This window comes from Coprococcus sp. RTP21204st1_G4_RTP21204_210225 (assembly GCF_040915385.1).
GTDB lineage: Bacteria > Bacillota > Clostridia > Lachnospirales > Lachnospiraceae > Allocoprococcus > Allocoprococcus comes.
Genome location: NZ_JBCPDP010000008.1, coordinates 1 through 110,796, shown reverse-complemented (window position 1 = coordinate 110,796; position 110,796 = coordinate 1). Strand labels below are relative to the sequence as shown.

Annotated in this window: 135 protein-coding genes, 1 tRNA gene and 7 pseudogenes (1 of these 143 only partly in view); 18 read left to right on the top strand and 125 right to left on the bottom strand. The window is 41.9% G+C overall.

What is annotated here, in order from left to right:
- Both carB and AB5213_RS09675 read right to left on the bottom strand, forming a co-directional pair.
- A protein-coding gene (gene carB / locus AB5213_RS09680) for a carbamoyl-phosphate synthase large subunit (RefSeq protein WP_008375273.1) crosses the window boundary here: on the bottom strand, positions 1-641 show its beginning. Its footprint begins 2,560 nt before the window's first position; only the first 641 of its 3,201 coding nucleotides appear in the window; the start codon lies at positions 639-641; the stop codon falls past the left edge of the window.
- A complete protein-coding gene (locus AB5213_RS09675; protein WP_055157847.1) occupies positions 641-1,711 on the bottom strand; it encodes a carbamoyl phosphate synthase small subunit in 1,071 nt (356 codons plus the stop codon). The genes carB and AB5213_RS09675 overlap by 1 nt, the downstream gene beginning before the upstream one ends.
- A 237-nt stretch (positions 1,712-1,948) precedes the next feature.
- On the opposite strand from AB5213_RS09675, the gene AB5213_RS09670 reads away from it, so the two are divergent.
- Positions 1,949-2,021: transfer RNA gene (locus tag AB5213_RS09670), tRNA-Thr, on the top strand.
- A 90-nt stretch (positions 2,022-2,111) separates the two neighbouring features.
- Here AB5213_RS09670 and AB5213_RS09665 read toward each other — a convergent pair.
- From AB5213_RS09665 to AB5213_RS09620, 10 genes and pseudogenes are all read right to left on the bottom strand, one after another.
- Positions 2,112-2,318, bottom strand: coding sequence for an alpha/beta-type small acid-soluble spore protein (locus tag AB5213_RS09665; protein ID WP_022220917.1), 207 nt, complete (start codon positions 2,316-2,318; stop codon positions 2,112-2,114).
- Positions 2,319-2,546: 228 nt separating this feature from the next.
- Positions 2,547-2,936 (bottom strand): annotated as a pseudogene (locus AB5213_RS09660) (peptidoglycan-binding protein); the annotation flags it as partial.
- A gap of 80 nt (positions 2,937-3,016) precedes the next feature.
- A complete protein-coding gene (locus tag AB5213_RS09655) occupies positions 3,017-4,207 on the bottom strand; it encodes a GH25 family lysozyme (protein WP_215634743.1) in 1,191 nt (396 codons plus the stop codon).
- 28 nt (positions 4,208-4,235) lie between these two features.
- A complete protein-coding gene (locus AB5213_RS09650; protein ID WP_368276634.1) occupies positions 4,236-4,718 on the bottom strand; it encodes a holin family protein in 483 nt (160 codons plus the stop codon).
- A gap of 7 nt (positions 4,719-4,725) precedes the next feature.
- On the bottom strand, positions 4,726-4,887 hold the full coding sequence (locus AB5213_RS09645) for a hypothetical protein (protein ID WP_172679836.1): 162 nt from the start codon (positions 4,885-4,887) through the stop codon (positions 4,726-4,728).
- The gene (locus tag AB5213_RS09640; RefSeq protein ID WP_055262293.1) at positions 4,887-5,153 is read right to left on the bottom strand and encodes a hypothetical protein; all 267 of its coding nucleotides are present in this window, start codon (positions 5,151-5,153) and stop codon (positions 4,887-4,889) included. The genes AB5213_RS09645 and AB5213_RS09640 overlap by 1 nt, the downstream gene beginning before the upstream one ends.
- The gene (locus tag AB5213_RS09635) at positions 5,146-5,523 is read right to left on the bottom strand and encodes a PF13754 domain-containing protein (protein ID WP_055262295.1); all 378 of its coding nucleotides are present in this window, start codon (positions 5,521-5,523) and stop codon (positions 5,146-5,148) included. The genes AB5213_RS09640 and AB5213_RS09635 overlap by 8 nt, the downstream gene beginning before the upstream one ends.
- A gap of 11 nt (positions 5,524-5,534) precedes the next feature.
- Positions 5,535-6,419: an Ig-like domain-containing protein gene (locus tag AB5213_RS09630; protein WP_288210003.1), complete on the bottom strand. Its 885-nt coding sequence runs from the start codon at positions 6,417-6,419 to the stop codon at positions 5,535-5,537.
- A gap of 13 nt (positions 6,420-6,432) precedes the next feature.
- The gene (locus tag AB5213_RS09625; protein ID WP_215687325.1) at positions 6,433-6,573 is read right to left on the bottom strand and encodes a hypothetical protein; all 141 of its coding nucleotides are present in this window, start codon (positions 6,571-6,573) and stop codon (positions 6,433-6,435) included.
- A 64-nt stretch (positions 6,574-6,637) separates the two neighbouring features.
- Entirely contained in the window at positions 6,638-7,051 is a 414-nt protein-coding gene (locus AB5213_RS09620; protein WP_211133492.1) for a hypothetical protein, read from the bottom strand.
- Between the two features lie 74 nt (positions 7,052-7,125).
- On the opposite strand from AB5213_RS09620, the gene AB5213_RS09615 reads away from it, so the two are divergent.
- Complete coding sequence (locus AB5213_RS09615) at positions 7,126-7,419, top strand: hypothetical protein (RefSeq protein ID WP_270222861.1); 294 nt, start codon at positions 7,126-7,128, stop codon at positions 7,417-7,419.
- Between the two features lie 489 nt (positions 7,420-7,908).
- Here AB5213_RS09615 and AB5213_RS09610 read toward each other — a convergent pair whose 3' ends face one another.
- Positions 7,909-8,898 carry a tyrosine-type recombinase/integrase gene (locus tag AB5213_RS09610; RefSeq protein WP_118199360.1) on the bottom strand — a complete coding sequence of 330 codons (990 nt, stop codon included), beginning with the start codon at positions 8,896-8,898 and terminating at the stop codon, positions 7,909-7,911.
- A 93-nt stretch (positions 8,899-8,991) separates the two neighbouring features.
- Here AB5213_RS09610 and AB5213_RS09605 point away from each other — a divergent pair, with 93 nt between their 5' ends.
- On the top strand, positions 8,992-9,300 hold the full coding sequence (locus AB5213_RS09605) for a hypothetical protein (RefSeq protein WP_175305064.1): 309 nt from the start codon (positions 8,992-8,994) through the stop codon (positions 9,298-9,300).
- On the opposite strand, the gene AB5213_RS09600 is transcribed toward AB5213_RS09605, so the two are convergent.
- From AB5213_RS09600 to AB5213_RS09375, 46 genes are all read right to left on the bottom strand, one after another.
- Positions 9,301-10,143, bottom strand: a complete 843-nt coding sequence (locus AB5213_RS09600; RefSeq protein ID WP_368276633.1) for a hypothetical protein — start codon at positions 10,141-10,143, stop codon at positions 9,301-9,303.
- The gene (locus AB5213_RS09595) at positions 10,143-11,147 is read right to left on the bottom strand and encodes a hypothetical protein (RefSeq protein ID WP_055297003.1); all 1,005 of its coding nucleotides are present in this window, start codon (positions 11,145-11,147) and stop codon (positions 10,143-10,145) included. The genes AB5213_RS09600 and AB5213_RS09595 overlap by 1 nt, the downstream gene beginning before the upstream one ends.
- Positions 11,138-11,977 (bottom strand): hypothetical protein, encoded by an 840-nt coding sequence (locus tag AB5213_RS09590; protein WP_055297001.1) that lies wholly within the window; start codon positions 11,975-11,977, stop codon positions 11,138-11,140. The genes AB5213_RS09595 and AB5213_RS09590 overlap by 10 nt, the downstream gene beginning before the upstream one ends.
- Complete coding sequence (locus AB5213_RS09585; RefSeq protein ID WP_055296999.1) at positions 11,974-13,845, bottom strand: hypothetical protein; 1,872 nt, start codon at positions 13,843-13,845, stop codon at positions 11,974-11,976. The genes AB5213_RS09590 and AB5213_RS09585 overlap by 4 nt, the downstream gene beginning before the upstream one ends.
- A gap of 1 nt (position 13,846) precedes the next feature.
- Positions 13,847-14,086: a DUF5361 domain-containing protein gene (locus AB5213_RS09580; protein ID WP_368276632.1), complete on the bottom strand. Its 240-nt coding sequence runs from the start codon at positions 14,084-14,086 to the stop codon at positions 13,847-13,849.
- A 143-nt stretch (positions 14,087-14,229) separates the two neighbouring features.
- Positions 14,230-14,493: a hypothetical protein gene (locus AB5213_RS09575; protein ID WP_242859466.1), complete on the bottom strand. Its 264-nt coding sequence runs from the start codon at positions 14,491-14,493 to the stop codon at positions 14,230-14,232.
- Positions 14,493-15,047, bottom strand: coding sequence for a hypothetical protein (locus tag AB5213_RS09570; protein ID WP_055296994.1), 555 nt, complete (start codon positions 15,045-15,047; stop codon positions 14,493-14,495). The genes AB5213_RS09575 and AB5213_RS09570 overlap by 1 nt, the downstream gene beginning before the upstream one ends.
- A gap of 15 nt (positions 15,048-15,062) precedes the next feature.
- Positions 15,063-15,398, bottom strand: coding sequence for a hypothetical protein (locus AB5213_RS09565; protein ID WP_055296992.1), 336 nt, complete (start codon positions 15,396-15,398; stop codon positions 15,063-15,065).
- Entirely contained in the window at positions 15,379-15,603 is a 225-nt protein-coding gene (locus tag AB5213_RS09560; RefSeq protein WP_055296990.1) for a hypothetical protein, read from the bottom strand. Before AB5213_RS09560 ends, AB5213_RS09565 begins: the two co-directional genes overlap by 20 nt.
- Positions 15,596-15,928 (bottom strand): hypothetical protein, encoded by a 333-nt coding sequence (locus AB5213_RS09555; RefSeq protein WP_055296988.1) that lies wholly within the window; start codon positions 15,926-15,928, stop codon positions 15,596-15,598. The genes AB5213_RS09560 and AB5213_RS09555 overlap by 8 nt, the downstream gene beginning before the upstream one ends.
- Positions 15,921-16,298 carry a Gp19/Gp15/Gp42 family protein gene (locus tag AB5213_RS09550; protein ID WP_055296986.1) on the bottom strand — a complete coding sequence of 126 codons (378 nt, stop codon included), beginning with the start codon at positions 16,296-16,298 and terminating at the stop codon, positions 15,921-15,923. The genes AB5213_RS09555 and AB5213_RS09550 overlap by 8 nt, the downstream gene beginning before the upstream one ends.
- A gap of 8 nt (positions 16,299-16,306) precedes the next feature.
- Positions 16,307-16,588 carry a hypothetical protein gene (locus AB5213_RS09545; RefSeq protein ID WP_055296984.1) on the bottom strand — a complete coding sequence of 94 codons (282 nt, stop codon included), beginning with the start codon at positions 16,586-16,588 and terminating at the stop codon, positions 16,307-16,309.
- 1 nt (position 16,589) lies between these two features.
- Entirely contained in the window at positions 16,590-17,486 is an 897-nt protein-coding gene (locus AB5213_RS09540) for a phage major capsid protein (RefSeq protein WP_215633844.1), read from the bottom strand.
- 5 nt (positions 17,487-17,491) lie between these two features.
- Positions 17,492-17,938 carry a DUF4355 domain-containing protein gene (locus tag AB5213_RS09535; protein ID WP_215633843.1) on the bottom strand — a complete coding sequence of 149 codons (447 nt, stop codon included), beginning with the start codon at positions 17,936-17,938 and terminating at the stop codon, positions 17,492-17,494.
- A 116-nt stretch (positions 17,939-18,054) separates the two neighbouring features.
- Entirely contained in the window at positions 18,055-18,549 is a 495-nt protein-coding gene (locus AB5213_RS09530; protein WP_055296978.1) for a DUF2829 domain-containing protein, read from the bottom strand.
- A 64-nt stretch (positions 18,550-18,613) separates the two neighbouring features.
- Entirely contained in the window at positions 18,614-18,799 is a 186-nt protein-coding gene (locus AB5213_RS09525) for a hypothetical protein (protein WP_055296976.1), read from the bottom strand.
- Positions 18,781-18,939 carry a hypothetical protein gene (locus AB5213_RS09520; RefSeq protein WP_156330623.1) on the bottom strand — a complete coding sequence of 53 codons (159 nt, stop codon included), beginning with the start codon at positions 18,937-18,939 and terminating at the stop codon, positions 18,781-18,783. The genes AB5213_RS09525 and AB5213_RS09520 overlap by 19 nt, the downstream gene beginning before the upstream one ends.
- Before the next feature lie 5 nt (positions 18,940-18,944).
- A complete protein-coding gene (locus AB5213_RS09515; protein WP_055296974.1) occupies positions 18,945-20,228 on the bottom strand; it encodes a hypothetical protein in 1,284 nt (427 codons plus the stop codon).
- Positions 20,173-21,654, bottom strand: a complete 1,482-nt coding sequence (locus AB5213_RS09510; protein ID WP_082424151.1) for a phage portal protein — start codon at positions 21,652-21,654, stop codon at positions 20,173-20,175. Before AB5213_RS09510 ends, AB5213_RS09515 begins: the two co-directional genes overlap by 56 nt.
- Positions 21,606-23,039, bottom strand: coding sequence for a hypothetical protein (locus AB5213_RS09505; protein ID WP_156330622.1), 1,434 nt, complete (start codon positions 23,037-23,039; stop codon positions 21,606-21,608). Before AB5213_RS09505 ends, AB5213_RS09510 begins: the two co-directional genes overlap by 49 nt.
- A complete protein-coding gene (locus tag AB5213_RS09500; RefSeq protein ID WP_055296965.1) occupies positions 22,975-23,244 on the bottom strand; it encodes a hypothetical protein in 270 nt (89 codons plus the stop codon). Before AB5213_RS09500 ends, AB5213_RS09505 begins: the two co-directional genes overlap by 65 nt.
- Positions 23,245-23,350: 106 nt before the next feature.
- Entirely contained in the window at positions 23,351-23,704 is a 354-nt protein-coding gene (locus AB5213_RS09495; RefSeq protein WP_055296963.1) for a hypothetical protein, read from the bottom strand.
- Between the two features lie 192 nt (positions 23,705-23,896).
- Positions 23,897-24,349 (bottom strand): hypothetical protein, encoded by a 453-nt coding sequence (locus AB5213_RS09490; protein WP_368276631.1) that lies wholly within the window; start codon positions 24,347-24,349, stop codon positions 23,897-23,899.
- Positions 24,337-24,633, bottom strand: a complete 297-nt coding sequence (locus tag AB5213_RS09485) for a hypothetical protein (protein ID WP_173698902.1) — start codon at positions 24,631-24,633, stop codon at positions 24,337-24,339. Before AB5213_RS09485 ends, AB5213_RS09490 begins: the two co-directional genes overlap by 13 nt.
- A 28-nt stretch (positions 24,634-24,661) precedes the next feature.
- Positions 24,662-24,886, bottom strand: coding sequence for a DUF551 domain-containing protein (locus AB5213_RS09480; RefSeq protein WP_215633842.1), 225 nt, complete (start codon positions 24,884-24,886; stop codon positions 24,662-24,664).
- Positions 24,886-25,398 (bottom strand): YopX family protein, encoded by a 513-nt coding sequence (locus AB5213_RS09475; RefSeq protein WP_178413915.1) that lies wholly within the window; start codon positions 25,396-25,398, stop codon positions 24,886-24,888. The genes AB5213_RS09480 and AB5213_RS09475 overlap by 1 nt, the downstream gene beginning before the upstream one ends.
- The gene (locus AB5213_RS09470) at positions 25,391-25,618 is read right to left on the bottom strand and encodes a hypothetical protein (RefSeq protein WP_178413916.1); all 228 of its coding nucleotides are present in this window, start codon (positions 25,616-25,618) and stop codon (positions 25,391-25,393) included. The genes AB5213_RS09475 and AB5213_RS09470 overlap by 8 nt, the downstream gene beginning before the upstream one ends.
- A complete protein-coding gene (locus AB5213_RS09465) occupies positions 25,608-25,940 on the bottom strand; it encodes a hypothetical protein (RefSeq protein ID WP_215633841.1) in 333 nt (110 codons plus the stop codon). The genes AB5213_RS09470 and AB5213_RS09465 overlap by 11 nt, the downstream gene beginning before the upstream one ends.
- A gap of 52 nt (positions 25,941-25,992) precedes the next feature.
- Positions 25,993-26,208, bottom strand: a complete 216-nt coding sequence (locus tag AB5213_RS09460) for a hypothetical protein (RefSeq protein WP_215633840.1) — start codon at positions 26,206-26,208, stop codon at positions 25,993-25,995.
- Complete coding sequence (locus AB5213_RS09455; RefSeq protein ID WP_215633839.1) at positions 26,205-26,501, bottom strand: DUF551 domain-containing protein; 297 nt, start codon at positions 26,499-26,501, stop codon at positions 26,205-26,207. Before AB5213_RS09455 ends, AB5213_RS09460 begins: the two co-directional genes overlap by 4 nt.
- Positions 26,502-26,542: 41 nt before the next feature.
- Positions 26,543-26,773: a hypothetical protein gene (locus AB5213_RS09450; protein ID WP_215633838.1), complete on the bottom strand. Its 231-nt coding sequence runs from the start codon at positions 26,771-26,773 to the stop codon at positions 26,543-26,545.
- A 231-nt stretch (positions 26,774-27,004) separates the two neighbouring features.
- Entirely contained in the window at positions 27,005-27,271 is a 267-nt protein-coding gene (locus tag AB5213_RS09445; protein WP_178024563.1) for a hypothetical protein, read from the bottom strand.
- A gap of 14 nt (positions 27,272-27,285) precedes the next feature.
- Positions 27,286-27,504 (bottom strand): hypothetical protein, encoded by a 219-nt coding sequence (locus tag AB5213_RS09440; RefSeq protein WP_178024565.1) that lies wholly within the window; start codon positions 27,502-27,504, stop codon positions 27,286-27,288.
- Positions 27,497-27,901: a hypothetical protein gene (locus AB5213_RS09435; protein WP_270222857.1), complete on the bottom strand. Its 405-nt coding sequence runs from the start codon at positions 27,899-27,901 to the stop codon at positions 27,497-27,499. The genes AB5213_RS09440 and AB5213_RS09435 overlap by 8 nt, the downstream gene beginning before the upstream one ends.
- A 2-nt stretch (positions 27,902-27,903) precedes the next feature.
- On the bottom strand, positions 27,904-28,125 hold the full coding sequence (locus tag AB5213_RS09430; RefSeq protein WP_270222856.1) for a hypothetical protein: 222 nt from the start codon (positions 28,123-28,125) through the stop codon (positions 27,904-27,906).
- 75 nt (positions 28,126-28,200) lie between these two features.
- Positions 28,201-29,319 carry a DUF4317 family protein gene (locus AB5213_RS09425; RefSeq protein ID WP_215633835.1) on the bottom strand — a complete coding sequence of 373 codons (1,119 nt, stop codon included), beginning with the start codon at positions 29,317-29,319 and terminating at the stop codon, positions 28,201-28,203.
- A 76-nt stretch (positions 29,320-29,395) separates the two neighbouring features.
- Positions 29,396-29,749: a hypothetical protein gene (locus tag AB5213_RS09420; protein ID WP_178413923.1), complete on the bottom strand. Its 354-nt coding sequence runs from the start codon at positions 29,747-29,749 to the stop codon at positions 29,396-29,398.
- Positions 29,706-30,014: a hypothetical protein gene (locus AB5213_RS09415; protein ID WP_368276630.1), complete on the bottom strand. Its 309-nt coding sequence runs from the start codon at positions 30,012-30,014 to the stop codon at positions 29,706-29,708. The genes AB5213_RS09420 and AB5213_RS09415 overlap by 44 nt, the downstream gene beginning before the upstream one ends.
- Complete coding sequence (locus AB5213_RS09410; RefSeq protein ID WP_215633833.1) at positions 29,989-31,344, bottom strand: ParB/RepB/Spo0J family partition protein; 1,356 nt, start codon at positions 31,342-31,344, stop codon at positions 29,989-29,991. The genes AB5213_RS09415 and AB5213_RS09410 overlap by 26 nt, the downstream gene beginning before the upstream one ends.
- A complete protein-coding gene (locus AB5213_RS09405; RefSeq protein ID WP_055296937.1) occupies positions 31,341-31,616 on the bottom strand; it encodes a hypothetical protein in 276 nt (91 codons plus the stop codon). The genes AB5213_RS09410 and AB5213_RS09405 overlap by 4 nt, the downstream gene beginning before the upstream one ends.
- Complete coding sequence (locus tag AB5213_RS09400; RefSeq protein WP_055296934.1) at positions 31,606-31,974, bottom strand: RNase H family protein; 369 nt, start codon at positions 31,972-31,974, stop codon at positions 31,606-31,608. Before AB5213_RS09400 ends, AB5213_RS09405 begins: the two co-directional genes overlap by 11 nt.
- Positions 31,958-32,794 carry a hypothetical protein gene (locus AB5213_RS09395; RefSeq protein WP_242859465.1) on the bottom strand — a complete coding sequence of 279 codons (837 nt, stop codon included), beginning with the start codon at positions 32,792-32,794 and terminating at the stop codon, positions 31,958-31,960. Before AB5213_RS09395 ends, AB5213_RS09400 begins: the two co-directional genes overlap by 17 nt.
- 164 nt (positions 32,795-32,958) lie before the next feature.
- Complete coding sequence (locus AB5213_RS09390) at positions 32,959-33,312, bottom strand: DUF3846 domain-containing protein (RefSeq protein WP_055296932.1); 354 nt, start codon at positions 33,310-33,312, stop codon at positions 32,959-32,961.
- Positions 33,309-33,506, bottom strand: coding sequence for a hypothetical protein (locus AB5213_RS09385; protein WP_055296930.1), 198 nt, complete (start codon positions 33,504-33,506; stop codon positions 33,309-33,311). The genes AB5213_RS09390 and AB5213_RS09385 overlap by 4 nt, the downstream gene beginning before the upstream one ends.
- Positions 33,484-33,720 (bottom strand): hypothetical protein, encoded by a 237-nt coding sequence (locus AB5213_RS09380; RefSeq protein WP_055296928.1) that lies wholly within the window; start codon positions 33,718-33,720, stop codon positions 33,484-33,486. Before AB5213_RS09380 ends, AB5213_RS09385 begins: the two co-directional genes overlap by 23 nt.
- A 36-nt stretch (positions 33,721-33,756) precedes the next feature.
- Positions 33,757-33,900: a hypothetical protein gene (locus tag AB5213_RS09375; protein WP_156330621.1), complete on the bottom strand. Its 144-nt coding sequence runs from the start codon at positions 33,898-33,900 to the stop codon at positions 33,757-33,759.
- Positions 33,901-34,004: 104 nt separating this feature from the next.
- Between AB5213_RS09375 and AB5213_RS09370 the strand changes: the two genes are divergently transcribed.
- Positions 34,005-34,613: a hypothetical protein gene (locus AB5213_RS09370; RefSeq protein ID WP_215633832.1), complete on the top strand. Its 609-nt coding sequence runs from the start codon at positions 34,005-34,007 to the stop codon at positions 34,611-34,613.
- 118 nt (positions 34,614-34,731) lie between these two features.
- On the opposite strand, the gene AB5213_RS09365 is transcribed toward AB5213_RS09370, so the two are convergent.
- Both AB5213_RS09365 and AB5213_RS09360 read right to left on the bottom strand, forming a co-directional pair.
- The gene (locus AB5213_RS09365) at positions 34,732-34,950 is read right to left on the bottom strand and encodes a hypothetical protein (RefSeq protein WP_055296924.1); all 219 of its coding nucleotides are present in this window, start codon (positions 34,948-34,950) and stop codon (positions 34,732-34,734) included.
- Positions 34,951-35,001: 51 nt separating this feature from the next.
- Complete coding sequence (locus AB5213_RS09360) at positions 35,002-35,208, bottom strand: helix-turn-helix transcriptional regulator (protein ID WP_242859473.1); 207 nt, start codon at positions 35,206-35,208, stop codon at positions 35,002-35,004.
- A 148-nt stretch (positions 35,209-35,356) separates the two neighbouring features.
- Between AB5213_RS09360 and AB5213_RS09355 the strand changes: the two genes are divergently transcribed.
- The 5 genes from AB5213_RS09355 to AB5213_RS09335 all read left to right on the top strand — a co-directional run bounded on the left by AB5213_RS09355 (position 35,357) and on the right by AB5213_RS09335 (position 39,992).
- Complete coding sequence (locus AB5213_RS09355) at positions 35,357-35,986, top strand: LexA family transcriptional regulator (protein ID WP_082424145.1); 630 nt, start codon at positions 35,357-35,359, stop codon at positions 35,984-35,986.
- Between the two features lie 54 nt (positions 35,987-36,040).
- Positions 36,041-36,565, top strand: a complete 525-nt coding sequence (locus AB5213_RS09350) for an NINE protein (protein WP_215633831.1) — start codon at positions 36,041-36,043, stop codon at positions 36,563-36,565.
- A gap of 125 nt (positions 36,566-36,690) precedes the next feature.
- The gene (locus AB5213_RS09345; protein WP_215633830.1) at positions 36,691-37,188 is read left to right on the top strand and encodes a hypothetical protein; all 498 of its coding nucleotides are present in this window, start codon (positions 36,691-36,693) and stop codon (positions 37,186-37,188) included.
- A 201-nt stretch (positions 37,189-37,389) separates the two neighbouring features.
- The gene (locus AB5213_RS09340; protein ID WP_215633829.1) at positions 37,390-38,151 is read left to right on the top strand and encodes a type II toxin-antitoxin system PemK/MazF family toxin; all 762 of its coding nucleotides are present in this window, start codon (positions 37,390-37,392) and stop codon (positions 38,149-38,151) included.
- A 353-nt stretch (positions 38,152-38,504) separates the two neighbouring features.
- A complete protein-coding gene (locus AB5213_RS09335; protein ID WP_215633828.1) occupies positions 38,505-39,992 on the top strand; it encodes a recombinase family protein in 1,488 nt (495 codons plus the stop codon).
- A gap of 54 nt (positions 39,993-40,046) precedes the next feature.
- Here AB5213_RS09335 and AB5213_RS09330 read toward each other — a convergent pair.
- Positions 40,047-40,928: pseudogene (locus tag AB5213_RS09330) on the bottom strand (carboxypeptidase-like regulatory domain-containing protein); the annotation flags it as partial.
- 128 nt (positions 40,929-41,056) lie between these two features.
- On the opposite strand from AB5213_RS09330, the gene AB5213_RS09325 reads away from it, so the two are divergent.
- Positions 41,057-42,280, top strand: coding sequence for a transglutaminase domain-containing protein (locus tag AB5213_RS09325; RefSeq protein ID WP_215633826.1), 1,224 nt, complete (start codon positions 41,057-41,059; stop codon positions 42,278-42,280).
- A 40-nt stretch (positions 42,281-42,320) separates the two neighbouring features.
- On the opposite strand, the gene recG is transcribed toward AB5213_RS09325, so the two are convergent.
- The 12 genes from recG to AB5213_RS09265 form a co-directional block, all read right to left on the bottom strand.
- Positions 42,321-44,381 carry an ATP-dependent DNA helicase RecG gene (gene recG, locus AB5213_RS09320; RefSeq protein ID WP_368276629.1) on the bottom strand — a complete coding sequence of 687 codons (2,061 nt, stop codon included), beginning with the start codon at positions 44,379-44,381 and terminating at the stop codon, positions 42,321-42,323.
- Positions 44,382-44,385: 4 nt separating this feature from the next.
- Positions 44,386-46,053 carry a DAK2 domain-containing protein gene (locus tag AB5213_RS09315; protein WP_055157854.1) on the bottom strand — a complete coding sequence of 556 codons (1,668 nt, stop codon included), beginning with the start codon at positions 46,051-46,053 and terminating at the stop codon, positions 44,386-44,388.
- A 17-nt stretch (positions 46,054-46,070) separates the two neighbouring features.
- Positions 46,071-46,430 carry an Asp23/Gls24 family envelope stress response protein gene (locus tag AB5213_RS09310; protein ID WP_008375262.1) on the bottom strand — a complete coding sequence of 120 codons (360 nt, stop codon included), beginning with the start codon at positions 46,428-46,430 and terminating at the stop codon, positions 46,071-46,073.
- Between the two features lie 44 nt (positions 46,431-46,474).
- Positions 46,475-46,597: a hypothetical protein gene (locus AB5213_RS09305; protein WP_264472185.1), complete on the bottom strand. Its 123-nt coding sequence runs from the start codon at positions 46,595-46,597 to the stop codon at positions 46,475-46,477.
- A gap of 123 nt (positions 46,598-46,720) precedes the next feature.
- Complete coding sequence (gene rpmB / locus AB5213_RS09300) at positions 46,721-46,909, bottom strand: 50S ribosomal protein L28 (RefSeq protein WP_022219990.1); 189 nt, start codon at positions 46,907-46,909, stop codon at positions 46,721-46,723.
- 107 nt (positions 46,910-47,016) lie between these two features.
- Entirely contained in the window at positions 47,017-47,754 is a 738-nt protein-coding gene (locus tag AB5213_RS09295; RefSeq protein WP_270475895.1) for a CpsD/CapB family tyrosine-protein kinase, read from the bottom strand.
- A 20-nt stretch (positions 47,755-47,774) separates the two neighbouring features.
- Positions 47,775-48,479 (bottom strand): CpsB/CapC family capsule biosynthesis tyrosine phosphatase, encoded by a 705-nt coding sequence (locus tag AB5213_RS09290; RefSeq protein ID WP_117558305.1) that lies wholly within the window; start codon positions 48,477-48,479, stop codon positions 47,775-47,777.
- Positions 48,480-48,562: 83 nt separating this feature from the next.
- Positions 48,563-49,171 carry a hypothetical protein gene (locus AB5213_RS09285; protein ID WP_270475893.1) on the bottom strand — a complete coding sequence of 203 codons (609 nt, stop codon included), beginning with the start codon at positions 49,169-49,171 and terminating at the stop codon, positions 48,563-48,565.
- Between the two features lie 63 nt (positions 49,172-49,234).
- Positions 49,235-50,218, bottom strand: coding sequence for an LCP family protein (locus tag AB5213_RS09280; protein ID WP_195368933.1), 984 nt, complete (start codon positions 50,216-50,218; stop codon positions 49,235-49,237).
- Positions 50,208-50,984: a class B sortase gene (locus AB5213_RS09275; RefSeq protein ID WP_055247232.1), complete on the bottom strand. Its 777-nt coding sequence runs from the start codon at positions 50,982-50,984 to the stop codon at positions 50,208-50,210. Before AB5213_RS09275 ends, AB5213_RS09280 begins: the two co-directional genes overlap by 11 nt.
- Complete coding sequence (locus AB5213_RS09270) at positions 50,981-51,691, bottom strand: YveK family protein (protein ID WP_368276628.1); 711 nt, start codon at positions 51,689-51,691, stop codon at positions 50,981-50,983. The genes AB5213_RS09275 and AB5213_RS09270 overlap by 4 nt, the downstream gene beginning before the upstream one ends.
- Before the next feature lie 22 nt (positions 51,692-51,713).
- Positions 51,714-52,628, bottom strand: a complete 915-nt coding sequence (locus AB5213_RS09265; protein ID WP_055247228.1) for a sugar phosphate nucleotidyltransferase — start codon at positions 52,626-52,628, stop codon at positions 51,714-51,716.
- A 310-nt stretch (positions 52,629-52,938) separates the two neighbouring features.
- Between AB5213_RS09265 and AB5213_RS09260 the strand changes: the two genes are divergently transcribed.
- On the top strand, positions 52,939-55,314 hold the full coding sequence (locus tag AB5213_RS09260) for a phosphoketolase (RefSeq protein ID WP_008375246.1): 2,376 nt from the start codon (positions 52,939-52,941) through the stop codon (positions 55,312-55,314).
- 188 nt (positions 55,315-55,502) lie between these two features.
- Here the strand turns inward: AB5213_RS09260 and AB5213_RS09255 are convergent, their stop codons facing one another.
- Entirely contained in the window at positions 55,503-56,396 is an 894-nt protein-coding gene (locus AB5213_RS09255; RefSeq protein WP_008375245.1) for a LysR family transcriptional regulator, read from the bottom strand.
- A 173-nt stretch (positions 56,397-56,569) separates the two neighbouring features.
- Between AB5213_RS09255 and AB5213_RS09250 the strand changes: the two are divergent.
- Positions 56,570-56,617 (top strand): annotated as a pseudogene (locus AB5213_RS09250) (hypothetical protein); the annotation flags it as partial.
- A 254-nt stretch (positions 56,618-56,871) separates the two neighbouring features.
- On the opposite strand, the gene AB5213_RS09245 reads toward AB5213_RS09250, so the two are convergent.
- Both AB5213_RS09245 and AB5213_RS09240 read right to left on the bottom strand, forming a co-directional pair.
- The gene (locus AB5213_RS09245) at positions 56,872-60,477 is read right to left on the bottom strand and encodes an ATP-binding cassette domain-containing protein (protein ID WP_368276627.1); all 3,606 of its coding nucleotides are present in this window, start codon (positions 60,475-60,477) and stop codon (positions 56,872-56,874) included.
- A gap of 97 nt (positions 60,478-60,574) precedes the next feature.
- On the bottom strand, positions 60,575-62,011 hold the full coding sequence (locus AB5213_RS09240) for an aspartate ammonia-lyase (RefSeq protein WP_117834154.1): 1,437 nt from the start codon (positions 62,009-62,011) through the stop codon (positions 60,575-60,577).
- 139 nt (positions 62,012-62,150) lie between these two features.
- Here AB5213_RS09240 and AB5213_RS09235 point away from each other — a divergent pair, with 139 nt between their 5' ends.
- On the top strand, positions 62,151-63,086 hold the full coding sequence (locus AB5213_RS09235; protein WP_117824725.1) for a LysR family transcriptional regulator: 936 nt from the start codon (positions 62,151-62,153) through the stop codon (positions 63,084-63,086).
- 82 nt (positions 63,087-63,168) lie between these two features.
- Here the strand turns inward: AB5213_RS09235 and AB5213_RS09230 are convergent, their stop codons facing one another.
- The 7 genes from AB5213_RS09230 to AB5213_RS09200 all read right to left on the bottom strand — a co-directional run bounded on the left by AB5213_RS09230 (position 63,169) and on the right by AB5213_RS09200 (position 71,669).
- Complete coding sequence (locus AB5213_RS09230; RefSeq protein WP_227119807.1) at positions 63,169-64,425, bottom strand: ABC transporter permease; 1,257 nt, start codon at positions 64,423-64,425, stop codon at positions 63,169-63,171.
- A gap of 15 nt (positions 64,426-64,440) precedes the next feature.
- Entirely contained in the window at positions 64,441-66,141 is a 1,701-nt protein-coding gene (locus AB5213_RS09225) for an HlyD family secretion protein (protein ID WP_368276626.1), read from the bottom strand.
- A gap of 3 nt (positions 66,142-66,144) precedes the next feature.
- On the bottom strand, positions 66,145-67,371 hold the full coding sequence (locus AB5213_RS09220) for an efflux RND transporter periplasmic adaptor subunit (RefSeq protein WP_368276625.1): 1,227 nt from the start codon (positions 67,369-67,371) through the stop codon (positions 66,145-66,147).
- 1,172 nt (positions 67,372-68,543) lie between these two features.
- Positions 68,544-69,791: a tyrosine-type recombinase/integrase gene (locus AB5213_RS09215; protein WP_368276624.1), complete on the bottom strand. Its 1,248-nt coding sequence runs from the start codon at positions 69,789-69,791 to the stop codon at positions 68,544-68,546.
- A 100-nt stretch (positions 69,792-69,891) separates the two neighbouring features.
- A complete protein-coding gene (locus AB5213_RS09210; RefSeq protein WP_064786977.1) occupies positions 69,892-70,074 on the bottom strand; it encodes an excisionase in 183 nt (60 codons plus the stop codon).
- Positions 70,075-70,083: 9 nt separating this feature from the next.
- A complete protein-coding gene (locus AB5213_RS09205; protein ID WP_173790466.1) occupies positions 70,084-70,605 on the bottom strand; it encodes a type II toxin-antitoxin system PemK/MazF family toxin in 522 nt (173 codons plus the stop codon).
- 593 nt (positions 70,606-71,198) lie between these two features.
- Positions 71,199-71,669: an RNA polymerase sigma factor gene (locus tag AB5213_RS09200; RefSeq protein WP_368276623.1), complete on the bottom strand. Its 471-nt coding sequence runs from the start codon at positions 71,667-71,669 to the stop codon at positions 71,199-71,201.
- Positions 71,670-72,154: 485 nt separating this feature from the next.
- On the opposite strand from AB5213_RS09200, the gene AB5213_RS09195 reads away from it, so the two are divergent.
- Entirely contained in the window at positions 72,155-72,517 is a 363-nt protein-coding gene (locus tag AB5213_RS09195) for a helix-turn-helix domain-containing protein (RefSeq protein ID WP_006428642.1), read from the top strand.
- 181 nt (positions 72,518-72,698) lie between these two features.
- Here AB5213_RS09195 and AB5213_RS09190 read toward each other — a convergent pair whose 3' ends face one another.
- Together AB5213_RS09190 and AB5213_RS09185 are read right to left on the bottom strand one after the other, a co-directional pair.
- Positions 72,699-73,040 (bottom strand): hypothetical protein, encoded by a 342-nt coding sequence (locus tag AB5213_RS09190; protein WP_006428643.1) that lies wholly within the window; start codon positions 73,038-73,040, stop codon positions 72,699-72,701.
- A gap of 58 nt (positions 73,041-73,098) precedes the next feature.
- Positions 73,099-73,521 carry a winged helix-turn-helix domain-containing protein gene (locus tag AB5213_RS09185; RefSeq protein WP_028087872.1) on the bottom strand — a complete coding sequence of 141 codons (423 nt, stop codon included), beginning with the start codon at positions 73,519-73,521 and terminating at the stop codon, positions 73,099-73,101.
- A 157-nt stretch (positions 73,522-73,678) separates the two neighbouring features.
- Between AB5213_RS09185 and AB5213_RS09180 the strand changes: the two genes are divergently transcribed.
- Both AB5213_RS09180 and AB5213_RS09175 read left to right on the top strand, forming a co-directional pair.
- Positions 73,679-74,047, top strand: a complete 369-nt coding sequence (locus tag AB5213_RS09180; protein WP_005341664.1) for a BlaI/MecI/CopY family transcriptional regulator — start codon at positions 73,679-73,681, stop codon at positions 74,045-74,047.
- Between the two features lie 21 nt (positions 74,048-74,068).
- Positions 74,069-75,868, top strand: a complete 1,800-nt coding sequence (locus AB5213_RS09175) for a BlaR1 family beta-lactam sensor/signal transducer (protein ID WP_368276622.1) — start codon at positions 74,069-74,071, stop codon at positions 75,866-75,868.
- Between the two features lie 64 nt (positions 75,869-75,932).
- Here AB5213_RS09175 and AB5213_RS09170 read toward each other — a convergent pair whose 3' ends face one another.
- The 3 genes from AB5213_RS09170 to AB5213_RS09160 all read right to left on the bottom strand — a co-directional run bounded on the left by AB5213_RS09170 (position 75,933) and on the right by AB5213_RS09160 (position 79,449).
- Positions 75,933-77,165 carry a DUF6070 family protein gene (locus tag AB5213_RS09170; protein WP_005610830.1) on the bottom strand — a complete coding sequence of 411 codons (1,233 nt, stop codon included), beginning with the start codon at positions 77,163-77,165 and terminating at the stop codon, positions 75,933-75,935.
- Positions 77,166-77,173: 8 nt separating this feature from the next.
- Positions 77,174-78,229, bottom strand: coding sequence for a DUF6070 family protein (locus AB5213_RS09165; protein ID WP_368276621.1), 1,056 nt, complete (start codon positions 78,227-78,229; stop codon positions 77,174-77,176).
- 380 nt (positions 78,230-78,609) lie between these two features.
- A complete protein-coding gene (locus AB5213_RS09160; RefSeq protein WP_368276620.1) occupies positions 78,610-79,449 on the bottom strand; it encodes a hypothetical protein in 840 nt (279 codons plus the stop codon).
- A 104-nt stretch (positions 79,450-79,553) separates the two neighbouring features.
- Between AB5213_RS09160 and AB5213_RS09155 the strand changes: the two are divergent.
- Positions 79,554-79,820 (top strand): annotated as a pseudogene (locus tag AB5213_RS09155) (hypothetical protein); the annotation flags it as partial.
- Positions 79,821-79,851: 31 nt separating this feature from the next.
- Here AB5213_RS09155 and AB5213_RS09150 read toward each other — a convergent pair.
- The 8 genes and pseudogenes from AB5213_RS09150 to AB5213_RS09115 form a co-directional block, all read right to left on the bottom strand.
- Positions 79,852-79,923, bottom strand: a pseudogene (locus AB5213_RS09150) (metal-sensitive transcriptional repressor); the annotation flags it as partial.
- A 27-nt stretch (positions 79,924-79,950) separates the two neighbouring features.
- Positions 79,951-80,160: a DUF6070 family protein gene (locus tag AB5213_RS09145; protein WP_055181106.1), complete on the bottom strand. Its 210-nt coding sequence runs from the start codon at positions 80,158-80,160 to the stop codon at positions 79,951-79,953.
- A complete protein-coding gene (locus tag AB5213_RS09140) occupies positions 80,157-80,360 on the bottom strand; it encodes a hypothetical protein (protein ID WP_055181107.1) in 204 nt (67 codons plus the stop codon). The genes AB5213_RS09145 and AB5213_RS09140 overlap by 4 nt, the downstream gene beginning before the upstream one ends.
- The gene (locus AB5213_RS09135; RefSeq protein ID WP_055181110.1) at positions 80,341-82,452 is read right to left on the bottom strand and encodes a penicillin-binding transpeptidase domain-containing protein; all 2,112 of its coding nucleotides are present in this window, start codon (positions 82,450-82,452) and stop codon (positions 80,341-80,343) included. The genes AB5213_RS09140 and AB5213_RS09135 overlap by 20 nt, the downstream gene beginning before the upstream one ends.
- A gap of 130 nt (positions 82,453-82,582) precedes the next feature.
- The gene (locus AB5213_RS09130; protein ID WP_368276619.1) at positions 82,583-84,304 is read right to left on the bottom strand and encodes a lysozyme family protein; all 1,722 of its coding nucleotides are present in this window, start codon (positions 84,302-84,304) and stop codon (positions 82,583-82,585) included.
- 25 nt (positions 84,305-84,329) lie between these two features.
- Positions 84,330-84,737, bottom strand: a complete 408-nt coding sequence (locus AB5213_RS09125; RefSeq protein WP_055290354.1) for a DUF6075 family protein — start codon at positions 84,735-84,737, stop codon at positions 84,330-84,332.
- 81 nt (positions 84,738-84,818) lie between these two features.
- Positions 84,819-87,158, bottom strand: coding sequence for a VirB4-like conjugal transfer ATPase, CD1110 family (locus AB5213_RS09120; protein ID WP_368276618.1), 2,340 nt, complete (start codon positions 87,156-87,158; stop codon positions 84,819-84,821).
- Positions 87,139-87,531 (bottom strand): PrgI family protein, encoded by a 393-nt coding sequence (locus AB5213_RS09115; RefSeq protein ID WP_368276617.1) that lies wholly within the window; start codon positions 87,529-87,531, stop codon positions 87,139-87,141. The genes AB5213_RS09120 and AB5213_RS09115 overlap by 20 nt, the downstream gene beginning before the upstream one ends.
- Positions 87,532-87,612: 81 nt before the next feature.
- Here AB5213_RS09115 and AB5213_RS09110 point away from each other — a divergent pair, with 81 nt between their 5' ends.
- A complete protein-coding gene (locus AB5213_RS09110; protein ID WP_177957955.1) occupies positions 87,613-87,993 on the top strand; it encodes a hypothetical protein in 381 nt (126 codons plus the stop codon).
- A gap of 21 nt (positions 87,994-88,014) precedes the next feature.
- Here AB5213_RS09110 and AB5213_RS09105 read toward each other — a convergent pair whose 3' ends face one another.
- From AB5213_RS09105 to AB5213_RS08970, 28 genes and pseudogenes are all read right to left on the bottom strand, one after another.
- Positions 88,015-88,851 (bottom strand): hypothetical protein, encoded by an 837-nt coding sequence (locus AB5213_RS09105; RefSeq protein WP_235232916.1) that lies wholly within the window; start codon positions 88,849-88,851, stop codon positions 88,015-88,017.
- Positions 88,852-88,936: 85 nt separating this feature from the next.
- Complete coding sequence (locus AB5213_RS09100; protein WP_005342521.1) at positions 88,937-89,302, bottom strand: hypothetical protein; 366 nt, start codon at positions 89,300-89,302, stop codon at positions 88,937-88,939.
- A 30-nt stretch (positions 89,303-89,332) separates the two neighbouring features.
- Positions 89,333-89,779, bottom strand: a pseudogene (locus tag AB5213_RS09095) (type IV secretory system conjugative DNA transfer family protein); the annotation flags it as partial.
- Positions 89,780-89,886: 107 nt separating this feature from the next.
- The gene (locus AB5213_RS09090) at positions 89,887-91,704 is read right to left on the bottom strand and encodes a reverse transcriptase/maturase family protein (protein WP_055057444.1); all 1,818 of its coding nucleotides are present in this window, start codon (positions 91,702-91,704) and stop codon (positions 89,887-89,889) included.
- Positions 91,705-92,295: 591 nt separating this feature from the next.
- Positions 92,296-93,645 (bottom strand): annotated as a pseudogene (locus AB5213_RS09085) (VirD4-like conjugal transfer protein, CD1115 family); the annotation flags it as partial.
- Positions 93,632-93,835 carry a hypothetical protein gene (locus tag AB5213_RS09080; RefSeq protein ID WP_005342524.1) on the bottom strand — a complete coding sequence of 68 codons (204 nt, stop codon included), beginning with the start codon at positions 93,833-93,835 and terminating at the stop codon, positions 93,632-93,634. The gene AB5213_RS09080 and the pseudogene AB5213_RS09085, both read right to left, overlap by 14 nt.
- Positions 93,836-93,861: 26 nt before the next feature.
- Entirely contained in the window at positions 93,862-94,836 is a 975-nt protein-coding gene (locus AB5213_RS09075) for a hypothetical protein (RefSeq protein ID WP_028087754.1), read from the bottom strand.
- Between the two features lie 5 nt (positions 94,837-94,841).
- Positions 94,842-95,723, bottom strand: coding sequence for a DUF3801 domain-containing protein (locus AB5213_RS09070; protein WP_368276616.1), 882 nt, complete (start codon positions 95,721-95,723; stop codon positions 94,842-94,844).
- The gene (locus AB5213_RS09065) at positions 95,698-97,140 is read right to left on the bottom strand and encodes a relaxase/mobilization nuclease domain-containing protein (protein ID WP_368276615.1); all 1,443 of its coding nucleotides are present in this window, start codon (positions 97,138-97,140) and stop codon (positions 95,698-95,700) included. Before AB5213_RS09065 ends, AB5213_RS09070 begins: the two co-directional genes overlap by 26 nt.
- Positions 97,131-97,469, bottom strand: coding sequence for a plasmid mobilization relaxosome protein MobC (mobC, locus tag AB5213_RS09060; protein WP_028087751.1), 339 nt, complete (start codon positions 97,467-97,469; stop codon positions 97,131-97,133). The genes AB5213_RS09065 and mobC overlap by 10 nt, the downstream gene beginning before the upstream one ends.
- The gene (locus AB5213_RS09055; RefSeq protein WP_368276614.1) at positions 97,466-98,440 is read right to left on the bottom strand and encodes a DUF5688 family protein; all 975 of its coding nucleotides are present in this window, start codon (positions 98,438-98,440) and stop codon (positions 97,466-97,468) included. The genes mobC and AB5213_RS09055 overlap by 4 nt, the downstream gene beginning before the upstream one ends.
- Before the next feature lie 132 nt (positions 98,441-98,572).
- Positions 98,573-98,665, bottom strand: coding sequence for a DUF3789 domain-containing protein (locus AB5213_RS09050; protein WP_080656577.1), 93 nt, complete (start codon positions 98,663-98,665; stop codon positions 98,573-98,575).
- Between the two features lie 168 nt (positions 98,666-98,833).
- A complete protein-coding gene (locus tag AB5213_RS09045; RefSeq protein WP_368276613.1) occupies positions 98,834-99,271 on the bottom strand; it encodes a hypothetical protein in 438 nt (145 codons plus the stop codon).
- Positions 99,272-99,296: 25 nt separating this feature from the next.
- Complete coding sequence (locus tag AB5213_RS09040) at positions 99,297-100,277, bottom strand: DUF3991 and TOPRIM domain-containing protein (RefSeq protein WP_064786993.1); 981 nt, start codon at positions 100,275-100,277, stop codon at positions 99,297-99,299.
- Between the two features lie 107 nt (positions 100,278-100,384).
- Entirely contained in the window at positions 100,385-101,209 is an 825-nt protein-coding gene (locus AB5213_RS09035; protein WP_195479795.1) for a PD-(D/E)XK nuclease family transposase, read from the bottom strand.
- 96 nt (positions 101,210-101,305) lie between these two features.
- A complete protein-coding gene (locus tag AB5213_RS09030) occupies positions 101,306-101,644 on the bottom strand; it encodes a hypothetical protein (protein WP_226851472.1) in 339 nt (112 codons plus the stop codon).
- Complete coding sequence (locus tag AB5213_RS09025; protein ID WP_173739899.1) at positions 101,631-101,981, bottom strand: hypothetical protein; 351 nt, start codon at positions 101,979-101,981, stop codon at positions 101,631-101,633. The genes AB5213_RS09030 and AB5213_RS09025 overlap by 14 nt, the downstream gene beginning before the upstream one ends.
- Before the next feature lie 113 nt (positions 101,982-102,094).
- A complete protein-coding gene (locus AB5213_RS09020) occupies positions 102,095-103,030 on the bottom strand; it encodes a hypothetical protein (protein WP_226851473.1) in 936 nt (311 codons plus the stop codon).
- Positions 102,976-104,889 carry a recombinase family protein gene (locus AB5213_RS09015; RefSeq protein ID WP_368276612.1) on the bottom strand — a complete coding sequence of 638 codons (1,914 nt, stop codon included), beginning with the start codon at positions 104,887-104,889 and terminating at the stop codon, positions 102,976-102,978. The genes AB5213_RS09020 and AB5213_RS09015 overlap by 55 nt, the downstream gene beginning before the upstream one ends.
- A 54-nt stretch (positions 104,890-104,943) precedes the next feature.
- Complete coding sequence (locus AB5213_RS09010) at positions 104,944-105,135, bottom strand: hypothetical protein (RefSeq protein ID WP_002596259.1); 192 nt, start codon at positions 105,133-105,135, stop codon at positions 104,944-104,946.
- Positions 105,136-105,205: 70 nt separating this feature from the next.
- Positions 105,206-105,436: a YdbC family protein gene (locus AB5213_RS09005; RefSeq protein ID WP_002596258.1), complete on the bottom strand. Its 231-nt coding sequence runs from the start codon at positions 105,434-105,436 to the stop codon at positions 105,206-105,208.
- A gap of 45 nt (positions 105,437-105,481) precedes the next feature.
- Complete coding sequence (locus tag AB5213_RS09000) at positions 105,482-106,336, bottom strand: ParB/RepB/Spo0J family partition protein (protein ID WP_002596257.1); 855 nt, start codon at positions 106,334-106,336, stop codon at positions 105,482-105,484.
- A gap of 8 nt (positions 106,337-106,344) precedes the next feature.
- Positions 106,345-107,310, bottom strand: coding sequence for a MobV family relaxase (gene mobV / locus AB5213_RS08995; protein WP_002596256.1), 966 nt, complete (start codon positions 107,308-107,310; stop codon positions 106,345-106,347).
- A gap of 6 nt (positions 107,311-107,316) precedes the next feature.
- Entirely contained in the window at positions 107,317-107,496 is a 180-nt protein-coding gene (locus AB5213_RS08990; protein ID WP_004613323.1) for a hypothetical protein, read from the bottom strand.
- A gap of 330 nt (positions 107,497-107,826) precedes the next feature.
- Positions 107,827-108,858 (bottom strand): AAA family ATPase, encoded by a 1,032-nt coding sequence (locus tag AB5213_RS08985; RefSeq protein ID WP_002596255.1) that lies wholly within the window; start codon positions 108,856-108,858, stop codon positions 107,827-107,829.
- A gap of 155 nt (positions 108,859-109,013) precedes the next feature.
- Positions 109,014-109,487: an RNA polymerase sigma factor gene (locus AB5213_RS08980; protein ID WP_002596254.1), complete on the bottom strand. Its 474-nt coding sequence runs from the start codon at positions 109,485-109,487 to the stop codon at positions 109,014-109,016.
- Positions 109,488-109,563: 76 nt separating this feature from the next.
- A complete protein-coding gene (locus tag AB5213_RS08975) occupies positions 109,564-109,995 on the bottom strand; it encodes a sigma-70 family RNA polymerase sigma factor (protein ID WP_002596253.1) in 432 nt (143 codons plus the stop codon).
- Positions 109,996-110,090: 95 nt separating this feature from the next.
- Positions 110,091-110,600, bottom strand: a complete 510-nt coding sequence (locus tag AB5213_RS08970; RefSeq protein WP_002596252.1) for a sigma-70 family RNA polymerase sigma factor — start codon at positions 110,598-110,600, stop codon at positions 110,091-110,093.
- Positions 110,601-110,796 lie beyond the last annotated feature (196 nt).

Here is a 110,796-nt window from a genome sequence, read left to right as displayed (position 1 = left end):
TTCCATCCTGCAATGCAGCGTTCTACAAGAACCTGTCCTACACGTGACAAACGGAGTCCATTCTCAAGGATTTCTTCCAATTGTTCCTGATCATGTGCGATACCACCACCGCTTCCGCCGAGGGTATATGCCGGACGAAGAACAACAGGATATCCGATCTTATCTGCAAACGCGACACCATCTTCTATATTTTCAACGACCAGTGAAGCTGCAACCGGCTCACCGATCTTTTCCATGGTATCTTTAAATTCCAGACGGTCTTCTGCTTTCTTGATGGTTTCCGCCGTTGTACCGATCAGTCTCACATTATGTTCCTTAAGGAATCCTGCTTCTTCCAGCTCCATTGCAAGGTTCAGTCCGGCCTGGCCTCCAAGGGTAGGAAGTACGCTGTCCGGTTTTTCTTTAAGGATCAGCTGTTCTACAACTTCTACCGTAAGTGGTTCGATATAAACGCGGTCTGCAATATCTTTGTCTGTCATGATCGTTGCCGGATTCGAATTCAGAAGTACAACTTCAAGTCCTTCTTCCTTCAGTGAACGGCATGCCTGTGTTCCGGCATAGTCAAATTCTGCTGCCTGTCCGATTACGATTGGACCGGAACCAATAACTAATACTTTCTTTATGTCTTTATTTCTTGGCATTATTTTGTTCCTCCCATCATATCCATAAATCTGTCAAACAAGTAACCAGAATCCTGTGGTCCCGGGCAAGCTTCCGGATGGAACTGTACTGTAAAAATATTCTTTCCAACGTATGACATTCCTTCGTTTGTCTTGTCATTGACGTTCACAAATGCAGGTACTGCAACGCTTTCCGGAATACTATCAGCATCTACAGCATACCCATGGTTCTGGGAAGAAATATAAACTCTTCCTGTCTGCAGATCTTTTACCGGATGGTTCCCGCCCCTGTGTCCGTATTTCAACTTATAGGTCTTACCACCGTTGGCGAGTGCCATCAGCTGATGTCCCAGACAGATTGCAAAGATCGGGATATCTGAGTCGTATAATTTTCTGATTTCTTTAATAATGGAAGTGCAATCCGCCGGATCGCCAGGTCCGTTCGACAGCATGATACCGTCCGGATTTGCGGAAATGATCTCTTCTGCAGGTGTATTTGCCGGGTAAACGGTAACTTCACATCCACGATCATTTAAAGACCTTGCAATGTTGTTCTTAGCACCAAAGTCCATCAATGCAACTTTTGGTCCATTGCCTTCTAAAACATATTTTTCACTGCAAGTTACTTTGGAAACTACATCTCCTACTTTGTATGCATGAAGTTTCGGAAGTACCTCGTCCAGATTGTAATTTTCATTCGTTGTGATCATACCATTCATTGTACCCTTTTCGCGGAGGATTTTGGTAAGTGCTCTGGTATCAATTCCTGCAATTCCCGGAATATCCTGTTCTTTCAGGAAATCCTGAATTGTACCTTCACAACGGAAGTTGCTTGGCATTCTGGACAATTCTCTTACAATATAACCATCCGGCCACGCCTTCTTGGACTCCATATCCGGTGTAATACCATAGTTTCCGATCAGCGGATATGTCATGACAACGGCCTGTCCGGCGTAAGAAGGGTCTGTCAGCACCTCTAAGTATCCAGTCATTGAAGTATTGAATACAATCTCACTAATCATATCTTTTGTTGAGCCGATGCTTGTGCCTTCAAACACAGTTCCGTCTTCTAAAATTAGAAACGCTTTCATATGTTCACCTTATCCCTTCGTAATACTCTTTTATTCTCAAAAAAGGGGCACTCTTGGAGTCTTTTCAATTCCAGAGCGCCCACACTTTCTCAAATTGTAAAAAGTTTACCATATCTGGTTACAGATTTCAATACCTATTTTTTATGTTTATTTTAAAGTGTAATTTTTTTAAAAAAGAGTTGCTTTTATTCAAAAATTTGATATAATATAATTCGTGACTGCAAAAGCAGTACGAATGCTGGAATAGCTCAGTCGGTAGAGCACTTCACTCGTAATGAAGGGGTCGTCGGTTCAAGTCCGATTTCCAGCTTAGTGATCAGAGAAAAAGGGAGTGCCTGTTTATCAGACATTCCCTTTTTGTATCCGGCAGAAATGCCTGTGATACCTTCACTGACTGTCCCTATCGACCGGACATCTGTTTTTCCTGTTCTTCGATCATTTTCTTGACCATATAACCTCCGACAGATCCGTTCTGTCTTGAAGTTAAGTCTCCGTTGTACCCATCTGATAACGGTACTCCCAGTTCGCTTGCAACCTCGTATTTAAATTTGTCCAGTGCACCTTTTGCTTCTGGCACGGCTGCTCTGTTTGATGAACGACTTGCCATATTCATTTCCTCCTTTTTTGTAACATTTTGTTTTGTGTTACGCTCCTAGTATATGGAGAATAAATTCAGATTACACTGGGAGGTTTTGTTAATTTTAGCATTTTTTATTTTGCAGTAATCTGCACCAGATGAGTATGAAACATTTTAAACTGAAGCATGACACATTTGGCATTCTTTGCATAAAAGCAGACTTTGGGAGAAAACTTAGATCATAATATAAAATCCAAGTCAGGACAATTCTGCAATTCTGGATACACCTACATAAATTTCGGAAATTTTATACCATGTACGGTAATCAACAGTTCCGGTTACCGGAAGCCCGAACACCGACTGGAATTTTCTGACGGACGACGCTGTTGCCGGACCATAAATACCGTCAACTGTGATTTTCGGAATTGCCGGGTATGCACCGGCAATGACATTTAGCTGTTCCTGCATTTGCCGGACTTTTGTACCAGAAGAACCCTGGGAAAGGGTATACCCTGGCCATGAAGACGGAATGCCTGAAATTTCTTCAGCGGTATTGATGTAAATATCATCTCCGTAATAATAGCGGAGGATTTCCGACGGAGAATACCCCTGATCACCAAGTGCTTTAGAACCCCATTGGGTCAACCATTTTGCCACAACCTATAAAGTTATTTCTTCTTATTTTAAGGGAATTATAAGTCCTCATGTTTGGCGCTGTCAACCGTGATTTATTTCACCCGCAGTCTCTGACCAACATAGATCACATTCGGATTGCTGATTCCATTCAACTGCGCAACCTTCTGGTAGGATGTGCCATACTTGGATGCGATACCGGAAAGCGTATCTCCGCTCTGCACGGTGTAATACTGTGCGGATGAAGCACCTGACTTACCGTTCACGATATTCTGAATCGTATTGTAGTCATATCCGGCAGCTGATAGACGATTCTTTCTGTCGTTTCCATTGCCCCATTTACCGACAAGAACTTCCTGTGCGATCTGCTCATTTGATTTTCTGGCAAACGCAGCGTTGATCTTGTTCTGTACTTCCGTATACCGGCTGCCGAGAACAATCTTCCTTGTATCTCCATTTCCATATTTACCGGATTTCGTCTCATTTACAAGCATATCTACTGATGCGGAACTGATGTGATCAATAAATCCCTGTACTTCACTGTACCGCGATCCAAGAGCAGATTTACGTGCATCTCCGTTCCCGTATTTTCCCTGCATGACTCCAACTGCCAGATCAAGTGTAGTGCCAGAAGGTGTATTCCTTTCTGGCTCGTATGGCTGTGTCGGCTTAATGGCGTTTCCTTTTCCGGCGTATTTGTTCCATGCGTCCTTATCTCCGTAGAATTTATCCAGATCGAGATTACCGCCCCATCCATTCAATCTACCACAAGAGCTATACTGCCGGATAACACAAGTATAAGCTCCCTCATTCCACGGCTTATCCTGATAGCCTGTGGCGTTCATGTCTGCGTACTGTGCAATCCAGAGTCCATAGTTTCCGATATTGTTGAATTTATAGGCTACAGACTGCGAACAATACAAAAGAGGTCTTACGCCTGTTTTCTGGTATACATAGTCAAGCCAGCTCTTGCACCATGCAAAATCTGAGCTACCGAATGCCGGGTTGCTCTTCCCCTCCCAGTCAAGGCAGAGAATTGCTTCGCCTACACGTTTTCCGATTCTATCAAGGAAGTAATCTGCTTCTTTCTGGTAATCTCCACCATTCGCATAATGGTAGATACCGAGACACTTTCCGGCGTTCTTAGCCTGTGCGTAAGCTCTTGTGAAATCTGGGTTCACGTAGCCTGTTCCCTCTGTTGCCTTTACGATCACAAAATCGCACGGGACCACACTGAGGTCAATTCCTGCCTGATAACTTGCAATATCAATTCCATTCATTGCCATAATGTTTCTCCTTTCAAAAAGAGGGCGACTATTCGCCCCCTGAATCATTATCTACTTTCACCTGATCTTCCACCTGCGATCGGATGTGTTTCACAAGCGGCTGCATAAATGCCGGGATATTCACTCCCATGTCCTGAATATTTTCTAAAATACTGATAATCTCATTGCAGATCAGCCACATTGCCACGACACATGCCACCAGAAATGTGACTGGTGACTTCCAACCAATTGAAGTTGATGCATATAGAAGCATTTCATCAATAATCGCTCCCACAACTACCAGCAGCCACATAGATACCTTTTTGAAAATTCCTCTGATACTTTTATAGGAATTGATATCCTGTGCTCTGTATTTGCTTGCCATAAGTCCGGTAGCATAATCAATCAGATTACATACCACCAGCAGGATCACCGGCACTGCAAGCACTCCAAGAAGCGCTGACAGGAAAGCAAATACTGCTGTAAAAATTGCTTTGATATAGTTTGCCTGTTCCACTTTCATATTCCTCATTCTTTCTTTATGAATTTACCGGCTTTGCTGCTCCGGTATAAGATATCGGATAATCGTATGGATAGTCATACGGATAATCAACCGTTTCCTGGATCTGTACAGAAATCGTAAATTTTTCCCCGGTCGCAACCGTATTTTTGCTTAATTTCACATCTGTAATTTTAAGCATTAAACCACCTCAACTTCTATCCTTGCTTTCCTGATCGAATCCGCAACCGTATAAGTCACTTCCAATATATGTGTTCCTTTTTCTTTCGGAGCAATCTTGCAGTCAAGATAATGCTCATTGATATCACACTCTCCTTGCACCACGATGTCTGTGTAACGTGCCAGCTCATAAGATGCTGTCAGAATCGTAAATGGCTCATCGTTAGGACTTCGCACCAATAGCTTAACGTGCTTGTCTTCGCCCAGGATAAATCTAATTTTATTCACAACAACACCCCCTTCCGTGTATCGGATAAATTACCTCCACAAAGAGCGGATCTGGCTCTGCGATAACTTGATACTGCTCCGGAACTGCCTCTACAGCATAATCTTCCGGAATAACTGTAACCTTACAGTCTTCCGGAACAATTTCCACCATATAATCAAGTGGAACAAGTCTTACGCATAGAGTAGCCGGATCAACAATCAACAGCATCTTCGTGCAGTATGCAATATTGCCTGCATCATTTTCTGCCGTCAGCTCCACCACATACATTCCATCTAAATCATAAGGGACCGTGGCATTCCACCGGTCCCCTTCATCTCTCTCGAATATTACTTCTTTTCCATCTATCTTACCGCTTACCTTTACTACCATAGGCGCACCGCCTAGTCGGTAATCTCGACTGCAATAATGAATGTCTTTCCGCAGTCTACTGGATTCGGAGTAAGAGTCACTGACTTAATTACCGGAGCTGACGTATCGACAGTAACCTTACGTGTGACTGTAGTAGTCTTTCCGGCTTTGTCTTTAGCTACGATTGTGATGGTGTTTGCACCCTCAGCAAGAGTCACGTCCTTAGTAAATGTTCCGTCTGTTCCGACCGTTACAGTTGCTCCATTTACCGTTACTGTAACTGGCTTAGATGATACGTCATCTGTTTTACCACTTACCGTTACCGTCTTCTTGTTGGTTATAAGGTTATTTGATGGAGCTGTGATCTGCAGTGTCGGAGGCACTGTATCAACTGTAAATGTTGCTGTCTTAGCTGCAGCTGCATTACCATCATTGTCGGATGCCTTGACCGAAATCGTATGCGATCCATCTTTTAACGTCGGTGATGTGCATGTGCACTTATATCCACCGTCAATAGCAGTCTTTGTTACCGTCGATACGACTGTACCATCAACTGTGACTGCGATTGTTCCTGCATTTACTCCGGAGTCTGTATCTTTTACCTGGAATTCGATAGTCGGAGTTGTATTTGTGATATAAGCTCCTGCAGACGGAGACGTGATCGTGATAGTCGGTGCTGTCTTTTCTTTTACACGGAGTTTAAGTGATGCGCCGAGAGTAGCATGACTCTGATCTACCGTGGTAGTATTGCCGGCCTCATCTGTAGCCTTTACTGTTCCGCCAAGAACATGATCCGGCTGATTGTAGCTCGACTTACTTGGAGCTGTAACCGTAGCTTCCCATTTCCCGGAGGTCGAATTATAGGTCAGATTGTATGCCTGACCATTAAATATATATTGAGCTGTTTTTACTGCCATCTACGCTTCACCTCTACTGCTTGTCTTCTGTTACCAGATCTTCTGCTCCGGAATCAATCAGGACCTCTTTTACCTTGTCCTTTAAAAGTCTCGGTACCTGTGGATAAGTTTTCTTTCCTAACATAATCTGCTGTGCCCATAACATTGCCATCATTTCTTTTCCTCCTGAAATTTGTAATAATGTGAATAAAAATAAAATGGTTAATACAATTATCGTTTTACTGATATACCGTTTCGGACATTTCCAAAATGCATCCTTCGAGCATTTCATTTTTCTCCTCCGCTTTTTCGACTCTTGACTGCAGGTTCGTATTTTTCTCTTCTGCTTCTTTAAGTCGTGCCTCCAGAGCTGCTATCCGGCTGTCCGGATCCTCTCCTTCCCGGTACATTAACACACCAAGAATGCCGGCCGTGTACTTCACGATTGCATCGAGCTTTGTGTAGTTTTCATACACAACGGTATCTGCATCCCGTTCGCTCACAGACATTCTCTTAGTTGTTGTCTGATCAGAGAATAAAGTCTTCAGCTGATCCTCGTGTGCTGAAATGGTCTTGATCAGAAGTGCGCCATCCGTCTGCTCAGTGACCTGCTGGATCTGCAGTTCCTGACCATCATTGAATGTGATTTTCATTTTTCTGTTTGCCCCTTTCTTCTTTTTAGAGGGATTCTGAACTAAATAGCAAATTAAAAAATGCAGAGACAACGATGAACAATAATTTAAAAAGTTTATTGTCTGTAAAGCAAGTAACTGTAACAAATAATATAAACGTTGGCGCAGGAAAGGATTTCAATTATTATTTAAAACCGCCTACAGTAAATGGCTACACACCTATTGGAGTAATCGGATATGACCTAGTTGGAGATTGGGATGCATGGGTAAATATCGTGTCCTGTTATTATAACAGTAGTGAGGATCTGCTTTACATAAAAGGACACAATTTCGGAACGGGAACATGTATTGCGTTAGCGAATGTATTTGTTCTGTACAAAAAGAACTAAATTATTTCCATTTTCCGATTATAAGCATATTACATTGTGAATAACACATTCCCTTTTTTACCGAATAAGCTGTAAGTTTATATCCAGTTGTGCTTACTTCATTGACTCCTGTCCAATATAGTTCATTTGTAGTCCCAGGAGATACTATAATCAATGGTGCTTCCTTGAATGTGAATGGAAAATCTACAGCTTTACTAGAAACAAAATATAATCCATACCAACTTATATCAATGTTAGTATTCCATGTGTATTTACACCATACAACAGCATCTCCATTAGAATATTTTATGTAGTTGTATCCGTTCTTTACTCCTCGTTCTACGATAGAAATCAGTTTATTGTTTATGGTTGCAATACTATCGTCCGATTTTGCTAAATTGCTACTTAGTTCAGAATCCCTCCTTTGACTGGTTGATAAAGTTACATATATAAAAGCGCATAACAAAAACACCCGACCAATGCCGAGTGTAAATAAATAAGTTTATTTACTTATGCACTTAAATATTTAAAGTGATGATACCGTACACCTTCCTGATTCACCGTACAGTATCGCATGGTTGTCTCTGACTTTGCGTGTCCCGCAAATATCATAGCCTCCTGCAGAGGCATTCCGCGGTTCAGTGCATTTGTCAGAGCCGTCCTCCGGAATCGATGCGGATGTGCATTTTCTACGCCCGCCTTCTCTCCGATCCGCCGGATGATATCCTCAATTCCTGTTTTCGTCAGCCGGCTATTCGGTTTCTTGCTTCCGACAAATAGCGCCGGATCATTGTCTTTTCTGCTTTCCAGATATTCTTTCAGGTACATGTTGGTTCGTTCATTGATGTACACCGTCCTTTCTTTCGCTCCTTTTCCATATACAATCAGCTCTTTATTCGCATACCGGATGTCTTCCCTGTTAATCTCTGAAAGCTCCGATACTCTGACTGCTGTGCTATATAGGAATTCTAGTAACGCTTTATCCCGAAGACTGCTGCATTTACGCAGCATCCGCTCCCGTTCTTCATCAGTATATGGTTTCCGGATCTTCTTTTCTACTTTTATAGATTCCACCAGCACCATCGGATTTCTCCGAATCCGGTCACGATCTCGCAGCCATCCGAAGAAGCTGCTATACACTGCCCGGACATTCTTTAGTGTCTGGTTTGCTACCTTGCGGATCATTTTATAAGCCCGCATGAATCCAGAAATATCTCCAGAATCTATGTTCTTCACTGGCTTATTGATATAGGTCAGTAACCGAACCAGTTCATACCGATATTGCTTCACTGTCTTTGATGCTTTTCCTTCCAGTGCTTTACTCATCAGAAACTCTTCCAGATCCACTTCCCAGCTCCTGTCTACAACCTGCAGGTCCGTTTCCTGGATTACTCTGCATCCGGTAAATGTCATCTGCAGCACTTCTTTCAGCTCACGTAATTGCATTTCATCTAAAACCGGTTGCATTCTTCGCAATACATCCATTATTTTCGCTTCCATACATTGCTCCTTTTTTGCTTTCAGTATATCAACTGGCGTACTGAATTAAGTAGCAATTTGAAAACGGCAACTGCTGATTCTGGTTGGAAATATATGACTAATGCAAATAATCTTTCAGAAAAGCTAAAATTCCGCAAAATAGGTCATGTGGTATTTGTTTCTGGATCGATAAGATTTTTAGATGGTGGGAAATTTGCAAACGATCAGGCTCTCGGCAGTGTCCCGTCAGGAATGACACCAAATGGTTATGGCGATTTTGAGTGCCTTATTCCAATAGCTATGCATAATGGTGGACCTGCTGGAACACAAGCACGTATATACATAAAAAATGGTGGAGTATATATCGTCGGTACAGATAGTGCCTCATTCGTAATGATTGCAACAACGGCTTATTTTAGCTAATTAGCTAACTGGTATAAAAATAGCTCTTGTCACAAAAAGAGTCCATGTGCCTCCATTTTTGTACGAAGTAATATGAAGCTTATCGCCTTTGCTACATTTTCCTGTAAAAGTAGAAACTAATTTGTAATAGTTTCCGTTATTTCCCATATTTACATTGTTTAATGCGCAAGCGATTTCCTGTTTATAGCTTTCACTGCTGATATTGGAGGAAACTATAACGATGAAAGCATATGTAACGCCAGCTTTCAAAAAGCTATTGGTATCCAAATTTGCTGTTCCTTGCGCCGTTGAATCAATAAATATTGGTTTCCTGTTCTCTAAAACAGTGTTAGTTTTGGTTAAATTGCTACTTAATTCAGCAATGGATCCCTGCACACTAAACAACTTCTTAACTTCCGTGATATTAAGTCCATTGAGAATGACCTGGTAAAGTGGCATGTCTGCTACAAGATCTCCTGACTGTATATCTCCTGTTGTATAACCTGGTACAGTCGGACTGTTTTCGCTTGGTGTTCCCTGGATTACTTTCAAGGTAAGTGATTCTTCATTTGTACTTGGATCTCTACTGTATCTGGCAACGATAAGGTCTACCCTTTTCATTCCCTGTGATCCATTTGTAATGGTGAGAGAATCGTATGTGTTCTTTTTAATCGATGCAGCACACCCTTGATGCATGATCACACCATCTCTTACTTTAATCTCATTGTTTGACGATACTTCCGCAGTCAACTGTGATCCTGTTTGCAGCACATAAGATTCATTTCCAAAAATTCCAATATTGATATCTCTGTCCTGTTCTGCAGTAACATGTGGACTTCCGGTATATCCTGTAATTATATCCATTAAGACTCTCCTTCCAATTTATACTCTACTTTTTCTTTGCCAGCTGAAATCGTCCATATCTTCCTTCCGATCGGCTTCTTCATGCTGGCACCGGTTAGATAATCTCGGCCACCAACGATGTCTCCAATATCCATACTTCCTTCTATTTTCTCCATCGTCATGTCATATTCCGTCTTATTCTTGGAATTTGTAAGTTTCGCAATTCCATTTTTGAGTAGGTCATCGTATTCTGATCCGGAGCTATCGTAAGTTTCTTCGATTTCATCAATTCCTCGATAGTACTGCGTTTGTCCTACGTTTCCCTTTTCGTCGACATACAAATGGATAACCAGGCGGTCTTTTAACTCTCCTTTTCCAAGGCATACTAAGTGATTCACGCCTCTTTTATTGTCATCCATCGTAAAATTCATGTTCTGATCGTTTGAAAATTCGTATTCCGATGAATAATCTACGATAGGAACAGCCCTTACTCGAACATAGCCCATTTCGTATTTATCGCCTTGAATATACTTGATTTCCAAGCGGTAACCTACGGATTGCAGCATCTTCCTTAAACCTTCATGTAGCGTACAATATCGATCAAACTGATAGTTCGTCAACTGAATGCCTGTATCTTCAACGACTCCGTAGAAAAAGCCCGGAAATGCTTCTTCTACTTTTCCTTTGATGATTTCATTTATTTCTCCGGATGCTATCGCATAATCCTGTCCCTCTTCCGGCTTGATTATTTTTTTCGTCATCATTCCGCGCCAGGTATATCCCTTTACGGTGATACTATTCGCTTTTGTGCTTGTAGTTACCTCCCGAACTATTCCGCCATACTCTGTGTCCGGAACATACACCTGACTTCCGAACTCAACCGTACCATTCCAACCGGATCTCTTAAATTCGATCTCAAAATCATTGATTGAGCTTTTCTCATCTTCTCCGATTTCCATGTCTACATTTGCATTTAAGATATATCCGAGCTCTTTGCCTATCGGATCCGTATAGATCAGTTCCATTCCGGCACGCTCCTTTCTTTGTATACCTTAATATCAAAGCCGAATTCACCACTCCAGTTAAGAGTCAGTACGCCAGACGGAATCAGTGCAAATACGCTTTTGTCTTTCGCTCTTTTTGCGAAAATATTTTGCACAGTTCCATTTCTCAGATGCTTTGTGATCGTCTTCTCTCTGCTGGCGATTAATATATATTCACCTGCTTCTAACGTCTCATAAATCTGATAAGGATAACCGTTTATCAGTATTCTTGGATCAGCGCATGGACCATATATTACCATTTCAAAGTTATTATCTCGGAAATGATCGATAATCCAGTTCTGCGTTCCGGCACTCTTTCTTGAATAATCATAATTATACGTTATCGGATAGTCTAAGAATGTATATGGCTTTCCTTTATTTGCAGAATCAGGATAAAAGCTTTCCTGTTGCTCCATCGACCAGAATGGATACGGGCAGTATATTTCTATCTTGCAATCTGTACGACTATTATTTTCACCCGATACTTCATTGCTTGATTTTTTTACATATCCATCAATGTAGTATTCGCCATAGTAAATTCTTCCTGGAGTCAGATTGACCACATCGTACTCAAAAGCATTCGTAAGCTTATTAAGGATCCGCTTTCTTTCTTTTTCTTTGCCTCTCACGGTAAGAGTAATATCATACATCACCGGTTCTTTTGCAAAAGCATTCACCGTTACACCCATTTCTCTTTCTGTTGTATTAGGTGTCCACTCATAAGCATGGAAATATCCGGAAGTTGCTCTCATTTTGTCTCCGATCAGATTGTATTTTTCTCCATTGGAGCATACATATTTAATCTCGATCATTCAAACACAACCCCCATTTCTCTCAAAGCTCTTGCTACTTCTCTGTCATTTAAATTTATAACTATACTGCCGTCTCCACGTCTGGATGTTGTTTTTAAATATTCCAGTAATGCTTCCAGCTTCTCTGCAATCGTGCTGTTCTGACTTTCAGTGCTGCTTTTGCCAGAAATTGCAAGGTCCATACTTGTTCCAATTGGTTTTTTTACAGACTTCTGAAGCTCTGCTGCCGCATTGGATACTAATGTTGTCTTGCCAATCAATCCATTCGCAATTCCGGTATCGATCATCTCTCCAACATAAGCTCCCCAACGTGACGGTGAGTGAATTCCGAAGAATGCCAGAACATTTTCTTTAAATCCACCAAGAACACCTTTTACAGCATCCCATAGCATATGTGCCGCCGAACGAAGTCCGGATGCGATACCGCTTATGATATTGATTCCAATTCTTCCCCAGTTCTGGCTCGTAAAAGCATTCACAATTGCGCTGATAATTGCCGGTATCTGTCCAACCAAATTCGGAATGGCACGTATCAAACCTGCTGCCAGCTTAGCGATAATTGTAATACCACTCTGGAGAATCTGCGGAAGATTCTGACCAATTGACGCTACAAAACGCACGATTGCAGTCACTGCTGCCTGGGTGATCTGTGGCAAATTGTTTATGATTCCATTTACTAACCTTAAAAGCAGTCTTGCACCTGCGCTTAAAACAGTTGGAAGCATAGAAATAATCGTGTTGACAAAATACGTGATCACATTTCCTGCCATCGTTATTACTTGCGGTAAATTTTGCAAAATTCCGTTGACGATGTTGCTTATAAAATCTACACCCTTCTGCAATAAAGTCGGAAGCTGCTCCTGAATTCCGATATTAAACTGATCCATAAGCTGCATTGCGCTCTGATAAAGAGTCGGTATTCCTGTTGTGATTCCGCTTGCAATTTGTGGAATCAGTCCAGACACTGCAGCAAACAGTTGTGGACCAAGTGCCGTTACAAATGTAACGATTGCTGATGGAAGTGCAGATATAACATTCCATACTGCCGGAAGCAGATTTCCAGCTGCAAAGGTTATGATCGTATTCGCCAGTTCATTAAGTGCCGGTCCTACATCCATTCCCAGAGCAATTTCTCCCATTACATTTTTAGCCGCTGCTTTCATCTGGTTGAACGATCCAGATATAGTCGTTGCCGCTTCTTTTGCTGTCGTTCCGGTAATATCCAACTGTCCCTGGATCACGTGAATTGCGCTGTAGACATCTGATAGATTGTCAATATTGTATTCCACGCCACTGATTTTCTGTGCATCTGCCAAGAGACGCTCCATCTCCGACTTCGTACCACCATATCCAAGCTTCAGGTTGTCCAGCATTGTATAGTTCTGTTTGGCGAATCCCTGATATGCATTTTTGATGTCTTCCATATTGGTTCCCATCTTATTTGCATTATCAGACATGTCTACCATTGCCATATCTGCCACATCTGCAGCTTTGGAGGTGTCGCCAGCAAGGGAACTAAGAAGGCTCGCAGAAAAGCTTGTGGTGAGTTCCATGTAGTCATTTGCACTCATTCCTGCTGTTTGGTAAGCTTTTGCCGCATTTGCTTTCACTTTATCGGCAGAATCTTTAAATAATGTTTCAATTCCACCAAGGCTCTGTTCCAGCGCCGCGCCTTCACTGATGCTTGCTGACAGAGCTTTCCCGATTGCTGCTGTGGCAATAACCTTTTTGATCATGCCAACCATTTTCCCGCCAAAAGAACTTCCAGCAGAATCTGCTTCCGGCTCTATTTCTTTTTGAATTCTTCCCTGAATTCCTACCGCTGATGGTATGATCTGCACATACGCTTTTGCAAGTTCTGTAGCCATCTTATCCCTCCTTTCCCGTCAATCTTGCCCATTCTCTGTCGAAATCTTCTCCGGAATCAAACGTCTGAATTTCTTTGGATTTTTCCGTTCCATCACCTATGGTCATTCCAAGTAATGACTTCGGACGGTTTATCCCAGTCGCTCCATCCTCGGATTGTAACCAGGCGGTCATACGTGTTCCATCTGCAATTGCTGCCATAAGAATTTGTTCCGGTATAGGATCTATCCCTACCATTTTCATTTTGATTCTTGAATTTTCCCTCAACCCACAAGAAAAAGTCGCTACCATTCTGCACGGTAACGACTTATAGTCATAAATATGATATGTTTCTGCAAGATCACACAAAAGTGCGTCCTTATCTAAATTAAGCATGTAGGCGAGGGCTAAGAGTTTTTTCCTTCTTTTATATTTCCGAAAATTTCTCCAATTTCATTCATCATTTCCGACGCCGGTACCCTTCCGTTCTCCATTCGTAAATGTTCTTTCAAACGTTCTTTCTGTTCTGTTCCAAGAAGACGGTTTAATACGCTGATTGTTTTTGTCATGTCTCCTTCATCCATTTCACATAGATCTTCCAGAAGTTCATAATCATCCAACGCCGCTTCATCTAACTCATACTCAAAACCACTGCTTGTTTTTCCCTTCATTATTTCTTATTCCTCTTAATATATTCGTAATGTGTCTGTCCGTCCGCATCCGGTACTGCCGATAACGTTGTCTCGTATCCAATCGCATCATCGTCCTTATATACAATGTCTCCGACTTCCGTAATGCTTGCACACGGAATAACGATACGCTTCACTGCGTCTTTCAGAATCATATCCACAGCCCACGCATTCTGTTCCGCTTCATCTGCATTTACTTTTACCGTAATCCCTTCCTCAAGTGTTCCGGTAACATTATCATCTCCGTAAACACTCTTCAGGACCTCTACATTCAAGGCTTCGATCATCGTAAACTTAAAATTATCTTTCTTACTGGTCTGCATATTCAATACAGTGTCGCCGCCCCAAGCATTTTTGTTGTCAGTTTCCGGACTATTAGAATTAGTGAGTCCATCCTCCGAGCAATATCCAAGTGACTTAAATGCTGCATCTAATGCTGTGGTTGCATCTGTTGGCAATGTTGTTCCGAGCGGTGCTCTAAAAATCGCGCCACCTACTTTCGGCTTACCTGTACTTACATTTTTAGCATCTGACATTTTTATCCTCCTTCATCAGAAATGAACCATATCATATACAGCCTGATACCGATATTTCTTCCTTGTTGTATCCGTATAGTTGTAGTCGCTGTTAAGCTGGCACTTACTGATATCATCCATTTCAACAATTTTTTCCATTGCTTCTTTCACTCTTTCATTGAGTGATGCCGCCCCATAAAGGGATCCTGAATAAGACTGGATAGCAAGAGTTGCTGATGCAATATGATTTTCTTTGCCAGATCCAGTCTTTTCAATCAGTACATATTCCTCCGGAAGTCCCGGTTCTTCTTCCATCCTTACCGGAATATCAAGCTTGTCTTCCAGATATTCTCTAACTTTTTCCTCGATCATTTTTTCTACCCATTGCTTTCAGCAAGCTATTGTTTCCGTCGTCTCCATTTATTTTTACAACCGCTCTTGTTTGCGCAACATACGACTCTTTCTCTGCATCTGATGATATTTGATTTGCCTGTTCCAGTAAAATTGCCTGCATCTCTGCAGATTTCATCAACTCTCTTACACCGGATCGATTTAACTCAACTTTCGTTTTAACCATAACGCTCCACCATCCATCTCTGATTCCATCTTCCTGGAATATTTTCTTCAATTCCTTGCTGTGGGAATCCAATTACCCGCCATGATGTGCCAAAAAAATCCACTCTGCAGTCTTGCCAGTCGTGCGTATCTCCTTTTGGAATTGCGATATTGTAGACTGCTTTTTTTCCAGTAATATTAAGCATATCCAGCACTTCTGTTGTCGATGCCGGAGCAACCAACACGTCTTCCACGGTCACAGGTGTCTCTGTATATATCGGATGTCCGAATGTATCTGTCCCACTTGCGGTCCGTTCGTAGAGCTTCACCGGTATTCCTTTAATCATTAGCCTCTTCCTCCTGCATCAAATCCGAATATGGATTAAAATAGCCAATTCGATTCCCGACACCAAGGATTTTCTTATCCAATTTAGTCAGATACAATTCGCCGCTTCCATTTGCATTTGTCCAGGTCTGCGAATATACCATTGCTGTCGTAGTTGTCTGTGTCGTTCCAATAGGTACACCTTCCTCTCTGCTTCCGAGTGTCCGGATAACCATATTACATGACACTAATTTCTTTGCCTCGTCTGTAGCATTGCGGTTATATGCATCAATGATAATCGCGGCATCCTCCAAGAGTGCCGTTACATAATCTGTATCCGAAATATCTGTTCCTTTTCGTTTCCAAATATCCTCGATTGATGCGTATATCATTGTATCACCTACTTTTTCGCTGTTTGTGTTCTCTTTCTGGTGTTCTTAGCTGATGCCTCTTTCTTTGCTTCGACTGGTTCTTCTATATCTGGAATCTCTGAGTCTTCTGTCGGTTCTTTGAGTTCTTCCACAGGTTCTTCTGTATTTTTAGCTTCTGTAACTCCTGTTTCTGTTTCGCTATCCTCGATCAAATCCTCGGTTTTTTCTTCAATAATCGGCTTAAACATTGTGGAGTCTAACACATCGTCAGACTCCACTACTATTCCAGTTTGTTTGTATAAATATTTCATATTACTCTTCCGCCTTCACGATCTTTGTAAATGCTGCCTGATCCATGATTCCAATTCCGTATACAATTTCTGCACGGATTGCAATCTGGTTCTGTCTCTGCAGGTCTCCAAGCCCATCCGGATCACCGTATTCGATCAAGTGAGCGCCAATTGATCTCTGCACTCCCCATCTGAACGCATCAAACTGTCCTACGATTCCAAGTAACTTCGTATCCGGTGTGATTTCATTTTTTGCAGAAACTGTATCAGATACTGCCACAGTCATTCCGGCAAAATTTGTCAGATTCTGTCCGAATCCAATTTCCGGATAAATCTTTCTTCCATTCGCATCCCTCATAGTGGAAAGGCCAAAGGAAAGTGTTGGATCCATTGCAATACCACTCGGTACATAACCAGATGAGATGATCATTCCTGCTGCCGCCTCGATTGCTTCATCATACTTTGTGCCTGCAAGCTGCACACTCTGTTTCGTGTCAACCAGCCCTTCTTTTACAAGGCTTGATACCGTTCCTGTAAGCGGATTGATTTTGTGAATTCCAACAAGATCCAATGCTCTTCCTAGTGCGATTGACGCATTTGATGCCAGATCCTGCAGTACGCCGATCTGTACATCTTCGTCTGCCCACTGTACTTCCTGCGAAAATCTCATGGTAACCTGCAGTTTGAACGGATTTACTGTTTTAGAAGCATATGCAGTTGGGGTTGGCGATTTCTGCCCTGCCTCTCCTACGAGTTCTGCTTTCGGTGGCGATGTAAGTACCCACACCTGCTGCTTTCCAAATTTCTGCGGTCTTGCTCCGGATAACTGCGCCAGAGTAGATCCTTTCTGTGCTTTTTCAAAAATCCCCTGCGAAATCTCTGCCGGAATTTCAAAATCTGAACTAATAAGTGCTGCCATATTCTTTATTCTCCTTTACCAAAAATCTGATGTGCAAATTCCCTCATTGCATCATCCGTTGAGTTGTATTCTGTTGTCTTTTTTCTGTTCCCCTTAGTCCCCGGATAACTCTTCGGCTTCGCAAATTTCATAATCGCTTCTGCCTGTTTTTTACAGGTTTCCTCATCTTCCCCTGTCAGTAATTCTACCGGTACACCAGTGTCTTTTGCTGCTTTTTCTCTTACCTGTCTTACAGTGTCTTTCTTTTCAAGTGCGCTTAATCTTGCCTGAAGCGCATCGGACTTTTCTTTTTCCTTCTGAAGTTCCGTTTTATTCTGCGCCTGGTACTCATCGTACTTACTTGCCTTTTCTTTCAGGTCATCATAATCTGCATATTTCTGTCTTTCTCTCGCAAGGCGTCCCTCTATGATTGAATCCATTTCTGCCTGAGTAAATGTTTTGTCATCTGCCATCTTGTTTCCCTCCTGATTTGAGTGTTTTTAGTTGCCACGTTTAAGGCACGTGTTGCCATAAAAATAAGACGCGTAACCCTGCGCCTTAAAGGGAGATATCTGGATCACCGCCTTTCCTATTCTGCAAATTTCCAATCCTCTGACAGCATATCAGCCTGGGACGCTAACCATCCCATCTGAACACCAGATGTTCCGCAGAATGCAATAGCCATGTTTCCGATGACATCATGCTCACAATTTACAATATCCCCATCTTCTGTTTTATATGAAATTCCGGTTGCAAGCTGGATGTACTGTCCCTTTCCATTCCAGCCTTTACGTGCCACTTTCATTCCACGTTTCAGATATTTAATTGCTTCTCCAAATGAAAACAGAGCTTCTCCGCCCAGTTCCGGACAATTTTCTCCGTCTGCCAGTACCCATTCATCAGAACAGATATTTCCAAATGTATAATCTGGAATCTTTGTCTCTCTGATATCCAACTCTTCGCCATCTTTTGTGTGCATGATAATAGTCTGTTTCTCTTTTGACCAAAACCAATAACCGCCCCAAGATGGAATTTTCACTTTGCTACCCTGCTTCATTCTTTTAAATGCCTCGTCAAATCTCATGTTCTTTCTTCCTTTCTTAAAAATGAGTATAAAAATACCACCAACCGTTTCCGATCAGTGGCTTTTAATACCATATTACCGTTTTTTCTTTTGGTGGATTATCCATCTTTGCAATCCTTTTCAATTCTCGCCTCACGTGTGGTGCTGCAAACATGCTTGTATTTTCATGCTCTACAATCTCTCCATCCGGAATTCGTATTTTCATAAAACCTGCCGGTTCTTTTCCCTCTGTTACTGTTCTTGCTCCCAAGCCCAGGCTTTTACTTTTTCAAACGCTTCACTAACCTCTTCCGGCACGTTTTCAATTTTCCCATCATGAATATGATTGACATACGGTTCGTATACTTTCATTAACTTTTCTATCTCATCCGGATACTTTATGAGTTTCATTCTCTCTATCTCCTGTTATAAATCAACATATATTCTGCTTCCGTTTCATCATATCGTCCTAATTGATATTGTTGATATGCATAATCGCTTATTTCACTTACATTATCCTGCGTAATTCCTAATGCGTCAAGATTTTTCTTTGCCTTTTTGCACAGTTCTTTCAGATATTCACTACGGTTTTCTTTGGTAATCTCCCAACCCACTTTTCGGAATTCTTCTGCCTGTTTCATATGCCACATTTCATGCCTTTCAACAGCATCTTTTCCACCAGCTAATTTCTGTATTTCCTGCTTTGCTATTGACTGACTATAATATACTGTATTTGTACACGGATCATACAAACCAAGGGCATTTTTCAGTTCATCATCTGCCAGAATCACAATTGTTGGCTTCCGTTCGCTTGGAACACCATATTCTTTCAAGGCCTTTTCTGTGTTCTGATTAATTGCATTCAATGCTTTTGGCTTTATCTGTGCTTGATCTGATATATACATAGATGTATCATAGCTTTCCACTTTTCTAACCGAAACCGCCACTTCTTTGCCACCTCTGGTCAATGAAATTTCTTCTGCTTTTCCTCTTTTAACCTTTCGGTAAGCCTGTTCTGCATACAGTTCTCTCTTCCTCGCATTAATAGCCTCTTTATTCTCTTTGTATCTCATCCGGCGCATGGCATTGATGTCACCGCCTGCTTCCTGATACTCCTCCAGATGCTTATCCGGATCATATCCTGCAACCGTGCTTTTTCCATCAAACCGGACTGCATATTCGCAATCGCAATGCGCATGAATGTGTTCCGCGTGACCATTTCTAAGAGCTTTCTTTGACATATTCTGCCATCCTCTTGACGCAAGCGTAATGCAGAAAGCGCAGGTATCTCCGTGTGGTACCCAGGCAAACTGCGCCCCGTCACGCTCTGCATTTTTCAGTGTCGTATCTGCACCTACCTGTTTTACAAGCCTTGCAAGCGTTCCAGGAATATTGTTCGGAGACTGCTTTTTTGTTCCTTTTACTGCTTTCGCCACTTCCCCATAGTCCGGGAGATCTGCTACTTCTGCCGTAGGGACTATTACTCCCTGTGCCGCCGCTGTCGCTTCATACATCTGACACGATAATGCACCGATAGCCTGTCCATAGTGTTGTGACAATGCATAGGCGTAGTCCAAAAGTGCTTTATCATTTTCCAGTCCATTCTTTTGAACCCAGGACTGCATCAGATCCGCTGCTTTCTGGCTAATCTGTGACATCTTCGTTATGTATTCCACCCACGCCTTCTCCGTTATCTGCATTTCCAAATTCCTCCGTCAAGATAGCATCTCCTTTTGCTCTCTGTTCCTGCGCTCTGATTCGCCGGATATCCGCCTGATCAAAACCAATCATTTCAAGGAAAATATCTGTCTGTGCAAATCCTTGTCGCGCTGTCGCAATTTTGAGTGCTGCATCTGTAGTAGATGCCACGCTTGGCATTGCCGGATTCTTAAAATGTGCAATCAGCTCATGTGTTTCTTCCGGAAGCTCATCCGGAATCGTTCCAAGTTCAATTGCAAGTGCCATCCGTCCAATCCGATACAATGCATCACCATTTGATTTATTCAACTGTTCTGCCATAAGGATCAAGGTCTGTGACTGTGCAATAATTGCTTCACTGGAAGTCGGATTTGCATCATTTATCACACCAACATCCGTAACCGCCAATCCCGTTGCCGCTGAATACTGTGTAGCAAGCATCCGGAGCATCTGAACATGTGGTTCAATATTTCCCTGCGAAAGTTGCCCGAAATTCGGCTTTTCCCCAGTCTCCGGATTGTTTGTACTGTAGAGAATACTTCCAACATACTGTTTGAATTTATTATCAATCAGCATATCATATTGTTCATCTGACACCCCGAGCAGATACTTCTGTGGAGAAGTTGCAAATTCCAGTCCAATCGTTGCATTTGCGACTGTTCTTACATATCCCTGGATTAGCCTGCGGATCGGCTCTTTTAGCCTTGACTGACCAAATGGTTTATCGTTTGTTGCGTCCCAGATCAGAGCCACCATAAGGGGTTCTCCGAAATCATGGGGATTCTGCGTAGCATACCATGTACCTCCAATCCGATCCAGTTCCCAGATGTCTGTGTCTGTATAGAAATTTACGTGTTCCGGAGACCATGTAACATCCGACTCGTCTCTTCGCGCATCTTCAAAGGCAAATCCATATCGGATGCGTCCTTCGTGTGCATTCCACGAAGCTGTGGCGCAATGCGGTGAGTAAAAACGTACTCTTGCATCATCTTCCTGTCCAGATACTGCCGCAAATGCACATCCATATTTCAACTCTTCTTTAACCGCTTTATTGTATTCTGCAATCAGATGGTTCCTTTTCATGATCTGATCCATATCTTCTGATTTTGTTCCATTTTCCGTAACAAAGCCATCAAACATTGATCTACCGGCAAGCACGTCTACCGTTTTTGCACCCCAGGCGCATCCGATTTCGAGTCTTCCAAGACCCGAAGGTAGTGCAATTCCCAAATTTACCTCATTCAACGTGATTTTCCCGTTGTAATATCGACGTTTTTTTCGATTTGTACTTCGGTGATAGTCGTATATATATTTCAATTCTTTCAGCCACTCTTGTTCTTCCGGTGGTAATCCTTCTACTCTTCCAAAATTTAACTCCATTATCCTATCCTCATCTTTCTGTTCGGATTTCGTTTCGATGTTCTGCATCCCCAGAGTGCAAGTGCTGCTGCTTCAATCGGAATCGAGTTTTCTCCACCAAATCCCCAGCCACCGGAAATCGGTCTTTTTACAGACGTAATTGCTGACTCATTCAGTATTTCTTGGTATTTATACCATGTTACAGTCTGTTCATTGATTTCCTGTGATAGCTGACTCGCCGCTGCTATCACTTCTTTTGCTGCCGGCCGAACAATTGACTGCTTATATTTCCACACCGGTGTTATCTTCTCTATCAGGAAGTCAACTCCATTTCTTCCATCGATCACCACACAGCTTGCCATCTTGTATCTCTGATTCAGCCAGTCCGCAAGCCACTGGATTCCTCTGTCCGTTGTTTTAAGCTCGATCAGTGAAATTCTCGCTTCCCCTACCTCTGGACAGACAGCTCCGCATAATGCTACCATCGAACCGTCAAGTGAAAACTTTACACCGTAAGCAGTTTTCCCTTCCGGTTTTTCTTTTTCCGAAGCACATTCTTTCCATTTCTTCTTATCAATTGCATAGTCCTGATCATTGTTGATTGGCGACCACCAGCCGAGACGCTCTCTTGCAAACGTGTCCGCATCCATCTGTTCGCACTCTGCAGCTATGGTTGTTTCTGTCATTCTTCGCCCCAGTGCCGGATTGCAATCCGCCCATCTCTGACGATCAGTAACATCTCCAATCTCTTTCACAGAATATTCTGTCCAGGCTGTGGATTTGCTCTCACCTTCCGTTGCCCGTTTTCTTATCTTCCGGAATACTGTGCCGGTACAATTTTCATCCGGTGGTGTTCCAAGATAAATCGTTTGTGGATTCCTTGACGCTGATATTGCCGGCAAAAAAGATGCCTGCTGCTCGCTTGTCAATTCCTGTGCTTCATCAAACACAAGACAGTCGCCATGCAGTCCTCGACCACCATTCCTTGTTCTGGCAACAAATACTACTCTTCCACCATTTTTTAGAATAATCTGTTCTCTTCCGAGTGCCGCCTTAATTTCTTTTACATACTTACGGAGTCCTCTGCTTTCAAACAAGCCGCGCAATTCCATAAAGGTTTCTGTTGCAGTTTTCTGCAGATGAGCTGTGTATATAACCCATTCTGCATACAGAATCATTCCGGATGCAATCCGTCCGGAAGTATCCAGTGTTTTCCCGTTCTGTCTTGGAACAGATAAGCCACATGTCGGCGCTGACCAAACATCATCCTCTGTACGCCCCATCCAATCATTCAGCACTTCACTCTGCCACGGATCCACAATCAATTTCCCGACCGCAAGCACTTTTACCGCATCGGGGCCATCCGTATAAGCGTAATCCGGAACAATTCTATCGGACGGTGTCTGGCTTCCCATCAGCTTTTCGTGCCGACAGGATTTCTCCGATTTCATCATCGTCTTTCTCCATTCCTTTTATTTCTTCAATTTCTTTGATTGTTTCTCTGTATTGCCTGGAGAGCTGTGGCATTGTCTTTGGACCATCAACAGCATCTTTCGCGCATATATCAATCTGTTTTGCGAGAATCAGTGCTAAATTTTCCAAGCGTTCCAAGCGGCTTCCCTCGCTTGTTACAGTTGCCATTTTCTTAGCTCTTCCCATCTAAATTCACCTTTCAAAAATTTTCCTGTGTGTAAATCGGCGCTGGACAGCGGTGGTCGCCGCCGCCGCGTGGCGGGGTACCCTCCCCACCCTCTGTTTGCACTTCTCACCATTCCCCATCTGTAACGTTCATTTTGGGCTTTTGCTGGCTCCTCTGCATTTCATTCAACGTTTTATTGCTTTTCGCTACGTTGCAACAGTAATGCGCCGGTTGCAGGTTGTTCCAGTCCTGTGCCGCTGCTTCACGTGAGTTATATCCAAACTCACGCCACCTTGACACCGGTTTGATTTCATCTATAACAAAAGACAACGGATGTTTGCTATCGCTTGGTTCATTGTAATGTATGGGGCCAAGCCTGCCTTTACATATCCCGCATTCTCCACCTATTGCTTTAAACCTCGCCCGGTGTTTTCTTCTCAGATTCCCGTTGGCACTTCTTGGGTTCCGTTGTTCCTTCATATCTTTTCCTCTGACGGTTTCTGTATCTGTAATAAGGAGTTCTAAAAAAGTAATTGCAACAAACAAATGTACCGACGTATGAATAAATTCTTTCCAGAGTAAACCGCCAAAACCTCTTTCTGGAATTCATGGCAAAGAAAAAGGCAACAATCTTTCGACTGCTGCCCTGTTTCAATTCTTTACCTGCATATACTATATCACAGGTTGAGTGTCGCATTCTATCGCATATTTAAAATTTTTCAATGCATCTGAATGCTTTTTATGTACATACTGCCAGCAATACCCGGTTCTTGCACAGATTTCTTTCCATCTCATAAGATCTATGTAGTGATAAGTCAGGATATCTTTCTCTGTCTCGTCTTCCATCTGCTCAATTCTTTCCCTGATCTCAGTCCGGATCCTGACTCTTTTCTTCCTCTGTTCCACTATTTTCCGTTCCTGTTCGTCTACTTCTGCTGCATAATCCGACAGATCAGAAAGGTTGCTGCTTTTTGGCAGTCCATCCGCTGCCAGTGCTCCCGGAAGCATCCTATCCAGCTTTAAGCGTTCCAGCTCTTCCTCGATCCGCTTCTCCTGGCGTAATGCTTTGCCGTACTGTTTCAGGTATTCCTTTTTCTTCTCGTTCTCTTCTTTCACTGTTTCCATCGGTATACCCTCCCTGTCTTCCTGTCTCTCAATACTAAGACCTCGAATCCAAGCAGACTTGCTATATCTTTTAATGCTTTATGCGCTTCCTTTACGTGGTGTGGAATGCGGCTTGCATCCTGGATGGCTTTGCCTGCTGTCGGATCACGATATCCTTCCTGGTTTTTATACAATGTTTCATCATCTCCTACTCTATCATTGTCGGAATGAACAGCCCCCATAAGCACCACGCCGATCCCGTCCATTTCATTCCAATAATTACTGTAACTGCCGTAATTATCCATACAAATATCTTTGTATATTTATCTTCCATTATCCTTTATACCTTTCCGGAAGCGGCATCCACGCCACAACCTTATATGGTTCTCCCTGTTCATCGAACCAGACACCAGTCTGGGAATAATACAGCGTTGTTGCCTTATCAGCTCCCTCGATCGTGGTCAGAAACTCCGCTGCATATGCATGCCGGACATAAGCCTCAATAAATTCCCGTTGATCTGGGAGTCTTTCTGTTGTTGGAATCCATCCATTACTCATTATTCTCTTCCTTTCTTCATGAAATCATGATAAATAATATTATCGGTTTCCTTTGGTTTTGCATCCTCCGATTTATCCCAAATATTCCCGATAGCCTTCATCTCACACAATTTTACATAATCTTCCGTTAATGGCATTGAATAGCAAAACGGCTCGCATTTGCTCAGAGCATCCGTCGGAATCGTTTCGTAGTGCCATCCAATTACACTGTCTATTACTTTTTCGCTTTTCGCTTCTATGACGTTAAACTCTCCGAATACTGCTTTTACAAGATCAACCGGATTATCATGGCACATAAGGATATCATTCTCCCAGATCTTCTTTCCATTCTTATCCATGAGTCCAGTGTACTGGCAGATCGTATCCGGATCAACCTCATATATTTCCTGTCTGCTGCCGTCTGATTTCGGCTTGGTATAAATATATTGCATATTACCTGCATTAAAAACCAATCCTTCAACCCATTTACCACTCACCCCGCCCTTGGCTTTAAATAATATTTCTCTACCCATTATCCTTCTTCCTTTCTTTCATGTACTTCAAAATTTCTTTTTTCACCATCTTGGCATATTTTGGATACTCGCATCCAAACATAGCGCATCCATAAAAAACTGTACCATCGCCCGGATCTCCATGATCTACACTCATTTTGCAAGAAGCACACTCTTCAGGACTATGCTCTCTGCAATAATCTCCCATTGCCAGTAAGAAGTCTTCGATCTTAACTTTCATCTAGGCCACCTCTTTTCACGATTTCAATTGCTATATCCATAGCGTGCTCTTCCCTCATTTCTCCATCCCAACATTTATCGAGATATTGGCAATCTGCACACCCCTTATAATTGCAAGCTTCATCAAGCTTTAGCTGCTCTAAGTTAGAGACAACATTCTCCACGTCAAACGCTGTCGGCTGTTCTTCTACCGCTTTCATGCACTCTTTTATTGTCTCGTAGATTTCTTTCTGATTTTTACTGTCATTGCGTCCGAACGGAGCTTCTTGCAAAGCATAATCATTCAAGTGGAGTGCTAGCTTATCTGCATCAATTAGTCTCATCGTCCTCAACTCCTTTGTCGTTTTGTTTTTATTCATCAACTTCCTGTTCAAGTCAATGTGCTTTACAATCTACGCATACCTCTCTACTTGATACTAGACTACCTTCTTTTCGGCAATATGCTCTTTTATCGCCTGCATAATATGGACAATTTATGTTGTAATAAATCATAGCTTCTTCGCTTGCACCACCATCATCAATGTTTGCTCGGTTCAAGCGTGATTCCAAACCGTCCAGCAATAGATTTATCATATATTCCCTATTTGTCATTCTGTTTTCTCCTTATACGGTTCCGGTAACGGCATCCATGCAACAATTGTTTTTGCCGTGTGTTCATAGATTCCTTGAAAGATTCCATTTCCCCAATATCTCATCTCTGTTACTGTTCCGCTGTAAAAGCATACAATTACATCCGTATTATCCTCCGGCATCTTCTCACTGCATGGAATCCACTGTGTTTCTTTTAGTGCATGTATCCCCATTTCAATGGCTTCTACTGTTTCCTCAGTCCAGCCCCATCCAAGATGTTCCACTAATCTATCTATTGCTTGTTGATTATTCATCTTCAGCCTCCTCTTCTTTTGGAAATTGAAAAATAAAAGTTTCAGAAATTTGATCTCTTACCTTTCCCTCTTTTCGTCTTGTATTTTGCATAAATCTTTTCGCCTCTTCTGCCTTTATATAATTTTCTTATTGCCGATCCAAGTCCATTTTCCATATCCTCGGCAGTCTGCTCCCATGTACCTTCTGCTTCTCCCAACAGTTCAACCGAATTACTTACATAATCAATAAGCTTTTCGATTTCCTGATTTGTAAAGTAAATACTGCGCCCCATTTACTCTCCTTTCTCATCCTGCTCGGCTGCTTTTCTTTCGTCCTCGTCCATATCTCTTTCTTCTGCGATCTGGATGCAAAGCACCGGTTGTCCTATTTTTTCGTCTTTGATCATAAACAGCTCTTCAAGAATGTACACCTTTCTTTTTTTGGATTCGCTATTATAATGCTCATTTGTGCATTATCAGCAAATTCTGCAAGATACTCTTTTAATTCTCTATTTTCCATTCTCTTATCTCCCCTGCGTCTCTACAACATTCAGGATCTTTTCTGCTGCCTTATCCCAGAAGATCCTCACAAACTCATCCAGCGTTGTAAATTCTTCGCCTCTGTCACTGTCTACCAGTCCAACCTCATCACCATACGTCGTATCTGAATCCAGTTCTTCAAGGACCTGTGCTGTGATATCTTTTACAACTTCTTCTGTATCGGTATATCCGCAATCATAACTGCAGGCTTCTCTTAGCTCTTCCATATCTTTTTTCGATAATCTTCCCATTTTTTCCTTCTCCTTTACCATCCCATATCATTACGGTATCCAATTGCACTTGGATTTACCATGTATGATCTTTTCAGTTCCGATTCGTCCAATTGACGTTTCAACTGGCTTACTTTTTTCTTTAGTGCCCGATTTTCTTTTAATACCGCCATGAGTTTACAGCTATCATGCTGATCACATTTTGTGTCTTCAGAATAGTTTTCGCACATCAGGCATACTTCTTTTTCAGTCATTACTGCCGCCTTTCTTGTATGGCTTCGGAAATGGCATCCATGCTTTCATGTCTTTCCAATCGTTTCCGCTCTCCAAACAATGTCCTACAATGTCAATGCAGTTTTCATCGGTCCATACTCTTTTTCCGTCTGTTACTATGATTTCTTCTCCATCTTCCGGCATTGGACAGTCCAGATAATAGATTATGTCTTCCGGAATTCCTTCCTCTTCCCGTTCGGTATCCAATATCACATGCCATTTCACCGGAATCCATTTTTGAATGATTCCAGCCTCTTCCAGATCCTCATACTCTGCCAGCTTATTGCAGCACTTCTGATGTCCGTTTTTCCTTAAATCCATTCTCGGTACAGCGCACCGGTCTTCTCCTTCTCCGATCCATTCTGTTAATCTTTCCATCGTTATCCCTTCCTGCGCCACGATTCCACGCCTTCCATTCCTTCTTTGCTGGTTAACTGCTGCCACTCCCAGTTTATATATGATCTCACAATCCCTTTCTGATTCCTGACCTGCACATGATGCGGATAAATCCCAAGGATCGTGACTTTTTCCGTGGCAAGTCTGCTCTTTCCACCTTTCTGGGAGATCCTACGTCTTAACTGTACTTTGTCTCCAATTTTCATTTTTTTGTTCCTTTCCGTCTTACTTTGCGCATTTTCTTGCTTACCGGATATATGAATGCCCGCATATTTCCCGGTTTAGTCGTCTTCCTCTTCATCTTTCTCACTCTCCCGGTTCTCTAAAATGATTCCATTTGCACAGATACCACCGTCTGCTTTGATCAGAATGTATTCTTCACCATCAATCACTCTGGTTGATACCAGATCCGTCCGATCAGCATTCACAGTCACATGTGCATCCAGAAGTCCGATTTCAAACCGCTTTGTATTTACGGTGTTCTCTGTGTCAATCTCGGCAGTGTTGCAACCTTTTGCACTTTCTGCTGCCACCTCCGGATCAATTCCGATGTTCTTTAAGACATTCTCTATCTCGCTCGCTTTCAGTCTTCTATCTTCCGAATCCGATTTAATATCTTTAATTCTTCCAAGCGAATGATATAAATCCTTCGCCTGTTCCATGCTTACTTTTCCATTCACTGCATTTAGGCTTTCCCGGAATGCAATTTTCTGTTCTTCTGGTGTAGACGGTAATTTGCACCATAACATTTGTGTGATCAATCCTTTGTCCGGATTGTTCGGACGTTTGTTGTAGTACCAGATGTGATCCGGATCACTGTGGCGGTCCGTGAATGCCGGATACAAGAACCCCTGTGTTGGCATACTTACCGTCCAGTCCCTTGTCCGTTCCTGGATATCTGCCAGATCTGGCGAATAAGATAATCCTGCTGCCGATAACCCCACCGGGCATAAGCATCCGATCATGTACCGGTATACCTCTTCACTTTCATCCAGATCCGTTCCATCTTTAGCAATCTTTGGAATATCATAGATTCCGCTGGCAATTAAAATCAGTGTATAGGTCTTATTCGATACGTCAATTGTTTCTGCAATCTCTTCCAGAAAGATCTGGCGCACTTCATCATCCTTCAGCTCCGTATTTGTAATGGCATTTAAATATCTGGCTCTTTCTCTGTCCAGAAAATCCAACTGGAACATATTTTTTCCCGGCTTTCCGGATAAAACCTTTTCAAAAATGTCCAGATATTTGAATCTTTCCGTTTCTGGGATGTTTGAAAAGGTCTTGGTAAATTCCAGCCGGCAATCCCGGGCGTTGTCTACGATGTACCCGGTAATTTTGGTGATGTTACATAAATCTATTCTCATAGTTCTTTTTAGCTCAAATAACTCTTTCCTCATTGTCGCTCCTTTCTGGCTGCCGCACCGGGCAGCCATGCACTCTGCGAAATTGTGATATATTAACTTCCTGTGGTGCCTATAAATAATTCTTTCCGGCGTTTTTCATCCATTCTTCCCTTGTATGGGTTCTTTCGTAAACCTCCTGAGCTTTCGCCATCAGGATCCGCGCGTTCTTGGCATTGTTATGGACTGCTGCCGGTCCGTTTCGGTGATGTTCCAGGCAGAGATTGACTTTTAACCCTTCCGCCTCTGCAAATGCATGGGTGTTACCAAACAAAACATGATGCTCTTCCAGATATGGCTTGTATGTAAAATCTCCATCCAGTAACATGCACAGGTAGCACCGGCGGTCGCCTTTTGGCTGCATGATGCTTTTTTTGTGCTTCTTACGTTTCTTCTGTTTGGTTGGTTTCGGAAACATCATATTCATTGATCAACACCTCCCCGCTTTGGTCTACTTTTTCATTCAGGTATAAATACCAGTCCTGTGAACTGTGTACTTTTTTGGTTGTCTCTGCAAGGTACAGAGCCGCGTGATACAATGGAAGTGTCCGGAGATATTCCCGGCGGGTTAATTTGATTTTGGGAAATGTGGCCAGATATTCTTCTACGGTTATATTTTTCGGGCAGGCATCCGGTTTCCAGTCTTCTACACTTAACTGCTCCATCTTAGGACTCCTTTTTGTATAGCTCATGGTTGCCGTAAACCAAATCCGCCTCTTCTCTTTCATAACTCCAGCCATAACGCATTAAAATTTTGAAGCATTCCTGGTATCTCTTTCCGGCATCCTCTTTGTATTCTCCGGAATACCCTACCAAATCCCCGGTATGATCATCCATCATGTCGTTCATTGCAATCAGTAATAAAACCTGTGTATCCAGTGTTTGTATTTTTTCTTCTGCTTCTTCCTTTTCTTTCTCATCCGCATCATACAGGCTTTTCCCGGTAAAAAATTTTAGAACCATTCCATTTCCTAACCAACAGGACTTCTCCATCATGTTCCGGATCATCTTTTCAATATTTTTCTGGCGTTCCTCATCTTTTAGCAGTTCGATTTTCCCGTCCGCTATTGTCCGGATGAATTCTTTTTTTCTTTCATTCATTTTTTTCTGTAAAGCTTTCAACTGCTTTATCTTTTTTCTCTGCCTGTCCCATTCTGTTTCAACTTTTTCTGATTTCGGGAGTTTTTTCACTACATCAATCCCATTCCAACCATCCAGATAATACAGTTCTTTTCCGCGGATATTGATTCTCTTTGGTGGTTCTTTCTCCAGATTGAACGTTTTTACCTCTTTTAGTTCTGCCGTATACTTCTTTTTTTCAATCTCCTTTGGTGCTTTCTTGATTCCTGCTGCCTTCAAGAGTTCGACAATAATCTTTTTATTCTTCTCCCTCTCCCTGTTTTTAATCTCTGCTTCTACTTTCCACTGAATCTGTCTGGAGTCTGTTGCATCTTTTAAGATTCGGTTTCTGGTTTCAACATCCTCGATTCTCGACAGTTGGGCAAGATCTTTTAGGTTTAGCTGATATGCCCCGTCTTCATCCGTCTTTTCCTTCACCAGATCCCGGTCAAGCTTCGCAATCTCCAGCCTCCGGCGCACGGTTGTCCTGGAGAATCCGGTCTTCTCTGCAATCTGTTCTTCTGTATCTCCAAGGTCAAGCATCATCTGGAATCCTTCTGCCTGTTCCAATGGTGTCAGGTCGATGCGCTGCATATTCTCTTCCAGCATGGTTCCGACCTGGTCTTTATAGCTCATGTCCTCTACGATCCGGCATGGATACATAGTTACGCCTGCCATTTTTCCGGCGGCGAACCGGCGGTGCCCGATGATCAGCGTGTATCCTTCTTCATGGTGTGTACGTTTTTCGTCCCAGTATCCCGGAATGACCGTAAGGTTCTGCATGATCCCTTTTTTCTTGATTGACTCACTCAGCTCCGTCAGATCACCCAGGTCTTTTCGTGGGTTATCCGGATGCTGGTGAATCAGCTTGGCGTTGATATTCGTTATTCCACTGGTTGTCATTTTATTTTTTCCTCCCTTTCTTCTCTTAAATGTCCTGCTATATCATTAAGCGTTATTGCCATACTTTCGCACATCGTAATAAGTGCTGATTTTAGGCTTTTCATCCATCCGTCAATCTCTTTTGTTAACGTCTCCATCATTGTCGGCAATGTTATATTTATCTGCCTCGCCATTTTCCTTTCATACCGCCGTTGTTTTCGTTTATCCAGCTCGAACGGAGGATTTGCTCCATACTTTTTCTTGTAATTCTTTTTCCATTGCCTATATTTCATTGTTTTCTTCCTTTTCCCGCATTTTAGACTGTAGTCTATCGGAATACCGCGTAGACTCAGAAAACTCTAAGCTTACACGATGTTTTTCCATCTGCTCCGACAGCTCCTGCCAGAGCTCTTTGTTCTTGATCTCTTTTCCATGTGGTCTGCGCCACTCTTCCCGTTTCCATTTGTCCATGTTTCCTTCGTTTATGGTGGTGACCAGGAACTGATCCGGCGTGTAGACAGTCACTTCACACGGTCGGAGCATTCTCAGACCGACAAGGATAGCGATCATGCTCATTCTGTGGTAGGTCGTGTTCTGTTCGGTCTCGATCTGTGCTTTCACTGCCGGTCCTTTCTTAGTCTCGCACTCCACCAGAGCGATGCACTTTCCGTTTTTTGCGGTTGGTCCCCGGAAGTTTACCTCTGTGTATAGTTCTATCTTCATCTTCTCTCCTTATCCGGATCATTTCGTAGTGTCTGTACGGGAATCCGGTTGCTTTGTTGATCCCTTCGTAAAAAGAATCCTTTACTATGTAATATCCCTTCGGCGGTTTTGGTTCTTTCGGCCACCGGTATAAAATCTTTGTTTTGGGTTCTGGAAGCGGCATGTTCCGAGACGTAGAAAAATTGGCTTCTGCAATCTCATGATCCAGTACGCCCTCATCCACGTATTTTTTCTGGGTTTTCTCGTTTTTGGTAACATATTGCGCCAGCTTCCGGAACTCGCCTTTCTCATAGAGTAACTGCTTATTACGAACCTTTCCGTGTTTCCAGGCTACAGCTATGATCAGATCTGTATCCGGTATTCGATTCAGAACCACATGGATGTGCCAGTTACCGGACGGGGTACATTCAATATTGCGGATCCAGCGGAGCTCCTGTCCTCTTTTCTTGTATTCCTTCTTGCAGAACAGGTAAAACTCTTTGAAATCCTGCTTTGCCTGCTTCATGTCCGGCGGACGTTCCTCTTTCGGATATGTCAATGTGAAAAAGTAGTCATTGACCTTAAAATACATCCGGAGTCTGTGACGTGCTTTCCTTTCCCTGGTCCATTGGTTGACCTGCTCCACTTCCTCCGGTGTGGCTTTCTTCTTCTTGGCTCTCTTCTCTCCCGGTGCTCCATACCTTCCGTCCAGATATTCCTGTCTCTCTATTACGTTTCCCAAATCGTATGTCACTCGTCTGATTCTCATAGCGTGTCCTCATAACTTTAATAGTCTTATCAAGTTATTAAAAAGGGCAGTCGCCCTGTAAATACTTGACTTTCCAGCCGCTAAAAGGTACACTATAAGTGCTTAGATTATTCGTGTACCTTTATGGTTGCGGCGCTTGCGATATTTCTTTTCGCAAGCGTTTTTTATTCTTCTAAATATGAAAAATTCATTTTCAGGAATATCTTTAAGGCTTCTGCATCTGATGGTGCCTCGATATCCTCTCCGGCTGCGATTGCAAATACAACGTCTCCTAAGATTGGCCATCCGTGCCTATCTGTATCATAAAAGTACGATCCAAGGCGGTTGACTTCTTTCTGTTTCATTCTTCCGTCCTCATCCACTAGCATGATCATAGGCATCTTAAATGTCTCAAATAAGGTTTTCGTGCTTACGATTTCAAAACGCCCGCCTACTGCTTTCTGTAGATCACGGAAATCATCAAAGTTTACATCAATTACCGATATAATGTTATCCGGTGTTACTTTTACTGTTTTCACTGCTTGTCCTCCAATACTACTGTTTTTCTGCCTGCTTCTTTCAGGCTGTCTACATATTGTTCTAAATACGGGATCGCACTCTGTTTGAAATATTCGGATTCACGATTGACTCTTTCTATTGATTTCATAGTCTCAATCCATTCATCCAGCTTCTCCACTCTGATCCGCCTTTTACGCTGCTTCTCTTCTGGCATGCTCCCTCGCCTCCCTTATTTTTCTTTTCCGTTCCAGGCTTTCCCGGATCCGGAAGTATTCCAGTGCAAATGCTCCGGTAGTAAGTGTTGTGATTCCAAGTGCTGCATATAAGTAAAACAGCTCCTGACTTTTCACTGAGCACGCACCAGCCATCATCAAGATTCCGGTAATGCTTGCCGTTACGCTGAGTATCTTTGCGATCTTGTAAAACATCTCTTATCCCTCCTTTGCTTGTCCAACTGGTACCGCTTACGCGGTTTTCTCCTGCTGGTATCCTAAATGTTCTACAAACTTTCTGGTCATTTCCATGATTGCCTTCTGCTTTTCTTCCGGCATCATGGCTGCCATGTCAATTTCTTTTCCATCAATTTCTGCAATAAAAATATGTTGCAAATCCACCACCTCTCTTTAAACTATGCGATACTGATTGTACTTGTTGATTTGTCCTACTACTGTCTGGTATAATTTCCGTATCAAATTATGAAAGGATAATCATCATGCTTTCGTTTGTATCAAATATCGATTTAGAAAAAATTATAAATATTTTATTAGAGCCATCTGTCACTCTTACTCTTGGCATCTTTACATTACTAATTAGTCGAAACTCTAATTTATCTACTTTAGCTCGTGAAAGACTAGATAAGGTATACCATCCACTCTTTTTAGAAATCGAACCTTTTTTATACAAAAAAGTATCTCTTAACGACATAAATGCTTTTCTTTCTAAATACTATGAATTAGAAAACTCACATTCTCTTCTTATTGATCCTGTTTTACGTCAAGAGATTCGCTGGCTTGAAAAACCATCTGCTCTGCAAGAGGATAAATATGGCTATAATCAATGGTTCCAAATTTGCGATCAGATTTCCAAAACATATGACAAATTATGTAAACAAGCCCATCTCCCAGTTCGCAGTATTTCTTATCGAATTAACTACAGGCAATATCGTTCTAAAATTCGTATGATATTCGCTCTTATATGGATTGAACTACCAGCAATTGCATTTTTTAGCCTATTACTCGGTTTCGCATCTCCGCGTCTTTTAGCTGTTACATATGCATTGTTCTTTTTATTTTTGATGAAGACATTTTTGGATAACTTGTAATACAACGATTGCACAAAGGAATATAATAGCTACTCTTTCTCTGGGATATCTGTTTATCAGGTATCCCATTATCAAAGCAATTCCAACAATATACAGGACAACCACTATTCCCATTTCCTCACCTCATTTTCTCTTCATCTTTCTCAACAATTATTCTTATCGGCAATTCATTTGATATAAGGCACGTTCCCACAACGCTGATGCTCAATAAACCAAGCCCCATCAATATCCGCATCAACATAATGCTTATGTCTGTTGGAAAATAACGTTCGCCAACAGTCACAAGAAGTAATGGCACAAAAACCAGTATCCAACCAATTATTTTTCTTAGTTTCACATTCTTACCTCTCTTCCTCTATCTATTTTTGCATCAAATTTAATTTGATTATTAGGGTAAAAAAATATACTCCAATGGCATATTGTAAAGCTTACTAAGTTCTCTGCTTTGTGAAATTGTAGGCTCTGACTTACCTTTTTCCCAATTTACCACTGTATTTTTCGAGACATGCATCTCCTTTGCTACATCTTCTTGAGTCATTTCAGCATTTACTCTAGCCGCCGCAAGGGAAATTTTTAACTTATTCAATTTATTCACCTCCCACAAATCTTATTTTTCCTCGTTACGCTTATACTATAAGTCAAATTTAATTTGATGTCAACACTAAAATACAATTTTTTTTGATTTTTAGTTGATTTTAGTCAAATTATATTGTAGTATGTGATTATGAAAGAGGTGACAAAATATGACTGATATAGAACAGAAAAAAATTTTTTCTAAGAACTTAAACTTTTATTTGTCCAAAGCAAATAAAACCCAAAAAGAAGTCGCTGATGCGATATCTGTTTCTCCGCAAACATTTAATACATGGTGTCAAGGTATAGCTTTGCCAAGAATGGGAAAAGTTCAACGACTTGCCGATTATTTCCATATTGAAAAATCTTTTTTAATAGACGAACATACCGAGCAACCTTTTCCTAAATCTAATATAATAAAAGTTCTTGGACGCGTTGCCGCCGGCATTCCACTAGAAGCCATTACGGATATTGTAGATGAAGAAGAAATCCCTGAAGAATTAGCAAAAACAGGTGAGTTTTTTGGATTAAAAATTAGTGGTGACTCAATGGAACCAGATATTCATAACGGAGACACAGTAATTGTTAGAAAACAAGATGATGCCGAGTCTGACGAAATCGTTATTGCTCTTATCAACGGAAACGATGGCGTATGTAAAAGGCTAAAGAAATATGCAGATAGTATTGCTCTTATTTCGCTAAATCCTAATTACGAACCTATGTATTTCAGCCAAAAAGAAATCAGCGAGAAGCCTGTTAAAATTATCGGGAAAGTTGTAGAACTACGGCGAAAATTTTAAGCGGATACAAACACACATTCATGTATTTATTTTTAACGCAAATTGGAGGATTTTATGAATAAAACAGTTAGAATTATTGTAACTATTTTGGGTGGATGGTTTGGTCTTCATAAATTTATTGATAAAAAAATTGGAATGGGGATTCTTTACCTTTTCACATTTGGTTTATTCGGAATTGGATGGATTTACGATATATTTAAAGCTTTTTCTTCTTCACCTTCATCGTTCCAGTTAAAGCAGTATATCGCGCCTTCTGTTCCTGGAATATTACATATTAATGATAATTCTTATAACTTAGCGTACAATTATAATCAGGTTAACCTCTGCACTAAAGAACCTTTTTATTTCGATATTCCATTCGGTTCTTCGCTTGGTATTCAGCCGGAACCAACAAACAAATACGATAGCCGTGCAATTTTTTTCACTTGGAAAAATACAAATATCGGTTATATCCATAAAGGTCAATTGCAGGACATGATACACGATTATCTTTCTCCGAACCGTTATGTAATAGCAACATACGAATCCATAGATTGCGGAAATGTAATGATCACTCTGTCATTTTATAAAAAAAAGTAATAAGTACGGGATCTGTAAACAGGTGGATAATTATGTGGCGTATTTTATACCACAGCTATCGATGATGAAATTGGTATAACCGCATATGCGATTATATAGAAACACTTTTTATGAGGAGGAAAATTATGAAAAAGAAACTTGTAGCATTGGTTCTGATTGGAAGCATGGCACTGTCATTTACAGCCTGTGGCAATAGCTCTGATTCATCAAAAGGAACAAAAGAAGCATCCAAGAAAACAGAAGCATCTGCTGAAACTCCAAAAGAGGAAGTAAAGGAAGAAGTCAAAGATCCTGTTGTGCTTACTGGAAAATGGGAGTACAAAGATGATGACGGTACTTGGATGCAGGCAGATATTACAGAAGATACCATTACAATAAACTGGATCATGGATGAAGGAAACACGACTGCTGTTTACTGGGTTGGAACCTATACTGCTCCTACAGAATATTCTGAAGAATATACTTGGACATCCACCAGAGATAAGGAAGCAACCGATTCCGCTCTTCTCGCCTCTCTGGATGATACAAAAGAGTTTTCTTATTCCGATTCAAACAAGCAGATTACCTATCAGGTAACAGTTTCCGGAATAACAAAAACTATAGCGCTTGACCAGGCAGAATAATATAAATAAAAGAACCGCTCCTGCGCCAACAGGAACGGTCGAGCGATGAAACATACACCAATATGTTTCTCTATTAAGCACTCCGAAGAGATACCTAAATCCAAATAATATTGTATCATCTCCGGAGCAGCCGCGCAAGAGAACTAATCGTAACTATATAAACAATTACATTTTTGTTTCCAAAAGAAATGAGGTGAATATATGGGACGTAATTTAACAAAAGAAGAGCTTAAACGACATAAAGAAAAGGCTTTGGCAAAAATGGAACACTATATCGACTCTTTGATCAATAGTCCAGATTCTAAAACCCGTGGAAAAGCTGACAAATTAAGTTATTGGCTTGAAGATTGGTCTACTTTTCTCGATTTTGAATCTCGTTTTTCCCCATCCAGTTTAAGAAGATACAAACGAGGTGAAATCATAAAAGTCCATCTTGGTTATAATATTGGTAGCGAAGAAGGTGGGTTGCACTATTGCGTTGTTGTCGAAAAAAATAATTCAAAGAACTCCCCTGTAATAACTGTTGTTCCGCTTACCTCTGTTAAGAAGAAATCTGATGTAGATCATCTTCATAAAGGTTGTATCTATTTAGGTAACGAACTATACACAGGGTTAGTTTCCAAAATTACTTATATTCAAAGACCTCTGGAAAAGAAAGTCTTTGACCTCAAGAAAGAAGTTGACGCCACTTACAAAACTCATCCAGAAGACATGCATAAATTCCAAAAGGATTTAGAGGATTGTGCAAGGGATTTATTGTTATTAAAAAGAATGAGAAACGAAATCAATAAAGCAAAACTTGGTAGTATTGCTTTAGTTGGACAAATCACAACCATCAGCAAAATACGAATTTATGATCCGAAAACTAATTTCGATATTTTAAGCAATGTAAAGCTTTCCAACGAAAAGCTTGATCGCATAGATCAGGAAATTATTTCTAACTTTACAAATAGAAAAATTTAAAAATCAACATATTTTATTGACATTTTCATATAATGAGGTATATAATAAATAAGCTAAAACAAAGCCGTTAACCGGCAGTATACAAGACAATGCTCCCAGTCATCTGGCGAGCCGTATTTATTGAAAGACCTCGTAGAAATGCGAGGTCTTTTACGTTATATAAACATTTTTTCAAAACAAAACCGCTCCTGCGCCAACAGGAACGGCTCAAGACTAATGCCCCGAAGGATACACCAGTACGTTCAAAATATAGTGTATCATCTTCGGGCAGCCACCGCAAGCAGAACTCATGTTCTTCTGCTGGCTGTTATTTTTGTACCCTTTTTTACATAAAATACAAAGGAGCTGATACAATGAGCCTAAAATATGCATACGGATATATCCGTGTATCCACGCACGATCAGGAAGAAATCTCTCCGGATTCTCAGGAACATCTCCTCCGGGATTATGCTGCCAAGAACAATATTGTAATCCTGAAGATCTTCACGGATCTCGGTATCTCCGGAAGAAAAGCGGATAAACGCCCAGGATTTCAAGAAATGATTGGTCTGGCCAAAGGTTCCGATCATCCGGTTGACTGCATCCTGGTGTGGAAATTCAGTCGGTTCGCCCGGAATCAGGAAGAGTCCATTGTGTATAAATCTCTTTTAAAGAAGCAACACAATGTAGATGTGATCAGTATCTCCGAGCCACTGGCAGACGGTCCGTTTGGCTCTCTGATCGAACGTATCATAGAGTGGATGGACGAATACTACTCCATTCGCTTATCCGGCGAGGTATTCCGTGGCATGAAAGAAAACGCTACCCGCGGTGCATACCAGGCAAGACCGCCACTTGGCTATAAAGTTATAGAACGTGGCAAACCTCCGGTTATCGTTCCGGAAGAGGCTGCGATTGTCCGTATGATCTTTGATAAATATGTAAATGGAAAAATGAGTTTCTTTGATATTGCCCGACATCTGAACTCTCTCGGACTGAAAACGTCCAACGGGAAAGCTTTTGAACGGCGCAGTATCGAATATATTATTCAAAATCCATCCTACTGCGGTATGATCCGATGGAACCGGATGGAAAACGCCACCAACCGGATCAAAGACCAGGACGAGTGGATCATTGCTGATGGAATGCAGGAGGCGATTATAAGCAAAGAACTCTTCGATGCCGCCCAGGAACGCCTGAAAAAGATCTATAAACCGGTTGGAAAGCGCCCCTCTTCTACATATAAGCACTGGCTGTCCGGACTTCTGAAATGCCCGGTATGCGGGCGCACACTGACCGCTACGACCATGAAGCGTGCCAACGGGGAAAAGTATGCGTACTTCTCCTGCTACGGATACAGCAAAGGAAAATGTGATAAACCACACGGTGTAAGCTCTCTGGTGATCGAAAAGGAAGTCCTGAAAGCATTAGAAGAAGCTCTTGGTTCCAATTCGATTGTTTATGAAATGCGCGAAATTCGCCCACAGGAGCTTTCTAATGAGCGTACCCTTATAAGTGAACGCCTTGCCGGTTTGAAAGGCAAAGAGGACAGGATACGTGCGTCATACAGAGAGGGTATTGATACACTGGAAGAATATAAAGAAAATAAAGCTCTGATTGCCAAAGAAAGAGACTCTCTGGAACGGCAGCTTGCAGAGCTGGAAGAAAATACGCCGGATAAGATTCCGGATGATCCTACTCCTAAAATGCTGGATCGGGTAAGCTCCGTCCATGATATTCTGGTTTCTGATTCTTACTCTCTTGTCCAGAAAAATGAAGCTTTAAAGCAGATTATAGATAAGATTGTTTACGATCGGGAATCCGATACTCTGAAAATTCATTTCTTTTTATACCACTCATAATGCCGGAAACCCGCGTATTTACGGGATTTCCGGCTACTTTATAGGTTGTGACAATTTGGTCATCCAGTTCGGACACTGAACCTGTCTTCCGTCACAGTATTGTGTCAGAATCGGCTGCCTTACATTCGGTCTGGAAAGATAATCTGCAAACAGTTCGTCCACCACTGTAGAAATGGAGTCAAAAACATTTCGTTCCGGAATCCATTTGTGATCAAAAGCCGTAGAAGATGTAATTGTGAAATCATAGCCCTGATTGCGATACCATTCGGTGTAAACCCGGTTCAGCGTAAAAGACATGATTGCCAGTACATTTGCCCGGATCGTATTTTCCGGCCAGGTTGCATAGATTTCACTGGAAGCAACATTTTTGATATAATCTTTATATTTTACATAATAATTCTGTGCGGTAGAATCGCGTGGTGAGCCATTGTGAACAACAATGTATTCCGGCACGACAACTCTGCTTAGCACAATCTCACCGGTTTCGTTTACCGGCTTGATCTCGTTTTCCGGGATTTTCGGCGGATACACACCGTACAGAGTATGTGCAGGAATCACAAAGATTTCCGGAGTCTGGTCTTCCGTGACAAGTGGACGCAGACGAATCTTCTGAATTGCCGTCACACCGGCCAGTATTTCCGTTCCTGCGATGTTGACCGGCTCGAATCCCGGAGCGTTTACTTCCAGGGTATATTCCGCATATGGCTGTTCTTCATTTGTTACATCCAGGCTATACTCCACAGGCGGTGCGTCAAGCTCAATGGTTTCACTTTGTCCGGAGCTATCGGTTGTCAGTTCTTCCAGTGTGTTTTCAGGAATACCTGTATAGGAAATACGGATTGACGCATCTGGAACAGGAAAAGAATCAATAGACGAAGTAATCTGTATCTGCAAATTTCCCCGATCAGAAGTCTGCATGGCTTTCAAAAATCTCATATCTGATATCCTCAAGGCTTTTTATACTGTCAGAAACATTATATGTAAAAAATGTCCGTGTTGTGCAAAAATGAAGGGTATGTTATGATGAAACATACAGATGAGTATTTGGAGGAATTAAATAGATTATGCGAAAAAAGATGCATCAAACAGGGAAATTTTTTTCGTTCATTCTTTTGGGACTTGGCTGTCTCTGTCTTATATCCGGAGGAATCCTGATCGGCAGACAAATGTCAGCCACTCCGAAAGCAGAGAGTTCCGCGCCAGAAGAAGTTCCTTATGAACAGGAAAAAATTACGGATGCAGAGGTTACCGGAGAATTCTACTATGAACAGCTTTCTGATGAAGAGCAAACGGTTTACCGGGAAATTCTTCAGGGTATCCAGGAAAATAAAAAAGAAATTTATCTGCATTGCAGCAACGCGAATACTGCAAATGAAGTATTTCAGAATGTGTTAAATGACAGACCGGAAATTTTCTGGTGTGATGGAAATGCGACTTCCACAGAATATTCTCAGTCTGAAGGGAAGAGCCGATATGTAGTAATAGAGCCCAATTATCTTTATGAGGGAGAAGAAAAAGAACAACGGAATCAGGAGATTGAATCGGCAAGAACCTCCTGTCTTTCTGGCATTTCAGACCTTTCAGATGAATACGAAAAGATAAAATACATTTACACCTATCTCATAGATAACGTAGATTATGATCTTGATGCACCGGATAACCAGAATATTTACAGTGCTCTTGTCGGAAAAAGATCGGTTTGTGCCGGCTATGCAAAAAGCTGCCAGTATCTGCTGCAACAACTGGGTATTTACTGTATCTATGTAACCGGACAGACTACAGATCCAAATGGAGGCGTCGCAGACCATGCATGGAATATTGTTCAGTGCAATGGTCAGTATTATTATGTAGATACAACCTGGGGAGATCCGATTTTTCTCGGCGAAGATAATGGCTATCAGATACCGAACCTGATTGCTTACGATTATCTCTGCTGCAGTGAAAAAGAGCTAGAAAAAACACATATGATCAGCACGGACTATGTATATCCGTCATGTCAGTCTGAAAATCTGAACTATTATCAGCTGAACGGCATGTATTATGATACCTATGAGCCTGGTATGTTGCGAGAAGTGATCGACAGATCGATTGAGAGCCAGGAGGCTTATACGATATTTAAAATGTCAGATGATGCAGTCTATCAGGAGGTCGTGGATGAGATGCACGAAACCCTCATGGAAGAAGGTGCAGGATACCTGGGTGAGCTATATGGGCTTTGGCAGGTTTCTTATTCATACAGTGAAGAAGCATCCCTTAACAAATTTATTATTTACTGGTTTTATGAATAAAAAGATAGTGGGCAGAACAATTTGCCCACTATCTTTTTATCTACAACGTCGTTTCCAGATTATTTCCCGAAATGTATGCCGCAAGCTTTTCACCAAGCAGTTTATATTTTTCGCCTTCTAACAGTGGATCTTCCCTCAGGATTTCCCCCGATGCTTCTCCTGCTTTTTTCAGAAGCTCCGAATCCTGGAACACATCTCCGATCCGGAAATTCATTAATCCGCTTTGCCGGATTCCAAAAAGATCTCCTGGTCCCCGAAGCTTCAGATCTTCATTCGCAATAAAAAATCCATTATTGGATTTGTTCAGGATCTCAAGTCGTTTTTTTGTCTCTTTCGTCTTCGAACCACTCATAAAAATACAATAGGACTGGTGTCTGCCACGTCCTACGCGCCCGCGAAGCTGATGAAGCTGCGCCAGCCCAAAACGCTCAGCATTCTCCACCATGATCACCGTAGCATTCGGCACATTGATACCAACCTCGATAACTGTTGTCGACACCAGGACCTGGATCTCATTCTTTGCAAATGCTCCCATGATCTCGTCTTTTTCTGCCTGTTTCATCCGCCCATGAAGCGCAGCGATCCGGATCTTGTCACCCATCTCACTTTGCAGAAGCTGCGCATAGTCAAGAACATTCTCTGCATCCATTGCCTCGCTCTCTTCTACCATCGGACAAATCACATAGCACTGTCTTCCTTCGGCGACCTGCTTCTGCATAAAGCGGTAAGCAGTCGGTCGGTAACTGGTATCCACCACACAGTTCTTGATTGGCAGACGGTTTGCCGGAAGTTCATCAATCACCGAAATATCCAGATCTCCATATAAAATGATTGCCAGTGTTCGAGGAATCGGTGTCGCACTCATTACAAGAATATGAGGAATTTGTCCTTTCCCGGCAAGTGCCTCTCTCTGACGGACACCAAATCGGTGCTGTTCATCGGTAACAACAAGTGCCAGATTCTGGTATTCCACCTTCTCCTGGATCAGTGCATGGGTTCCCAGAACAATCTGCACTTCTCCCGCAGCAATCCTCTGATAAGCTTCCCTTTTTTCCTTTGCTGTCATCGACCCGGTCAAGAGCTCGGTTTTCACCGGAATCTGATACTTTTCCAGCATCTCTATGATTGATTCGTAATGCTGCTTGGCCAGAACTTCTGTCGGCGCCATCATTGCGCCCTGATAACCGTTCAGTGCCGCCAGAAGAAGAGCCAGAAGCGCTACTATTGTCTTGCCAGAGCCAACATCCCCCTGGATCAGGCGTGACATCACTAGCTTTCCGCACATCTCCTCCTGGATCTGTTCCCAGACTCTCTTCTGTGCTCCGGTCAGTTCATATGGCAGATTTGCAAGAAAGCGGTCGATTTCCGACCGCCTTTTTATCACAAATCCGTTTTCGGCACGCTCATTTCGCTCCCTCGTCCTGCGAAGAGCAAGCACGAAAACTAAAAATTCTTCAAATACAAGTCTCTCTCTTGCATGGTAGAATTCTGCCTTATCCAGTGGAAAATGTATCCCGCGGATCGCATAGTTATACTCAGCCAGATGATATCGAAGGCGCAGATCTTTCGGTAGATCATCAGAGACGAGATCCAGATATTCCATCGCACCTTTAACCGCTTTTGCTACCGCATTGTTCGTCATACCGGCAGTTAACGGATAAATTGGCTGAAGAGTTCCACACTTTTTATCGTAACTATCCGGTGGTGAAAATAACTCTGGATGCTCCATAATCAGTTGATCCTTTTTTGAAACTACCCGTCCTCTTATGATAACCGGCATTCCCTGCTTCAATGTATTACGCAGAAACGGCATACGAAACCAGATCACCTTCAAAGTACCAGTCAGATCTTTTACGTATGCTGTCGTAATCTGCATACGCTTTCCTCCTCCAACCTGTACTCTTCCGTATATCACGCCTTTTACCGTGCTGATCTTTCCTTCTTCCAGCTCTCCTACGCTCACCGGCTCTTCATATACATCATATCCTCTGGGATAATAACGGAGCAGATCGCCGATGGTAAAAATTCCCATCTTGTGAAACAGTTCCTCGGTTTTTGCCCCGATTCCTTTCAGATTACGGATTTCTGACTGCTCATTCATAAGTCTATTCTACCGCCAACACATAGTAATAAATCGGCTGTCCGCCCATGTGTGCATCTACGTCCATATCCGGATATAATTCTTCAATCTCTGCTGTCAGCTTTTCTGCTTCTTCTTCGGAAACTTCTTCTCCATAATAGAGACTGATCAGTTCAGAATCATCATTTACCAGCTGTGCCAGCATGTCCTTTGTAGTACCATCAACAGACTTGCCAACTGCAAGGATACCTGCATCACCAATTCCCATGATATCACCTTCATGGATTTCTTTATCATCGATGTGGGTATCACGGACAGCATAAGTCACCTGACCTGTCTTTACACATTTGATCGCTTCCAGCATCGTCTCTTCATTTGTATCCACATCTTCTTCTGCATTGTAATTCAGAACTGCTGTGATTCCCTGCGGAACGGTCTTTGTCGGAATTACGATAATATCCTTGTCTTCTGTCAGATCACGCGCCTGATTTGCAGCCATTACGATATTCTTATTATTCGGAAGAATGTAAATATAGTCTGCATTTACATGATCGATCGCTGTCAGCATATCCTCCGTACTCGGGTTCATGGTCTGACCACCCTCGATAATGTAGTCCACGCCAAGTTCTTTGAAGATTTCATTTAATCCTTCTCCGATCGAAACAGCAATAAATCCGACCTTTTTACGTGGCTCTTTGGCTTTTTCTTTCTCTTTCTGAGCTGCTGCAAGCTTTTCTGCATCTTTGATCAGCTTTTCCTGATGCTCTTCACGCATATTATCAATCTTCATACGAGATAACTGTCCATAAGTAAGTGCTTTCTGGATTGCAAGTCCCGGATCGTTCGTATGAACATGTATCTTAACAACGTCTTCATCTGCTACACATACGATAGAATCACCAATCGATTCCAGATAAGCCTTAAATTCTATTTCATCCTTTTCTGTAAATTCTTTGTCCAGGAGAATAATAAATTCGGTACAGTATCCAAATTTGATATCCACTGTACCCTCAGTTTCAACCTTTGTTGCATTAACAGCCTGAGGAGTTGGTGCAAGTGCGCTGTAGTCAATCTCTTTACCGAGGAATGCATCATATGCCCCGCGCAGTACTTCCAGAAGTCCCTGTCCGCCGGAATCTACAACACCTGCCTCCTTTAATACAGGAAGCATATCCGGAGTCTTTGCCAGAACAGTCTCTGCCTCTTCAATCAGCTTCGGGAGAAATTCTTCCAGATCATCTGTCTCCTCTGCAAGTGTCTGAGCCTTTTCAGCCACCCCTTTTGCAACGGTAAGAATCGTACCTTCTTTCGGCTTCATAACAGCCTTATATGCTGTCTCTTTTGCACGTACAGCTGCTCTTGCAAGTGCAGGTACATCAATTTCGCTTTCCGTCTTGATGGATTTTGTGAATCCGCGGAGCAGCTGGGATAGAATAACACCGGAGTTACCTCTTGCACCACGGAGAGAACCGGATGAAATTGCCTTCGCAAGAGAAGCCATATCCATGCCTTCCAGTGCAGTTACTTCTTTCGCTGCCGCCATAATTGTCATAGACATATTGGTTCCTGTATCACCATCCGGTACAGGGAACACGTTCAGTTCATTGATATATTCCTTTTTTGCTTCTATATTCTGTGCGCCTGCAAGAAACATCTTCGCAAGCAGTTCTACATCGATACTCTTTGTTGCCACAACAAGTTCCTCCTTAATTAATCGATCACGCGGACGCCTTCGATATAGATGTTGATCTTATCGACGCTCATACCTGTAAATTCTTCAACTTTATACTTCACGTTGCTGATCAGATTGTCTGTTACTGCTGAAATACTTACTCCGTAAGCTACGACCACATGAAAATTAAGTGTAATCTTATTCTCATCAGAGATTCCGACCTGGATTCCCTTTGTAAGGCTTTCTTTTTTCAAAAGTTTTACCAGACCATCTTTCATGCTGACAGCTGCCATACCGACAATTCCAAAACATTCAACTGCTACAGATCCTGCATATTTTGCGATCACTTCCGGATCGATCGTGATGATTCCTAAATCAGTACTCATACTTCCCTTCATATGCCATCCTCCAATTCTCAAAATTCATATCAATAAATCTATTTTTAAACGTTGAAAATATTATACTCTATTTCCAATGCTTTTACAACCAATGCAGCCCGATAATCAGGCATGCTGACACCTGCCTGATTATACGGCAGCTCACTTAACAGTTCACTGTCGTACATTCGCCAAATACAGATCCAATCAGATTTTTGTGCGAGCACAAATCTGGACAGCTCCGTATTTGGTTCATCGTATACGCAAAAAACCGAAGCTTAAAAGCTTCGGTTCTCATCATTCCGCTCAGATTAAGCTCTTTCAACGCGTCCGGATTTCAGGCAGCTTGTACATACGTACATTTTCTGTGTTCCGCCGTTTTCCGTTTTAACTCTAACGGATTTTACGTTAGATTTCCACATCTTAGATGATCTTCTATGAGAGTGACTTACGTTATTTCCGAAATGAGCACCCTTTTCACAAATAGCACATTTAGCCATGATTGCACCTCCTAACGATCTGAAATGTCTGCTTACAAATCTTGCAGACTCACAACAATAATTATTTTAACAGAAACTTTTAACAATTGCAAGTGTTATTTTCACTTTTATGCATTTTTTGTTTCTTCATTGTGTCCATAATAGCCCTCATACTTCTGTGAGCCATAATATTTGTTATAATATCCCTTCTGGTTCTTACGCTCTACCTTGTTAAGGACAACACCAAGAACGGACACTCCCGAATTTTCCAGCTGGTCTTTTACATTCTGCACCAAACGGTATTTGGTCTTACCTGCTTCGACAACAATGATCGCGCCATCACTCTGATGTCCGATGATTGCCGCATCAATAACAAGACCAAGCGGCGGACAGTCAATGATAATATAATCATAGACATTCTTCATGGACTCCAGCATACCGGTAAAACGTTTGGATTCCAGAAGCTCTGTCGGATTCGGAGCCTCCGGTCCAGAAAGAAGAATATGAAATTTCGGAATATTTGTCGCCATAATCACATCTGCAAGCACACACTGTCCGGAGAGGAAGTGTGACAGCCCTTTATCTGCACCGGTAATCTGAAGTTTCGATGCCATAACAGAATTCCTAATATCCGCATCAACAAGAATAACAGATTTTCCCATGTCTGCAATTGATTCTGCCAGCGCAACAGAAACAGAGCTTTTCCCCTCTCTCGGCACACAGCTTGTTACAAGAATGACTCTTTTATCATCTCCGCAAAACTGCAGATTGGTACGCAATGTCCGGATTGATTCACGCACCCCGTAGCTTTTCTTTTCAATCGATAAATTAACCTTTTTCAACAAAACACCTGCTTTCTTCCCCACGCGGGGCTATCTGAATCTCTTTATCTGCTCTTCCATATCCGTCTTGGATTATCTACAAAAATCTCTTCCGCATAATCCTGTCCCATCTTTTTTCTGACGTAAGTGGCACACTTCCCGAGGTTCATCTTCCGCCCCTCCAGATTGTGTGCATCTGATCCTATAAAATCCACAAGATCATCTTTCATCAGGCCGGCACAGAACTTTTTAATCGTATGTCCTTCATATCCCAATACGGAATCTGCATTTATCTGGATCTGTGCTCCAAGTTTTTTCAGTTCCTGGATTCTCTCCGGTTCCTGACAGCAAAAATACCTTTCAACATGTGCAACGATCGGTCGATATCCCTTGGTGATTAGCTCATAAATGTAATTACGGACCGTGACAAAACTGTCATTGGTTGAAAACTCTGTCAAAACATATCTGCTTCCAAGCATCGTCGGCCGAAGCTTCTTATCAAGATGCCGGATCATCTGCTCATTCCGGTAATACTCGCAGCCAAGCCTCAGTCCAATTCCAACTTCTTCAGCATAATCGCGAAGTTCATGGTATACTCGGATCACCTTTTTCATGGAAGGCTCAAACATCTCCGGTCTGTAATGCGGAGTCGCAATGATATAACGTACTCCCTGCTCATAGGCATCCCGTATCATTGCTCTGGAAGTCTCCATATCCGGTGCTCCATCATCTACTCCCGGAAGAATATGACAATGAATATCTACCAACATCAAAACGTATCTCTCCTGTCAAAAAGAAAACGCCCCTCACGGTGACTCCCGCCACAAAGAAGCGTTTTCAACATATGTTTGTATTATCTAACAGCTTTCTTTTTAAGACCGAATGCTGCTGCTACTGCTGCCAGTCCAAGTACTGCAACTGCTGATACAGCTGTTGCGCTTGTAGCCGGTGAAGTAGCTGTTCCTGTAGCGGATGTAAGAGTTGTCTTGTCAACAACAAATGCAACCGGTGACAGTGAACTAAATGTACCTGTTACTGTTCCATCTGCAACAGTTGTATCAATCTTCTCCCAAGCTGATGCTGATCTATTGTAATGCAGAATCTGAACTTTAGAAGAAGCTGTTACGCCTTTCATTACGAATGTGATCTTAAGTGGGAATTTAGCTCCTTCCGGCGCTGTAACTTCCTTAACATCAGCAACTGTCATATTCGCATTAAAATCGCTCCCAATTACTTCTTTCAATTTTGCTTCAGTCTTAATGTCTGCAACTGCCTGTGTGTATTCTGTCGGGATCTCAGATGTGATAGAAACATTCACTGCATTACCATCTGTATCTGTTGCGCTGCTTACAGCTGTAACAACTGTAGAAGCTGCCGGACTTGGTGCTGCAAATGCCGTCATTCCGATGCAGGATACCATAGCTGCAATAAGACCAACTGTCTTTAAGATTCTTGACTTCATTTTCTTTGACCTCCTCACATAGTTTATTTGATATTCGCTATATCAAGCTATACTATACTACAATTACATTATTTTGTAAAACATTTTTAATATTATTTTTTTTAATTCTTTATTGTCTACCAGATACTGCGCATGTCCGTCTTTCTCAATAATCTCACCCGGAACTTTCACGGTGTCCTCTGCAATCTTATAATCTGTCAGCTCTTCCATCTCATCCGCAGTCATGTTTGTTGTCATATAATCCTCCAATTTCTGGTACAGAGAAAGATACTCTGTTTCGCTTTGAATACTCTGCATCTTCTCGATCAGAGCATCCATAAACTGTGACTGACGTTCCATGCGCTGATTGTTACTGTCAAGGACTTCAATATCTCTTTTACGGACATATTTTTCAGCAAGTTCCCCATTAAGAGTAACTTCTGCACCTTTTTCAAATGCAGGATCAACAGCTGTATAATCTTCTGGCACGGTAAGAGTAATTCCTCCAACCGCATCAGTTGCTGCAACCAGCCCCTCCAGCGTCAGTGAAAAATAAGAATCCACATTCACGCCATACATAAGTTCTGATACCTTCTCAGATGTCAGACGGCAGCTCTCTTCTGCCCCGTCCCCATATGCGTACTGAAGTGCGATCTGCCCATTTTCCGTCATCAGCCTGTTACCTGTCACATCATAAATATCGATTCCCACCATAGAATCTCTGGAAATCTGAATGATCTGTGCCGTCTTCTCTTCTTTATTAAGGACCAGAAGATTCAGGCTGTCGCTCTGTCCGTTTTCTCCCGGGTTATTACCAAGATCTGCTTTTTCTTCCTTGTCAACACCCATGAACAGAACGGTCTTGATATCCGGGTTGAGTTTGTATTTCTTTCCGTCTTCTTCGATGATTCCGGACTGTGATTCCGTTTCGTCTGCACCCGCTTCTGCCGATGCCTCCTGTTTTTTCTGCGTACCGCTTTTCCCTTTTGTAACCGTATAAACGACACCTGCCAACAGCCCTGCGCAGATAACTGCAAGTATCACGATTACCAGATTTCTATTCTTCATTTGTCAGAACCGCCTCCACAAGAAGTCTATGGTTTGATTCTCCCGTCACACAGGTACTGAGCGACAGGATCCGGTCTTCTGTTCCTACGCTTTCGATATCACTGTAACGGCTTCTCAGGTCTCTGGAATCCTGAAGTGAATCCAGGAAAGCCTGTCTCTGGTCATCCATTACATAATTGAAAGAGTTGATCAGATGACGGTCATCATAAATAACTGCCGCAAAAATCCGGTAAGTCAGAACATGATCTGGTGTATAAATGATCACATTTGGATATTTTTCAATATATCCTTCTTCCAGATAACGATCCAGTGTATGAAACATGGTATCTACACCCTCACCCATCTGATGTCCGTAAATAACCGTATTGAAATCTGTAAAATTCTTACTGTTGCATGCCTGTGTAAAAATAGCACCATCCGCCGCTTCTACCCGTTCCCAGGTATGAGATAGATAATAATTATCATCCTCATTATTCTGGCAAACCGGATAATCAACGGTTGTTCCATCAATCTTAATCCATGCGTAAATGTCCGGATTTTTTTCCTGAAGAGCAGTAAAATCAACCGGTATCTCCGGCTTTGTCTGCTCTCCGTCATCACTATCTGTTTTTGACGGTTTCACATTTTCCGTTGCCAGCTTTTTTGCATCATCATACGACTGCTTCGTCTTTGCCGCCGTGGCGTAATACCAAATCAGATAACCTGCACAGCAGACTGCTATCACAAGCAACACCGCAACAATAATCTTTCTTGTCCTGTCTTTCAAATCGATTCCCTCTTTTCTGTCGGAATCGCTGCAAGCATATGAAGTCCAAGATATTTTTTAATATCTTCTTCTGTCTGAATTGTATCATTCATGAGATAACGAAGTACAATAACAGTAGCTGCCACAAACGCAAATGCAAGTCCACCCATTGCAGTATTCTTCTTAGTATTCGGTGAAGAAGGATATTTTGGCACAACAGCTTCTTCAACAACCTTCGGCTTGTCACTGGACATTACATATGCCACTCTCTCAGCTGTCACATCCGCAAGTTCATTTGCAATTTTCTTTGCTTCTTTAGCGTTTGCATCCAAAACAGTAAATCTCAAAATACGGGTATCTGTCTGATTATCTGTCTGAATCATACTTTTTAACTCTACATATGTATAATCCAGATTTAATTTTTCAATTACTTCTTCGAGAACAGGACGGCTCGTTGCCAAAATCTCAAAGTCTGCTGTAAGCTGCGTACCCATCTGAATATCTGCAAGGGATGTCACACTTGTTGTTTTTGTTAAGATATAAATCATTGAGGAAGCGGAATATTTCGGTGTGATCAGCAGTTTCGTACCACCAAACGCAAGTGTCGCTCCTATGATAAAACACAAAACAATTATCCACAATTTATTCATCAGCAAATGAAAAATTTCTCCGAGATCAATCTCCATCTCATCATCTTTTTGCATTTCTAACTGTTTCAACTCACTCATAGTTTTTTTCCTCTTCTGTTCTTTAATTCCACAATTTTTCCGGATAAACGCCATCTTCTGTCATCTTCTTGAATCCGGCCTGTGCAAGTTCTGTATCTTCTTTATAAGTAATACCGATCCATTTATCGTGTGTTTCCAGAACCTTTACATCCACATTTCCTTCTTTTAAAAGATCTCCTACAATATTTGGAAGAAGATATTCTTTTTTCAAAGGATCTCCTGCTTCATCTTTTAAAAATTCTGCGAATCTCTCATCCAGAACCTGAATGAAATCCGGATAACCAGCCCACATATTCATGGATACATTAGAATCTGGTGTGATCCATTTCTGAACCGCTTCGCTGTCGCAGTGTACCCCGTCAGCCTGGATACTGATTCCAGTCGTCTCATGGATCTGTTCAAGCATTCCATTTTCATCTACCACACATACGCCGCGGGTAACTGTTCCATTTTCACTAACCGTATTCTTCAGAATAAAACCAGCCATTCCCATCTGCATCTTATCTGCTGTCTCTGCGTGCGCAATCAAGTAATCATGGAGAAGCTTAAACGCTTCCTTTCCATAATAGTCATCTGCATTGATGATCACAAACGGTTCTTTTACTACATCTTTACAGCACAGGACTGCCTGACCGGTTCCCCAAGGTTTGGTACGTCCCTCCGGAACTTCAAAACCAGCTGGAATATCTGCAAGATCCTGATATACATATTCCACCTCGATCTGATCTCCGATACGATTCCCGATTACAGAACGGAATTCTTCTTCAATATCTTTTCTGATAATAAATACAACCTTGTCAAAACCAGCTTCTTTTGCATCATAAATAGAGTAATCCATAATGATCTCCCCATTCGGAGACATCTTGGCGAGCTGCTTGATTCCTGTTCCAAATCTTGAACCGATTCCTGCTGCCATAATAATCAGAGTAGTCTTCATAATAAATTCTCCCTCACTAAAAAACTGTCAATCTACATTATATACACTGTTTTTCTCCGTCAAAACATTAACATTTTAAACACTTTATTCAAAAATCTTACATAAAAACAGCTATTCGTAATTATACTTCAATTTTTCCACAATGTCTACCACCTATTACGAAATTAAGGAACTCCTCCTCTTCCTATCCATAACATTTTGATATGAATATAATTCATTATTGCTATTTTACGTTATCTTTTACTCATGATATGATGAACTCAGTTAAAAAAATAACAAAAATGAACTAGAGAAAGAGAGAGGTACAAAAATGGAAGACAATAAATTATGTCTTGAAAAGCAGCCATTATCTGATGAACTGCTCAACAAAATGAATGCCTACTGGCGTGCTGCCAACTACCTGTCAGCCGGTCAGTTATACCTTCTTGATAATCCGCTTCTGAAAAAGCCATTGACCATGGATCAGATCAAGAAAAAAATCGTCGGACACTGGGGAACCGTACCTGGACAAAACTTCATCTATGTACACTGCAACCGTGTCATCAAACGTTATGATCTGGATATGATTCTTCTTTCCGGTCCAGGACATGGCGGAAACTTCCTGATCGCCAACACTTATCTGGAAGGTTCTTATAGTGAAGTTTATCCGAACATCAGCCAGAATGAGGAAGGCATGAAGAAAATGTTCAAGCAGTTCTCATTCCCATGCGGAGTTCCGAGTCACTGTGCTCCAGAAACACCAGGTTCTATCAATGAGGGTGGAGAACTTGGATATTCAATTGCTCACGGCTTTGGTGCTGTTCTGGACAACCCAGATCTTATCGCTACAGTTGTTGTCGGTGACGGTGAAGCTGAAACAGGGCCGCTTGCTACTTCATGGCAGTCCAACAAATTTCTGAACCCGATCACAGACGGTGCTGTTCTTCCAATCCTTCATCTGAACGGATACAAGATCAGTAACCCGACCATTTTCTCACGTATTTCTCATGAGGAAGTAGAAAACTTCTTCAAGGGCTGCGGATGGAAACCTTACTTCGTAGAAGGTGATGATCCGATGACTATGCACAGAAAAATGGCTGAGACTATGGATGCCTGCATCGAAGAAATCAAAGCAATCCAGAAAAATGCCCGTGAAAACAATGATCCTACCCGTCCGTTCTGGCCAATGATCGTTCTTCGTACTCCAAAGGGATGGACAGGACCAAAGGTTGTTGACGGACTCCAGATTGAAGGATCTTTCCGTGCACATCAGGTACCGCTTTCTATGGAATCACCAGAACATCTTGACCTTCTGAAAGAATGGTTGGAAAGCTACCATGCAGAAGAACTCTTCGATGAAAAAGGACGTCTGATTCCGGAACTTGCAGAACTTGCTCCAAAGGGAGATGCCCGTCTTGGTGCAAACCCGCATGCAAATGGCGGACTTCTTCTGAAAGACCTTCGTCTTCCAGATTTCCGCTCATACGGAATCGAAGTAGAACCTGGCAAGACAAAAGCACAGGATATGATCGAACTTGGCGGATACATCCGCGACATCTTCAAATTAAATGAAGACAGTAAGAACTTCCGTATCTTCGGACCAGATGAAAGTATGTCCAACCGTCTGTACAAAGTATTTGAAGAACAGAAACGTGACTGGCAGGCAGACTTGCTTGACACTGATGACTGCCTTGCAAGAGACGGACGTATCATGGACGGTATGTTAAGTGAACATATGTGTGAAGGATGGCTGGAAGGATATCTTCTGACAGGACGTCATGGATTCTTTGCAAGCTATGAAGCATTCATCCGTATCGTTGACTCTATGGCAGCACAGCATGCAAAATGGCTGAAGGTCTGCAACCAGCTTTCATGGAGACAGCCGATTGCTTCGCTGAACTTTATCCTGACATCTAATGTATGGCAACAGGATCATAACGGATTTACACATCAGGATCCAGGATTTCTGGATCACATTGCCAATAAAAAGGCAGACGTTGTCCGCATGTATTTACCACCGGATACAAACTGCTTACTCTCATGCTTCGACCACTGCATCAAGAGTAAGAACTATGTCAATGCAATCGTAGCGTCTAAACATCCAAGCTGCCAGTGGCTGACTATGGAACAGGCTGTAAAGCATTGTACACAGGGTATCGGTATCTGGGAATGGGCAAGTAATGACTGCGGTGAAGAACCAGATGTTGTTATGGCTTGCTGCGGTGACACTCCTACTCTTGAAGTTATGGCTGCTGTTACTATCCTTCGTGATGAAATGCCAGAGCTCAAGATCCGCGTTGTCAATGTAGTTGACCTGTTCAAACTGGAATCAGACCACAAACATCCACACGGATTAAGTGATGCAGAATACGATGCAATCTTCACAAAAGATAAACCGGTTATCTTTGCATTCCACGGATATCCGACACTGATTCATGAGCTGACATACGAACGTCACAACCACAACATTTCTGTTCATGGATATCAGGAAGAAGGTACGATCACTACTCCTTTTGACATGCGTGTACAGAACCAGATTGACCGTTTCAACCTTGTAAAAGATGCAATCATGCATCTGCCACAGCTTGGCAATAAGGGATCATTCCTGATTCAGAAGATGAACGACAAACTGGTTGAGCACAAGCAGTACATCGCTGAATATGGACAGGATCTGGAAGAAATCAGAAACTGGGAATGGCATAAATAATATCAATCGTTTTCTAATCCAAAATTCTACTTTATAACTTTATACTTACAAATATAAAAATGCTCCGGAATTATGATCCACACATAAAAAATTCCGGGGCATTCTCCTTATATTTTTCTTTGCAGATACACATCCCGGCTACAAAGGATACCGATTTGCACAATCCACTTTGAAAATCTATTTCTTCTTTAGTTCTTCTGACTGCTCAGAAACTTCTGAAACTCCTTCGATGCAATACTCTGAGGATACTCAGTATCATAGATCAGAATAATATTTCTGGTCGGAAGCTTCTCTTCCACTTCGATTTCAAATACATTTTCTGCCTTCTTCTCTTCTTCGGCAAATTCTTCCGGGACAAATCCAATTCCAAGATTGTGACGGACTGCCGGCAAGATCAGGTCTGTCGTCGCAAGCTCCATATCCGGCAAAAACTGCAGACCATGATCTGCAAAATAATTATTCAGGAATTTTCTGGTCAGTGCCTCCGAAGTCAGGCTGATCCAGGGATAAGTCGAAAGCTCCTCCAATGAAATCTTTCTTCCTTTTAATTCTATGTAACGACTGCCGCCGATCAGCACCTCATGGTATTCCCGCAGTTTCTTCATCCTGAGCGGCTTATTTACCTGCAGATCCGTTGACACAAATGCAAGGTCTACCTTTCCTTCTTTTACCGCGTTGACCGAGTCCATGGTACTGTTATTTAAGATTTTGAAATGTACGTTCGGATAAATGCTGTTGAACTCTCCCATTGCCCGGAACAGGAAGCAGTGCAAGGCTGTCTCAGTCGCACTGATATAGATTGTCCCGTTCTCCAGACTGATCAGATTGCTCAGATCATTTTCCCCTTTAAAAAACTGGGCGCACCCTGCCGATACATAGCTGTAAAAGGTTCTTCCCTCCGGTGTCAGCTTCATGCCGGATTTGCTTCTGGTAAATAACCGGCATCCCAGTTCATTTTCCAGGTTGTGTATCGTTCTCGTCACCGCCGGCTGGCTCGTCTTCAGAACGCTGGATGCCTTTGTAAGGTTCTCATACTTCGCCACATAATAAAAAACTTTATAATATTCAAAATTAGAATTCATGTGTCTCTCCTTTGTTGTCTTATCCTGTCAGTTTTTCATCTGCCGTAAGTATAGCATGCTTTTTTAGTTCTTACAATTGGAATCATAGCTTACTGAACATTCGGTGCGGATCCGGTCAAGTCATCATCGATTTTTCTACCAGAGAAACCAGTCTGGAGGTACTCTCCCTCGCAGTGAAACACCAAAAAGCCCTGGTATGCGGCACAACCGGATTTTCACCAGAAGAAATGCAGCAATTCCAGGACGCTGCTACATTGATTCCAATGCTCTATACAGCAAATACTTCCAAGCTGGTCAAATATAATGAACAAGCTTCTGGAACTGGTCACTTCCAGACTAAAAAAGAACTGGCGACACTTTTTATCGTGCCGCCAGTTCCTTATATTGCCAGAACATGCTGTAGTCCGAACGGAATCGCCTTTTTTACCGGCACTCTTCCATTCAAACAGTAAATATTTTCCCTCATTCTCTTTTTTTATTCTGTCCTAAGCGCTGTCACCGGATCGCTCTTTGCTGCTTTCCTTGACGGAATGATTCCACCGAGCAGGGTAAGCCCGATACTCAAAAGAATCAGCACAATTGCCGGAAGCACTGGTAAAAATGCATTGATTTTGTTATTATCTGCCACCGCATGGATGATCATATTTCCAGGGATCAGAAGCAGCAGTGACAGTCCGATTCCGATCAGTCCGGCACACAGACCAATGATAACGGTTTCTGCATTAAATACCTGCGATACATTTCTCTTAGATGCCCCGATCGCGCGCAGGATTCCAATCTCCTTCTTCCGTTCCAGTACACTGATGTAGGTGATAACCCCGATCATAATTGAAGATACTACAAGGGAAATCGCCACAAACGCAATCAGCACATAGCTGATGATATCCACGATATTTGTCACGGAAGACATCAGTGTTCCGACTATATCGGTATAAGTGATGATCTGTTCCTCTTTTCCTTCTTTTTCCATCCGGCTGTTATAAGAATCCAGGATTTTCACCACTTTTTCTTTGCTCTCAAAATCCGTCGGATATATGGAAATCTGACTCGGGTTCGCAAAATCCACGTATCCAAGCTTCTGCAGATTATTGTCATAGGAAGCAGTCGCGCTCATTGTCATGGATGTCATCAGCTCTTTCAAATCATCTTCTGTCATATTCATCTGAAATGCCTTTGCAAATGCATCGGTATCAATCTTCATCGAACTTCCAAGCATGTTCTGCAGCTGGGTTCCCACATTTCCCATGGCAGCCTGCATGGCGTTCCCGATTTCTCCTGTGATCTGAGTGACGATCTGATTCATTGCCGAAGTGATCTGAGTCTCAAGCATATCCGAAATTGCTCCGGTATAAGTTCCCATTGCCTTTGCCATGTAACTTCCCATTGTCGCACTTAACTGGCTCTCCAGCTGATCCATATCGATCACCTCGGAAAGCCCGTTCATCAGACGCTGTTTTCCATCTGCTGTAGCAAGGTAGTTCAGAAAATAATCTCCCATTTTGGTCGGATCTGCTTTTCCATTCGCCGCAGCATATGCCGGATAACTACTCGCCAGTTCTTTTGTCAGTTTTTTCAGCTGGTCAGAAGTAATATTTATCACCGTATCTCCAAAAATCTCCTGCTGCCAGGCATTCATAATCTCTTTTGCTTCCTCGGTCTGTAAATACTCCGCCAAGTATTCTCCAAATTTATCCGGATCTGTATATCCTTTTCCCGCAGCATACTTTTGATATCCTTCCATCACACGCTGTACAAGCTCCTGCATCTGATCAATTGTAATCTTAAACCCACCGGTGCTCTCAATGATCTCCTGCAGATTATCTTTCAGGATCTTCTGCGCTTCATCCGTCATCAGGTAATCCATAAAATCTCTCGCCAGATTTGAATAATCTGCTTCCGGATGGAATTTCACATACTCCTGATAACCTTCCATAACACTCTCAGACAACTTCTGCATTCCACCCGGTTTTACGGTAAGATTCAGGCTTCCGATCATATCGCCAAGATTCATCTGTGGCATACCGGACACGTCAAGACTGATCCGATCCAGATTTATCATCCCGGACAGATCCAGAGAATCCCCACCCATCCGGAATGCATTTTCCAGATTCAGGGAATCTGCTGACAACATATCACCGAAAAATCCACTGTCGTCTAAAACAAATGCTTTCTGAAGTGCATCCTCATCTACCGTAAACAGACTGTTCGCATCCAGTCCGTTCTTCTCTTCTGTGGTTCCGAACTGTTCTCCGGTAAATACATTCTTGGATGGATTCTCCAGCTGATCTTTTACAATCTCGCTTTTCGTAGCCTCTTTCGCAACATGCTCGGCAAGACTCTGTGGATAACCGATCCCCGGTGTCAGAGCAGAGGCATTTGCATCCTCTGATGCCTGCACGATTCCGACGATTTTCAAATCTTCGCCCTGGTCCACCAGTTTCTTTATATATTCCTTATTATCGGATTTATCCTTCCAGACCTTATACTGGCTGTCATATTCGTAGCAGTCAGACACATTGACCAGTTTAAAAGTTCTTCCAATAATATCCTCATAGGTATATGTTCCGATATTTGCCGGAGTGTTCACATCTTCTTCATTGATAAATTCCTGGATCATTTCGTCCAGTTCCATCTGATCCCGCAGTCCCAAAGTATAAAGGAGAAAATCACTCATGCCTCCGTCCGAAGTCAGCACCAGTACACATTCATTATAATTCTGCGGCCAGCGTCCCGCCTTCACATCATACTGGTTCTCATAAAGCCCCTCCGTCTTAGGCATTTCATAAAAAACATTCGTACTCATCATCGATGACATCAGACTGTTGGTACTTGCGCCAGAGCTGATTCCAAGCGACTCAAAGGATTTGTCCGGATTCACCTGGCGAATGGAACCATCCTTGTTCTGCCGATAGATTCTTGGTGAAATATTATAAGAATATTCAACGGCACTGGTATAGTCCTCAATTCCACTTTTTCCTCCATCCAGATATTCTTTTAAAGACTTCAGGTCATTGGAATCCATCGTGGAAAACATATTGGTCATCATCTGCATAACCTTGACTTCCCCGTCTTTTTTTGTTTCCTTCTTATCCGAACTGCCCGAACCACTGTCCATATTGCCTACCATCATCGATGTCATATCAAATCCGGTACTCTGGATCTGAAGCGGATACTCGGAAAGAGTCTCTTCTTCAATTGACTTGATGTAGGCATTGACTCCGTTGGAAAGTGCCAGGATCAGTGCAATCCCGATAATTCCAATAGAACCGGCAAAAGATGTCAGAAGAGTCCTTGCTTTCTTCGTCTTTAAGTTATTAAAGCTCAGGGAAAGAGCCGTCAGAAATGACATGGAAGCTTTTCCCATATTCTTATGCTCCGGCTCCTTCATGACCACTTCATTGACATAAAATTCGTCCGTATCCGAACGGATCTTTCCGTCCTTAAGCGTTACGATACGGGTCGCATATTCTTCAGCAAGCTCTGGGTTATGTGTAACCATTACAACAAGCCGGTCTTTTGCCACTTCTTTTAAAAGTTCCATAACCTGCACACTGGTCGCCGTATCCAGCGCTCCGGTCGGCTCATCAGCAAGCAGGATATCCGGATCATTGACCAGCGCACGGGCGATTGCCACCCTCTGCATCTGTCCGCCTGACATCTGGCTCGGTTTTTTATGCAACTGCTCCCCAAGACCAACTTTTTTCAGAGCCTCAATCGCTCTCTTTTTCCGTTCTTCCTTCCCGATCCCAGAAATAGTCAGTGCCAGCTCCACATTGGCAAGCACCGTCTGATGTGGAATCAGATTATAACTCTGAAATACAAAACCAATTGTATGATTTCGATAGGAATCCCAGTCTCTGTCTTTATATTTTTTCGTAGAAATCCCGTTGATGATCAGATCACCACTATCGTACCGATCCAGTCCACCGATGATGTTAAGAAACGTCGTCTTTCCCGAACCACTCGGTCCCAGGATCGCAACAAATTCATTGTCCCTGAAATTCAGGCTTACATCATCCAGTGCCTTCTGTACCAGCGTACCTGTACGGTATTCTTTGCAGATATGTTGAATTTGAAGCATAAAAATTCTCCTTTTAAGTTGTAACTCATGAAACGCGTATGTTTCATTGTACACCCTTAAAAGGAGAAAATCATGTCTTTTAGAAAAATTTTATTCTTTATTTTCTGAGAAGTTCTTTTCCCGAAATACCTGGCTCTGTCATATTGACCGGATCCAGAACGGTTTCCATCTCTTTTTCACTTAAAAGACCTTCTCTGAGGATCAGATTGCGGATGGATTCCCCGGTCTTCATTGCTTTTTTCGCAATCTCCGCTGCTTTCTCATAGCCTACATGCGGACAGATTGCAGTAATTACGCCGATGCTGTTCTCTACCAGCTGACGGCATCTCTCTTCATTGGCTGTGATTCCTGTCACACAGTTGTCAATAAAAGTCTGCACTGCATATGCAAGTGTATCGATCGACTGGAACAGACAGTAGAATACGATCGGTTCAAACGCATTCAGTTCCAACTGTCCACCCTCTGCTGCCATCGTGATCGTCACATCATTTCCAATGATGTTAAATGCGACCTGGTTCACTACTTCCGGGATGACCGGATTCACTTTTCCCGGCATGATCGAAGAACCATTCTGCTTTGCCGGAAGATTGATCTCACCAAATCCGGCTCTTGGTCCGGATGACATCAGACGCAGGTCATTGGCAATCTTGGAAAGTGTGACTGCACACGCTTTCACTGCACCGGATACTGCCACAAACGGATCCAGGTTCTGGGTTGCATCGATCAGATCAAAAGCCTGGACAAACTGAATATCAGATATTTTTGAAAGATTCGGAACAATGCGGCTTACATAGGCTTCATCTGCATTGATTCCGGTTCCGACTGCCGTTCCACCCATGTTGACGGTACGCATCTCGTCCATCGCATTATCCATACGGTGGATATCACGCATGATGGCATCGGAATATGCCTGAAATTCCTGACCCAGACGGATCGGAACTGCATCCTGCATTTGGGTGCGTCCCATCTTGATCACATGGTCAAATTCCTCTGCCTTTTTGCAGAGCGCTCCATGAAGTCTGAGCAGTTCTTTTTTCAGATTCTGAAGAAGTCTGAGTGAAGTCATTTTGCCAGCTGTCGGAATAACATCATTTGTGGACTGTCCGCAGTTTACATCATCATTCGGATTTACTGCTGAATAATCTCCCTTTTTCCCGCCAAGAATCTCAATCGCACGGTTGGCAATGACTTCGTTTGCATTCATATTCAGAGAAGTACCCGCACCTCCCTGGATCGGATCTACGATAAAGTACTCATGCAATTTTCCTGTAAGGATTTCATCACATGCCTGTACGATTGCTTTTGCCTTTTTCTTTTCCAGAATCCCACTCTCGCAGTTGGTGATCGCAGATGCTTTCTTTATGTACGCAAGACTGTTGATGATCTCCGGATGCATATTCAGCCCGGTAATACGGAAATTTTCCGCAGCACGCAGTGACTGTACCCCGTAATATACATCTCCCGGAATATCTTTTGCCCCTATTGAATCCTGTTCTACACGATAACCTGTCTTGTTTTCTTTTCCATTTTCCATCTCAAAATCCCTCGATTTTCCATTTTTCTCTGGCGTATTGCCTTTGTTGTTTTCATTATAGCTCTGTGTTACAATATAATCTAATACATATATTTTTATAGTAACTATAATTTTAAAACTATGTCAAAGGAGAATACCTATGTTTCAGGGAATGGAATATGTCTATGAAGTTTATCTGGAAAAAAGCTTTTCCAAGGCGGCTGAGAAGTTATTTATCTCACAGCCTTCACTCAGTGCCAACGTAAAGCGTGTCGAGCATCACATCGGATATCCGATCTTTGACCGGAGTACCAAACCACTTTCCCTTACCGAATGTGGGGTACAGTATATCAAAGCGGTAGAAAAAATAAAAAGTATCCAGAATGAATTTGAAGGATTTGCAAACGACTGGGGCGACCTAAAAAAAGGAACACTCACCCTCGGAGGAAGCAACTTGTTTTCCTCCTGGATCCTGCCTTCGCTGATCGCGGATTTTGCCCGCAGATATCCTCTGATCCAGATCAGCCTGGTTGAAGAAACCACTGCCAATCTTGCCCGTATGCTGCGACACGGGCAGCTGGATCTGATGCTGGACAGCAGTGTTCTGGATGCCACCATCTACGGCTACCGTAAATTTCAGGAAGAGCACCTGATCCTTGCTGTTCCGGGAGCATTCCCGATCAATAATACGCTGCGCTCCTATCAGCTTCCTGTAGAAGATATCCTGAGCAAAAAATTTCTGGAAGAATCCTGTCCTCCCGTTCCTCTGACACGCTTTAAAAGTGAGCCTTTTATTATGCTGAAACCGGAAAACGACACTGGAAAACGTGCCCGTATGATCTGCCAGAACAATCTCTTTGAACCAAATATCATCCTGGAAATGGATCAGCAGATGACTTCTTACAACATCACCTGCTCCGGCATGGGAATCTCTTTTATCGGAGATATCATGCTCTCAAAAGTACCTCTTACCTCTGATGTGGTGTACTATAAGCTTCCTGCAGGCGAAAGCAGCCGTGACATCCGGTTCTACTGGAAAAATGGTCGCTACCAGACAAGGGCAATGGAAGAATTTTTAAAAATGGCGTGCCAGTAAGGCACGCCACTTTCCTGTAGAACAGATACTATCCATTTATCTGCAATCTTGGATCCGACAAATAATTCTTCTCTACATAAACCTACTCACTTCTCAGTGCATCGATTGGATTCATGTTCGCCGCCTTCACCGACGGAAGGAGTCCGAAAATAATTCCGATCAATGTGGAAAATACTACTCCGACCAGAATAGACACTCCGCTGATTGCCACCGGAACTGCCGAGACTGCGGAAATAATATAGGCAAGCGCAATCCCTCCTGCCACACCGATCAGACCTCCAAGAAGGGTAAGTACTGCCGCTTCCGTCAGAAACTGCGTCAGGATCCTTCTTTTTCTTGCCCCCAGTGCCTTTTTCAGACCGATTTCTCTCGTTCTTTCTGTCACAGACACCAGCATAATATTCATAACACCGATCCCGCCAACCAGAAGTGAAATGCTTGCAATCCAGAGCAGCTGCTGGTTCGTCGAGCTGCTGATCTCCTGGATCTGGTTCGCCTGTTCCAGAAGATCTTCCCCTTTATACTTTATCGTCTCATCAGACACGGTCAGGTAACTGTTCAGGATATCTGCCGCCTTTTCTCCTGCCGCAGTCATCTCATCTGTGCTTGTCGCGCGGACAACCAGATTCTGCGGTTCATCGTACTGATAAATAATCGGCCACAGTGCATCCGGAATACAGATCGTTCCACTTCCATCCGTGGATACATAACGATAATAGTCTTCCATCGAATTGATCACCGGCTGCGAATTTTCTTTCCTCGCCATCATACCGATCACCGTAAATGGCTCCCCTTTAACCTCAATAATCTTTCCAATCACATTTCCATCCGGAAATAGAGCTGTGGCTGTCGTTTTATCAAGCAGCACAACTTTTCGGTTTGTAGTAAAATCTTTTTCGGAAAAGCCACGCCCTTTTGTGATCTGAAATCCATAGGCATCCAGATAATTGGAATCTATCCCAAAAATATTACAGCTTGCCAGCTTCTGACTGCCTGCATATACAGCATCATATTCATTTCGTCTGTGATAAAGGGCTGCACTTTCCACCTCATCCAGTGTCTGGATCTCACCAAGTACCCGATCTGAAATCTCCGGTATTCCATCCGGAACCTCCTGATAAGACAGATCCAGTGTCCAGTCTCCCTGATAAAGCTGGATATTGACCGCATTATTTCCCGCGCCAACCAGATTTTTCTTGATCTGCTCATTGGTTCCTTTGATCGTCGAAACAATTGCAATGATCGATCCGATTCCGATAATAATACCAAGCATCGTCAGCGCAGATCGCAGCTTATGACTCCAGATTCCCTGAAATGCCAGCCTGATATCTTCAAGCATCTCCTCACCCCCTCATTAATTATAATCATACAGTGACTCCACTGTCTTTGTCTTCGCACCCTCTTTTACATTTCTTCCATACGGAAATGCAATCTCATCCTCCATGGTAAGTCCGGAAACGATTTCAATGGAACCGTACATATTTTTTCCAACCTCTACATACTGCTTCTCCAGCCTTCCATGTTTTCCTTTCTTGTATACATAGGAGCGGTTTCCGTCTTCTCTTATGAACATCCGTTCCAGGTAAATCGAATTCCCACTGTCACCCGAAAGTCCGTCTACGGAAATACTGACACCCTCGCCAGATGAAAGATCTGCATCTTTCTCAACCACTGCAGTAAACGGATAGTAGGACATATTAGGATTCTCGCTGCTCTTCATACTTTCAACCGGTGAATTACCGATACTGGTGATCGTTGCCTCATAAGAGTTCCCCGTATTCCAGGAAGTCACCATCACAGTCATACCCTCTTTTAATTTATCATAGCTGCTTTCGGCAATCCCTCCGATTACATAGCAACCATTTTTTCCGGTCACAGATATAACCGGTTTATTCTCCAGCTTTGCCTCTTCTTCGTCAAGTACAGATTTTACCGTTCCCTCTACTGTACTCTTTACAACACCATTATTTACTTTTTTATCCAGCTTTTTCAATTCCAGTTGCGCTGTTCGCTTTTCCAGATCCAGGTCCTTGATCTTCTGTTCTTTTTCCTGGATCTGCTTTGCCTGCTCTTCCCTGATCATTCCATCTGCGTCTCCTGGATCCGGTTCTTCATATCCACCAGGGTTATCCGGTTCGTCCGGAATTATCGGCTCTTCCGGTGTCCCCGGCTGCTCCGGATTTTCGGGCTTTATCACCTGTCCGGTCTTTCCGTCCAGCGTCCAGGAGTATAAAAGAAGCGTCGGTTCCTTCTCCTGATCCACTACATCAAAGATACAGACTGCCCTCTCTTCCAGCATTTTCAGCATGAACTCCGCATTTACCGTTGCTCCCGGCGCACAAAGATAGCGATACGGCTTTTCTTTTGTTCCATCTCCATCTTCATTATAAGGAGCAGCGTCCTTTGTAATCTCTTTATAAATGATCTTATCCTTCAGTTCTTCCGGAAACGGCTTCCCGATTGATGGTTTTTCCGGTCCTTCCGGATTTTCTGGTGTCTCCGGCTGCTCAGGATTTTCGGAAGTATCCGGATTTTCCCCTTCATTTTTCTTTGCATCCGCAGTCCGTATTATTCCAGGTCTGGTTCCTTTTGCAGTCATTTTCCGCAGCTCATCCTGGCTTCTTTCAACAGACGAAACAATCTTTGCATTTTTCAGCTGCTCTAATTCTGCCTTTTGATTCTGAATATTCAGTTCAATCCCCTGAATCTCCATCTGCTTCATTTCCTGCTCAAGTCCTGCAAGCGTAGTATCATAGGCAACCAGACGATCGCCGATCTTCACCGTATCCCCTGATTTGACATAAATCTCCTTGATCGTAAGGGTATCATCATGGTAAATGTCCTGGCTCGCACCTGCCTGCACCTTCGCATAATCATAAATATCCGATTCTGAATACCATCCACCATTACTCATACTGGCTACCGGTGCAACCTTGACCGCTTTTTCACTTTTTTTCATTGCAAATATAATGCCGCCTCCAATGAAACATACACAGACAACCAAAGCAATCCCGATCTGAAGAATTTTTTTCTTATTTCTTTTTTGAAAAGTCATCCTTTATTCCCCCTCTTCCATGCCTCCTGCCTGTACATTTTCGTTCTTCTGAACGGCTGCTCCTTCTTTACATTCTCCATCCGGCCAGACAATGTAATCCGTCTCTTTCAGTCCTTCTGTGATTTCCCATGTATCCTGCTCCTCATCATAAGCACCAAGCTTTACATTTCTCTTTTCCAGTCTGTCCTTTTTATTTGCTACCCAAACGTAAGGCTCTTTCCCGTCTGCATCTACAATATAAGCAGTCATCAGATGTAATCCCTCTGTATTTACTCCGGTTCCAGGCTCGATATATACATGCTGTCCCAGCATCAGACCATCACTGGTTTCAAGCGTTACATAAAATGAATATTTAGTTGCCCGGGCAGAAGAATCCGAACCGGAATACATCTCGCTTTGTGAACTGCTCTCCGGTTTTTCTGTGTCGATCACATCCACAGATCCCCTCCAGATCTCCTCCTGGTTATTCCTTGCCCGCACCGTCACATCCATTCCCGGCTGAAGCTCACCGATATTCTGTTCACTGATTTTTCCCTTAATTCGGTATTTTCCGGTAGAAAGAATGCTCATAAATGCCTGCTTTTCTCCACTGTAATCATCATAACCAGGATCTGGATTAATCTCCTGGATAATTCCTGCAATCGTGGATGTCACCGTGGATGATTCCAGACTCTTCTTCGTCCGGTTCACTTCCAGTTCTTTTACTTTATAATTATATTCTTCCTGTTTTACATTCGTCTGCAGCTCCTGGATCTGCGTTGTATAAGAAAGCTGCTCACCTGCCGGTGCATTCTTTTTCTCTGTCGTTAAGGCCGCAATCTGTGAATTCAGATTGGAAATACTGTTCCCTATCTTCTCCAGTTCCAGATTCCCCTGCTCCAGTGTCATCGCAAGCTCCTCTGTATCATATTCAAAGAGTTTCGTCCCAGGCTCCACTTCCTGCCCTTTTTCCACGAAAATCTCTTTCACTTTCTGTCCTTCTGAAAGTGAGATTTTCAAAGTATCCTGCGCCTCCACAACGCCTGCAAAGCGGTTCACGGTTCCGCTTCCGTTTCCGGTGATCACGCTGACCTTATCCGCGTAGTAGATGTTCTTCGCGGAATCCTTTTCCCCTCCTGAAACCATGTGCAGGATTGCGGCAATCAGAGCGACTGCAAAAATAAAGCATACAATAAAAATCACCTTTTTCTTCCCCTTCAGATTGTCTTTGAAATTCCCATTTACATTCATTTTCATTCCCTCCTCATCATTCTACTTTTAAGGTGTAAAAGTTTGTTGAAGTTAGTCCGACAAAGTGTATATGGAAAGTGCTGCGGCTTCCCTTCGGCAAACCATTCCGAGGAACCTCTGAAAGCGGGAATCGTGTTCAGGAAAACCTTCCACGATTCCTGAGTTTCCTCTCCATTGCCTCAATAAGGAACCCGCAGCACTTTCCAGATCCAATTTGTCCCTCTAAGTTATCGCACAATACCATCGCCCCGTAACTTGCGTTCCGATATCCAATCATAGTTTCAGTATACTGGAAAACAGTTGGAAATACTATTTAGATTTTCTTAAATTTTCGTTCATTTCTGTGTCATATAATCTTTTGACTGAACTTTCGTTCTTTTATTTCTACATAAATAATCTCCCCACAACGATCGTTCCGTAACTTTGTCTATAACCTTCAACTCTTCACCGCATATATCCCATCTGTTCTGTGGAGATATTTAGTAGTGTGGCCAGTTTTGCTCTGTCCGGCTCTGCCTGATTAAGCATCACGACATACTCACTGTTGAAATCCTCGTACTTGCAAGAACAGAATCTAACAAATTAAAACAGGCAATCTTCGCCTACTTATTTCAGAAGAATGAGGCGAAGTTTCACACGCCAGTTGGGGAATTGAAATTCCCCAACTCACTCCCCAACTTTTACCCAATTTCATGCATAAATAGCGATAATTTACGATAAGTCAAAATTTATTCCCCAACACTAAAAAAGGTCCACCGGACCTTTTTGTCGCATGCTTGGCAACGCAAAAAAACCTTGAATCATCCCATTTTCATAGGAAATTCAAGGTTTTTCGTTGATTTACATGATAATCATACGGTTCAAATTCTTATGCGAACTGTAAGATTATGCGTTCATCTGTTTTGCGACTTTTGAATTACATTCCCAGCCTGATTTGTGAACTTTGTAATTACATTCCTCCTGTATTGCTACTTATATATAATACAGCTATGTATTTATCAGCATTTTCAAGAAATTTCTATCTCTATCTAACTGATGATTTTTTGTGTTCCCCAAGTTTTTGAGTTGGGGAATGTTTTTGAATATTTGTTGCTTGATTTCAGGTTCATTTTTTCTCATTTGGGGAATCTTTTTTATAAAGTTGGGGAGTATTTTGTTCCCCAACTTTATAATCAACAATGACTCATCGCTGAAATTCTAACTTTTCGGATTTCTTCATTATAATATTCTTCCGGTGTCTGTGTCTTCGCCACTCCAAATTTCTTAATTTCTTCTTCCATTATATTATCCAAGACATGTGTATAAATGTTTAATGTGATGCTGATACTCGAATGTCCCATCAACCTCTGGACAACCTTCGGTTCCATTTTCTTTTCAAAGCATCTTGTAGCAAACGTATGTCGTAAACTATGTGGATGGAAGTCCCTGATTTCTCTGGGTTCTCTATTTTCTTGTACTGCCAGAACTCCTTCTTTTTCTCTCATTCTCTTTAAAGCCTTTTTAATTTCTTTTTCTACAACATATCTGACGCAGAGACTTCCCATACCTGTTGTAAATACCAAATCTTTTAAATCATCCGTACTTCTCCAGCGACTGCCCAGTTCCTCTTTTAGCTTATTCTGTTTTTTCTTCTGAGCTTTTAATATTTCTTCCATTTCTCCTAAAAACGGAATCTCTCTGATTGAATTTACCGTTTTAGGAGTTACAAGCATCATTCTCTTTTCTCCATTATAATAACTACAACTCAAGGAACGTCTGACGCGAACTACTTTCTTTTTAAAATCTATATCGCTCCATTTCATTCCACCAAGTTCTCCAACTCGGACACCTGTCAAACACATGAAATAAAACATTTCTTTATACCAGCTATCCTCCATCTCACTCAGGAAATTGTCCTGTTCTTCCTGGGTTAATGCAATTTCTTCTTTTGATTGTTTAAATGTCCATGGTACTTCTACAATCAAACATGGATTTACTTTAATCAATTGGTTTCCTAATGCAAAATCTAAGCATTCTCTTAAACGTCCCAATGCTTCTCGCATTGCACTGTGCGATACATGATTCTGTTCCATTGCATTTAATGCTCTCTGAACATCCAACGGTTTAATATCTTTCAACTTCATTGAACCAATATAAAAGCCAAATGTTCTTTTGAAATTATTTTTCATCGGTGCAATACTCGTTTCCTTCACCCGGTGTTGCTTTACCTCTGAAAACCATTCTTCAAACCACTCATTCAATGTGATTCTGGTTTTTCTATAATCCAATGTATCCCTGGCATTTTCTTTTGCCTTTTCAAATTCTTCCATCAGTTCGTTTAGATCTGTTCCATATAAATTGATTCTAATTCCGTTTACAACCGCTCTTGCTTCATATGAACCGTTCTTCTCTCTAACTCCTCTTGGTAATGCTTTTGCCATAATTGTTTCCTCCTGAAAAACTTCTTATCTGTTGCTCCTTCAAATTACCATTCATAAACGTGCAAAACAAACATGCGAATTTTTGTTTCGCATTCTTGACTTACTTTCTGACCTGTGCCAACAGCCATTTATCGAGTAAGATCTTATGTGCATAATTACGATTGCCAATTCGAACAACAAATATTTTTTCATTTTCTCTCATCAATTCTCTAGTTTTCGTCATCCCAAGATTCAAGTAAGCTGCTGTTTCTTCTACATTTAAAAGTACCTTTTCTTGCTCCATATACTACCCTCACACTCGCTTCTTTCCTATATAATAGTCATATCCTTTTCTGATATTGCAAAACATACAAGTATCCTTATATCGCTGTTCCGGATTCACCCTCCGGATATAATGTCCCGGCACATCATAAAAATTGCCTGCACATACTCTGCACAGGCTCACGACTAACGGTTTTTCAATTATCTTCGGTATCCCGGTACTTCTCCTGATTGCTTTATTGATTTTCTCCATTTCAGTGCGGTCTAAGGTGCACACATAATTTTCCAACCGTCTTTTATCTAAAGTTCTAAGCTGCTCCAACAGCACTACAGAATCTTTTTCTAACTCTTCCATTTCCGGGACTGCAATGTGTGTTGGCAGTTTCATTTTTTCTTTACTAGTAATTGCTGCCACAATCACTGTCGGACTGTATTTATTTCCTATATTGTTCTGAATCACCAGCACCGGACGATAACCGCCCTGTTCACTTCCAAATACAGGATCAAGGTCGGCGTGATAAATATCCCCACGCTTGACGTTCCTATCTTCCATCTTTGCTATATCTCCTCTCGTCTTTCTAACTGTTGTTATCCCTAAATATGTAAAATACAAGCCTATTTGTCCCCGACGCCCCGACTTGTAATTGGGAAATCATCAGACGGCTGACTGCTGATCAGCTCCACAGGATTTTATTTAAAATAAATATATGGGATTAGGATTTTTCCTCTCCAGGGATCTCCTGAAGCTGCCCTCACTTGTTGCGGCATCAAAGAAATATTTTGTATACACGACTTTATGACCGGACAGGAGTATCATTATGCCTGTTGTCTGTCATCGCCCTGCCAGAAGCAATCTGACAGTTATAACCAGATATTTTTCGCTCCACAGTCCGGGTAATACAAACTGAAACCAAAAGGAAGTATACGGGTGGGATTTCGCTGTCTTTACCCAGCCTGTGTTATGGCGTATTTGTTAATGTGGCTTACGCTCATCACAATAACAACAGGAATGTGTCTGATGAATGTATATGAATTTGTCAAGGTTCGTCCCGCTCCCCAGTCTTTTCGTGACAAAAGAAGAAACAGGTAGATCAGAATATTTCTCTTTCCACCTGTTTCCTCACTTAAACGCTATTTTTCAACCCACTATCTCAAAATCTTTTTCAAATTTCTGATTGCTGCTTTTACAGACTTTGCTACCATCTGAAAAGAGCAGCCTTCTTCCTGTGCAATCTGCTCATAATTCTTATCTTCAAAATAATACTTCATCAATCGTCTTCTCTGAATTTCCGACAACTGCTGAATTGCACTATGTAAACGTTCCGCTTCCAGTTTATTCAGAACCGTATCCTCTACACTTTCTTCTTTCTGAAATATCCGTTCATATAAACTGGAATCCCAGATTTCTGACTGTTCCAAATGCCTGTCCACAACATTCATATGCGACACATCCTGCAATTCAAACGTATTAAAAGCCTCATATACACTCTTTCCAATTTCCAAATTCTTGTACTCTTTTTCACCATTGCGAAATGAAACATAATATTTTCCGTCCTTCTCATAGATTTCATATGGGTTGTATTTATCTTTTCTTCTTTTTGGGTGATTGCCCGTCATTTTCTTTTCCTCCGATCTGAATTTTTTTGAATTCAGATCAGTAGGCGGGGCATGAATACGAACAATCGCCCTTATTTTGAATTGCTCATTCTCAATATTTAGGTAACAAAAAACGCCCTGACAGATTTCACTCCTATGGACGCATTTAATTCGATATTTTATTACCCTGGATTCATTATTGGCTCTTACCCTAGTTTCAATTCCAACATTTACTAATGAAATTGTTGAGATTTTTTTAATTGAATACCTTCTGTTGAACAGAATTTTTTAGCTGAACTCTTGCTAAGAACCATATTTTCTCCGGTTAGATTCCGGAAAAGAAATAAGCATACAAATACTGCTCTTTCGGAATCTGTTTTTTTTAACCGAAAGAGATTTGTATGCTTTCTCATTCATTGGGTAATACCCTGTGTTTTTTCTAATGTTACACCCTTTTCACTTTTCAAATTTAGGGTAATACACTAAGTTTATGGAGGTATATAAACATGGATATTCCAAAAACATTATTTGCCACTTTAGTAAAACAAGGGCGTATGGAAATGCATTTAACACAAGAAGCTCTTGCTGAAAAACTCGGAATATCGGCGGCTTATCTTGGAGACCTCGAACGCCATAAAGGCGGTCCCAGTCTGGAATTATTTTGTAAAACCATGCAGACTTTAAATATTTCTGCTGATGACTACGTTTATCCAAATCAGAATAAAAATAATTCTACATATGATCAGATTCTTCGGCTCTTAAATCAGTGCAATGATTATCAGTTACAGGTAATTCTTGCAACTACGACAGCTCTGCTAGATTCTAATCCTTTTATTTCTAACGTAGACACTACTAATGATACAAAATAAAACTTGTAAAATACCGATAAATAGCTGATAATTACCGATATTTAAAATTAGTGGAATAAATACTATTACCATATGTTAAAAACAGTTATGCTATATCATTACAACTTGATATAACATAACTGTTTCTTCTTTACGAACATCCTATTATCTATCAAATACTACATTTCCCTCCACGACACACTTAATTGCTTTTCATCTCGCTAATTATTTTTTCCATATCCGTCGATTTTTTCAAGAGTCCTAAACCAGCCAATAACTGAATACAATCTACATATCCTTGACAATATGCCCTTTGTTCTGACACAAACGCTTCTTCTTCCAAAATTTCTCCATATTGCTTCAACTTCTCCCTGTCCTCATAACTTATATGATCGAGAAGTTTATTCACCTTTTCTTTTTCCATTTTCTTCTTCAACTGAATATTTGCAAGTTCTTGGAAATAGATATAACTTTCTCTGTTTATATTCTCACAACGCAACTGGTTCAAAAAAGAGGATATTTCATTCCAAATATCATTTTCCATAAAAATTTCTCCTGCTTTTTTTGGTATCTTTACTTATTATGCCCAATTTTATATTCCATCATTTCATCAATTCACCATTAAATTTATATCCCATACCCCATACATTTAAAATGTATCTTGGTTTTGCAGAATCTGGCTCAATCTTTTTTCTGATTCTCCGAATTATGCCCATAACATTATCTTCTGCCCCATAATATGGTTCTTTCCACACCTGTGTATATATTTGTTCCTTTGAAAATATCCGTCCTGGATTTTTTGCCAGCAAATATAATATTTCAAATTCATAATTCGTCAATTGAACCAGCTCACCATTACTTTCTACAGAACGATATTCCGCATTTATTTTTAATGCTCCGTAATCAAGTACCCTATTTTGTTTACCAGGCATCTCAGAGTATTTTTTAGCAGACAGAAAATGTAATAATTCATTTAATTTTTCTTCCTCATTTTCATCAAATGTTACAACAACTACCCTTCCCATTTTATAAAAACCTTTCATATTCTAAATCTTACAAGTGTAATTTTTATCTATTATTACATCTGTAAGATTTAAAGTCAAGTTTTTATTTCGTTGACAGAATAACCTTTTAAGATATATAATATTTTTATTACATATGTAAGATTTGGAGGAATATCACATGAGCAATCTGCCTCAAATTTCAGAAGCTGAATTTGAAGTTATGAAAATCGTTTGGAAATACGCACCAATCAGCACCAATGAAATTACTGAAAAATTAACACAAATTTCCAGTTGGAGTCCTAAAACAATTCAGACATTGATTAAACGTCTCGTTTCTAAAAAAGCACTAACCTATGAAAAACAAAGCCGGGTTTTTGTCTATACTCCATTGGTCAAGGAAGACGAATATATTCGACAGGAAAGTAATTCTTTTTTAAAGCGATATTATAATGGTAATATCACTTCTATGCTTGCCTCTTACATTGAGGATGATAAATTGTCTGAAGAAGACATTGCCAGCTTACGGAATCTTCTTTCCAATCATTAACCATGGGAGGATGAGCATATTTTGATATATTTTAGTTTTCGATTTTTACTGTGTAATGCCATCATTTGTATTTTTTTAGGTAGTTTACTGGGATTAAAAAATTTATTGCAAAGACAATTATCCGCACGTATGCAATATAATCTTTCGATTATATTTCTTGCCGTTCTAATTGTTCCCTTTTTACCAATAAACTCTACCCCCTCTTCTATATCGTGGAGCCATTTGCTGACAGCCAGTTCAAGTACCAATGGTGACATTCAAACCACTTTTATTTCTGGTAATGGTTATAATTTGGATAAAATAAATGATTTTGCTGTCTCTGTCAGCACCCAAATACCAACTTTTATTCACACATTACTTGTATTTTTCTGGAGTATCGGTATATTCATAATGTTTTTTCTTCTCTACCGCTCAGTAAGACAAGTAAAAGCCTTATATAGTTCTGCTTTACCTCTTCAAAATAAAGAACTAAACGCTCTTTATATAGAATGTTTAAACGAAGTGAACAGCAAGCATACCATTCCGATTTATAGTACAGCATTTTTGAAATCTCCTGTTTTGGCTGGTTTCCTGCATCCTCGCATTTATCTTCCAATTCACTTGATTTCAGATTTTAACGCTGGAACTATAAGCTCAACTGATATTCGATATATGCTTCTTCATGAACTGCAGCACTACAAGCATAAAGATATTCTAATTGGATATTTGATAAATACAGTAAATGTTTTCTACTGGTTCAATCCCCTAATCTGGTATTTTCTAAAAAGAATACGGCAGGAACGGGAACTTGCCTGCGACAGTGCTGTATTACAATTATTGAAAGAAACAGAATACAAGTCATATGGAAATACACTGATTAACTTTGCCGAAACAATAGCTCTGTCTCCATTCCCTCTTACTATGGGAATCAGCGGAAATATAAAACAGTTAAAAGGACGCATTTTAAATATTGCATCATTCCACCAACCTACTTTTAAACAAAAAATTCGTGGATATCTTATATGCATATTCGTCTCTACTATCATCATTGGATGCATTCCCATACTTTCTGTTTATGCTTCTGATCAGACTGGTTATCATTTTGACATAACCGAAAAGAATATTACTCAGCTAAATCTTTCTTCCAATTTTGGGGACTACACCGGAAGTTTTGTTTTATATAATCAGTCTGCTGATAAATGGAATATTTATAATATGGATCATGCTTCCACACGTGTATCACCGAATTCGACTTATAAAATATATGATGCATTACTTGGCTTGGAATCTGGAATTATTACACCAGAACATTCCACTTTCACATGGAATGGAGAACCATATCCTTTTAATTCATGGGAAGCCGATCAAGATTTAACCTCGGCTATACAGAATTCCGTAAACTGGTATTTTCAGGCAATTGATTCACAGGCAGGTTTTGAAGCCGTAAGAACATTTTTACAGACAATAAACTATGGGAATCAGAATACTGGAACAAATCTAAATCTCTATTGGACAGATTTCTCTCTGAAGATATCACCCATAGAACAGGTGGAATTGTTACAGGATTTCTATCAAAATAATTTTCATTTTGACAGTAAAAATATCCAGGCAGTAAAAAAAGCCCTGCTGCTTTCCACTAATTCTTCCGGTTCTCTTTACGGGAAAACAGGAACCGGGCGTGTCAATGGTAAAGATGTCAATGGCTGGTTTATCGGATACATTGAAACAGCGAATAATACTTACTACTTCGCAACAAATATTCAATCCTCTTCTGGTGCAACTGGAAGTCAGGCTACCGAAATAACAGAATCTGTACTTTCTAATCTTGGTATTTGGAAATAAATAAAGAGAACTGATAGCATAATTTCCTGTTATCAGTTCTCTTTATTTCATTCTTCTCTACTGATCAATTCTGCAAATTACCTAACCGGTACTGATACCTCGGTATATTATCAATACCATTATCTAAAATCCTGTTTCCAACATACTGAATCGTTCCATCATCCTGAATTTTCATCGTAAGTTCGTGTGTAATAACAGCATCATTACATACAACAGAATCACATACTGCATGAATTGTCAAAACAATGGTTCCATCTTCATTGTGCCTGACTTCTGTTACTTCCGGTAAAGACAAGCCAAAATGTGTTGGTGAATAATTACCACATCCCAATCGTTCCCAGATAAACATATTACTTTGTTCATCGTAGACCGCCCATTCTTTCAATTCTTCTTTTGTAACAGGAAGATATGTCATAATTACATTTTCGAACTCTTCTGCTGGAATTCCCACAACCTCTTTTTCTGCAGTAAATTTTTCTCCATATTTCATTTGATAAAAATATTCATAAAGTCCATTATAATCCAACCCCTGCATATCCTCCGCATTCCAGTTTGAACATAACAGATTGTTTCCCTGATAGCCGAACGTACTCACATATTTTTTTGAATATTCCCGACACTCCTCACTCAAGGGCTTTACCCGGATAATACAACTTCCATCTACAATCTCTGTCACTTCCGGTGGTTCAGGTACGCATAATTCATAACAGAAATTCCCATTTTCAGTATATGCCCATTCTTTTATTTTTGATAGCGATATGTATGTAAGTACAGGCTCTGTATCCTCACTCCAGATCATTTTTGCGGACATCACACTCATTTCTTTTCCATCATAACTATATTCTTTTCTGGTAATTCCACCATCTGTATCTGCTTCATATAAAATTACACTTCCTTTTTCTTCTTGTTCTGCAGATTTTAAAAATTGTTCCATCTTCTGATAATTATCCATAACAGAATAATGATCGGAACCAATGACCGGATTCCCATTTTGTTTGATAATTTCTTTCATCCGATTCATCATTTGCTCAGCAGTGTTCTGATCTGCTTCTTGTATTCCATTATATTCAGAATAAATATCTCGGATAATGCCCATAATTTCTTCACAATCGTTCACAGCTTCCTTTTTCTTGTCTTCATCGATTGGTAGATTATATCCCTTATCCGGATTTTCCATGGTAGTGTTTTTCTGATTCTTCTCATTTTTTACATCTGTGCTGTTTAACGATATCTTACTTTCACAGGAAGTCAGAATCATTCCTATACAAAGTACTAACAAAATACTTTTTCTTTTCATATTGCCCCCTAATTATTACTGTAATTCTCTTCCCACTCTTCTTCTGTTAACCTTGGCATATACCACCCTGCATTTGCATTTTGATCTGACTTGATTACCTTATTTGATAAATACTGGAAACTTCCGTCTTCCATAGGTTTTATCATCAATTCACTGGTGATTGCCTGATCTAACATTCTGATTTCCCATACTGCTTCTATCGTAAGTTTTAATGTTCCATCTTGTAATTTTTCATATGAGATAACTTCCGGATATGGCTCATATGGGAATTCACAATCATATAACCCTCGCGGTCTGTATCTAAAAGTTCTATTATCAGAGTTATAAAAAGTTCCTTTTTCAATCTCGGTATTACTAAATGGTAAATAGGTCTTTATAACCTCTTCAAACTCATCTTCTGGAACTTCATATTCTGCTCCACCACAATTTGCTTCATATGGAACTTGCTTTCCATATTTCATATAATACATTTTTTCATAAAGATCATAAAAATCAAGTTCCGTATAATTCTGGTTATCCCAATTTGTAATCAACAGATTATTAAGTGCATACCCCAACGGCATAACATATTTTCGATTCAATTCCCGGCATGTTTTATCTAATGGCTGCACTCTGAATCCAGTTTCACCCGGTGCTCCATCAAATCCCGGTGGATGATATTCCTCCAGAAACAAGTATCCTTTTTCTGTATATTTCCACTCATATGCTTCATATTCATCATAATAATTAGCCTGTGGACTATTATCCTTCCATTTAACCTGACATAACCGAACATTTATCTTTCCATTCATTGACTCTAAATGATATTGTATAATTTCCCCTTCATCAAATACAACAACAATATCTACTGCTGCCTGTTCTTCTTTCTCTGCTGCTTTGCAAAAATCTTCTACTTTTTCACGATTGACCATATCAATCTGATTATCACAATCTACTGCCGCATATCCTTTTTCTTCCAGACAATTGATAATTTTTCTTTTCACCTTTAATGTATTTAACTCCGACTTCTCCTTCATATAAACAGACCGAAAAGTTTTTGCTGTTTTCTTTACTTCTGCATTCATTTCAGATTCTACGGTTTCTTTCTTTTCTTCTTTTTCCGTAATTCGATTTTGTCCGCACCCTGTAAAAACAATAAGAACTATCAATATCATCGCAAATATCTTACATATGTAATAATTCCCCATAAAAATTTTTTTATCCTTCAAAATACTCATCCAATACTGTTGCATCTTTTTTAACAACATAACCACTTCCACCGATTCCTTTCTTCTAATTTTTTTGTTCCTTAAATCTTACGCTTGTAATATTTAAAACTCAAATCTATTTTCAGGAATTGTATACTCCAGATTCACCATCTTTATGTGCGATATATCCTATTTTATTACCATCCTCTATATCTTCTCCATTTTTGTTACCCTGTCATTTTAAGGAACATCCTTACTTACACTGTTACATATTTTTCCGCTTCTTCTTTGCACTTCAACGTATTTCCATGCCCAATTACATATTCCATACATTCTTTTCCCTGCTCTTCTTTTCCGATTCGGTAGTAACATACTCCCAGCAGGAATCTGCGTGTAACCTCATAATAAGGCAGCTTTTCCGTATCATTTTTCAGTAATCTTACTGCTGCCTCATCTTCACCTTTCAGCATCAAATTTTTTGCCATAAACAGTGGATTCTTTTGATATACTTTCCCTGCTTTTTCTAATGTAGCCGAATAACCTGCCGCATCTTTCTCCTGATATTTCTTCGACAGTTCGAGATTCGTCATGACCTGCTGCCAGGAACGTCCCTCTCTTTTTCCTTCCCATTCATTCTTTATATACTCTTCTGCCTTCTGCAACTGCCCATTTATGATCAGTGCAACTACATATTTAGACTCAGCTATCAGCATGACACTTTTTTGAAATCCATGATAATCCAAGCTCTTTCCGTACTTTATCAACTCTTCCAGCATTTCTGAATATTTTTCTGCATCACATTGCTGTGACAGAATCCGGTCAATTTTTGAAAAGTCTCTGAGAATGTCCCTGATTAAAATGAATATACCTGCAATCAGATCAACCACCACGCAAATCCACAGAAGCCAGGGATCTGTCGTGACCCAGCCCGGCTGCTTTACATCGAAAAAGAGTACTGTCTCCTGATGCGGGAACGGATTTCCTTTGAAAATACTCACCACACAGATCAATGCTGCATAAATCAACAGCACATTCCGTATCATCCTGATGCGTCCATTTTTCTGCTTTTCATAAATCTTTTTTATCTGCTCTTCCATTTTCTCTACCTCGCTGTCACACTATTTTTGTACCTACAACATAATTATACATAATTTCTGCTGTTATTGAAATCTTCTCTGGCTGTCTCCTGCTTTCCGGGAGTATAAGCTGCCAGCAGAGTTTTATGGCACTCGGACAGGCAAAAATCAGTCTGCTTCTTGCATGCCTGCGAAAACTGATCCTGCTGATCCCTCTGATCTTTATCCTGCCGCTCTTTTTATCTGATAAGGTATTTGCAGTTTTCCTTGCAGAACCAGTCAGTGATATCCTGGCGGCTGCCATTACAACCATAACCTTCTTAAGCCGCTTTAATGGAATATTGAACCAGAAAGACCTCGCCTGCTGCAAAATTTTCACCAATACAGACTGATGCAATTAATGCCAGTGATACCAGTACATCTGATTGCCTGAACCTGTCCGATTATTTTCTTCAGTCTTCGGTGCAGATTATCTGCATCCATACATTGTCTCATCTTCCCATCTCCTTATCACCAGAAATATTAATATTGTAGCGAATCTCTGTTCGGTTGTACAATATCTACTGTTGCCTGTTCTTCTTTCTCCGCTGCTTTGCAAAATTCTTCTACTTTTTCACGATTGACCATATCGATCTGATTATCACAATCTACTGCCGCATATCCTTTTTCTTCCAGACAATTGATAATTTTTCTTTTCACCTTTAATGTATTTAACTCCGACTTCTCCTTCATATAAACAGACCGAAAAGTTTGCGCTGTTTTTTTACTTCTGCATTCATTTCAGATTCTACGGTTTCTTTCTTTTCTTCTTTTTCCGTAATTCGATTTTGTCCGCACCCTGTAAAAACAATAAGAACTATCAATATCATCGCAAATATCTTACATATGTAATAATTTCTCATAAAAATTTTTTTATTCTTCAAAATACTCATCCAATACTGTTGCATCTTTTTTAACAACATAACCACTTCCACCGATTCCTTTCACATTCTCAACCATACTGATAAGAAGAATTGGTTTGTCCACGCTTTTATCTGCCGTAAACACCGAAAACCACCCGATTTCTTTGCCAGAAGTATCTTCTTTCGTTGCCTTCAACTCGGCTGTCCCTGTTTTTCCAGCCAGCAAAATATCGTCACGATGTGCAGCATATCCGGTTCCTTCCGGATCATTTACAACACCTTCCACCCCTTGCATAATTTCTTCTACATTTTCTTTACTAAACGCATTTTCTATCCATGTTTCACCGGATGCTTCTTCTTTGTATTTCAAATACGGTTTTATCATATTCCCTTCATTTAAAAATGAAGTATAAATACTTGCCAGATGTAATGGATTTACAAGAATCTGCCCTTGCCCATAACCACTATCTGCCAATTGTATTTCTGTTTCTATTTTATCTGTATTGGAATATGTTGATTCCTGCATCGCAATCTCAAACGGCATATTCTGATTAAATCCTATTTCATTTAAAGTATTCATAAAATTCTCACTACCAATTTTAAGAGCTGCCTTTGCAAAATAAATATTATCAGAATAGATAATTGCATTTTTCATAATAACCGGTTCATATTCATGAAGTGTTGTCACTTGATAAGATCCCCAAGACGAATCTTTCTGCCATGCCAAACCTTCATTTCCAAAATCTTCTTTTGGATCTATGCTTTCCGTTTTCAACCCAATTCCTGCCACAACTGGTTTAAATGTTGAGCCAGGACACCATACTTGACGAAAACGATTATATAATGGCTTCTTTTCATCTTCGTTTAATGATGTCCATTTCTCTGATGATAAGCCCCGTATAAATTCATTATTATCATAAGATGGGGTACTTACCAAAGCCAATACTTCTCCCGTATAAGGATTCATTGCGACAGAACACCCCGGATCTTCTTTAAACTGCTCGTATAATGATTTTTGCAAATCGGAATCTATCGTTAATCTTATATCCATACCATCTTCTTTAAAAATACTTGCAAGAACCTCTTTTACTTCCCCATCACTATCCAAAATCTTTATATCACAACCATCTTTTCCTTTTAATTGCTTTTCGTATAACTTTTCCAACCCAGATCTTCCGATTACACTTTCAGCTGAATATCCTTCCCCTGGATGATTTTCCAAATCTTCTGCTGTTACAGACTGTACATAACCAATTAAATGAGCTGCTGCTTCCCCTAACTCATAGGTTCTAACTTCCACATCTGATAGCATAACCCCTGGAATTTCCAAAAGTTTATTCTGACAATCCTGCTCCTCAAGTGTCTTTTCTTCTGGCTGTATTTTCATTAAATCTATTTCTTCTACTTTTGGAATAGTTTCAATTGGTACAAAAGAATCTTCTTTTACCCACTTTGCTGTGAGTTTGTTATTTATTGTTTCTACATCTATCTCTAATAACTCCGCTATTTTTTCAATAGATACATTCCTGTCTTCCAGCTTTCCCGGTATAATGCCAACTGATGTTGCTACTCCTTTTCCTGCAAGCATTTTACCATCTCGGTCTAATATTTCTCCTCTCTCCGCTTTTGATGTAGTAACACTTATTTTATCATCACTCTCTAAATCTGGAAAAATCAAACTATCCTGCCATACTAATTTATATCCCTGTTTCGTTTTCTTCAGTTCTGCCATATTGTCAAATTGTATTGTTCCGGCAATTGTATTACATGATGTTTCATACGAAAGCGTAACTGTATCTGCTTTTTTCTCTTTCACAGTTACATGACTGATTTTGATGTCACTGACCTCTATTCCCTCGTATATCTTAGAATTTCGTTGTATGTACTCTTCTTTTGTCAGATAAACTTTTTCATCTGAATCTATCATAGTGTACATTACTTCATATTCCTTTTTTTCAATATGGTTCATATATTCCATAAGTGTATTTTCTGGTGATTCCGTTATAGTCCTTTTTAATAAAATACCTCCTGAAACAGCAATTACTGTTATAGCCACTATCAGCCCAAAAATCTTACAAGTGTAAGATTTTTGGGTGCTTTGCTTTTTCCGTTTTCTTTTCATAGATACCCCTTTCTTCTAATTATTTTATTTTTCTAAATCTTACACCTGTAATATTTAGAAGTCAAGTCTATTTTTAGGAATTGTATACAACGGATTCAATATTAGACTATCATATTCTTTCTCCTGCCTTTTAATATGCCGGAACACCGTATCCATAGATGTTACTGCTTCCAATACTATAACTCCGTCTTGCCACCTTATCTCCACTGTTTCCTTCAATGGTATTCACTGTTCCACCGCTGACACTCTCCACAATTCCAACGTGGTCAATCGTTCCATTGTTTCCCCAATCAAAGAAAATAATATCTCCTGCCGCCGGGGTATAACTTCCGTCACGGAACCTACCTTTACTTTCAAACCACTTCACACCGTCCGAACAAAGAGAAAATTTCGGAATGACTCCACTCTGAATATAACCGCTCTGGTCTGCACACCAGGACACAAAGCAGGCACACCACTCTACCCGCCTTCCAAATCCATACCAGCTCCAGTAAGTTGTCCCACTTTTCCCTTCCTGCGATGCTGCCACCTGAACGATTGCCTGATTGCCGATACCTGTCGGGATTCTTCCAAATGCATAATACTGAAGCACATGTGGTACATACTGCTTGTCCCCATAACTGCTCCACCCCATTCTCTGTGCCATCATATCGGAAAATTCTGCTGCATTTGCAAGGGTATATCCACCTCTGGCTTTCGCCCATTCCAGATATCCATTTCCATAGTTGTAACTTTGCAATGCCAGTTTAATATTTTCCATATCCAGAGGATTTTTTACTCCTGCACGTTCCAGACAACTTTTTATCTCCTGCACACCACAAGAAATCGAATACTCTGGATCAGTAATTCCATTCGGCTGTTTGGGATATTTTGTATTAAAACTGCCCTCTGAGCACTGCATCGGGTCAAGTCCTCTCCCACCGGATTCCTGCATCATAATCGCTTTAATCAGTTCCACATATTCTCCAATGCCATACTGGTTTGCATATTGCCGGATTAGTGGTTCGTATGCTTCTACTTCTGCACTGACGGAAGAAACCGTACTGGAATTATCCCCACCTGTCATGCATAGAAAACCACCAAATAAAATGACGATAATCAAAATCATAACCGCAATCCAACCACCTGCAGTCAATGCACTCAGTAATGCTTTTGTAGCTTCAATCAACGCTTTTATTGCATGTGTTACCGCTTTTTCTGTCTTTTTCACTGCAATCCTGGTATTCTGTGCAGTCTGCCTTGCTGTCTGCACTGCTTTTTCTGCTTTTTTCATAGAATAATGCATTGCCCGGACAGAAGCATTTGCAGTCTGCTCCGATGTCTTAATGCTGGTCTTTGCCGTCTGTTCTGCAGTCTTGACTGATTTTCCAGATGTCTTGATGGTACCCTTTCCGGTATTCTTTACAACCTGCTCCGATGCTTTCCCGGTCTTAATGGTTCTTTTATCCCGCTCAACAGTCTTGATTTTTTTTACAGCAAGTTTTTTTCCCTGCTCCTGTGCCTTTTCCCCGCCTGAAGGCGGTACTGGTCGGATTTGTTCTTTCGGCTGGTAAACTGTTTCTTCGCCTGCCAAAGAAACAGAAACTTTCTCTTTCTTCCGTTCAATAATCTTTCCTGCCTGTCTACGTACCTGATGCCCTGTTTCGTGAAAGATGCGGTCAGCATACTCGCTGGCCGCATCTTCTGCATAACCTACCGGATTATTCTCTCTATCACTGGATTTCTCCGTCGATTGCATGACAGTTTCTTTTGTTCTGACATAGGAATGTTTGACATGGTCTGTCACCGTAACCGTCTTATCTAATACTTTAATATCCTTATGGACTTGGCGTGTTTTTATCTTACGATCCATCGCTTTCCTCCATTTGAATCTTTATCTAGCGTTCATGATTAGTTTCTTTTTTATTCACCTGTGGAAGTTCCCGGCAGTATTCTGGATACTTTATGCGGATTGCTTCATAAAAATATGGTGCATGACCGCAATCAAACATCTCGTATGGGGTAGACAGACTTTCTTCTCCTTTCTCCACATATCCATTCCACAAGTTAAATGCCAGTCTCGTCAATCGTGCCGAACCGCCTGTCTGCCACCCTTCATGCAGTGCTTCCGGTTTAATCAAACGCTCCTTAAAATCAAACATGCGGTCAACATGATTTCTGGTATCTTCAGAAATTCCCACACAATAGAAAAATGAACTGTAATAACTGTCGTGCTTTCCGCATTTTGCTAACATCTGATAAAAAAACCTTTCGTGTTCCTTTGATGAAAATCTGATTTCTGACATATTTTTCTCCTTTTCCGGCACTAAAAAACGCCACAAATTGTGACGATTTCCGGTGCCATTCTCTTAAATTGATTATTGAAGTTACATTCTTCCTCGGTTGATACTGTCCTCTCCCGGCTTTGTGGTCATCAGTTTATACAACCTTGTATTGGTCGGGAATCTATTGACGAACGGTACAAGCGAACTTCCGTATTTCACCAAACCGCAACCGGCATCTGCATTTGTGATATATCCCATTTGCTCAGTGGAGATATTCAGAAGTGTTGCCAACTTTGCTCTGTCCGGCTCTGCCTGATTAAGCATCACGATATACTCACTGTTGGAAATCATCGTACTTGCAAGAACAGAATCTAACAGATATTCCACGTTCTGGGTAATTGCTGTCGGAAATGCATTACGCTTACGAAATCTTCGCCATGCAGAGTTAAAAAATGCTCCGGAATACTCATTTTCAAATACTACATGAAACTCGTCTAAGAAAATATGAGTTCGCTTTCCCTGTTTCCAGTTCTCTGTTACCCGGTTCAGCATTGCATCAGTGATAACCAGAAGTCCCATGGTCTTTAGCTGCTTTCCTAAATCCAGAATGTCGTATACCATGATACGGTTATTCACATCAACATTACTTTCATGTGCAAATGCGTCCAGACTTCCATTTGTAAATAATTCTGATACCAGTGCCAAATCCTGTGCTTCCGGTTCTTCCTGTTCCAGAAACTTTTCACGCAACACCCGTAAAGTCGGCACTGCTCCGCCATGCTGATATTCCTCATAGACTTCCCCTACACATCGGTCAATAATGGAACGTTCCTTCGCATTGATCCCTTTTTTATCCAACTGCTCAAACAAAGATAAGATAAACTGTGACTTCTCAATTACCGGATCACCGCCATCTCCATATCCGTCTACCATATCCATTGCATTGATGTGGTCCCTGCTTCCTGCAGCAATACGAACCACTTCTCCGCCCATTGCTTCAACCAACGATGCATACTCTCGCTCTGGATCACAAATCAGGATATCGTCCTGCGTTGCCAGTGCCAGGAATACAATCTGCATTTTTGCATTAAAGGATTTTCCACTTCCCGGCACACCTAAAAGGAATGAGTTCGGGTTCAGGAGTTTTTCTTTATTGCACATGATTAAGTTATGGGAGATTGCATTTTCTCCACAATAGATGCCGCCTGCGTCCATAATCTCCTGCACCCGGAATGGCATCAACACTGCCACGCTCTCCGATGTCAGCGTGCGGACTGCCGGAATCTTTCGGTGTCCGATGGGAAGTGCTGTATTTAGTCCGTCCATTTGCTGAAATTTCAAAACTGAAAACTGGCATAACTTTTTCCGTCCAATGGTCAGAAGTGTTTCCGTATCTGCGTCAAGCTGCTTTTTCGATTCTGCAGTATGCACCATAGTCAGTACACCGAACATCATACGCTGGTCACGTGTAGTCAGATCATCCATGAACTCTTTACTTTCTTTTCTCTGCTGTTCCAAGTCATAAGGAATCACTGCGGAAAAGTTATTGTTGGCATTCTGCCGTCTCTGCCAGTTTGTGATATTCGTCTCCACACCAAGCAGACGTTTTTCCACTTCCTGTACTGCTTCATCAGTCGGAACCGGAATCACATCAATGCTCAACATCAGATTCCGATTCATATCGGTCAGTTCTGCTATCATATCGTCTTTGATGTAAGAAGCATACTCACGAAGAAAAAGTACCCTTCCATAACGATCTCCCATGCGGAAATAATCTTTTTCAAATTCAAAAGTATCCGGGCAGATATAATCTTTGAAGCTGTGCCCTTTTCTCATACTCTCCTGAATATCAAAATGGAAACCAGATTCTTCTCCTGTACGGTAAAAATCATGCAGAATCCGTAACTTATCTTCTCCATTTACCTCTGCACATTTGGAACCCAGTCTTGCAAAATGGCTGTTCAGCTCTGTTGTCACTCGCGCAAAATAGGTTCTTGCTTCTTCGATCGTTTTCTTATAGCAGGATACTGTCACATATTTTTCCTGCACCATGCTGTTGGAACTGGTTGCCTTATCTAAAAGCATGTTGTTGTACTCTTTCCGATATAAATCCAGTCCGTCCTCCTGCATCGGAATCAGAATTGCTTTTTCAAAATCCACTTTATTCAAGCGGCGATTATTGATCGTTATTTTTGTTGTTCCACCGCAATCGAACGAATTTAATAAATCCATATATTCCAGGAACATGGTTTCCTTATCTACTTTGCTTGCCACCGCATAGTTGATATCCGTAAATTTATAAGTACGTGCAAATTTATTTTTCCCGATTTTAAATATCCCGTCAGACCAGATGGTCTCGATGGGAATTACCTGCTGTACGCTTCTTGGAATTACAAATTTTTCTTTATCCTGCTTGAAAATATTACTCAGCGTTTTTATCATTTTTCTTGCGTCCCTCCTTCTTCATACTTTCTTTCTCATATTTTTTAATGACTGGTTCTACCGCATCAAAATAAAGATTTTCTGACCGGAACACCAGTTTTTTCGGCATCAGGATTTCCGATTTAATCCATGCCCAGATAAACTGCTCCGCTGTCATTCCATGATATTTTACAAACCCGAACACTACACATGGGGCAGCTCCCAGTACACAAATCCAACTCACTGTTTCCATACTCATGTATGGGTGAAACAAAAAATAAAGCCCAACGGCAATCCCGCAGGCTAATCCTGAAAAGATAAACTGTCTTAGGGACAATCCGAAAAAGATTGCTTCCGTGTAATCCCTGATTTCCTTGTTAATTTTTACTTCCAAAACGATACACCTCCAAATCGCACATTTGTTATATTTTTCCTGTTCTGTTACACTTTGGGTAAATAAAAGGGGGACTGACCTATGCCAATCACTGTTATGATTTCACTTGTTGTTACCGTTGCTCTATTCCTGATTTCTCTGCTGTTTCGGATTGCTGCCAGATTAAATCTGACCTTACCACTGTTATACTTCCTTGCTGTTTCCACGATTCTGAATCCATGGGCAGCAAGCCATGAGAAACTTGCATTTGCAATCCTCTATCTGCTGACTGCCTTTTCTGTTCTCAGTTGGATTTCTGCTCTGCGACGCAAGTGGCAGGAACATCAATATTACAAAGCTATGAAAGACGATATGTCATTCCAGATTTCTCGTGCCAGACAGAAAGGGATTCCTTTAGATTCTGTTCATTTCGACTCTCAGGGAAATATGAGATATAATGACAGCAAAGACATTGTAGAATAGGCTCATAACATACTCTGTTTTTTATAATCCCATCATTTCCCGTACTACTCGGTCTGACATTTTCACTGCCCCGACCAGTACAAGCATATTAAAAATCAATTCCCCGATATAACTCCACACCATGGTCACTGCTGCTGCATCTGGATCAACTACTGGCGGTGATGATGCAAATAGTGAAAAAATAATGCAGGCAAGCACCACGATTGCTCCTTCCAGACACACTGCTGCATAAGACTTTAAAAAACTTCTTCCGATATTCTGGCTTGGTTCTCCTGCAAAGGAAGATAACGGAATCGGTGCAATGGCTGTATAAAGATATAATCGAAAAAATCTTCCATATACACTCATAATCATAATGAAGCTCAATACCGTAATGAACAGTCCACCGATCAGTGTCACCGCCCATAGTGGGATACTTTCAAAAAATCCACAATCTTCTACTGCCTTTATAATCTCGTCCGGTAATACTGTATCTTCCGTACTTCCAAATCCTGCTGTCTTCATAATCGTACTCGTTACTCCCTGTACAATATTAAAAAGTGCCATCATCAATTCCAATCCATACGTGACTACGCCTTTTGCAATCGCAAAGCGTATAAAAATTTTCAATGCGTGTTCCGGTCTTTTTACCTCTGTGAAACTGCCACAAGTCTTGACCACTCCGACTACAAAGAAAAGCACTAACAAAGCATAGCCGATTGCCTGCAATGCTCCATGGATCTGCACAATCACCTGCCAGATACCGCCACCCTTAAAGGTCTCCGGCGACTGTGTGAGTATCTGCCAGATTTCCGCAAGTTTACTGTTCCAGGTGTCCAAAGCATTTTGCAAGTTCTGTACTACCCAGTTATCTGACACGTTCTAAACACCTCCTGTCTTAGTCGGAACGGTGCGGCTCCATAAGGACCTGCACCGTCCCATTTCTTTTATTTTTCTATTCTTCTTAACCCGTAATCAAATTCAGGATTTCTTTTGCAAATGTAATGATTACACCACCTGCTAATGTTAAGAATCCATTGGCTCGCTGACTTGGATCGTGAGATTTCAGTGATAAACCAACCTGCACAATTCCAAATCCCAGTAAAATCATTCCGATAGCACGAATCAGTCCAAAGATAAATGTGGACAGATTATTGATTACGGTCAGTGGATCGTCTGCTGCAAATACAGTACTTGCTCCTGCTGTCATAATCAATACCATGACAATATACACTGCCATGGCACGTTTCATTTTTGCTGTCATTGGCAGCTTCTTCGTTACTTTTGTGCTTTCTTTCTTCTCCTGCTTTTTTCGCATATCTAACTTCATTTTTTGATAGCCTCCTATATATTTTTTGATTTACGCATATTTCTGGATAATTTCTTCCAAATCTTCATCAGATAATAATTCGTATCCTTCACTTTCTAATGAATCATCAGCAAACTCGTCCTCCAGACTGTCTCCCAGTGAGATACTTGCCACTGCCCGGTCAACTGCTCCATGCAGATATGGTTTTCCGTTTCCGTCAGTTGTAAGTCCCACATTGGGGTGCTTTAAAATATCAAATTTCTCGTCTAAAATTGGTCTTTCTCCACGAATAAAAAGAATCGCATATCGGTTATCCAACATGCGAACTTCATCGGGTGTCATCAGCTCCCGCCCTGTATTCTGATAATTGGTGGAATAATTCCCGGAATGTCCCGTTGACTTTCCATAGGTGTTCGTGTCAATCGTTGCCTTTCCCAGAAGTTCGCTGACATATTTATGCGTCCCCTGCTCGTTGCCACCCAAATATAAAAATTCGTCATGAGGTAAGGTTCAGCTCATCCTTTGCAGGACTTGCGTCCCCTCCCTCCCAAACCGCACGTACACCTCTCGATGTATACGGCTTTCCGCTTATTATATTTACGGTATTAAGAATGAATCAGTTTATGACATTCAGGGCATACCACAAGAGTTTTCCGTCTCCTTTTGCGCATAAGGAGTACCCACTCCGCATTGCCCTTTAAGTCTTTTAGTTTCTTTACTTGATGGATTTCCAGATTTCTGCAATCCTTTCCACAAAGTTCACAGGTATGGCGTTCCACTCTCTGTTTCAGAGTGTTGGTTTTAGCGTATTTTGAGAACTGCGGAAGTTCGCTCACATTGTCAAACTTCGTAGCTGATTCTTTTCGCTTAAACCCGTCTCTGTAAAAGGTCGTGATTTTCCTTCCTGCTCTGGTATCGTATGCGATTGTAAACAGACCTCCAACACAATATCTGCGCTTGATTTCGTGAACATTTGTTTTATACTTACAGGCAAATGTCTTGTACATACTGTACTTCATAAGATTGGCAAATCTGCCTATCTTGAAGGAATCATTTGCTATGGCATAATAGTTGTAAAGTCCACGAACTTCCGCATTATATCTTGCCAGAATCTCTATATCGCTTTGATTTACCAGTTTTCCTCTGTGTAGGGCTACAAATCTTTCTTTTCCGTTTTCGTTAATCTTGATTTTGATTGCATGATATTCCAGTAACTTTCCCACCCATTTTTCTCTGGGTACAAGTAATTTCACCACTCCTGCATTGCTTCTGATTTTGTATCCTCCTGCGGATTTCTTTAAATCCTGACTTCTGGATACCGTAATGTCATAGCCTAAAAATCTGGCTCTGTCTCCTGTATGCGTAACTTTGGTTTTGGTTTCGGACATTTCCAAATCCAGTTCTTCCCTGAGAAATCTGCCGACGTCAGCTTTCATCTGTTCTGCGTCCGCTTTGCTCCCAATTACTCCAATGATGAAATCATCAGCGTATCGGGTGTACTGAATCCGTTTATACGTCTCATCCAAAGGTTCGGTCGGAGTTAGCTGTCGTGTTTGCTTTTCAAGCATTTTCAAATGTTTATTGCGTTCCCAGCGTTCTTCTGGAGATAAATCCGCCCACTTCTTTTTGCCCATACATCTATAATAGGATGCCTTTTTGACAACTTTCTTGTAGTCGGAGTTCATTTGTTTCTTCTTTCCTCGGTTATATTTCTGTGCATATTCCTCCATAAATTTATCTAATTCGTGAAGGTACACATTTGCAAGCACTGGACTGACACCTGAACCCTGCGGTACTCCGCTGTATGTCCGATTGTACGTCCATTGCTCCATATAGCCTGCTTTTAGAAATTTCCAGATGAGTTGTAGAAACATTTCATCATCAATACGTTTTCTCAGCAATCTGATGATTGTGTGGTGATTAAAACTGTCGAAGCAGGCGTGTATATCGCCCTCAACAAACCAGTTCGTTCCCGTAAAGGTTTTCTGTATCTGGTATAATGCTGTCTGACAGCTTTTGTTTGGTCTGAACCCATGAGATGTTTTCTTAAACACAGGCTCATAAATGCTTTCTAAAATCATCTTCACTACTTCCTGCACCAGTTTGTCATTGCCCGACTGGATTCCCAACGGACGCTTTTTATTACTGTTTTTCTTAGCAATATATTCCCTGCGTGCAGGTTTTGGCAGGTAACTTTTATCTCGCATGGATTCAATAATCCTTTGGATTCTTTCGTCACTCATGCCATCAATAGTAGTTCCATCTGCACCGGCAGTCATACTGCCTGTGTTTGCATATATGTTTTTATATGCAAGCCAATAGAACTCTGGATTGTACAGATTCCGATATAATCTTTGAAACCTGTAAGATTCATTCTTTGACTTTTCCGTCAAACTACTTAATACTTGGATTGGATTTCTCAATGCCTCTCGCACCGTCCTTTCATATCGTATTAGTAAATAAGCTGCTCCCCTTCGCCATGTGAACGTCATTAACGTCTCAGACTACTATGGGAGCTGTGTGACCATGCCCGTTACCAGGTTTAGGTCATCCCCAGTTAGTATTTATGGAATTAGCGTTTCGTGTTGTCGGCACCGACTTTCGCCATTTACCCGCTGTCTTGCGGTTGTCCTTCCATGAGTATCGCTTGCTTTCATAACTGCGAAATGAAACCAACATGGAATAGCATACGTTTCAATCCTTTTCGTATGCGGAGTGCGGATTCCCCCACTCTGGCTATCGTTCAGGCAGTTTAGCTTTGTACCTCATACACGAATTTTTATTCTTGAATTTTCAGATACACAGGATTAGTACCTTATCATTCAGGCTTTTATCCATTGACAAAAGCGACAACATGCTACACTCCCCTTCGGGTTTCCCCTCTCGGATAAGTTGTAGAATAATAGGCTGTGATTTTTCATCACTTGATACTTTTACCTACTGCTTGCTAAAGGCAGTATTCCATAAATACCACGCCGCCGAATTTATAATGCGCTGGCGACTTCTGGGCGCACACAGTTTCCCATAATGCTTTCCCACTGCTTTTCGAACAATGCCTTTAACTGTGCCAGATTCTGCAAAATAATACTGACTGACACTTCTCTGGAACGCATAACGGACAGAATCTTATCGAAGTCATCTGGCAGTGAAACATTTGCAAATTCGTCCATGAGGAAATGCACATGAACCGGAAGTCTCCCGCCGTATTTATGGTCTGCCAGATAGAACAACTGCTGAAATAACTGGGTATACAAAATCGACACCAGAAAGTTATAACTGGTGTCGTTGTCCGGGATTAACGCAAATAAAGCCACTTTTCGCTCTCCCAGTGATGGCAGGTCTAAATCGTCCGTTGCGGTCAGTGCTGCCAGACTGGATAAGTTGAATTTCTCAAGTCTTGCGGCTAATGTGATTTGAATGGATTTTAATGTCTTGGCACTACCAGAGTGGTAATCTTTGTAATACTTTACTGCGATATGTTCCGGGTTCTTCATTTCCAACCGTTCAAACAATTCATCAAGCGGTGACTGGTACTGGTCATCGTCCTCTCTGACTTCTCCGGCACGTAACATTTCCATTACCATCGGGAAATTCTGCTCCTCCTCTGGTGCTTCATACCGTAAATAAAAAATCAATGCCAACAGCAACATGGAAGCTGCGGTATCCCAGAACGGATCATTGGACTGACTGCCTTTTGGTGTAGTTGCTTTGAACAGGTTCGTTACCAGTCTCTGCACATCGTTATCGTCCTTCAGATATACAAATGGGTTATAGCAATGGCTCTTTTCCATGTTGATCAGGTCAAGCACTCTTACTTCATAACCTTTTTCTTCCAGAAGATACCCGGTATCCCGCAAGTTCTCTCCTTTTGGATCAAGCACCACAAAAGAGGTATTCGCCTGCATCAGATTCGGTTTCGCAAAAAATCTGGTCTTTCCTGAACCAGAACCACCAATCACAACCGTCAATACATTTCGCAAATGCTTTCTCATGTTATAACTGATCTGCACATGCATGGTCAAAAGCTTATTTTTTGTAAATCGCTTCTCCCTGTATCTGCGGTTGATTTTCTTCACATTTCCCCATTTTGCAGAGCCATGTTCTTCACCTCGTCGGTAATGTTTTCTGGTAGAAAGATAAATCCCGATTCCCATACCGTAAGACAGCAAAAAAATAAGGACAGTTTTTACACTGTCCCCACATAACTGAATCGAAAACGGGTGGTTCATTGCTTTAGGAACTCCTTCCAGAATTCCCATAAGACCAGACGAAAGATAAGGTGCGACAAGTAACGCAAACCAGATAACTGGGATAATTCCAATTACCGCCAGTATCAGACTACTCTGCTCATCATCGTTCTTCATGGCTTCTGCGCCCTCGCTTTTCCTTCTCCGGCGGCACTTCAATCTTCTCAATGACTTTCATCAGGACATCATCGACAAGCTCCGTATCTTTTCCCTCTTTCAGCATCTGATTCCGCTTGTCCTTCAGGGAATGGAACACTACGCCACTCTCATATTTATCCAGTTCTAACGTAATCGTATCACTGCTCATTTTGTTTTCTCCTTTCCCGGATGTTCTTAGCGTGCCATACCACGGTCATGCTCCTGTGTTTTCTGTTCGCCTGTTTTTGCTTCAGATTCTTTCTGACCATTCTCTGCTCTTCCCTGCTGACGCTGGTTCAGATTTTTATCCTGTTCCAACACTTTCGCCATTCTTCCGGAAATTGCATTGGCTGCATCTCTCGCTTTGGAAAGTTCTCCTCTTACCTCCTGCGGTTCCATATTTTCAAAAAACTCCGGTGCATGGGTAAAATCAAACTGGCTGATATCCATTCCATACTTTTTAGACAACATATAGGACGCACAATATGCGTGGAACGCATCTTCACTCCTGTCATAGTCCGGATTGCCTTCTGCATATCCTGCAAATACCAGTTCCGACACAAGGCTCTGAAAAATTTCCTGTGCGTCCATGCCCTTTCTTACATAGATGCATTTTTCTTCCGGTTCAAAATATGCCCCCTTTTCATCAGGCATCTGATCAGGCTCTGCTGCAACAATATTTGCCGGAGGATTGCTCACTAATGCCCGGATCAGGCTTCTCTCATCATACTGATTTTCTTTTGCCGTCTTATCCGTCATCGTTGTCTGGGAAATATCATACAACTTTTTCGCATTGTAATACGTTCCTATCGAACCGTCTTCACGTTCATAAGTCTTTCCCGGCTCCATGATTAAAATTGGATTTTGACGCTCCATACGTTTTACATAAGTTCCATGGTCTCTCCAATATCCATAATCCCCTAATCTCTGTGCATCTGGTCTCTGTGCAAGAATCAGAAGTGCATTATTTGCCGTATAACGGTCAAAGGTACTCTGCACGTCCAGATATTTCTGGAACATCTGACCGTCTGTCGCTACCTGTGCGGTTACCTGTTCTGACAACTCATAGCAACGATTCCGGTTATTCTTACTCTCTGCGATAAATGCCTGTACCTTATCGTCCTGTGGTACGGCAGATACATTTAATAAAGAATCAAAACTGTTATCCATAAAATTTACCTCTCTTTCCCTTTTCTTGGTTTTCGTTTCTGTTGTGGCTGTTGGTGGCGAATCTGATTCCGATCTTTATTGCCCTGATTTCTCACCGGATCATTTCTATGCTCACGCCACTCCGCTTCTTTCTTCCTTGCATTCTGTATCTCCCGAAGTTCTTTTCTGACCGATGGTTTCTCTGGTTTTTCCGGAGCGTATAACTTAGAAGTACCCTCTGCGGTTTTCTCTTGCTTCTTTGAGGTAGGCTCGGACAGACGGGATTTGGTTGTCTTTGCCAAAGAGGGGTTTTGCTCTTTCCCCTCTTTCTTCACCGGCTCTCCAAACAGCTCGTCCATAAGCTGATCCTCCTTGGATTTCTGTGGATAATCTTTCTCCGGCTCCGCCTGTCCCTGTTTTTCCTGCTGAATCTGTACCTTTTCCGGTTTCTTTTCCTGCTTCTCCGATTTTCCGGCTTTCGCTTTTTCTGCACGTGTCCGTTCAATTTCCGTCTTAATCTTCGCCGCTTCTGTAACAGATGCGAACTGGAATCTGTCTACGATACGGTTGATTCTTGGTGCATCTTCTTCCTTTACAATCACATCTACCAGTCCGTCACTGCTTCCTTTAGGATTTCGGACTGCACAATACAACACGCCATATCGTTTTGCTTCCTGCACAAACTGCTTCAGGTCACTTTCTTTCACTGAAAACACCGTCAGTGGTCTACCCGATTTGACCAGTGTCTCAAGTCTTGCCCTGCCTTTTGTCTTTTTCTTCTCTTTTAAGACTGCATACAACATCACTGCCAGATGCTTCGCACCTGTACCGCTGATTTTCAATGCAGCTTCACCGACTTCCAGAGACATTCGTACTACCTGGTCAGCGGCTTCGCCTGATGTGTTCATGGCTTTGTTCCTCCTTCTTCTCTTTTTCTTCCCGCACCATCTTAAATTTTTCTTCAATCACCTTGGAACGTGCGGCAATCCCATCGCAAACCACCACCTCCCTTCTGAGCGTTCCAATTTCTTCTGTCAGACCTTTGAGCTGTTCTTTCAGCTCCTGTATTTCTTCTTCCGGTCTGTTTGCCCGAATCTTATAACGCAAGTGTTTCCGCTCCTCCACACACTGCTCCATTTGTTTCTGCAAACGGTCTTTCAACGAAAAAAGCTGCTCCGCAGTATCAATGTGATAGTGGCAGAGCAGCTTTGTCTCTTTGGAAATGGTATTCAGTTTTAATAAATCCTCTCGGAACAATACATGAATTTGTTTGGCAGACATTGACGGGCGGTTCTTCGGTAGGATTCCTAAAAGATAACAGTAATGCAGATACAATCCCCGAAGTCCTCCGATCTTTCTTGTCTGCTTGAAGTTGCCGGATACCCGAATCCGGTAAGTCTTACGAACCGAAAGTTTCTTCTCGGCAGGTAATTCATTTTCTTCCAGAATTCGAACCCGGATTGCTTCCAGTGAATAATTCTCTCCAAAGTTTCTCTTTAACTTCAGACCACGCTCCCGTCCTTCCGGGCGAATGGTAATGTCTTTCCCGAACTTAAAAGAATATCCTTTTTCCCGCAAATAAAAAAAGAACTGTTTTTCAGTCCTCGCTTTTCGGATTGCTTCATCAACATCTGCTTTTACCATGCTGTGATAACTCGGCTTTCCTTGCTGTTCTGCCTGCCACTCGGCATAATGTTTTCCTTTTCCCTGTTCTGGCTGTTGCACAACCGATAGCTGATATTCTTTACATAAACGGTCCGACACCATTCGCATATCACGATAATCCTGATTTGTCCTGTGGTATCTTTTTCCGTCAAGGAATGAAACTGAGTTCACCACAAAATGATTGTGCAGATGATTTGCCTTATCCAAATGGGTTGCAATCAATACCTGATACTGACTGCCCCACAATTCTTCTGCCAGCTTCTTTCCGATCTCATGTGCCATTTCCGGATTACATTCTCCCGGTGCAAAAGACTGGTATCCATGAAATGCAACAATTCCGTCCTCTTTTCCAAAACGCTTTTTGACTGCGATCATTTCTTCTCTGGCGGTTGTCGGTGCACAATTAACTCCAGATACATACTGTTCCATCAGTTCTTCCGATTCTCCGACAAGTTCCCTTTCCATAGATTCAGATTGTCCCCGTCTGGTCTTTTCAGTATTCACCGCATAGGTAATTACATCCTCTAATCCCTGTGTGGATTGTGATTGATTCTCAGATATCTGCCCTTCATTGTTCTCTTTCGTCTTGTCCGGGTTCTCCGCATACTTAATTACTTTTCCTATCCAACCTTTGATACTCCAGATTGATGTCACTGCCATGATTCGTTTTTCTCCGGAAGTATTACTGCTTCTGTAATCTTACGGACTGCTTCATTGAACTTCTGCACTTCCTGATCGTATCTCTGCACATCTACCACATTTAACACATGTGCTTTCTGTGCAATCTGATTTAAGTTATTTCCAATTTTGTGAAGTTCCCGCATCATAGAATAATAATCTGGCGGCGGTGCATCTTTGGGAACAACACCGGAGATTAACTGTCTCAGGTACGCTTCTCGGTTCAGTCCGCTTTTCTTTACTTTCTTATCCAATGCCTCGGCTTCCTTTTTGTTCAACCGAAAAAGAATTGCTACATTACGTTTTCTCAACGCTCCATCTCCTTTGCTTTCTGTATAGAATCTGGTTCCTGGCGAATCTGGTGTTTTTCTTTATCGTAGCTGTAAACTCTGTCTGAGAGAACCTCCTCACGCTTAACCTCTGCCCGGTTTACTTCCCGCACCATTTCGCCCAATCTTCTTGGTTCAACTTCACCATTATCCGGTACAATCAAAACTTCATGGACTGATGACGGAAGAACATAAAATCCTTCTGGAAAAAGCTGATTGAGTTTATTTAAAACCTCTGGTTGAGTAATCATAGATGCTCCATACTGCTTTTCCATATTCGTAAGTACATAGGCTGTTTCATGCGAACTAAGTCCAAATTCCGTTGTATTCTCATCTAATAGATTCTTTACACATGCGTCTTCATCAAAAAGGCTTTTCCATGTTCCAAACATTGTCTGAAGAACTGGTGTATTTATCGGCTGTGTGTTTGCCCTTGCCTGTTGAAACAACGCTTTTTCATCAATATTCCAAATACTGAGATATTGATTTCTTATCTCCATAGTCGCTTTTCCTTCTCTAGAATCTACTGGGAAATCCACATAGCAGATAGCAGATAAATCTTCAATATTTTCATGAGGCATTTCCTGCAGCATCTTTCGATTTGCCTGTGTGTTCACAAGTTTAATTGCCAGATGCTCTTTTAACGAATCATAGTTTGTCAGATCAATCCCGCTATTCATAAATGGAGCCCGGCTCGATTTCTCTATACAACTTGCAATCCTGTTCATTACACGCTCAACAGGTTCCCCTTGTCGGATTTCATCAAAGAATTGTTCCATATAAATAATCGGACTTGCATTTCTTTCCGGAAGACTTACCTGTACTCCTATTAACTGAATTCCATTATTTTTATTTTTCTGCACGACCTGAAAATCTGCATCTTCATACTCTGGTGGAAGATAATTACGAATATCCTTTGCCACTCCTTCCGCAAATACTTTTTCTGCTATCATTTCTTCTGTTCCCCTTTCTTCTGTTCCACTTTCTTTTTGCCCAACTTCTTTAAATACGCTTCATAACGTTTTGCTTCTTTTTTCTTATTTCTAATTGTCAAATCAATACTTGCCATTTTCTTTCTCCTTCACTTATTTTCTGTTCACCTGTAAAATGCACATTGCAATTACACCGACCGCACTTCCTACAAATATTCCTGCAACAAATAAAATCATTTTCTTCATGTCTCCTGTTTCTCCATATTGTAAATTTTTCTAAGGGTTTCAGGGATTCTCCCTGACAAGCTGCCGCTGGACTGACAGACAGGAAACCTGTGTGGCAATCCAAAGGCGTTGCTTGCTGGTATTGTGTATTCTTCTGCACCCGTCTCGTTGCTCCGGGTACCAAAGAATTTACCTTCCGAAAAACAAATGCTTTCCTGGCTGTAATTCCAACATTGGATTTGTACAACAACCACATTTTGTACAAGCAAATCCACATTCTTTGCACTCCTGCCCGCAATCATTTCCGAAGTCTTTTTCCTCTTTTAGTTCACATCGCCCACAAGTTTTACACAAATATTCACACTCTGTACAGCGTACATTTTCATCAGTTGCCATACATTCTTCACTCGCCGGACAATACTTTTGACAGCTTTCACACTGCTCCGTACAGCTTTCTTCTGATACCTTTTCAGCAATAATTCCAATCAAGCCGTCTTGTTCTTTTTCTTCTTTCACCTGTGTTTCCAGAAAAATCTTCAACAGATTTTCGCTGTCCACATTATCTTCCATCGTTAAAATCAACTCTTTTTTCTGAACCAATGACAGCTCATACTTCACTATTTTCATGTAATTCCGCCTCCTTTCTTCCTGCTCAGCGTTCCCATGGACGGTTGCTTTTCTGATTTTTTGACTTCTCCCGCCTTGTTAATCCAAGATTTAATCTCAGGCACAACATATCATTACAGTCCTTGCCTTTCGTTGGTGGTTGGTCTTTCACACGATATTTTTTGGGTACAACTGTTTGGATTGCTTTTGTTGCAAGTCTTCCGGTACGGTCATTATCCAAATGTAATACAATCTCTTTTACATCCGAATGTTCCTTCAAAAATCGTGTCAATGCCGCTGGGACTTTGCTTCTTTCTATCTCTTTTGCAGGTTGATACACACCCGCCAACGACAATAAATGCTCCGTCCGCCACTCTTTCCCGTCCAATTTCTGCATCGTTGCATAAGATAACAGGTCAATAGCCGATTCAAATACATGCACTTTATCACTCATTTTCTCTGCCGGAATTAAAAAAGAATAATTCTTATCACTTCCATTTGCTTCTCCAATAAAATCTGTATTGATTCCACGAAGTGCTGCATATTGTGGTTTTCCCTGTTGATCCATACCAACAAAAACTGCATTATGATGATACGCACTCTCATAAATTCTTCCAGTTTCTATACAGAATCGAACAATATCATTGTCAATTCCCCGTCCAGTAAGATAACTGAACACATTTGTGTGATACCGATTTTCTTTTGGTAACAACAGATGTTTTTCCACTGGAAGCTGCTCAGATACAGAAAGAGGCGGTTGAATATTTGCCTGTCCTGCAAGCAATTCAACCGCCTCCAAAAAGCTGTAATCTTTTACTTTAATCAGATAATCCAGTGCTGACCTGCCACCAATTCCTCTACTCCACCACATCCATTTACCATTAGATATCTTCAAACTGTCATGCGTTCTGGTGGTATAAGTGTTACCGGAAAAGTGAACCAACTCATAAGGTTCATAATTTTTCAGATACGTCAGCAAGTCTATTCTCTTTACTTCCTGCACAACCTGAGGTGGTATATATGGCATAAGCTCCTCTCCTTTCCTGCCCTGAATTGATATTTTCATATCCGGGCATAAAAATAACCGGGCAATTTCCCATTCAGGAAACCACCCGGTTATGTAGCATTTTCATGCTAAGCAATCACTTTTTCGTCCAGAGCTTTGACTTCATCTATGGACAATTCTGCTATTTCAGCTATTTCTTCATATGATAATTTACCAGACTGCAACATACCTTTTGCAACTTTAATTGCTTTTGCATGTTCTGTTTCACGTGCAGTTTCATTTCTCATTTCTTCCATCGCTCTACACATAGTCGCAACTCCTTTCTCATCTTCTTTAAAATATCGAACTCGATCTGCCAGAATTTTATATTTCATATCCTTGGCATCGGTACAGGAAAAATCATGCATCAGCTTTCCTAATGCAGATTCGTCTTTAATTTGTGAGTTCACATATATAATATGCGATTCATCACCAAACAATTCGCCTGTTTCTTTTACCGTTCTGTCAATATGATAGATTGGTAATCCCACTTTCATTATATCATTTTCTGTAATAAAAATAACATAGGATTCACACAAATTTTCATATTTTTCACCAGGCTCTGTCACATTTGCATCGATAAGGCTGCTGTTGTATCTTGCTCTTTTCACTCCGGCACCCTTATCACTTCTCTGTATCTCGATATTATATACTCTGTTGTCTGCATCAACCGCCAGTATATCCAGTCTTACTGAACGTCCCTGAAGATTCTTAATATCCTGCTGTCCGTTCACTCGCAATACTTTCAAATCTGTACGGTTTAAAATAATCTGAAGCAAAAATTCCGTACACGCTTTATCCTCAAATACCTTTTGCATGAAATCATCATCCAACAATCTCAGTCCCCTCAGACGCTGTAAATCTTCTTCATGCTTCCGGTCAAAATCTAATTCTTTTGTAGTATTCTCTGCCATAGTATCACCTCTTTCTTTTTCCGTATCTTCCTTTTCTTCCGTTTGTTTATAACAGATTAACATAGTTTCTTCTCCTATACAAGCTCCATGTTTTTACTAATCCAACTTCAATAACTCAATGATCTCCATCGCATGTGCTATCCCTAATAAGTACATCTGCAACCGTTTCCAACAGTTTATATCATCTTCCACTAAACAAAATTTCGCCAAGGCTTCTGTCTCTGCATAATTCAAATCCAACGCTTTCGTGATTCCATTGCTGTCGGTAATCATATTTAAGAATGGATATTCGTCCAACAACTCATGGTCTTCTCTCTGCAACTCAGTAAATTGCGGCGATTCCTGCAGCAATCTTTCACATTCATTTTCAAGATAATCTACAAACATTCCCATTAAAGGCGGTAAATGATAAATATCAAAATCACTGATTTTCATGTTTTATCACTCCAATCTTTTTCATATATTCATAACAATGGATATGTCCGTACAAATAATGGTACAAGCGTTCTTTGTTCTCTATTTTATCTCTGACTTGCAAATACTCCAATACTGCCTGATGTTCCTGCTCTGATATTCTAACTTCACCGTTATCATCTAATAATTTTTCTATAACTGGATACTGGTTCAACAATTCTTTTCTCTTTGCGCAGAAAGTCTGATATTCCTCGTGTTCTGCAAGTAATTCCTGAACCGTATCTCTGTCTACTTTTTCCAATAGAATTCCCAACCACTCAGGTAAAACAATATCGTTTTCTGAAAATAATGATTTCATGCTCTACTTCCTCCTGTTCTTTTTTGCTAACTATAACAAGTTTCTCAGGAGAAAACGACTGTGCGATTTTCACATTCAATCTGCCAGAAACTCTCTGGCAGACTGAATCCCTTTTACCGCTCACGCTCTTTTTTCTTTTGTTCCGGTTCTATCTCCACTCCTTCTCCATCGTCCAACAGCACCTGGTCTTTCTTATCCATATCCAGAAGTACGTTTAATTCTCCAAGCCTTGCTACTTTTTCTGCCAGTTCTTCTTCCTGTGGAAACTCTTTCTGTGCTTCCTCTTTGGCATTTTCCAACTGTACCTTGAGGTTTTCTAACTCGTCCTGCCACCGTAACATCTTGTCAGGCAGTTCCTGAATCTTATTATCCAGACGGGTAATATTACCATGAATATCTGAACCAAGCGGTACATGATATACTTGTTTTCCATACATGGAAATGATAAATACCTTTTGAAAAGAATCATAAGATAGTTTCATTGGGAAGCCACGATACCTTCCAAGCAGCACCGCTTCTGCTGACTTCATTGCTTTACAGGCTTCTATGATTGCCTGTCCTGCCTCTTTCTTTTCTGTATATACAACATCATGAATCTGCATCGCCGGAAAGGTCTCCCGGTCTGGCGGCGTATTTTCCTTTGCCAATGCAATATCTGATTCGTAATCCGCAATCCGTTGTTCGCACTGTTTGATTTCATTTGGGAAATATCGCACTGCTTTATCTTCCATTTCATACTTCTGGCTGAGAAAACTCTGTTTCAATAACTGAAGCTTTGATACCTGAATATCCAAATCCATCTTCTCTTTTATATACGGATTTCCAACTGCTAAGGCTTTGATTTCTGCATAAGACAGTGCCACTTCATCAATATCCTCCACTGACCTTGCCGGACTTTTACTGGTCATGATTTGAGAGATGAATTTCTGCTTATTCTCTATAATCTGATATAGATAAGCATCGAAAGTTCCTTCTGTAACGTAACGGACAATATCTACTTTCGGATTTTTGTTTCCCTGCCGGACGGTTCGTCCTGCTCTCTGCTCCAAGTCAGTCGGTCATTTTTTGCGGACAGTTCAATACATGCCTGTCTGTTTCGCTCCCTGCTCCTGCGTTTGCTCTCGTTTGATTTCTCCCTCTGTATCTTCTTGGCACAAGCAGGACAATACTTCGATATGCCAGAGCGGGGAACATATTCAACACCGCACACCGTACAATTCTTAGGCTTTAACGCAGTCCACCGCTTTGTCGGTGTGATATGTAATTCACCGACAAAGCCGATGAATTTATAATAAATCTTGATTTCCTGCCGCACCATTCCGTCTGTAAGTTTCTCACGTTCCGAAACAAGTATCTTGTCTATAAGTGCGTTTATGATGGTTGCGTCCAGTTCCTTAATGCCTTGATAGTTGCGGATTAGGGAGAGGAAATCACGGACACCCTGCGTCTTCTCATAGCTGTCGCTGAGCGTTTCCGTTACCTCTTTCAGCCTTGCTTCAATTTCAAGCTGTTCTTTCTGGTATTTTCCCGACATCATCTCAAAATTCCGCTCGGTAATACGCTCCATCACCTTATCTTCATAGAGTGAGGAAAACAGCCTGTCCAGTTCTGCAAGGCGTTTGTTCAGTTTTCTTTGCTCCTTTTCCAGTGCCTTTGCCTTGCTCTGGTCTGTTTCCGTGAGCCGCTTTTCAATCGCCCTCACTGCCTTTTCATCATTGACTGCCATATCCGCAAATCGGTTGATGTCGGTGAGGACAGCGTTGAACAAGTCCCTCGCTTCAATGCTGTGTGCGGTACACATGATATTACCGTATCTGCCATAATTATTGCAGGAATATTGTACGCAGTCGATGATGTCGGGGCGTTTCCTCCTGTTGGCACTCATAGCCCGCATCGCATAGCCGCAGTCCGCACACTTAATAACGCCTGCAAAGATGTTCTCAAAGCCGCCCTTGTTTTCTGGTAATCTGCGGCTTGTAATAAGCTGCTGTACGGTATCAAATTCCTCCTGCGTGACTATCCCCTCATGGGTGTCTGGTATCACTTCCCATTCTTCGGGCAGCTTAGAGGGGCGTTTCTTGCTTTTCATGTTGGCGGCAATCCGCTTGTAGCCTGCAAGGTTTCCCGCATATATCGGGCTTCTTAAAATGCCCCTTACGCTGTTCTCGCTCCAAATATAACGGTTCTCCTCATTCTCCTCAAAATACCTCTCATAGCCTGTTGCCCCCTGCTCCGCCGCATAAGCGGCGGGGCGTAAGATATGCTGTTTGTTGATGTGCTTGCGGATTTTGGCGATTCCGTCGCCCGCTAACGCAAGGTCAAATATTTCCCTTACCACATGGGCAACTTTGTCATCTATCAGCAGATGGTTGTGGTCGGCGGGGTCTTTGACGTAACCGTATGGTGCTGTCGTCCCCATGAATTTCCCCTGCTGAAACCTCGCTCGGTACGCCGATTTTATCTTGACCGACACATCGGCGGAATACATTTCGTTTAGGATGTTGCGGAAAGGCGTGATGTCCATAGCGGATTTATTGAGCGTGTCCACGCCGTCATTGACCGCTATATACCTCACATTATGCTCTGGGAAAAACACTTCCAGATACAGTCCGCAATCAAGATAGTTCCTCCCCAGACGAGATAAATCTTTCGTGATAACGCAGTTTATCAGACCGCTTTCAATGTCCTTAATCATGTTCTGGAAACTTGGTCTTTGGAAATTTGTACCAGAGTAACCGTCGTCCACATACGTTTTTGCTAAGTGCCATCCCTGCTTTTTCACATAATCCGTGAGGATGGATTTCTGTGTCGCAATGCTCGCACTCTCGTTATCCGTGCCATCGTCTTTTGACAAGCGGCAGTACATGCCGACTTCATAAATCTTGTTCTCCATTCTTATTCCTGCCATACTGTAAAACCTCCATATCTGTCCTATCTGTTTTCATGTTCCATTGCGTACATTCTAAGCGGACAGCCCCTCATTGTCGAAGGTGTCGCCCTCGGCAATCTTCTTCCGAATATCCTCGGAAATAATCGGGATAAACGCTTCTGTGACTGTCTGCGTGCCGACATATTCACGGCTGATTATCATCTGAACTGGTGCTTTCGGCACGATACGCTTTCTCTTTTTATCTGCTTTCTTATCCTCGCCCATACTTAAATCTTCCTTTCCAGACAGGGCAGGAGAACGTCTGGAAACGCCCCGCCCTGTCAATCAGATACCATCAATCCCCGCTGTTTACTTCTTTCTGTAATGCTTCAAGGAGTGCTGCTGCTTCATCAGCGTTCAACGTGATACCCTTTCCGCACTTCTCACGGTTCGGGGAAAAGCTGCGGATGTCATATTTCGGCTCTCTTCCGTTCCATGAGATAAGATTGATTTCTTTTGTGTAGCCGCTGTCGCCCTTAGACAATACGGCGATTTCCTTTACAATCTCATACTGGATTTCTTTCATTCTTCATACCTCAATTTTCTGCATTTACCTCCCGAAAAGAGAAGATTAGCGGCTGTCCCTGCCCCGTTTCCTCTGCAATTCACGCTCCAAAAGTTTAATGATGGTTTCCTCCATCTGCTTCGGCGTTGTGTTCTTCGGAAAATACTTTTTCAGCTTGCTTGTGTTGATTTTCAAGGTTTCTTTCTGGTTTCCCTTTTCCTCCGTCATAATTGCAAATATCGTATCCATGTCAAGCCGCCCGCTCTGGCTTAGGCTTTTCATCCGCTGTGCCTGTGAGAGTGAGGGCGTTGCTTCTTCGCTCTCCATCGTGGCAAAGAGGTTTTCCTGCTCGTCTTTCTTCAAAAAGGACAGTTCCACCGCAGGCGTGAGGGCGATTTTCCCCTCGTCCACCATCCGCAAAATCGGCGGTATCAGTTCCGTCAAACGGATAAATCTTTGTACGGTCATCCTGCCTACGCCGAAGCCCTGTGCCACCTTGTCGTCCGTCCGCAACTTCGTCACAACTTGTGACGAGGTTAAGTCTGTGCGGAAACCCTGCCGCTTCATGGCTTCGGATTTCATCTTGTAGGCAAACGCCCGCTCTGATGGCAGGATATTCTCACGCTGTAAATTACTGTCTACAAGGGTGATGATGGCTCGGTCACGGTCTAAGGGCAGGACAAACGCAGGCACGGTATTTATCCCTGCAAGTTCAGACGCACGGACACGCCGCTGCCCTGCAATCACTTCATAGCCGTTCCCGTCCTCTTTCGGGCGTGTGATTATCGGCGTGACAATGCCAAATTCCTTGATGCTTTCCGCTAATTCTGACAGCGTTTCATCCTCTGCCACATGAAACGGATTGTCGGGAAACGGGTACAAGTCTTTGGTCTTTAACACCTTAAAATCCTGTTTCTTCATTCACATATCTACCTTTCTTTCGCTCTGCTTTTATGGTTTTTCTGCAATTCTTCCAACACTTCGGGCGGTATCTTTGAGAGCAGCCGCCCCATCTGCTCGTTGGTTCTCTGCAACTCAAATATCTTCTGGTTCGCTTTCTGCACCTTTAGTTCCTGCTCATACTTTTCATCACGCATACGCCCCGCATAGTCTGATTCCTGCCCGATTTGCTCCTTTAGGCTATTGATATAGGCACTCTGCTTACTGATTTCCTTTGAGAATTTCTCCACGTCTGGGAGCCATGCCGCAATCAGTTCCAGAGCCTTGTCACGCTTCTTCCCTGCATTAAAGGCGTTGATGTCGGACAGTGCAGACACAATTTCCTCATACTGTTTATCAAGCCTGCCGCCCAACTTATAGAGCCATGTGGGGACATGTTTCCGCTTCGTTTCCATTGAGGACTGACCTCTTTCAAGCTGATTCCACCGTGAGGACATCCGCTCATGGTAGGCGGTCTGCCATTCGGACAGGCTCTTTTGATTGCCTAAAATTGTTTTGGCAGACAGCTTATTGTCTGGTGTAATCGGCACAAAACAGAGGTGCATATGCGGCGTTCTCTCGTCCATGTGGACGACTGCGGAGAGGATATTTTTCTCCCCGACACGCTCTGAAATGAAATCCAGAGCCATCGTAAAATACGCTTTCTGTTCTTTGGGCGGCAGGCTGTTCATAAATTCTGGCGAAGCCGTGATAAGCGTTTCCACCATCATCACGCTATCTTTCCTCGTCCTGCACCCTGCTTCGGCTACCATGCGGTTAATCTCTTTCTTGTAGGTGTACCTCGGCGGATTCACAAGATGGTAGTTATCTTTCGAGCGTTCCATATCTATATCTGGATTGCTTTTATAGGCTTCTTTTTTACGCTCGTTGTGGCGTTCGCAAGCCGCAACGCCGCCCGCTTTGCGTTTCTGGAAACGCAGGATTGCATAGGGCATAATTCATCATCTTCCTTTCTTCGGCGGGTAAACTGCCCTTTGGGTGACAGCGGTGACGGCGGTGACAGCAGTTTTGGGATACCCCCTACCGACTGCCTCAACTGTCACCCTTATTCCCTGCATGACGGTCATGTCGATGATGACGGTGTTTTTGGAATACCCCCTCGCAAGAGCCGTCACCGTCATGCTGCCATTCTTTTATCCGAAGCGTGGAGCGTAGGATAAGCAGGGCGTAAGACCTGCCATAAGGGAGTCCAGAGGGAACGTCTGGCACACGACTTTGCAGGGCAAAGTGTAGTGTGTTACACCCTGTAAACGCAGTCGGAAAAATCGGAAGGATTTTTCTGACCGCAGGGGTGGTTTTACACGCCGAAAAGGGCGGGTAAATCCTACGCCTGCACTTTGCGTTTACGGGGTGTTCTCCCGCAGGGATGACAGCGGCAGGGTATCCTAAAATCACTGTCACCGCCGTCACCGCTGTCACCCGCAGGGCAGAGTCGCCAGCTTTACACGGCTTTAAGCGTCAATGACAGTAACAGGGGGTATCCCAATATCGCTGTCACCACCGTCACCGCTGTCACCCGCCCGCTTTGCAAGCGAAATCTGCCTGCCGTGTTTTTTGCGGCTGTACTGATAAACGATATGGTTCTCATTTAAAAATGTGGTGCGGTATTCATTGAGCCATTTCGTAATCACCGTGGGTATGGTTTCCGTTTCCCTCATAGCGGCTAACAGCTCCGTTGCCGTGCCTGCCCATTCTTCCTTATCCCTCATAAAATCCACCAACCGAAAAAGGACGTCTGGTATCGTTTCTTTCGCAAGCTGCTCCTGCGTTTTTCTCTCCACAAGTTCCCAACTGCAATCACGGAAACGCAGCGTGTATTCCTGATAGGGCGTGTCCCTGCCCGTCACATACAGCTTGGCGGTGTCGGATGCCCGTTTCTCCTTTTCCAGAACAAAGGTAGCGTCCGCACTCCCCGTTAAGCCTGTCGTCCCAGACACCTTGTTGAACACATCGCTGTCATTCTGCTTTCGGATGTGGTGTACGACAATGACCGCCAATGAATGCCTGTCGGCAAAGTCTTTGATTAGTGAGATGTCCCCATAGTCGCTTGCGTAGGCATTGTCTTTTGAAGCTGTACGGACTTTCTGCAAAGTGTCAATGACAATAAGCCTGCTGTTTGGGTAATCTTTCAGATAATCTTCAAGCTGCACGATAAGACCGTCTGACAGCTTGCAGCTTGCCACGGCAAAGTGAAGCCGCCTGCTCGCTTCGTTCGTCAATCGGAACAGCCTGTCCTGTATACGGCAGAACGTGTCCTCAAGGCAGAGGTAAAGCACGTCGCCCTCCATTGTCGGCATATCCCACAAGGGAAGTCCCTGCGACACGCATAAACATAGCTTCAGCATGAGCCAGCTCTTTCCTATCTTCTGTGAGCCGCAGAACAGCGACAAGCCTGTGGGGATAAGGCTGTCCACCACAAAGGACGGCTTCTCAAGCGGTTCATAAAGGAGCGTTTCGGCGTTGACTGTCTGTAACTTCTGCATGGCTTTCCTCCTTTCGGGCGGTGTTTTTGTTTTCGTTGCACATAGGCGTTGACCTCCTTAAAAATAGATTTACTCCCACGAAGAAAAAGTGAGAGTATGTAATGCCGCCAATCCCACACAAATAAAAAACAGATTTCTTTTTCGGGCGGTGTCGGTCACGGTTGGAGATACTTCCTCATTTCCGCCTTTACTTTCTCCTTTGCAATCGCAACAGATTTCTGTATTGCCGAAGCGGTGCAATGCTCCATAGCGGCGATTTGGTAAAAATTGAACTCATACTCGTAGTAGAGCAGGAAACGCCGCCTTTGTATCTCTGGCAGTCCGTCAACCGCCTTACAGAGCAGTTCTGCCCGTTCTGCCTCAATCATTTGTTCCTCTATGCTCTTAGGCAGCTTCAACGCCCGCCTGTTCAGCGTTTCGTCCCATACTTCCGAAAACTCCCTGTGCCGCTCGTCCCATTGGAGGAGATTCCTGTTCCTGCGTTCCATCTGCCGAAACTCCATAAAGAACTGTTCCGACACTTCCAACTCGTGGGATTTGCCCTGCCCGTCCTTAAAGCTGATAAAATACCTTGTGCCGCTTTCCGTGGATTCCTCCCGAAGCGTGTACGCCTTAACTCTGTATGCCATCCCGCTTGCCTCCTGCAAAAAATAAGTGAGGGGATTTCCATCCCTCACCCAGTAGCCCGCAGGACGGCAGGCTGTTTTAGACGCTATAAAATTTTCGTAGCTTCTTCCGCAGATGGTCTAACCTCGCATAGATGGCACCAGTCGTCAAATGCACGAGCGGGGCAATCTCCTTTGTGGAATACCCCTGCATTTTCAGCAGGACGATTTTCAAGGTACGCCCGTCCACCGCGACTAATACTTGATAGAGATTTTCGCTCTCAATCTCGTCCAGTAACTCCGCAACCGTACCCACTTCCGTCTGCCGCTCCCTGTCTGCCATGTCCTCAAGGTATTCCGCAATGTCATTCGTCCATCGGTAAAACCGCCTGTTGGAATTGAAGTCTGCCCTGTCCGCAATGCGTATCTGCTCAATGGTCGCTTCATCAACGCCGCACTCACGCAGCAGCTTTTCCTCCGCTTCTTTCCAGATACGCCATTTCCTGTCCTCCCGTCCGTGGTTATATGCCATGCTTCTTTTCCTCCAATCAGAATTGATTGAGAGGGCAGAGAAAAACCCCCTCATTTTCCCAAAGGAAAAAACAAGGGGGCTGAACGCCTTAAATTTTAATTTTCTATTATCTTTCTTAGTTTTCTTAGGATTCTGGCTTTGCGTTTGTTCACAACGCTCTGGGTTATGCCGAACCTCGCCCCGACTTCACGCTCAGAAAGTCCGTCAAAAAAGATTGCCTGTATCAATTCCTGTTCACTATCCGACAGCAAAGGCAGGGCGGCTTTCAGCCTGTCCACCATAACCGCATTGACAACGGTTTCCGCAATGTCTGCCGCTTCATCAGCGATAAAGTCTAAAGGCTTCCCCTCGCTGTCCGTAAATCCATCCAGAGAAAGCAGGCTGTTCTTCGTATCTAATTTTTTCAGATAACGCCACCGTTCCTTATCTCGGTAGAAGTCCGTGTATTGCTCCCTCACGACTTCAAGCAGACAGCCTTGAATGGGGATAAACAGCTTGTCCATATAGGTCTGGTCGGATTCCCTGCGGCGGCAGAAATCCGTATAGGACAGTTCCACATATCTGCCGCTTTCCTTGATATATACCTTTCTCGGTGCGTATTTCACTGTAAGTACCTCCCATCTGAATTTTTGAAATGTTCAAAATCCAGATGGAGAGGTGGCGAACGACACCTAACACCACTAATAGCCCTATGGCACTTTCCAACAAAAATCGACAAAAGAAAAGGGGCTGTGAAATAAGTTCCTAAAAGAAATAGGACCATTCGTTCATGCGAAAGGTCCTATTTTTGTGGTAAAATTA

What these genes read in the sequence shown, in the direction of transcription:
- AB5213_RS09675 (WP_055157847.1), bottom strand. Translation starts at nt 1,711, where the DNA reads ATGAAAGCGTTTCTAATTTTAGAAGACGGAACTGTGTTTGAAGGCACA.
- AB5213_RS09665 (WP_022220917.1), bottom strand. Translation starts at nt 2,318, where the DNA reads ATGGCAAGTCGTTCATCAAACAGAGCAGCCGTGCCAGAAGCAAAAGGT.
- AB5213_RS09655 (WP_215634743.1), bottom strand. Translation starts at nt 4,207, where the DNA reads ATGGCAATGAATGGAATTGATATTGCAAGTTATCAGGCAGGAATTGAC.
- AB5213_RS09650 (WP_368276634.1), bottom strand. Translation starts at nt 4,718, where the DNA reads ATGAGGAATATGAAAGTGGAACAGGCAAACTATATCAAAGCAATTTTT.
- AB5213_RS09645 (WP_172679836.1), bottom strand. Translation starts at nt 4,887, where the DNA reads ATGCTTAAAATTACAGATGTGAAATTAAGCAAAAATACGGTTGCGACC.
- AB5213_RS09635 (WP_055262295.1), bottom strand. Translation starts at nt 5,523, where the DNA reads ATGGTAGTAAAGGTAAGCGGTAAGATAGATGGAAAAGAAGTAATATTC.
- AB5213_RS09630 (WP_288210003.1), bottom strand. Translation starts at nt 6,419, where the DNA reads ATGGCAGTAAAAACAGCTCAATATATATTTAATGGTCAGGCATACAAT.
- AB5213_RS09625 (WP_215687325.1), bottom strand. Translation starts at nt 6,573, where the DNA reads ATGATGGCAATGTTATGGGCACAGCAGATTATGTTAGGAAAGAAAACT.
- AB5213_RS09620 (WP_211133492.1), bottom strand. Translation starts at nt 7,051, where the DNA reads ATGAAAATCACATTCAATGATGGTCAGGAACTGCAGATCCAGCAGGTC.
- AB5213_RS09615 (WP_270222861.1), top strand. Translation starts at nt 7,126, where the DNA reads ATGAACAATAATTTAAAAAGTTTATTGTCTGTAAAGCAAGTAACTGTA.
- AB5213_RS09610 (WP_118199360.1), bottom strand. Translation starts at nt 8,898, where the DNA reads ATGGAAGCGAAAATAATGGATGTATTGCGAAGAATGCAACCGGTTTTA.
- AB5213_RS09605 (WP_175305064.1), top strand. Translation starts at nt 8,992, where the DNA reads ATGACTAATGCAAATAATCTTTCAGAAAAGCTAAAATTCCGCAAAATA.
- AB5213_RS09600 (WP_368276633.1), bottom strand. Translation starts at nt 10,143, where the DNA reads ATGGATATAATTACAGGATATACCGGAAGTCCACATGTTACTGCAGAA.
- AB5213_RS09595 (WP_055297003.1), bottom strand. Translation starts at nt 11,147, where the DNA reads ATGGAACTGATCTATACGGATCCGATAGGCAAAGAGCTCGGATATATC.
- AB5213_RS09590 (WP_055297001.1), bottom strand. Translation starts at nt 11,977, where the DNA reads ATGATCGAGATTAAATATGTATGCTCCAATGGAGAAAAATACAATCTG.
- AB5213_RS09585 (WP_055296999.1), bottom strand. Translation starts at nt 13,845, where the DNA reads ATGGCTACAGAACTTGCAAAAGCGTATGTGCAGATCATACCATCAGCG.
- AB5213_RS09580 (WP_368276632.1), bottom strand. Translation starts at nt 14,086, where the DNA reads ATGAAAATGGTAGGGATAGATCCTATACCGGAACAAATTCTTATGGCA.
- AB5213_RS09575 (WP_242859466.1), bottom strand. Translation starts at nt 14,493, where the DNA reads ATGAAGGGAAAAACAAGCAGTGGTTTTGAGTATGAGTTAGATGAAGCG.
- AB5213_RS09570 (WP_055296994.1), bottom strand. Translation starts at nt 15,047, where the DNA reads ATGTCAGATGCTAAAAATGTAAGTACAGGTAAGCCGAAAGTAGGTGGC.
- AB5213_RS09565 (WP_055296992.1), bottom strand. Translation starts at nt 15,398, where the DNA reads ATGATCGAGGAAAAAGTTAGAGAATATCTGGAAGACAAGCTTGATATT.
- AB5213_RS09560 (WP_055296990.1), bottom strand. Translation starts at nt 15,603, where the DNA reads ATGGTTAAAACGAAAGTTGAGTTAAATCGATCCGGTGTAAGAGAGTTG.
- AB5213_RS09555 (WP_055296988.1), bottom strand. Translation starts at nt 15,928, where the DNA reads ATGATTAAAGGAATACCGGTGAAGCTCTACGAACGGACCGCAAGTGGG.
- AB5213_RS09550 (WP_055296986.1), bottom strand. Translation starts at nt 16,298, where the DNA reads ATGATATACGCATCAATCGAGGATATTTGGAAACGAAAAGGAACAGAT.
- AB5213_RS09545 (WP_055296984.1), bottom strand. Translation starts at nt 16,588, where the DNA reads ATGAAATATTTATACAAACAAACTGGAATAGTAGTGGAGTCTGACGAT.
- AB5213_RS09540 (WP_215633844.1), bottom strand. Translation starts at nt 17,486, where the DNA reads ATGGCAGCACTTATTAGTTCAGATTTTGAAATTCCGGCAGAGATTTCG.
- AB5213_RS09535 (WP_215633843.1), bottom strand. Translation starts at nt 17,938, where the DNA reads ATGGCAGATGACAAAACATTTACTCAGGCAGAAATGGATTCAATCATA.
- AB5213_RS09530 (WP_055296978.1), bottom strand. Translation starts at nt 18,549, where the DNA reads ATGAGATTTGACGAGGCATTTAAAAGAATGAAGCAGGGTAGCAAAGTG.
- AB5213_RS09520 (WP_156330623.1), bottom strand. Translation starts at nt 18,939, where the DNA reads ATGAAACTCATAAAGTATCCGGATGAGATAGAAAAGTTAATGAAAGTA.
- AB5213_RS09515 (WP_055296974.1), bottom strand. Translation starts at nt 20,228, where the DNA reads ATGCAGATAACGGAGAAGGCGTGGGTGGAATACATAACGAAGATGTCA.
- AB5213_RS09510 (WP_082424151.1), bottom strand. Translation starts at nt 21,654, where the DNA reads ATGCAGAACATCGAAACGAAATCCGAACAGAAAGATGAGGATAGGATA.
- AB5213_RS09505 (WP_156330622.1), bottom strand. Translation starts at nt 23,039, where the DNA reads ATGATGAAATCGGAGAAATCCTGTCGGCACGAAAAGCTGATGGGAAGC.
- AB5213_RS09500 (WP_055296965.1), bottom strand. Translation starts at nt 23,244, where the DNA reads ATGGGAAGAGCTAAGAAAATGGCAACTGTAACAAGCGAGGGAAGCCGC.
- AB5213_RS09495 (WP_055296963.1), bottom strand. Translation starts at nt 23,704, where the DNA reads ATGAAGGAACAACGGAACCCAAGAAGTGCCAACGGGAATCTGAGAAGA.
- AB5213_RS09490 (WP_368276631.1), bottom strand. Translation starts at nt 24,349, where the DNA reads ATGGAAACAGTGAAAGAAGAGAACGAGAAGAAAAAGGAATACCTGAAA.
- AB5213_RS09485 (WP_173698902.1), bottom strand. Translation starts at nt 24,633, where the DNA reads ATGGATAATTACGGCAGTTACAGTAATTATTGGAATGAAATGGACGGG.
- AB5213_RS09480 (WP_215633842.1), bottom strand. Translation starts at nt 24,886, where the DNA reads ATGAGTAATGGATGGATTCCAACAACAGAAAGACTCCCAGATCAACGG.
- AB5213_RS09475 (WP_178413915.1), bottom strand. Translation starts at nt 25,398, where the DNA reads ATGGGTAGAGAAATATTATTTAAAGCCAAGGGCGGGGTGAGTGGTAAA.
- AB5213_RS09470 (WP_178413916.1), bottom strand. Translation starts at nt 25,618, where the DNA reads ATGAAAGTTAAGATCGAAGACTTCTTACTGGCAATGGGAGATTATTGC.
- AB5213_RS09465 (WP_215633841.1), bottom strand. Translation starts at nt 25,940, where the DNA reads ATGAGACTAATTGATGCAGATAAGCTAGCACTCCACTTGAATGATTAT.
- AB5213_RS09460 (WP_215633840.1), bottom strand. Translation starts at nt 26,208, where the DNA reads ATGACAAATAGGGAATATATGATAAATCTATTGCTGGACGGTTTGGAA.
- AB5213_RS09455 (WP_215633839.1), bottom strand. Translation starts at nt 26,501, where the DNA reads ATGAATAATCAACAAGCAATAGATAGATTAGTGGAACATCTTGGATGG.
- AB5213_RS09450 (WP_215633838.1), bottom strand. Translation starts at nt 26,773, where the DNA reads ATGGGGCGCAGTATTTACTTTACAAATCAGGAAATCGAAAAGCTTATT.
- AB5213_RS09445 (WP_178024563.1), bottom strand. Translation starts at nt 27,271, where the DNA reads ATGGGAAGATTATCGAAAAAAGATATGGAAGAGCTAAGAGAAGCCTGC.
- AB5213_RS09440 (WP_178024565.1), bottom strand. Translation starts at nt 27,504, where the DNA reads ATGACTGAAAAAGAAGTATGCCTGATGTGCGAAAACTATTCTGAAGAC.
- AB5213_RS09435 (WP_270222857.1), bottom strand. Translation starts at nt 27,901, where the DNA reads ATGGAAAGATTAACAGAATGGATCGGAGAAGGAGAAGACCGGTGCGCT.
- AB5213_RS09430 (WP_270222856.1), bottom strand. Translation starts at nt 28,125, where the DNA reads ATGAAAATTGGAGACAAAGTACAGTTAAGACGTAGGATCTCCCAGAAA.
- AB5213_RS09425 (WP_215633835.1), bottom strand. Translation starts at nt 29,319, where the DNA reads ATGAGGAAAGAGTTATTTGAGCTAAAAAGAACTATGAGAATAGATTTA.
- AB5213_RS09420 (WP_178413923.1), bottom strand. Translation starts at nt 29,749, where the DNA reads ATGAATATGATGTTTCCGAAACCAACCAAACAGAAGAAACGTAAGAAG.
- AB5213_RS09415 (WP_368276630.1), bottom strand. Translation starts at nt 30,014, where the DNA reads ATGAGCTATACAAAAAGGAGTCCTAAGATGGAGCAGTTAAGTGTAGAA.
- AB5213_RS09410 (WP_215633833.1), bottom strand. Translation starts at nt 31,344, where the DNA reads ATGACAACCAGTGGAATAACGAATATCAACGCCAAGCTGATTCACCAG.
- AB5213_RS09405 (WP_055296937.1), bottom strand. Translation starts at nt 31,616, where the DNA reads ATGAAATATAGGCAATGGAAAAAGAATTACAAGAAAAAGTATGGAGCA.
- AB5213_RS09395 (WP_242859465.1), bottom strand. Translation starts at nt 32,794, where the DNA reads ATGAGAATCAGACGAGTGACATACGATTTGGGAAACGTAATAGAGAGA.
- AB5213_RS09385 (WP_055296930.1), bottom strand. Translation starts at nt 33,506, where the DNA reads ATGCCAGAAGAGAAGCAGCGTAAAAGGCGGATCAGAGTGGAGAAGCTG.
- AB5213_RS09380 (WP_055296928.1), bottom strand. Translation starts at nt 33,720, where the DNA reads ATGTTTTACAAGATCGCAAAGATACTCAGCGTAACGGCAAGCATTACC.
- AB5213_RS09370 (WP_215633832.1), top strand. Translation starts at nt 34,005, where the DNA reads ATGCTTTCGTTTGTATCAAATATCGATTTAGAAAAAATTATAAATATT.
- AB5213_RS09355 (WP_082424145.1), top strand. Translation starts at nt 35,357, where the DNA reads ATGACTGATATAGAACAGAAAAAAATTTTTTCTAAGAACTTAAACTTT.
- AB5213_RS09350 (WP_215633831.1), top strand. Translation starts at nt 36,041, where the DNA reads ATGAATAAAACAGTTAGAATTATTGTAACTATTTTGGGTGGATGGTTT.
- AB5213_RS09345 (WP_215633830.1), top strand. Translation starts at nt 36,691, where the DNA reads ATGAAAAAGAAACTTGTAGCATTGGTTCTGATTGGAAGCATGGCACTG.
- AB5213_RS09340 (WP_215633829.1), top strand. Translation starts at nt 37,390, where the DNA reads ATGGGACGTAATTTAACAAAAGAAGAGCTTAAACGACATAAAGAAAAG.
- AB5213_RS09335 (WP_215633828.1), top strand. Translation starts at nt 38,505, where the DNA reads ATGAGCCTAAAATATGCATACGGATATATCCGTGTATCCACGCACGAT.
- AB5213_RS09325 (WP_215633826.1), top strand. Translation starts at nt 41,057, where the DNA reads ATGCGAAAAAAGATGCATCAAACAGGGAAATTTTTTTCGTTCATTCTT.
- recG (WP_368276629.1), bottom strand. Translation starts at nt 44,381, where the DNA reads ATGAATGAGCAGTCAGAAATCCGTAATCTGAAAGGAATCGGGGCAAAA.
- AB5213_RS09310 (WP_008375262.1), bottom strand. Translation starts at nt 46,430, where the DNA reads ATGAAGGGAAGTATGAGTACTGATTTAGGAATCATCACGATCGATCCG.
- AB5213_RS09305 (WP_264472185.1), bottom strand. Translation starts at nt 46,597, where the DNA reads ATGTACGACAGTGAACTGTTAAGTGAGCTGCCGTATAATCAGGCAGGT.
- rpmB (WP_022219990.1), bottom strand. Translation starts at nt 46,909, where the DNA reads ATGGCTAAATGTGCTATTTGTGAAAAGGGTGCTCATTTCGGAAATAAC.
- AB5213_RS09290 (WP_117558305.1), bottom strand. Translation starts at nt 48,479, where the DNA reads ATGTTGGTAGATATTCATTGTCATATTCTTCCGGGAGTAGATGATGGA.
- AB5213_RS09285 (WP_270475893.1), bottom strand. Translation starts at nt 49,171, where the DNA reads ATGAAGTCAAGAATCTTAAAGACAGTTGGTCTTATTGCAGCTATGGTA.
- AB5213_RS09280 (WP_195368933.1), bottom strand. Translation starts at nt 50,218, where the DNA reads ATGAAGAATAGAAATCTGGTAATCGTGATACTTGCAGTTATCTGCGCA.
- AB5213_RS09270 (WP_368276628.1), bottom strand. Translation starts at nt 51,691, where the DNA reads ATGAGTGAGTTGAAACAGTTAGAAATGCAAAAAGATGATGAGATGGAG.
- AB5213_RS09265 (WP_055247228.1), bottom strand. Translation starts at nt 52,628, where the DNA reads ATGAAGACTACTCTGATTATTATGGCAGCAGGAATCGGTTCAAGATTT.
- AB5213_RS09260 (WP_008375246.1), top strand. Translation starts at nt 52,939, where the DNA reads ATGGAAGACAATAAATTATGTCTTGAAAAGCAGCCATTATCTGATGAA.
- AB5213_RS09255 (WP_008375245.1), bottom strand. Translation starts at nt 56,396, where the DNA reads ATGAATTCTAATTTTGAATATTATAAAGTTTTTTATTATGTGGCGAAG.
- AB5213_RS09245 (WP_368276627.1), bottom strand. Translation starts at nt 60,477, where the DNA reads ATGCTTCAAATTCAACATATCTGCAAAGAATACCGTACAGGTACGCTG.
- AB5213_RS09240 (WP_117834154.1), bottom strand. Translation starts at nt 62,011, where the DNA reads ATGGAAAATGGAAAAGAAAACAAGACAGGTTATCGTGTAGAACAGGAT.
- AB5213_RS09235 (WP_117824725.1), top strand. Translation starts at nt 62,151, where the DNA reads ATGTTTCAGGGAATGGAATATGTCTATGAAGTTTATCTGGAAAAAAGC.
- AB5213_RS09230 (WP_227119807.1), bottom strand. Translation starts at nt 64,425, where the DNA reads ATGCTTGAAGATATCAGGCTGGCATTTCAGGGAATCTGGAGTCATAAG.
- AB5213_RS09225 (WP_368276626.1), bottom strand. Translation starts at nt 66,141, where the DNA reads ATGACTTTTCAAAAAAGAAATAAGAAAAAAATTCTTCAGATCGGGATT.
- AB5213_RS09220 (WP_368276625.1), bottom strand. Translation starts at nt 67,371, where the DNA reads ATGAATGTAAATGGGAATTTCAAAGACAATCTGAAGGGGAAGAAAAAG.
- AB5213_RS09215 (WP_368276624.1), bottom strand. Translation starts at nt 69,791, where the DNA reads ATGGCAAAAGCATTACCAAGAGGAGTTAGAGAGAAGAACGGTTCATAT.
- AB5213_RS09210 (WP_064786977.1), bottom strand. Translation starts at nt 70,074, where the DNA reads ATGGAGCAAGAAAAGGTACTTTTAAATGTAGAAGAAACAGCAGCTTAC.
- AB5213_RS09205 (WP_173790466.1), bottom strand. Translation starts at nt 70,605, where the DNA reads ATGGAAGATAGGAACGTCAAGCGTGGGGATATTTATCACGCCGACCTT.
- AB5213_RS09200 (WP_368276623.1), bottom strand. Translation starts at nt 71,669, where the DNA reads ATGACGGGCAATCACCCAAAAAGAAGAAAAGATAAATACAACCCATAT.
- AB5213_RS09195 (WP_006428642.1), top strand. Translation starts at nt 72,155, where the DNA reads ATGGATATTCCAAAAACATTATTTGCCACTTTAGTAAAACAAGGGCGT.
- AB5213_RS09190 (WP_006428643.1), bottom strand. Translation starts at nt 73,040, where the DNA reads ATGGAAAATGATATTTGGAATGAAATATCCTCTTTTTTGAACCAGTTG.
- AB5213_RS09185 (WP_028087872.1), bottom strand. Translation starts at nt 73,521, where the DNA reads ATGGGAAGGGTAGTTGTTGTAACATTTGATGAAAATGAGGAAGAAAAA.
- AB5213_RS09180 (WP_005341664.1), top strand. Translation starts at nt 73,679, where the DNA reads ATGAGCAATCTGCCTCAAATTTCAGAAGCTGAATTTGAAGTTATGAAA.
- AB5213_RS09170 (WP_005610830.1), bottom strand. Translation starts at nt 77,165, where the DNA reads ATGAAAAGAAAAAGTATTTTGTTAGTACTTTGTATAGGAATGATTCTG.
- AB5213_RS09165 (WP_368276621.1), bottom strand. Translation starts at nt 78,229, where the DNA reads ATGAATGCAGAAGTAAAGAAAACAGCAAAAACTTTTCGGTCTGTTTAT.
- AB5213_RS09160 (WP_368276620.1), bottom strand. Translation starts at nt 79,449, where the DNA reads ATGGAAGAGCAGATAAAAAAGATTTATGAAAAGCAGAAAAATGGACGC.
- AB5213_RS09145 (WP_055181106.1), bottom strand. Translation starts at nt 80,160, where the DNA reads ATGAAGGAGAAGTCGGAGTTAAATACATTAAAGGTGAAAAGAAAAATT.
- AB5213_RS09140 (WP_055181107.1), bottom strand. Translation starts at nt 80,360, where the DNA reads ATGAGTATTTTGAAGAATAAAAAAATTTTTATGAGAAATTATTACATA.
- AB5213_RS09135 (WP_055181110.1), bottom strand. Translation starts at nt 82,452, where the DNA reads ATGAAAAGAAAACGGAAAAAGCAAAGCACCCAAAAATCTTACACTTGT.
- AB5213_RS09130 (WP_368276619.1), bottom strand. Translation starts at nt 84,304, where the DNA reads ATGGATCGTAAGATAAAAACACGCCAAGTCCATAAGGATATTAAAGTA.
- AB5213_RS09125 (WP_055290354.1), bottom strand. Translation starts at nt 84,737, where the DNA reads ATGTCAGAAATCAGATTTTCATCAAAGGAACACGAAAGGTTTTTTTAT.
- AB5213_RS09120 (WP_368276618.1), bottom strand. Translation starts at nt 87,158, where the DNA reads ATGATAAAAACGCTGAGTAATATTTTCAAGCAGGATAAAGAAAAATTT.
- AB5213_RS09110 (WP_177957955.1), top strand. Translation starts at nt 87,613, where the DNA reads ATGCCAATCACTGTTATGATTTCACTTGTTGTTACCGTTGCTCTATTC.
- AB5213_RS09100 (WP_005342521.1), bottom strand. Translation starts at nt 89,302, where the DNA reads ATGAAGTTAGATATGCGAAAAAAGCAGGAGAAGAAAGAAAGCACAAAA.
- AB5213_RS09080 (WP_005342524.1), bottom strand. Translation starts at nt 93,835, where the DNA reads ATGAGCAGTGATACGATTACGTTAGAACTGGATAAATATGAGAGTGGC.
- AB5213_RS09075 (WP_028087754.1), bottom strand. Translation starts at nt 94,836, where the DNA reads ATGGATAACAGTTTTGATTCTTTATTAAATGTATCTGCCGTACCACAG.
- AB5213_RS09070 (WP_368276616.1), bottom strand. Translation starts at nt 95,723, where the DNA reads ATGAACACATCAGGCGAAGCCGCTGACCAGGTAGTACGAATGTCTCTG.
- AB5213_RS09065 (WP_368276615.1), bottom strand. Translation starts at nt 97,140, where the DNA reads ATGGCAGTGACATCAATCTGGAGTATCAAAGGTTGGATAGGAAAAGTA.
- AB5213_RS09055 (WP_368276614.1), bottom strand. Translation starts at nt 98,440, where the DNA reads ATGATAGCAGAAAAAGTATTTGCGGAAGGAGTGGCAAAGGATATTCGT.
- AB5213_RS09050 (WP_080656577.1), bottom strand. Translation starts at nt 98,665, where the DNA reads ATGAAGAAAATGATTTTATTTGTTGCAGGAATATTTGTAGGAAGTGCG.
- AB5213_RS09045 (WP_368276613.1), bottom strand. Translation starts at nt 99,271, where the DNA reads ATGAAAATAGTGAAGTATGAGCTGTCATTGGTTCAGAAAAAAGAGTTG.
- AB5213_RS09040 (WP_064786993.1), bottom strand. Translation starts at nt 100,277, where the DNA reads ATGCCATATATACCACCTCAGGTTGTGCAGGAAGTAAAGAGAATAGAC.
- AB5213_RS09035 (WP_195479795.1), bottom strand. Translation starts at nt 101,209, where the DNA reads ATGGCAGAGAATACTACAAAAGAATTAGATTTTGACCGGAAGCATGAA.
- AB5213_RS09030 (WP_226851472.1), bottom strand. Translation starts at nt 101,644, where the DNA reads ATGAAAATCAGTGATTTTGATATTTATCATTTACCGCCTTTAATGGGA.
- AB5213_RS09025 (WP_173739899.1), bottom strand. Translation starts at nt 101,981, where the DNA reads ATGAAATCATTATTTTCAGAAAACGATATTGTTTTACCTGAGTGGTTG.
- AB5213_RS09015 (WP_368276612.1), bottom strand. Translation starts at nt 104,889, where the DNA reads ATGGCAGGAATAAGAATGGAGAACAAGATTTATGAAGTCGGCATGTAC.
- AB5213_RS09010 (WP_002596259.1), bottom strand. Translation starts at nt 105,135, where the DNA reads ATGGGCGAGGATAAGAAAGCAGATAAAAAGAGAAAGCGTATCGTGCCG.
- AB5213_RS09005 (WP_002596258.1), bottom strand. Translation starts at nt 105,436, where the DNA reads ATGAAAGAAATCCAGTATGAGATTGTAAAGGAAATCGCCGTATTGTCT.
- AB5213_RS09000 (WP_002596257.1), bottom strand. Translation starts at nt 106,336, where the DNA reads ATGAAGAAACAGGATTTTAAGGTGTTAAAGACCAAAGACTTGTACCCG.
- mobV (WP_002596256.1), bottom strand. Translation starts at nt 107,310, where the DNA reads ATGCCCTATGCAATCCTGCGTTTCCAGAAACGCAAAGCGGGCGGCGTT.
- AB5213_RS08990 (WP_004613323.1), bottom strand. Translation starts at nt 107,496, where the DNA reads ATGACGGTGACGGCTCTTGCGAGGGGGTATTCCAAAAACACCGTCATC.
- AB5213_RS08985 (WP_002596255.1), bottom strand. Translation starts at nt 108,858, where the DNA reads ATGCAGAAGTTACAGACAGTCAACGCCGAAACGCTCCTTTATGAACCG.
- AB5213_RS08980 (WP_002596254.1), bottom strand. Translation starts at nt 109,487, where the DNA reads ATGGCATACAGAGTTAAGGCGTACACGCTTCGGGAGGAATCCACGGAA.
- AB5213_RS08975 (WP_002596253.1), bottom strand. Translation starts at nt 109,995, where the DNA reads ATGGCATATAACCACGGACGGGAGGACAGGAAATGGCGTATCTGGAAA.